Origin of the sequence: Bacillus sp. FSL R9-9834, assembly GCF_038006905.1 — a bacterium.
Lineage (GTDB): Bacteria > Bacillota > Bacilli > Bacillales > Bacillaceae_G > Bacillus_A > Bacillus_A pacificus.
Map to the genome: position 1 here is coordinate 640,343 of NZ_JBBOWD010000001.1, position 104,658 is coordinate 745,000.

At 35.7% G+C, this 104,658-nt stretch carries 96 protein-coding genes and 1 pseudogene (1 of these 97 running past the window's edge); 63 read left to right on the plus strand and 34 right to left on the minus strand.

All coding sequences use genetic code 11. The features are described from left to right. Nucleotides 1-861, minus strand: partial view of an ATP-binding protein gene (locus MKY00_RS03260; RefSeq protein WP_016716445.1) — the 5' portion only. The gene continues 33 nt to the left of window position 1, outside the view; only the first 861 of its 894 coding nucleotides appear in the window; the start codon lies at nucleotides 859-861; the stop codon falls past the left edge of the window. A gap of 127 nt (nucleotides 862-988) precedes the next feature. After that, nucleotides 989-2,518 (minus strand): cardiolipin synthase, encoded by a 1,530-nt coding sequence (locus tag MKY00_RS03265; RefSeq protein WP_000743047.1) that lies wholly within the window; start codon nucleotides 2,516-2,518, stop codon nucleotides 989-991. A 183-nt stretch (nucleotides 2,519-2,701) separates the two neighbouring features. Here MKY00_RS03265 and MKY00_RS03270 point away from each other — a divergent pair, with 183 nt between their 5' ends. The 3 genes from MKY00_RS03270 to MKY00_RS03280 all read left to right on the plus strand — a co-directional run bounded on the left by MKY00_RS03270 (nucleotide 2,702) and on the right by MKY00_RS03280 (nucleotide 5,454). Then, nucleotides 2,702-2,920, plus strand: coding sequence for a hypothetical protein (locus MKY00_RS03270; protein WP_016716446.1), 219 nt, complete (start codon nucleotides 2,702-2,704; stop codon nucleotides 2,918-2,920). A gap of 30 nt (nucleotides 2,921-2,950) precedes the next feature. Continuing rightward, on the plus strand, nucleotides 2,951-3,289 hold the full coding sequence (locus MKY00_RS03275; RefSeq protein ID WP_016716447.1) for a hypothetical protein: 339 nt from the start codon (nucleotides 2,951-2,953) through the stop codon (nucleotides 3,287-3,289). 458 nt (nucleotides 3,290-3,747) lie between these two features. After that, the gene (locus MKY00_RS03280; protein ID WP_016716448.1) at nucleotides 3,748-5,454 is read left to right on the plus strand and encodes a putative bifunctional diguanylate cyclase/phosphodiesterase; all 1,707 of its coding nucleotides are present in this window, start codon (nucleotides 3,748-3,750) and stop codon (nucleotides 5,452-5,454) included. Between the two features lie 25 nt (nucleotides 5,455-5,479). Here the strand turns inward: MKY00_RS03280 and MKY00_RS03285 are convergent, their stop codons facing one another. Further along, nucleotides 5,480-6,877, minus strand: a complete 1,398-nt coding sequence (locus MKY00_RS03285; protein ID WP_000448457.1) for an amino acid permease — start codon at nucleotides 6,875-6,877, stop codon at nucleotides 5,480-5,482. A 449-nt stretch (nucleotides 6,878-7,326) separates the two neighbouring features. Here MKY00_RS03285 and treR point away from each other — a divergent pair, with 449 nt between their 5' ends. The 3 genes from treR (at nucleotide 7,327) to treC (ending at nucleotide 11,280) form a co-directional block, all read left to right on the plus strand. After that, nucleotides 7,327-8,037: a trehalose operon repressor gene (treR, locus tag MKY00_RS03290; RefSeq protein WP_000987251.1), complete on the plus strand. Its 711-nt coding sequence runs from the start codon at nucleotides 7,327-7,329 to the stop codon at nucleotides 8,035-8,037. Between the two features lie 140 nt (nucleotides 8,038-8,177). Beyond that, nucleotides 8,178-9,605 (plus strand): PTS system trehalose-specific EIIBC component, encoded by a 1,428-nt coding sequence (treP, locus tag MKY00_RS03295; RefSeq protein WP_000513952.1) that lies wholly within the window; start codon nucleotides 8,178-8,180, stop codon nucleotides 9,603-9,605. Between the two features lie 13 nt (nucleotides 9,606-9,618). Next, the gene (gene treC, locus MKY00_RS03300) at nucleotides 9,619-11,280 is read left to right on the plus strand and encodes an alpha,alpha-phosphotrehalase (protein WP_016716449.1); all 1,662 of its coding nucleotides are present in this window, start codon (nucleotides 9,619-9,621) and stop codon (nucleotides 11,278-11,280) included. A gap of 31 nt (nucleotides 11,281-11,311) precedes the next feature. On the opposite strand, the gene gerKC is transcribed toward treC, so the two are convergent. The 3 genes from gerKC to gerKA are packed head-to-tail and all read right to left on the minus strand — an operon-like array spanning nucleotide 11,312 to nucleotide 15,006. After that, the gene (gene gerKC / locus MKY00_RS03305; RefSeq protein ID WP_033678277.1) at nucleotides 11,312-12,436 is read right to left on the minus strand and encodes a Ger(x)C family spore germination protein; all 1,125 of its coding nucleotides are present in this window, start codon (nucleotides 12,434-12,436) and stop codon (nucleotides 11,312-11,314) included. Beyond that, complete coding sequence (locus tag MKY00_RS03310; RefSeq protein WP_016716451.1) at nucleotides 12,417-13,523, minus strand: GerAB/ArcD/ProY family transporter; 1,107 nt, start codon at nucleotides 13,521-13,523, stop codon at nucleotides 12,417-12,419. The genes gerKC and MKY00_RS03310 overlap by 20 nt, the downstream gene beginning before the upstream one ends. Then, nucleotides 13,504-15,006: a spore germination protein GerKA gene (gene gerKA / locus MKY00_RS03315; protein WP_000139252.1), complete on the minus strand. Its 1,503-nt coding sequence runs from the start codon at nucleotides 15,004-15,006 to the stop codon at nucleotides 13,504-13,506. Before gerKA ends, MKY00_RS03310 begins: the two co-directional genes overlap by 20 nt. Before the next feature lie 69 nt (nucleotides 15,007-15,075). Here gerKA and MKY00_RS03320 point away from each other — a divergent pair. The 12 genes and pseudogenes from MKY00_RS03320 to MKY00_RS03375 all read left to right on the plus strand — a co-directional run. Then, nucleotides 15,076-15,168, plus strand: a pseudogene (locus MKY00_RS03320) (CPBP family intramembrane glutamate endopeptidase); the annotation flags it as partial. A gap of 23 nt (nucleotides 15,169-15,191) precedes the next feature. Next, nucleotides 15,192-16,163 carry a phosphotransferase enzyme family protein gene (locus MKY00_RS03325; protein ID WP_016716452.1) on the plus strand — a complete coding sequence of 324 codons (972 nt, stop codon included), beginning with the start codon at nucleotides 15,192-15,194 and terminating at the stop codon, nucleotides 16,161-16,163. Nucleotides 16,164-16,320: 157 nt separating this feature from the next. Further along, nucleotides 16,321-17,781, plus strand: a complete 1,461-nt coding sequence (locus MKY00_RS03330) for an alanine/glycine:cation symporter family protein (protein WP_000387151.1) — start codon at nucleotides 16,321-16,323, stop codon at nucleotides 17,779-17,781. Nucleotides 17,782-17,917: 136 nt separating this feature from the next. Continuing rightward, complete coding sequence (locus tag MKY00_RS03335; protein ID WP_029141049.1) at nucleotides 17,918-18,646, plus strand: amino acid ABC transporter ATP-binding protein; 729 nt, start codon at nucleotides 17,918-17,920, stop codon at nucleotides 18,644-18,646. A 12-nt stretch (nucleotides 18,647-18,658) separates the two neighbouring features. Next, the gene (gene glnH, locus MKY00_RS03340) at nucleotides 18,659-19,489 is read left to right on the plus strand and encodes a glutamine ABC transporter substrate-binding protein GlnH (protein ID WP_000916487.1); all 831 of its coding nucleotides are present in this window, start codon (nucleotides 18,659-18,661) and stop codon (nucleotides 19,487-19,489) included. A gap of 70 nt (nucleotides 19,490-19,559) precedes the next feature. Then, complete coding sequence (locus MKY00_RS03345; RefSeq protein ID WP_001112660.1) at nucleotides 19,560-20,216, plus strand: amino acid ABC transporter permease; 657 nt, start codon at nucleotides 19,560-19,562, stop codon at nucleotides 20,214-20,216. Further along, a complete protein-coding gene (locus MKY00_RS03350; RefSeq protein ID WP_000345968.1) occupies nucleotides 20,217-20,861 on the plus strand; it encodes an amino acid ABC transporter permease in 645 nt (214 codons plus the stop codon). 205 nt (nucleotides 20,862-21,066) lie between these two features. Further along, on the plus strand, nucleotides 21,067-22,488 hold the full coding sequence (locus MKY00_RS03355) for an amino acid permease (RefSeq protein ID WP_016716454.1): 1,422 nt from the start codon (nucleotides 21,067-21,069) through the stop codon (nucleotides 22,486-22,488). Next, nucleotides 22,463-22,840 (plus strand): OsmC family protein, encoded by a 378-nt coding sequence (locus tag MKY00_RS03360; RefSeq protein WP_016716455.1) that lies wholly within the window; start codon nucleotides 22,463-22,465, stop codon nucleotides 22,838-22,840. The genes MKY00_RS03355 and MKY00_RS03360 overlap by 26 nt, the downstream gene beginning before the upstream one ends. A gap of 62 nt (nucleotides 22,841-22,902) precedes the next feature. After that, nucleotides 22,903-23,337, plus strand: a complete 435-nt coding sequence (locus MKY00_RS03365) for an HIT family protein (RefSeq protein WP_029141050.1) — start codon at nucleotides 22,903-22,905, stop codon at nucleotides 23,335-23,337. A 159-nt stretch (nucleotides 23,338-23,496) separates the two neighbouring features. Then, the gene (locus tag MKY00_RS03370) at nucleotides 23,497-24,054 is read left to right on the plus strand and encodes an RNA polymerase sigma factor (protein ID WP_016716457.1); all 558 of its coding nucleotides are present in this window, start codon (nucleotides 23,497-23,499) and stop codon (nucleotides 24,052-24,054) included. Continuing rightward, entirely contained in the window at nucleotides 24,020-25,438 is a 1,419-nt protein-coding gene (locus tag MKY00_RS03375) for a DUF4367 domain-containing protein (RefSeq protein ID WP_016716458.1), read from the plus strand. Before MKY00_RS03370 ends, MKY00_RS03375 begins: the two co-directional genes overlap by 35 nt. Nucleotides 25,439-25,467: 29 nt before the next feature. Here MKY00_RS03375 and MKY00_RS03380 read toward each other — a convergent pair whose 3' ends face one another. Then, nucleotides 25,468-26,421 (minus strand): helix-turn-helix transcriptional regulator, encoded by a 954-nt coding sequence (locus MKY00_RS03380; protein WP_016716459.1) that lies wholly within the window; start codon nucleotides 26,419-26,421, stop codon nucleotides 25,468-25,470. A gap of 105 nt (nucleotides 26,422-26,526) precedes the next feature. On the opposite strand from MKY00_RS03380, the gene MKY00_RS03385 reads away from it, so the two are divergent. Beyond that, nucleotides 26,527-27,048, plus strand: a complete 522-nt coding sequence (locus MKY00_RS03385) for a dihydrofolate reductase family protein (RefSeq protein WP_000085774.1) — start codon at nucleotides 26,527-26,529, stop codon at nucleotides 27,046-27,048. Nucleotides 27,049-27,061: 13 nt separating this feature from the next. Here the strand turns inward: MKY00_RS03385 and MKY00_RS03390 are convergent, their stop codons facing one another. Then, nucleotides 27,062-28,453, minus strand: a complete 1,392-nt coding sequence (locus MKY00_RS03390) for a sensor histidine kinase (protein ID WP_016716460.1) — start codon at nucleotides 28,451-28,453, stop codon at nucleotides 27,062-27,064. 11 nt (nucleotides 28,454-28,464) lie between these two features. Further along, on the minus strand, nucleotides 28,465-29,142 hold the full coding sequence (locus tag MKY00_RS03395; RefSeq protein ID WP_000565452.1) for a response regulator transcription factor: 678 nt from the start codon (nucleotides 29,140-29,142) through the stop codon (nucleotides 28,465-28,467). 173 nt (nucleotides 29,143-29,315) lie between these two features. On the opposite strand from MKY00_RS03395, the gene MKY00_RS03400 reads away from it, so the two are divergent. The 4 genes from MKY00_RS03400 to MKY00_RS03415 all read left to right on the plus strand — a co-directional run bounded on the left by MKY00_RS03400 (nucleotide 29,316) and on the right by MKY00_RS03415 (nucleotide 32,990). Further along, entirely contained in the window at nucleotides 29,316-30,563 is a 1,248-nt protein-coding gene (locus MKY00_RS03400) for a cell wall-binding repeat-containing protein (protein ID WP_016716461.1), read from the plus strand. A 153-nt stretch (nucleotides 30,564-30,716) separates the two neighbouring features. After that, on the plus strand, nucleotides 30,717-32,168 hold the full coding sequence (locus MKY00_RS03405; protein WP_016716462.1) for a SulP family inorganic anion transporter: 1,452 nt from the start codon (nucleotides 30,717-30,719) through the stop codon (nucleotides 32,166-32,168). Between the two features lie 65 nt (nucleotides 32,169-32,233). Next, complete coding sequence (locus MKY00_RS03410) at nucleotides 32,234-32,656, plus strand: universal stress protein (RefSeq protein ID WP_000277994.1); 423 nt, start codon at nucleotides 32,234-32,236, stop codon at nucleotides 32,654-32,656. 208 nt (nucleotides 32,657-32,864) lie between these two features. Further along, nucleotides 32,865-32,990: a DUF4027 family protein gene (locus tag MKY00_RS03415; protein ID WP_000738298.1), complete on the plus strand. Its 126-nt coding sequence runs from the start codon at nucleotides 32,865-32,867 to the stop codon at nucleotides 32,988-32,990. 104 nt (nucleotides 32,991-33,094) lie between these two features. Here MKY00_RS03415 and opp4A read toward each other — a convergent pair whose 3' ends face one another. From opp4A to glpT, 6 genes are all read right to left on the minus strand, one after another. After that, on the minus strand, nucleotides 33,095-34,876 hold the full coding sequence (opp4A, locus tag MKY00_RS03420; protein ID WP_073530740.1) for an oligopeptide ABC transporter substrate-binding protein: 1,782 nt from the start codon (nucleotides 34,874-34,876) through the stop codon (nucleotides 33,095-33,097). Between the two features lie 14 nt (nucleotides 34,877-34,890). Beyond that, nucleotides 34,891-35,796, minus strand: a complete 906-nt coding sequence (locus tag MKY00_RS03425; RefSeq protein WP_000880731.1) for an ABC transporter permease — start codon at nucleotides 35,794-35,796, stop codon at nucleotides 34,891-34,893. Between the two features lie 18 nt (nucleotides 35,797-35,814). Then, nucleotides 35,815-36,783, minus strand: coding sequence for an oligopeptide ABC transporter permease (opp4B, locus tag MKY00_RS03430; RefSeq protein ID WP_000265445.1), 969 nt, complete (start codon nucleotides 36,781-36,783; stop codon nucleotides 35,815-35,817). Between the two features lie 14 nt (nucleotides 36,784-36,797). Next, the gene (locus tag MKY00_RS03435; protein ID WP_016716464.1) at nucleotides 36,798-37,724 is read right to left on the minus strand and encodes an ABC transporter ATP-binding protein; all 927 of its coding nucleotides are present in this window, start codon (nucleotides 37,722-37,724) and stop codon (nucleotides 36,798-36,800) included. Next, complete coding sequence (locus MKY00_RS03440) at nucleotides 37,711-38,730, minus strand: ABC transporter ATP-binding protein (RefSeq protein ID WP_000795378.1); 1,020 nt, start codon at nucleotides 38,728-38,730, stop codon at nucleotides 37,711-37,713. Before MKY00_RS03440 ends, MKY00_RS03435 begins: the two co-directional genes overlap by 14 nt. Before the next feature lie 283 nt (nucleotides 38,731-39,013). Further along, nucleotides 39,014-40,363, minus strand: a complete 1,350-nt coding sequence (gene glpT / locus MKY00_RS03445) for a glycerol-3-phosphate transporter (protein WP_016716465.1) — start codon at nucleotides 40,361-40,363, stop codon at nucleotides 39,014-39,016. 272 nt (nucleotides 40,364-40,635) lie between these two features. Here glpT and MKY00_RS03450 point away from each other — a divergent pair, with 272 nt between their 5' ends. The 11 genes from MKY00_RS03450 (at nucleotide 40,636) to MKY00_RS03500 (ending at nucleotide 52,581) form a co-directional block, all read left to right on the plus strand. Further along, the gene (locus MKY00_RS03450; RefSeq protein ID WP_016716466.1) at nucleotides 40,636-41,094 is read left to right on the plus strand and encodes a MarR family winged helix-turn-helix transcriptional regulator; all 459 of its coding nucleotides are present in this window, start codon (nucleotides 40,636-40,638) and stop codon (nucleotides 41,092-41,094) included. Nucleotides 41,095-41,113: 19 nt separating this feature from the next. Then, nucleotides 41,114-42,727, plus strand: a complete 1,614-nt coding sequence (locus MKY00_RS03455; protein ID WP_016716467.1) for an MDR family MFS transporter — start codon at nucleotides 41,114-41,116, stop codon at nucleotides 42,725-42,727. A 137-nt stretch (nucleotides 42,728-42,864) separates the two neighbouring features. Next, nucleotides 42,865-43,836: a ribose operon transcriptional repressor RbsR gene (gene rbsR, locus MKY00_RS03460; RefSeq protein ID WP_016716468.1), complete on the plus strand. Its 972-nt coding sequence runs from the start codon at nucleotides 42,865-42,867 to the stop codon at nucleotides 43,834-43,836. Nucleotides 43,837-43,849: 13 nt separating this feature from the next. Continuing rightward, nucleotides 43,850-44,746 (plus strand): ribokinase, encoded by an 897-nt coding sequence (rbsK, locus tag MKY00_RS03465; protein ID WP_016716469.1) that lies wholly within the window; start codon nucleotides 43,850-43,852, stop codon nucleotides 44,744-44,746. After that, nucleotides 44,743-45,138 carry a D-ribose pyranase gene (gene rbsD / locus MKY00_RS03470; protein ID WP_000716156.1) on the plus strand — a complete coding sequence of 132 codons (396 nt, stop codon included), beginning with the start codon at nucleotides 44,743-44,745 and terminating at the stop codon, nucleotides 45,136-45,138. Before rbsK ends, rbsD begins: the two co-directional genes overlap by 4 nt. Before the next feature lie 18 nt (nucleotides 45,139-45,156). Continuing rightward, nucleotides 45,157-46,641: a ribose ABC transporter ATP-binding protein RbsA gene (gene rbsA, locus MKY00_RS03475; RefSeq protein WP_029141051.1), complete on the plus strand. Its 1,485-nt coding sequence runs from the start codon at nucleotides 45,157-45,159 to the stop codon at nucleotides 46,639-46,641. Between the two features lie 2 nt (nucleotides 46,642-46,643). Next, nucleotides 46,644-47,579, plus strand: a complete 936-nt coding sequence (locus MKY00_RS03480) for an ABC transporter permease subunit (RefSeq protein ID WP_016716471.1) — start codon at nucleotides 46,644-46,646, stop codon at nucleotides 47,577-47,579. A gap of 14 nt (nucleotides 47,580-47,593) precedes the next feature. After that, the gene (gene rbsB, locus MKY00_RS03485; protein WP_000758975.1) at nucleotides 47,594-48,520 is read left to right on the plus strand and encodes a ribose ABC transporter substrate-binding protein RbsB; all 927 of its coding nucleotides are present in this window, start codon (nucleotides 47,594-47,596) and stop codon (nucleotides 48,518-48,520) included. 38 nt (nucleotides 48,521-48,558) lie between these two features. Further along, complete coding sequence (fsa, locus tag MKY00_RS03490) at nucleotides 48,559-49,206, plus strand: fructose-6-phosphate aldolase (RefSeq protein ID WP_000667661.1); 648 nt, start codon at nucleotides 48,559-48,561, stop codon at nucleotides 49,204-49,206. A 315-nt stretch (nucleotides 49,207-49,521) separates the two neighbouring features. Next, nucleotides 49,522-51,921 (plus strand): M6 family metalloprotease immune inhibitor InhA2, encoded by a 2,400-nt coding sequence (gene inhA2 / locus MKY00_RS03495; RefSeq protein ID WP_016716472.1) that lies wholly within the window; start codon nucleotides 49,522-49,524, stop codon nucleotides 51,919-51,921. A gap of 318 nt (nucleotides 51,922-52,239) precedes the next feature. Beyond that, a complete protein-coding gene (locus tag MKY00_RS03500; protein ID WP_016716473.1) occupies nucleotides 52,240-52,581 on the plus strand; it encodes a hypothetical protein in 342 nt (113 codons plus the stop codon). A gap of 37 nt (nucleotides 52,582-52,618) precedes the next feature. On the opposite strand, the gene MKY00_RS03505 is transcribed toward MKY00_RS03500, so the two are convergent. Continuing rightward, on the minus strand, nucleotides 52,619-53,791 hold the full coding sequence (locus MKY00_RS03505) for an MFS transporter (RefSeq protein ID WP_000873248.1): 1,173 nt from the start codon (nucleotides 53,789-53,791) through the stop codon (nucleotides 52,619-52,621). Nucleotides 53,792-54,016: 225 nt separating this feature from the next. Between MKY00_RS03505 and bdhA the strand changes: the two genes are divergently transcribed. From bdhA to MKY00_RS03535, 6 genes are all read left to right on the plus strand, one after another. Next, nucleotides 54,017-55,069 (plus strand): (R,R)-butanediol dehydrogenase, encoded by a 1,053-nt coding sequence (gene bdhA, locus MKY00_RS03510; protein ID WP_000645822.1) that lies wholly within the window; start codon nucleotides 54,017-54,019, stop codon nucleotides 55,067-55,069. A 118-nt stretch (nucleotides 55,070-55,187) separates the two neighbouring features. Next, the gene (locus MKY00_RS03515; protein WP_000948234.1) at nucleotides 55,188-55,532 is read left to right on the plus strand and encodes a potassium channel family protein; all 345 of its coding nucleotides are present in this window, start codon (nucleotides 55,188-55,190) and stop codon (nucleotides 55,530-55,532) included. A gap of 253 nt (nucleotides 55,533-55,785) precedes the next feature. Beyond that, nucleotides 55,786-56,637: a phospholipase CerA gene (gene cerA, locus MKY00_RS03520; RefSeq protein ID WP_000731014.1), complete on the plus strand. Its 852-nt coding sequence runs from the start codon at nucleotides 55,786-55,788 to the stop codon at nucleotides 56,635-56,637. A 58-nt stretch (nucleotides 56,638-56,695) separates the two neighbouring features. After that, on the plus strand, nucleotides 56,696-57,712 hold the full coding sequence (gene sph, locus MKY00_RS03525) for a sphingomyelinase C (protein WP_155005229.1): 1,017 nt from the start codon (nucleotides 56,696-56,698) through the stop codon (nucleotides 57,710-57,712). A gap of 111 nt (nucleotides 57,713-57,823) precedes the next feature. After that, entirely contained in the window at nucleotides 57,824-58,996 is a 1,173-nt protein-coding gene (locus MKY00_RS03530; RefSeq protein ID WP_016716474.1) for an amino acid deaminase/aldolase, read from the plus strand. Then, nucleotides 58,984-60,297 carry a D-arabinono-1,4-lactone oxidase gene (locus tag MKY00_RS03535; protein ID WP_000948935.1) on the plus strand — a complete coding sequence of 438 codons (1,314 nt, stop codon included), beginning with the start codon at nucleotides 58,984-58,986 and terminating at the stop codon, nucleotides 60,295-60,297. The genes MKY00_RS03530 and MKY00_RS03535 overlap by 13 nt, the downstream gene beginning before the upstream one ends. Nucleotides 60,298-60,304: 7 nt before the next feature. Here MKY00_RS03535 and MKY00_RS03540 read toward each other — a convergent pair whose 3' ends face one another. Next, nucleotides 60,305-61,456 carry a VanZ family protein gene (locus MKY00_RS03540; RefSeq protein ID WP_000127966.1) on the minus strand — a complete coding sequence of 384 codons (1,152 nt, stop codon included), beginning with the start codon at nucleotides 61,454-61,456 and terminating at the stop codon, nucleotides 60,305-60,307. Between the two features lie 172 nt (nucleotides 61,457-61,628). Here MKY00_RS03540 and MKY00_RS03545 point away from each other — a divergent pair, with 172 nt between their 5' ends. Then, nucleotides 61,629-61,832 carry a hypothetical protein gene (locus MKY00_RS03545; RefSeq protein ID WP_001268330.1) on the plus strand — a complete coding sequence of 68 codons (204 nt, stop codon included), beginning with the start codon at nucleotides 61,629-61,631 and terminating at the stop codon, nucleotides 61,830-61,832. A gap of 58 nt (nucleotides 61,833-61,890) precedes the next feature. Here the strand turns inward: MKY00_RS03545 and MKY00_RS03550 are convergent, their stop codons facing one another. Beyond that, complete coding sequence (locus MKY00_RS03550; protein WP_000434782.1) at nucleotides 61,891-62,703, minus strand: undecaprenyl-diphosphate phosphatase; 813 nt, start codon at nucleotides 62,701-62,703, stop codon at nucleotides 61,891-61,893. 132 nt (nucleotides 62,704-62,835) lie between these two features. Continuing rightward, nucleotides 62,836-63,780, minus strand: a complete 945-nt coding sequence (locus MKY00_RS03555; protein ID WP_000495022.1) for a methyl-accepting chemotaxis protein — start codon at nucleotides 63,778-63,780, stop codon at nucleotides 62,836-62,838. A 220-nt stretch (nucleotides 63,781-64,000) separates the two neighbouring features. Between MKY00_RS03555 and MKY00_RS03560 the strand changes: the two genes are divergently transcribed. From MKY00_RS03560 to MKY00_RS03580, 5 genes are all read left to right on the plus strand, one after another. Next, nucleotides 64,001-65,275, plus strand: a complete 1,275-nt coding sequence (locus MKY00_RS03560) for a 3D domain-containing protein (RefSeq protein ID WP_016716475.1) — start codon at nucleotides 64,001-64,003, stop codon at nucleotides 65,273-65,275. A 112-nt stretch (nucleotides 65,276-65,387) separates the two neighbouring features. Then, nucleotides 65,388-65,606, plus strand: coding sequence for a helix-turn-helix transcriptional regulator (locus tag MKY00_RS03565; protein WP_000154007.1), 219 nt, complete (start codon nucleotides 65,388-65,390; stop codon nucleotides 65,604-65,606). Continuing rightward, entirely contained in the window at nucleotides 65,599-66,072 is a 474-nt protein-coding gene (locus tag MKY00_RS03570; protein ID WP_001080035.1) for a hypothetical protein, read from the plus strand. The genes MKY00_RS03565 and MKY00_RS03570 overlap by 8 nt, the downstream gene beginning before the upstream one ends. Before the next feature lie 116 nt (nucleotides 66,073-66,188). Beyond that, nucleotides 66,189-66,821 (plus strand): class A sortase, encoded by a 633-nt coding sequence (locus MKY00_RS03575; protein WP_001041721.1) that lies wholly within the window; start codon nucleotides 66,189-66,191, stop codon nucleotides 66,819-66,821. 139 nt (nucleotides 66,822-66,960) lie between these two features. After that, on the plus strand, nucleotides 66,961-68,040 hold the full coding sequence (locus tag MKY00_RS03580; RefSeq protein ID WP_016716476.1) for a YHYH domain-containing protein: 1,080 nt from the start codon (nucleotides 66,961-66,963) through the stop codon (nucleotides 68,038-68,040). Nucleotides 68,041-68,068: 28 nt separating this feature from the next. On the opposite strand, the gene MKY00_RS03585 is transcribed toward MKY00_RS03580, so the two are convergent. After that, nucleotides 68,069-69,454 carry a peptide MFS transporter gene (locus MKY00_RS03585; RefSeq protein WP_000443132.1) on the minus strand — a complete coding sequence of 462 codons (1,386 nt, stop codon included), beginning with the start codon at nucleotides 69,452-69,454 and terminating at the stop codon, nucleotides 68,069-68,071. Between the two features lie 252 nt (nucleotides 69,455-69,706). Between MKY00_RS03585 and brnQ1 the strand changes: the two genes are divergently transcribed. Both brnQ1 and MKY00_RS03595 read left to right on the plus strand, forming a co-directional pair. Continuing rightward, nucleotides 69,707-71,008, plus strand: coding sequence for a branched-chain amino acid transport system II carrier protein BrnQ1 (gene brnQ1 / locus MKY00_RS03590; RefSeq protein ID WP_016716477.1), 1,302 nt, complete (start codon nucleotides 69,707-69,709; stop codon nucleotides 71,006-71,008). A gap of 135 nt (nucleotides 71,009-71,143) precedes the next feature. Next, on the plus strand, nucleotides 71,144-72,865 hold the full coding sequence (locus tag MKY00_RS03595; RefSeq protein WP_016716478.1) for a DUF2339 domain-containing protein: 1,722 nt from the start codon (nucleotides 71,144-71,146) through the stop codon (nucleotides 72,863-72,865). 35 nt (nucleotides 72,866-72,900) lie between these two features. Here the strand turns inward: MKY00_RS03595 and MKY00_RS03600 are convergent, their stop codons facing one another. Both MKY00_RS03600 and MKY00_RS03605 read right to left on the minus strand, forming a co-directional pair. Then, a complete protein-coding gene (locus MKY00_RS03600) occupies nucleotides 72,901-74,448 on the minus strand; it encodes a DNA-binding protein (protein WP_016716479.1) in 1,548 nt (515 codons plus the stop codon). 181 nt (nucleotides 74,449-74,629) lie between these two features. Beyond that, a complete protein-coding gene (locus MKY00_RS03605) occupies nucleotides 74,630-76,021 on the minus strand; it encodes an amino acid permease (protein ID WP_001164906.1) in 1,392 nt (463 codons plus the stop codon). A 280-nt stretch (nucleotides 76,022-76,301) separates the two neighbouring features. On the opposite strand from MKY00_RS03605, the gene MKY00_RS03610 reads away from it, so the two are divergent. From MKY00_RS03610 to MKY00_RS03620, 3 genes are all read left to right on the plus strand, one after another. After that, nucleotides 76,302-77,594 carry an NCS2 family permease gene (locus MKY00_RS03610; protein WP_016716480.1) on the plus strand — a complete coding sequence of 431 codons (1,293 nt, stop codon included), beginning with the start codon at nucleotides 76,302-76,304 and terminating at the stop codon, nucleotides 77,592-77,594. A gap of 137 nt (nucleotides 77,595-77,731) precedes the next feature. Beyond that, nucleotides 77,732-77,932 carry a helix-turn-helix transcriptional regulator gene (locus tag MKY00_RS03615; RefSeq protein ID WP_000301182.1) on the plus strand — a complete coding sequence of 67 codons (201 nt, stop codon included), beginning with the start codon at nucleotides 77,732-77,734 and terminating at the stop codon, nucleotides 77,930-77,932. A 4-nt stretch (nucleotides 77,933-77,936) separates the two neighbouring features. Continuing rightward, nucleotides 77,937-78,365 (plus strand): hypothetical protein, encoded by a 429-nt coding sequence (locus MKY00_RS03620; protein ID WP_016716481.1) that lies wholly within the window; start codon nucleotides 77,937-77,939, stop codon nucleotides 78,363-78,365. Nucleotides 78,366-78,404: 39 nt separating this feature from the next. Here MKY00_RS03620 and MKY00_RS03625 read toward each other — a convergent pair whose 3' ends face one another. The 8 genes from MKY00_RS03625 to MKY00_RS03660 all read right to left on the minus strand — a co-directional run bounded on the left by MKY00_RS03625 (nucleotide 78,405) and on the right by MKY00_RS03660 (nucleotide 86,688). Further along, the gene (locus MKY00_RS03625; RefSeq protein WP_000633754.1) at nucleotides 78,405-78,842 is read right to left on the minus strand and encodes a GNAT family N-acetyltransferase; all 438 of its coding nucleotides are present in this window, start codon (nucleotides 78,840-78,842) and stop codon (nucleotides 78,405-78,407) included. A gap of 14 nt (nucleotides 78,843-78,856) precedes the next feature. After that, nucleotides 78,857-79,114 carry a DUF4022 family protein gene (locus tag MKY00_RS03630; RefSeq protein WP_050558046.1) on the minus strand — a complete coding sequence of 86 codons (258 nt, stop codon included), beginning with the start codon at nucleotides 79,112-79,114 and terminating at the stop codon, nucleotides 78,857-78,859. A gap of 53 nt (nucleotides 79,115-79,167) precedes the next feature. Next, nucleotides 79,168-80,997 (minus strand): monovalent cation:proton antiporter family protein, encoded by a 1,830-nt coding sequence (locus MKY00_RS03635; protein WP_000399976.1) that lies wholly within the window; start codon nucleotides 80,995-80,997, stop codon nucleotides 79,168-79,170. 221 nt (nucleotides 80,998-81,218) lie between these two features. Then, nucleotides 81,219-81,530 (minus strand): cytochrome aa3 quinol oxidase subunit IV, encoded by a 312-nt coding sequence (qoxD, locus tag MKY00_RS03640; RefSeq protein ID WP_000531385.1) that lies wholly within the window; start codon nucleotides 81,528-81,530, stop codon nucleotides 81,219-81,221. Continuing rightward, nucleotides 81,531-82,133, minus strand: coding sequence for a cytochrome aa3 quinol oxidase subunit III (qoxC, locus tag MKY00_RS03645; RefSeq protein WP_000729317.1), 603 nt, complete (start codon nucleotides 82,131-82,133; stop codon nucleotides 81,531-81,533). A 13-nt stretch (nucleotides 82,134-82,146) separates the two neighbouring features. After that, nucleotides 82,147-84,081, minus strand: coding sequence for a cytochrome aa3 quinol oxidase subunit I (gene qoxB / locus MKY00_RS03650; protein ID WP_000762378.1), 1,935 nt, complete (start codon nucleotides 84,079-84,081; stop codon nucleotides 82,147-82,149). Between the two features lie 33 nt (nucleotides 84,082-84,114). Beyond that, on the minus strand, nucleotides 84,115-84,990 hold the full coding sequence (locus MKY00_RS03655; RefSeq protein ID WP_001176167.1) for a cytochrome aa3 quinol oxidase subunit II: 876 nt from the start codon (nucleotides 84,988-84,990) through the stop codon (nucleotides 84,115-84,117). A gap of 282 nt (nucleotides 84,991-85,272) precedes the next feature. Beyond that, entirely contained in the window at nucleotides 85,273-86,688 is a 1,416-nt protein-coding gene (locus MKY00_RS03660; protein ID WP_001076070.1) for an amino acid permease, read from the minus strand. A gap of 378 nt (nucleotides 86,689-87,066) precedes the next feature. Here MKY00_RS03660 and MKY00_RS03665 point away from each other — a divergent pair, with 378 nt between their 5' ends. The 8 genes from MKY00_RS03665 to MKY00_RS03700 all read left to right on the plus strand — a co-directional run bounded on the left by MKY00_RS03665 (nucleotide 87,067) and on the right by MKY00_RS03700 (nucleotide 94,756). Further along, nucleotides 87,067-87,777 carry a C39 family peptidase gene (locus tag MKY00_RS03665; RefSeq protein WP_000734471.1) on the plus strand — a complete coding sequence of 237 codons (711 nt, stop codon included), beginning with the start codon at nucleotides 87,067-87,069 and terminating at the stop codon, nucleotides 87,775-87,777. A 131-nt stretch (nucleotides 87,778-87,908) separates the two neighbouring features. Next, nucleotides 87,909-89,084, plus strand: a complete 1,176-nt coding sequence (locus tag MKY00_RS03670) for an amidohydrolase (RefSeq protein ID WP_016716483.1) — start codon at nucleotides 87,909-87,911, stop codon at nucleotides 89,082-89,084. Between the two features lies 1 nt (nucleotide 89,085). Beyond that, nucleotides 89,086-89,283, plus strand: coding sequence for a DUF3311 domain-containing protein (locus MKY00_RS03675; RefSeq protein ID WP_014893308.1), 198 nt, complete (start codon nucleotides 89,086-89,088; stop codon nucleotides 89,281-89,283). Next, nucleotides 89,280-90,752, plus strand: coding sequence for a sodium:solute symporter family protein (locus MKY00_RS03680; RefSeq protein ID WP_016716484.1), 1,473 nt, complete (start codon nucleotides 89,280-89,282; stop codon nucleotides 90,750-90,752). Before MKY00_RS03675 ends, MKY00_RS03680 begins: the two co-directional genes overlap by 4 nt. Before the next feature lie 101 nt (nucleotides 90,753-90,853). Next, nucleotides 90,854-92,332: a spore germination protein GerLA gene (gerLA, locus tag MKY00_RS03685; protein ID WP_016716485.1), complete on the plus strand. Its 1,479-nt coding sequence runs from the start codon at nucleotides 90,854-90,856 to the stop codon at nucleotides 92,330-92,332. Next, nucleotides 92,333-93,457, plus strand: a complete 1,125-nt coding sequence (gene gerLB / locus MKY00_RS03690; RefSeq protein ID WP_000801997.1) for a spore germination protein GerLB — start codon at nucleotides 92,333-92,335, stop codon at nucleotides 93,455-93,457. Further along, the gene (gerLC, locus tag MKY00_RS03695) at nucleotides 93,441-94,607 is read left to right on the plus strand and encodes a spore germination protein GerLC (RefSeq protein WP_016716486.1); all 1,167 of its coding nucleotides are present in this window, start codon (nucleotides 93,441-93,443) and stop codon (nucleotides 94,605-94,607) included. The genes gerLB and gerLC overlap by 17 nt, the downstream gene beginning before the upstream one ends. Before the next feature lie 11 nt (nucleotides 94,608-94,618). After that, nucleotides 94,619-94,756 carry a hypothetical protein gene (locus tag MKY00_RS03700; protein WP_000493992.1) on the plus strand — a complete coding sequence of 46 codons (138 nt, stop codon included), beginning with the start codon at nucleotides 94,619-94,621 and terminating at the stop codon, nucleotides 94,754-94,756. 62 nt (nucleotides 94,757-94,818) lie between these two features. Here MKY00_RS03700 and MKY00_RS03705 read toward each other — a convergent pair whose 3' ends face one another. The 3 genes from MKY00_RS03705 to MKY00_RS03715 are packed head-to-tail and all read right to left on the minus strand — an operon-like array spanning nucleotide 94,819 to nucleotide 97,173. Next, nucleotides 94,819-96,219, minus strand: coding sequence for a nucleoside recognition domain-containing protein (locus tag MKY00_RS03705; protein WP_000443586.1), 1,401 nt, complete (start codon nucleotides 96,217-96,219; stop codon nucleotides 94,819-94,821). Continuing rightward, on the minus strand, nucleotides 96,197-96,919 hold the full coding sequence (locus MKY00_RS03710) for a FeoB small GTPase domain-containing protein (RefSeq protein WP_000033861.1): 723 nt from the start codon (nucleotides 96,917-96,919) through the stop codon (nucleotides 96,197-96,199). Before MKY00_RS03710 ends, MKY00_RS03705 begins: the two co-directional genes overlap by 23 nt. Further along, nucleotides 96,916-97,173, minus strand: coding sequence for a FeoA family protein (locus MKY00_RS03715; protein WP_000252983.1), 258 nt, complete (start codon nucleotides 97,171-97,173; stop codon nucleotides 96,916-96,918). The genes MKY00_RS03710 and MKY00_RS03715 overlap by 4 nt, the downstream gene beginning before the upstream one ends. Before the next feature lie 512 nt (nucleotides 97,174-97,685). Here MKY00_RS03715 and MKY00_RS03720 point away from each other — a divergent pair. The 4 genes from MKY00_RS03720 to MKY00_RS03735 all read left to right on the plus strand — a co-directional run bounded on the left by MKY00_RS03720 (nucleotide 97,686) and on the right by MKY00_RS03735 (nucleotide 101,179). Then, nucleotides 97,686-98,585 (plus strand): phosphate ABC transporter substrate-binding protein PstS, encoded by a 900-nt coding sequence (locus MKY00_RS03720; protein WP_000245119.1) that lies wholly within the window; start codon nucleotides 97,686-97,688, stop codon nucleotides 98,583-98,585. Nucleotides 98,586-98,655: 70 nt separating this feature from the next. Beyond that, nucleotides 98,656-99,546: a phosphate ABC transporter permease subunit PstC gene (gene pstC / locus MKY00_RS03725; protein ID WP_011040013.1), complete on the plus strand. Its 891-nt coding sequence runs from the start codon at nucleotides 98,656-98,658 to the stop codon at nucleotides 99,544-99,546. Between the two features lie 2 nt (nucleotides 99,547-99,548). After that, nucleotides 99,549-100,469: a phosphate ABC transporter permease PstA gene (gene pstA / locus MKY00_RS03730; RefSeq protein WP_000994138.1), complete on the plus strand. Its 921-nt coding sequence runs from the start codon at nucleotides 99,549-99,551 to the stop codon at nucleotides 100,467-100,469. 185 nt (nucleotides 100,470-100,654) lie between these two features. Continuing rightward, a complete protein-coding gene (locus tag MKY00_RS03735; RefSeq protein WP_000465760.1) occupies nucleotides 100,655-101,179 on the plus strand; it encodes an AAA family ATPase in 525 nt (174 codons plus the stop codon). Nucleotides 101,180-101,221: 42 nt separating this feature from the next. Here the strand turns inward: MKY00_RS03735 and MKY00_RS03740 are convergent, their stop codons facing one another. Further along, on the minus strand, nucleotides 101,222-104,266 hold the full coding sequence (locus MKY00_RS03740) for an efflux RND transporter permease subunit (protein WP_016716487.1): 3,045 nt from the start codon (nucleotides 104,264-104,266) through the stop codon (nucleotides 101,222-101,224). Nucleotides 104,267-104,658 lie beyond the last annotated feature (392 nt).

Here is a 104,658-nt window from a genome sequence, read left to right on the forward strand (position 1 = left end):
ACGGACAGTCATTTGTTCTGTTTCATCGTTTAATTTTGCGATAATACTACGTTCAATTGCACGCATAACAGGAATATATACACCTAAATCACATGCATCGATAATGCCACGAATACTTGCTGCTTCTTCACTTACGCGGCCGTCACGAGCTAAAGGCATAAGATCGCTTGCAAATGCAACGAACTTTTCAATTGTTGTAACATCGTTTAATTTTGATTCTGCTAATAATAATTCTTTTAATGTATCACCTTGAATGTAAGGAACTTCAATAATAACGAAACGGTTTTTTAACGCTTCGTTTAGTTCACTTGTACCAACGTAACCTTCATTAATGGCAGCGATTACGCGATATTCGTCATCACCGTATACAACTTCTTGTGTAAACGGGTTTGTAATCATTTTACGGTAATCTAATGCACCGTGAAGAAGTGGTAACGTTTCAGGTTTTGCCATATTGATTTCATCAATATATAGGAAATGACCGTTCTTCATCGCTTTCATAAGAGGACCGTTAACGAAAGCAACTTCAGATGCGCCATCTTTCGTTTGTAGTGTGTTGTATCCTAAAATACCTTCTACATCTAGGTCGACAGAACAGTTAATGCTATGCATTGGTTTTTGGAATAAAGAAGAAAGCGTTTCAGCTAGTACTGTTTTACCACTACCAGTTGGTCCTTTTAATAGAATGTTTTTGCCAAGAAGAAGTGCTGTAATAGCATCTTCGATAATGCTATTATCAGATGCTTTATATATTTTTGTACCGATTAAATGTGCATTTTCACCAGCTTTTTGCTTATTCTTTTCGTGAATTGTAGAAAGCTGCTGTTTTAAATCAGCATGTATATGAAATTGTTCTAACATGTATTTCCCACCTAACATTATTTTCATAAAGTAATACATCTTATGATAACTTGTTTTAATATGGTATGCAAAGAAAAGGGGAGGGGACAAATATAAAAGAAAAAGCAATCAATTGTACATTGATTGCTTATAGTAAAGGAGAAATGAGCCTCATAAAAGACTCTAATATTCGTTTTTTGATACTTCTTTTTTGGAAAGCGTTCCATTTAATTTCAGTGGAATGCTTAAAGTCTTCTTCAAAATCACGTTTAATATCATGAACAGTTTTTGATTCATACAGTACGCTAATAATTTCGTAATTCAATTCAAAGCTTCGTACATCCATATTTGCTGTTCCGATTGTTGCAATTTTATCATCAACAAGTACAAGTTTTGCATGCATAAAGCCATCTTTATAACTATAGATGGAGGCGCCAGCTTTTAAAAGTGGAGTGAAGTAGGATTGGGATGCTTGATCACTAATAATACTATCACTTTTACCAGGATATAAAATGCGTACATCTATGCCAGATATTGCACTTAAACGTAATAATGTTAAAGTTTCTTGATCTGGAATAAAATATGGTGTAGCAATCCAAATAGATTTTTTTGCAGAGCCCATAATAGCTAATAACGTATTACGAATGCTCTTATCATCTGAGCTTGGCCCGCTTGCTACAATTTGCACAGCACCTTCTGCACTTGAAACTTCTTTACCTGGGAAGTATTGTCTATTCATAAATTGATCCCAGGAATAGGTTTTCAAACCACTAGATGCATAGAGCCAGTCCTCTAGAAAAATTGCTTGTAATTTATATAACGCTTTTCCTTCGATTTTTAAATGACTATCACGCCAAACGGGAAACTTTTTTGAACGGCCAAGATATTCATCACCGACATTAAGTCCTCCAGTAAAACCAATTTCTCCATCGACAATGACGATTTTACGGTGGTTACGATAATTAACTGTTTCAAGTAACCAAGCTGAAAAAATAGGGTCAAATTCAACAATTTCAATCCCAGCTTCTTTCATAGGTTTTAAAAAGCGTCTTCTTAACGTATTACTTCCTAATCCATCATAAAGGAAGCGTACAATAACACCAGCTTTTGCTTTGTTTATTAAAGCATCCCGGACTTTTGTACCAATCTCATCAGATTTATAAATATAGTATTGAATATGTATGTGATGTTTTGCTTGCTCGATAGCTTGCAAAATTTCTGAAAATGTTTGATCTCCGTTTGTTAAAAGTTTTGTAGTTGTTCTATCTGCGGCAGGCCCGCCTCCAAATTTTTGTACAACTTCTGTTAAATGGGTAGAGCGTTCACTTAATGGGACTTTGAGTGATAACTCTAGTCGTCTTCCTTCTAATATTTCACGGAATAATTTTCTTTGTTCTTCTGAACGATGGAGATGCTTTTTTCTTCTCCAACGGCTACGCCCGAAAATAGAGTATAAAAGTACACCTACAACGGGAAGAAGTGCTAATACTAAAAACCACGCTAAAGTACTTTGAGGAGACCTATTTTCGATAAAAATAACGAATGAAATTCCTACAATTGTGATGGACCAGAGAACGCCGACAAATGTATATAACGAAATATACGATGTATTTAATAGGAAAAGAACGATAGATACAATTGTAAATATTAATAGTAATTGGACAATAGGTTTCTTCATTTCTATATAATTCCTCTAATCTTTCTTCAATATAGACTTCCTAAATAGCGGATGTAATGTGACATTTTTATTATAAATTGTTTTCTGTTTTTTACAAAATGTAGGTATTTCCCCATACTTTCCGCATTTGTCCTACATACAGTGTATTGTTACGTTTTTAAAGAGAAAAGGAGGGTGAATAAAATGTATGGGCGTCCAATTGGAGGATTTGGTCACGGTGGTTTTCATGGTGGTTTTGGACATTCACCATTTTTGGGTGGGGGGTTCTTCCCAGGTTTTGTAGCAGGTGCTTTACTCAGCCCTGGGTTTGGTTATGGTGGATATGGTTATCCGTATTACTCGGATTATTCTTATTATACAGGTTACCAACAAGATCCGTATTATTCATACAATACCTATTAAGATGAGAACATGAAAAAGGAGAGGGAAAACATGAATTATATAGAAAATAACGGATTGTATTATCGTCATAATCATGGAGGTCATCATCATAATGGGGGACATCACCACCATGGAGGGCACAATCACCATGATTACCACCATCATCATCACGGAGGTGGATGGGGCTGGGGTGGAGGCTCATGGGGCGGTGGATTTTTCCCTGGAAGTTTTGCTGGAGGTGTGTTAGGTGGGCTTACAGCAGGTGCATTAACGGGTGCAGCAGGTGGAGGATACTATCCAGCACCGTACCCAGTAACTTATCCAGCGCCATATCCAGCGTCATATCCAGCGCCATATCCAGTTTCATATCCAACACCATATCCGTATTAAATAAAAAAAGAGGCTATCCTCTTTTTTATTTAATACGGTATTTATTTATAAAATACTTCCAAAATTAAGGTGAAAATATGTTAATATTTTGTTATTATAATTCAAAAAACATATATAATAATTTTAATTTATCACGCATTAACGGGCAGTAAGACCCCCACCTCAAAATTCAGCGGAAGCAAAGAAGTTAGGCGGAGATCAACACCCCCCACTAATTAAAGTTTCACTTTATATATATGTTCCTGAAGAGTTGTATAGAGTTAGCTATAAGAAACTACTACGTATAATTGAAACGGTATTATATTGCTTTTTATTACAAATAATATTATGTTATTTTAATCGGCATATTTCAAAACATGATGTATGTAAAGGGCGATTATTAGGAAATGAAATATCTCTATTTCTATGAAAAGAAACAAGTTGTGTTTTAGTCAGATAGGAAGCAAGGAGAGATGCGCATGCTAGAACAAAGAGGTCATGCATTATATGAATCTTCATTGCGAGATTTAAAGTTAGCATTAGATGAGTCTTCAATTGTTGCGATTACAGACCGAAAGGGTCTTATTACATATGTAAATGATAAGTTTTGTGAAATCTCCAAATATACACGAGAAGAGTTAATAGGGAAAGATCATCGTATTTTAAATTCAGGACATCACCCGAAAACATTTTTTCAAATGCTATGGAAGCGTATTTTGAGCGGAAAAGTATGGAGAGGTGAGATTCGAAATCAAGCAAAAGATGGTACATATTATTGGGTTAAAACAACAATTGTTCCATTTTTAAATGAAAAAGGAGAGCCCTATCAATTTATTGCGATCCGAAATGATATTAGTAGTAGGAAAGAAGCAGAACAGAGGTTACGGTTAAGCGAAAGTCGTTATAGGGAGCTTGCGTATCATGATGCTTTAACGAGTTTACCGAACCGTCTACAATTAATAACGACTGTTAACGAATTAATTGCAGATAAAAGAGAGTTTGGTATGATTTATTTTGATTTGGATCGTTTTAAATTAGTAAACGATACGCTAGGTCATATGATAGGAGATTTACTTTTAAGCGAAGTTGCTTCACGGTTGCATTATGTGCTAGGAGAGAAAGATGTTCTGGCTAGGCTGGGTGGCGACGAATTTGTGTTGTTAACAAAAAATCATACACAAGATGAGATGAGGCAGCTAGCGACATCTGTGTTGTCATGCTTTCAGGCGCCATTTATACTTGAAGGTCATGAAGTATACATTTCAGCTAGTCTAGGACTGTGCTCATATCCGCAAGATGGACAAGATGTAGAAACTCTATTGAAGAATTCAGATTTAGCTATGTATAGTGCGAAAGAACAGGGAAGAAATGCAGCGTGCTTCTTTACAGATGAGTTACGTGCGAAAATAAATCGTAGAATGAAAATTGAATTTGCTTTGCAAAAGGCAATTCGTGATGAAGAGTTAGAGGTGGCGTTGCAGCCTATTATTGATTTGAAAACGAAGAAATATACTGGTATTGAAGCTTTAGCACGTTGTTCAACAGAAGAAGGACCGATTTCGCCAGACGAATTTATCCCAGTAGCTGAAGAATCTGGACTTATTATAAAATTAGGAGACTGGGTATTAGAAAAGTCATGTCGCTTGTTTAAAACATTGCCAGAGTACGAAGAAGGACTAAAGTTATCTGTGAATTTATCCATACAACAATTAATGCAAAAGCGTTTTATTTTATCTGTACGTAGCATTTTAAAGAGAACTGGATTTCCACCGAATCGTTTAATTTTAGAAATAACGGAAAGCATTGCTGTTCGTCATTTTGATTATATTATTGCTACATTACAAGAATTAAGAAATATGGGTATTTTAATTGCTTTAGATGATTTCGGAACGGGTTATTCTTCCTTATATTATTTAAAACAACTACCGCTGGATATAGTAAAAATTGATCGTAATTTTATTCGTGAATTTCATTATGATCATGCACAGCCAGAGCGAACGATTGTAAAATCTGTTATTGAAATTGCCCATAGCTTACATTTAGCAGTAGTTGCTGAAGGGGTAGAGACAGTAGAGCAAGAAAGTTTATTACAATCTATGGGTTGTGATTATGTGCAAGGATTTTATTATGCGAAACCTTTATCTGTAGGAGAGTTAAAAGAAAAGTTAACTACAGATTTCATATAAAAAAGAGAAGCGTAGCTTCTCTTTTTTAATTCATTTTTTGTGAGTTTTTCATTAGTATTGGATAGAGAATCAGACCTAATACGAACAATCCGATTCCTAAGAAGAACGTTTTTAAATCAGCAGTTCCCGTTTTGATAACCCAAATAGAATATATGAATGCTAATGTAGTAATGATGCCGTCCTTTATTCGAGAGCCAGGCATTATATCATACGTTTCTCCTGTAATAACTAATTTGAATTGGTACAGCGTAGAAACAAGGTATGGAATTAAATAAGCTAATGTTGCTACAACGATAGCGAAATTATAAGCTTCTGATACGGTACCAGAAATCGTTGAGAACAAGAAAATCTGCGTCATTACATTTGTAATCAATAATGATTTTGAAGGACTACCCTTTTTATTCGTTTTCGCGAAAAGCTTAGGGAAAAGTCCGTTCTTTGCAGCCTGATAAGGTACTTCTGAACTAACAACAATCCAGCCCACTGTAGATCCAAATAAAGATACAAGTGCAAGTAGAGCCATGATATAGGCACCTTTATTGCCAATTGCTAAATTTAATGCGTCTACTAATGGTTTTTGAGACTCTTTTAAAGCATCTTGCGGGAGAGCGCCCATTGTAAGTAGAGTAATTGACATGTAAATAAGAAGAGCGATAATTAATCCGAAAATCGTAGCTTTTTTTACATCGCGCTGAGATTTTGCACGATTAGAAAGCATGACAGCCGATTCAATACCGATGAACGCCCAAAGTGTTGCAATAGCAGCTGAATTGATTTGTCCACCTAAAGAAATGGATTGTCCTGCTTCATTCATAAATGTTTGCCCATCTCCGAAATTAGAGGCATTGAAAATGAATAATGTGATTACAATAAACATTGTAAATCCAATAATTTTTGCAATAGTAGCAAGAAGATTCATATTTCCAGCACGATCAATATTTTGAGAAAGAATATATTGAATTCCCCATAACATAAGGCTGCATACGAGGAACGTTAATCCTTTTCCAAGTTCTAGTGAAAATCCGTTCGTTGAAAAGAGAATTTGCTTACTTTGTAAAACTGGAAAGAATGTTGATAAATATCCAGCAAAGGAAATAATAACAGATGCTGTTGCAGCCCAGTTTGCAGCCCAATATCCCCATGCCATACTATAGCCTGCAACTTTACCCGCTTTTTTTGAAGGGAACATCGCTTGGGCATAGCTTTGTGGCCCCGCTTTTAATTCTGGTTTTCGGATTGCTAAATTTCCAAATACGAGTGCAATCATAAATACGCCAAGTCCTGTAATACTCCATGCAAGTGTAGAACCCATTGGACCTGATACTTGTGCTAAATTCGCTGGGAGCATAAATACGCCACCGCCAACCATATTCCCGATAACAAAAGCTGTTAAAACCCATAATCCCCATTTTTTCGTTTCCATTTTTGTTAACTCCTTTGTAGTAAGATTTGCTTAAACATCATTTTTTACTAGCTTTTTGGCAATAAAAAAAGAGCCATGTAGATAAAAAATACCTACATGGCTCTTCGCCTAACGTAGGTACAACGGGAATAACCCTTGTACCTACGCGTAATTTTTCCGCTAGGTTTCAAGGGTTACGTATGATGATGATGTTTTTGTGCAAATGTAACTACAATTGTTGTATAAGTAAGCATAGTTCTTTGCTCCCTTTCTCCTCTGATTTTGAAGTTAGTATACTACATGTTTTTTTGAATGAAAAGAAAAATATAAAAATTTTTATAAAAATACGTTTTAGAGATTAAATATTTACCTTTATTTTTCCTATACTGGAAAATAAGTGAGAGATTGGCAGAAGAGTGTAGCATGGTATAATACATATAGAACTAGAAGGTGACAAGGGGCTATTGTAGATGATGAGTAAGTATGAACAAATTTATACAGAAATCAGTAATTCTATTGATAATAGGCAATTAAAAGAGGGATGCAAAATCCCATCAGAAACTGAATTAATGAAGCAATATGAAGCGAGCCGCGGTACTGTAAGAAAAGCTGTAGATTTATTACAAGAACGTGGATATGTTCAAAAAATACACGGAAAAGGTGTTTTTGTTTTAAAGCGAAAAAACATTGAATTCAACTTTGGTGGTATTGTAAGTTTCCAAGAAGAAAATGAACGTTTAGGACGCCATTGTATTACAGAAGTCGTGGAAATGGAGAAAGTAAAAGCGACAAAAGAGGTTGCAAAGCTATTAAATGTGAAAGAGAAAACAGACATAGATCATATTAAACGCGTACGAAATATTGATGGAGAAAAAGTAATTTTGGATATTAATCATTTTGTATCGGAATATATTCCTGGATTAACGAGTGAAATTGCAGCGCAATCCATTTATAAATATATTGAGAAAGAACTAGGTCTTCATATTAGTTACTCACAGAGAGTAATTGAAGTGCAACCATGTACAGAGGACGATAGAAAGTATTTAGATTTAAATGGAACAGACTATGTTGTTGTCGTGAAAAACTTTACGCATTTGTATGATGGAAGTCAGTTCGAATATACAGAATCCCGCCACCGCTTAGATATTTTTCATTTTTCGGATGTGGCGCGGAGAAAATAAGGAGATGGAACGTAATAACGTTTCAGCTCTTTTTTTATAAAAAAACGACAAACTCGTATATACGAGTGTTGACTAACTTATATATACGAGTTAATATGTAATTGTAAACGGTATCAAAAAAAGAAAAGAGGGACGGGAATATGGGGAAAGACTATCGTAAAACAGCAGAGGAAGTGTTGCAGTATATTGGCGGGAAAGACAATATTGAACAAGCTGCGCACTGTGTAACGAGACTCCGTATCGCTTTAAAGGATGAAAGTAAAATAGATAACGATAAATTGCAGTCTGTTTCATTAGTGAAGGGAGCGTTTCATAACGCTGGGGTATTTCAAATTGTAATCGGTCCAGGAGATGTTGATCGAGTATATGCTGAATTGATAACGCTTGCAGGTATGAAGGAAGCGACAGTAGCTGATGTAAAAGATTCTGGAAACCAAAAGCTAAATCCAGCTCAAAAGTTTGTAAAAGTATTTTCAGATGTATTTATGCCGATATTACCAGCAATCGTAACAGCTGGTTTACTAATGGGAATTAACAACCTATTAGGGGCGAAGGACTTATTTTTTGAAGGTAAAAATTTATTAGATGTGTATCCAAACTTAAGTGGGCTTTGGGATTTAATTAATATGATGGCGAATACAGCTTTCGTATTCTTACCAGCACTTGTCGGTTGGTCAGCAACGAAGCGTTTTGGTGGTAGTCCGATATTAGGAATTGTTATGGGATTAATGCTTGTGCATCCAGCATTATTAAACGCGTGGGATTACGGAAAAGCAGCAACTGGTTTAGATGGACAAAAGATTGAGTACTTCGATATTTTAGGATTATTTCAAATTGAAAAAGTAGGGTATCAAGGTCAAATCTTGCCGGTTTTAGTAGCAGCATTTGTATTAAGTAAAGTGGAAATCTTCTTAAAGAAACATGTACCAAATGCAATTCAATTGTTAGTTGTACCAATTACAACGATTGTCGTAACAGGTGTGTTAGCATTAGGGATTATTGGTCCAGTTACACGTCATATTGGAGATTTATTAACAGCTGGATTAGTAGGTGTATATGAAACAGTACCAGTAGTTGGAGCAGTATTGTTTGGAGCATTATATGCACCGCTTGTAATTACAGGTATGCATCATATGTTTATTGCTATCGACTTACAATTAATTGCACAACACGGGGGTACATTCATTTGGCCAATGATTGCTCTTTCTAACATTGCGCAAGGTAGTGCGGCACTTGCGATGTTCTGGATTTCTAAAAATCAAAATGATAAAAGTATGGCATCTACATCAGCAATCTCGGCATATTTCGGTATCACAGAGCCAGCTATGTTTGGTGTAAACTTACGAAATAAATTCCCGTTCTATGCAGCAATTATAGGATCGGCTGTGGCAGCAATATTTATTACGTTAAATGGTGTATTAGCACCGGCTATCGGAATTGGCGGATTACCAGCATTTATTTCTATCATTCCGAAATCGATTCCCATGTTTATTGTCGGAATGATTATCGCAGTTGTAATCCCATTTACGTTAACGTGGTTATTTGCAAAGCGAGTAAAACAGAAGTAGGAGGAAGTTAAACATGAAGGATTGGCATAAAAGTGTAGTTTATCAAATTTATCCGAAGAGCTTTAATAGCTATTACAATAAAGAAACCGGTGATATAAAAGGGGTTACAGAGAAACTAGATTATTTAAAAGAACTCGGAGTAGATTATATTTGGTTAACACCGATATACCAATCACCACAAAATGATAATGGATACGATGTAAGTGATTACTACCGTATTGATCCATCTTACGGAACGATGGAAGAGTTTGAAGAGCTTTTAGAAGAGGCGAAAGCACGTAATATTGAAATTATGCTTGATATCGTTGTAAATCATAGTTCGACGGAGCATAAGTGGTTTAAGGAAGCGAAGGAAGATAAAAATAGTCCATATCGAAATTATTACATTTGGCGTGATGAAAAAAATAATTGGCAATCTAAGTTTGGTGGATCTGCTTGGAAATATGATGAGAAGACAGAGCAATATTATTTACATCTATTTGATGAGACACAAGCGGATTTAAACTGGGAAAATGAAAAACTTCGTGAAGAAGTATATGATATGATGCGCTTTTGGCTTGATAAAGGGGTAACTGGATTCCGATTAGATGTTATTAATTTAATTTCAAAAGATCAACAATTCTTAAATGATGACGGAAGTACAGCGACAAGCGATGGCCGTAAATATTATACAGATGGCCCACGTGTGCATGAATATTTACAAGAAATGAACCGAAATGTTTTTGAAGGGAAAGATGTAATTACAGTTGGAGAAATGTCATCTACGACAATTGATAATTGTATTAAATATTCAAACCCTGAGCGTAATGAATTAAGTATGACGTTTAGTTTCCATCATTTAAAAGTTGATTATCCGAATGGTGATAAGTGGACGAAGGCTGATTTTGATTTTATTAAATTAAAAGAGATTATGTCTAATTGGCAAATTGAAATGCAAAAGGGCGGGGGATGGAATGCGTTATTCTGGTGTAATCATGACCAGCCTCGTATTGTGTCACGCTTTGGTGATGATAAGGAGTACCGAAATGAATCTGCGAAAATGTTAGCGACAGCTATGCATATGTTGCAGGGCACACCTTACATTTATCAAGGTGAGGAAATCGGTATGACGAATCCTAAATTCGAGTCTATTGAGCAATATCGCGATGTAGAATCGTTAAATATATACAATATAAAGCTGGAAGAAGGATTATCAAAAGAAGAGATTATCGGGATTTTAAAACAAAAATCTCGTGACAACTCCCGTACTCCAATGCAGTGGAATGAAGAGATGAACAGTGGTTTTACAACAAGTACACCTTGGATTTCAGTGGCTGAAAACTATAAAGAAATAAATGTAGAGAAGGCACTAGAAGATAAAGAGTCTGTATTTTATCATTATAAAAAGTTAATCGAACTTCGAAAAACGTATGATGTAATTACAGAAGGAGAATATGCTATTTTGGATGAAAATGATCCTAAAATTTGGGCATATACTCGTACTACAGAAAGTGAAGTGCTACTTGTTATCAATAACTTCTATGGAGAGGAAATAACGTACTCTGTACCAGCGCACGTTCAATTGGATGGAATGAAACAAGAAGTATTACTGTCGAATCATAAAGATTCCAGCAAGGATATTACAAACCTTGACTTAAGACCATATGAATCAATTGTATATCGATATACGAAATAAAAAGTTGTATGCCTGCGTGGCATACAACTTTTTATTTTAAGACACCACTATACAAAATGCTTACTTCTACCTCAGGCTTAAATTTTACTTTTGCATAATCTTTATTCCAATTTTTTTTCTTCCATAGGTCAGGATGATAAGCGATAAGATGTCTACCAATTCCGAAAGCATCACAATTTGCCTTTTGTAACTTTTTCGTTATTTTTTTCGCTTCTTTCGTGAGCTGTTTGGATAGTTCCTTATTTAGTTTTTTTCTTTCATCCATTTTGTAAAGATTATCTCTCGGAGCTTCAAGAGCTATAACTTTTAATTGAAGCTTAATGTGAGCATACACATTTCCTTTTTTATCTGTTGTTATTTTTAAGTCTCGTTTTAATTTCCGATTGCTCACTTCCATTGTTAAATAGTCAGATGTCTTCTCGGATTCATCGCTAGTAAGTTTTTGGGTTATACGGGCACTTGTTCCCATTTTTCCAGTTAATAATACGAATAAAACAGATTGTTTTAAAGGTAAATGCCCGGTCAATTTATCATTGTTAAATAAAGCTAATCCGTTTGTAATTACTTCTTTTCCTTTTATTTTTATAGAAGGGAGGGTAAAGTCTTTACCGGGATCTAACATTTTTGTAGCAGCTGTTTCTAAAGTTTCTTTTGGAAATACACTCATATCTTCTAAGCTTTTCACTTTTTTCTTTAGAAAATCTCCAATTAACAAATTTCCGACATTCTTTTTTTTCAGTATTTCGGATGTTTCACCATCTACTGCAATAAGTTTTACTAAAGCAGTTGGGTTTGTTGGGTCCCGAAAACTGACATCTAAATAGGGTAGTATCCCTTTTTTTAAAATTTTGGTTCCTAGTAATTGAACACCATATTTGAAATAGCGAATATTTCCAGTCACATTTTTTTTTAGAGCATCGCTTGTATCCCTTATGTTATGCCCCGTTGCTGAATGTATTTCATTTTCGAATGAAGATTGCTCTCCGCTTGAACTTTTTACGAGCTCAATTGTTTGCTGGAGTTTATTCTCTTCCGTAATATCAGATCCAATACTATAAGCTAACCTTGCTTCTCTTAATGGTTCTTGATCCCAACAGCCAGAAAGGAGGGAACTCGTACATAATATAAAAAGTAATTTAACTCTTTTTTTGAACATATTGTTCTCCTTTCTTATTTCTTATTACTGAATAAAGTAGAAATAAAAGAGGGAGGACAACGATGAAAATATAGGTGAACTTATCAGTGAAAGTTGAAATTACTTTTAATTCCTCTGGTGTATCGATAAATAAGGCTACACTAAAAGCAATAATACCAACGATTGGAACAGCCTTTTTATGGTTAGCAAGATTGAATATATGTCCAATGCCGATTGAAGCGGCACAATAATAACTAGCAATAGAAGCCACAACTGTTATCATCCATATTGGTATGAATAGTAAATCAGTTCGGTCTATGATCCCGATATGCAAGGAGCGTAGTAAGTAAGCAACTGGTTCTGGAATAAGCTCAATTTGTTTTGGACTAAATACGATAAAACAAATCCAAACAGTAAAAGTATAAAAAAGAGTTACAAATCCATTAGCGATAGAAATGGCCTTTAGTTTTGCTACAGAACTCCCGTTTACTTTGGGGAAAGCGATAAGAAAAATTTCAAAACCATACATAGCTGTAATTGTTTCTTTAGATGCTTGAATAATATTCCACCATCCAGCCTCTGTAATCGGAAAAATATAAGAAAAATCAGCTCGCGTGAGTCCTAAGGCGATTAAAAGAGCCATTGGTAAAATGAGAATAGAGGCCATGACGTAAAATCTTACGATAACTTTAAATGTGTTATAGGCTACATGACAACAAGCTATTGTAAATAGTATGAGAATGGCATACCAAGGAGTTGCTTGTAATATCCACACTTTAATGACATTACAAGCATTCAACATAACCGTCATACCAATAAGGGTAAAATAAAAAACATAAGCAAAACCTAATAGTTTTCCAAACTTATTCCCAAATAGCATACAAACACTTTCATACATATCTGCATCAGGAAATCGTTTTAAGAAAAGCCACATAAGTAAAATAATAAGCTGAATCGCAAGCCCAGCGATGAGTGCAGAAATCCACCCACCGCCTTTAGCAATCGGGTGAAGGCGGTTCGGTAGAGAAAGTATGCCTACTCCGATTTGGCACTGAATAACGAAAAAGGTAAATTGAGCTAGCGAAATTTTACTTTGCGTGTTTGTCACCGTCCTCATCCTCTCTCGTTACATGTTGGCGCTGCATTTTTTTCGGTTTTGGATCATGTGGTCGTTCCCAAAATGACCAAATTGGTAGTCTTACAAAAGAATCTTTCATATCTTTAATCCGCATTGGTGCAACAGGAGAAAGATATGGTGTATGAAAAGAATGAAGCTGACATAGGTGAACGAAAGTTATAATGAGACCGAATGATATTCCTACGTATCCGAATAGGGCAGCAAGGAGCATTAATGGAAAACGAAGAATTCGAACTGCTGAACTCATATCGTTTGATGGAACGAGAAAAGATGAGATTGCAGTTAAAGCTACAACGATAATCATTGTGTAAGAAACGAGTCCAGCTTTTACAATTGCATCCCCAATTACTAAACCGCCTACAATACCGATTGTTTGTCCAACTCGGCTCGGCAAGCGAATACCAGCTTCCCGTAATAATTCGAAAATTAGCTCCATTAAGAGAGCTTCAAAAATAGGAGGGAGCGGTACTTTCTCTAATGAAGCTTTAATTGTATACACAAGTTCAAGCGGCAATACATCAGGATGAAAGGCTACGGTTGCGATATATATAGCTGGTAAGAGAAAAGCAATCAAAAAACTCACTAAGCGAATCATTCGGACGAAAGAACCGACAATCCAGCGGTTATTGTAATCATCTGGTGATTGATAGAAAGCAAATAACGTAACAGGAACGATAAGCGCTGTTGGATCTCCATCAGATAAAATAGCAACTCGTCCTTCCATTAAATTTGCAGCGGTCCTATCTGGACGCTCTGTATTTAATTGCTGCGGAAATGGTGAGAAAGACGTATCCTCTATAAATTCTTGTATATATCCTGGAGGCATAAGTGCATCTGTCTTAATCGTTTCTAACCTTCTTTTCACTTCTGTAACTAAATCGTCATTCGCTATATTTTGCATATAAGCAATTGCCACTTTCGTATGCATTTCTTCACCAAGTGTGAAATATTTAACGACGACGTTTGGACTTTTTATGAGTTTACGAATGGAAGCTAAATTGGTTGCTAAATCTTCTACAAAACCAGTATGTGGTCCACGTACAATGCCTTCATTATCAGGCTCTGCTATATCTCTCTTTAAAGATAAAGCTGTTTCGAAAATACAAAAACTGTCGACTTGTTCATGAAAATATAATGATTTGCCTTGTAATAAGAGCTGCACGCCATAATTTAAATTCGTTTCCTTTTTCATATTTAATGTAGAAAAAGCTTTATCTAAAGCTAAATCTGACCGCGTCAATAAAGGCTCAAGGGCTAATTGATGAATTAGATTTGGGTCTGCTAAAGATTCGATATATAGGATTGCTCCTTTTCCGTTTTGAAAAGGGAGATCCAATTTTTTTATATCGTCTGAATGACAGAGCTTATTTTCGATATAATTAATGTTTTCCGGAAGTGATGGAAACATATGCTTTTGATCCGTACTCTCTTGTTGTTCTTTTTGCTCTGTCATAATTTCCACCTCTTTAGAATAAAGTTACTCCTGTTAATTTTTGCTTTTTGTGAGAAATTTATGCTTGGGTTATATGAGAAAACAAATTCTATTTTATCGGCTATGATTGTCCACGCATTATTCAATTTCATAGCAGTACTTCTCACATTTGTGTCGAATTAAGAAGATATATAGGAGGGATACATATGGAAATAGCAGTAGAACGAGTTTTTACAAAAGAAATTTTAGCAAGAGCAGCAAAGGCATTTCATGTAACAGTGGAAGAGAAGCCGCTTGGAGATTTTGAGAATTATATTTTTAAGGCGAAGGGTGATAATGATGAGGACTATGTATTACGTTTAACGCATTCTTCGCATCGATCTAAACAAGAGGTAGAGGCTGAACTAGATTTTTTACGATATGTTGCGGGAAACGGGGCAAAGGTAGCGGGACCTCTTTACTCAACGTCTCAAAATCTTGTAGAAGAAATCGGAGCAGAGGATGGGACTTTCTTTTTCGCTTCCTTATTTACATATGCAAAAGGGGAGCAAGTAAAAGGAGAAGAATCGCCTTATTGGGGCGAGCCTCTCTTTGAAGCATGGGGAAAAGCGATTGGACAACTGCATCGTCTAACAATGAACTATCCTAAAACGGATCATCGTGATACGTGGGAAGAAGATGAGAGTGGGGTTGTTAATGAATTAGAAGATGATCAAGTGAAAAAAATCGCTGCGGTATTAATGGCTGAGATAAAGGCTCTTCCAATTGAAAGAGAAACGTTCGGCCTTATGCACGGTGATATTCATCCAGGTAATTTTCATTATGATGGTAAAGAGCTAACAATCTTTGATTTTGATGATGCGGCTTATAATTACTTTATACACGATTTAGCGATGGTTCTTTATTACTCTGTTCTATTTACACCGTGGACAGCGGAAGAGAAGAACGATTTTGCTCGTAAACAATTACAAGTGTTAAGAAAAGGATACGAATATGAACATAAGCTAGCGGATAGTTGGTATGAATCATTGCTGTTATTTTTACGTTTACGCGATATAGGTTTATATGGCACGATTCAAAAGAAGTTTAAAGGGAAAGATATGCCTGATAACTTCTTGAAATTATCAGAAGAGCTATACGAAAGAATTATAAAAAAAGAAGCAATTGTGAATATATAATACATTCTGTTCAAAACAAAGTATATAAAACAAATATATACTTTGTTTTTTTATACAAAAATATGTTTATTTTATTAAAATAATATTGTCATAGATTCGGTATACATTTATAATTTTTATATATTCTGAATATTCTTGATAAAAAGGAGGGGGAATATTGGAAGCTTTCGTAAATTGGTTAAATAATATTGTTTGGAGTCCAGCACTTGTTTATTTATGTTTAGGAGCAGGTTTATATTTTTCAATTCGAACGAGGTTTTTACAAGTAAGGCATGTAGGAGAAATGGTGAAGCTGACATTTAAAGGAGAAAAATCAGAGGCGGGTGTTTCTTCATTCCAAGCGTTAGCACTTTCGTTATCTGGACGCGTTGGAACAGGGAATATAGCTGGGGTAGCAACGGCGGTTGCCTTCGGCGGACCAGGAGCTGTATTTTGGATGTGGGCAGTAGCCTTTTTAGGAGCAGGATCAGCTTATGTAGAATCTACATTAGCACAAATCTATAAGACAAAGCATCAGGGACAGTTTCGCGGTGGACCTGCTTATTACATTGAAAAAGGTTTAGGTGTGAAATGGTATGCTCTAGTATTTGTTGCAGCGACAATTCTTGCAACGGGGCTTTTATTACCGGGTGTGCAAGCAAATAGTATTGCTGTAAGTTTAGAGACAGCTTTTGGAATTAATACTACTCTATCAGGGGCTTTATTAGTTGTTGTATTAGCTCTTATCATCTTCGGTGGAGTAAAACGAATTGTTAACGTAGCGCAAGTTGTCGTACCGTTTATGGCTGTTGGGTATATTTTAGTAGCTTGTGTTATTGTCGCTATGAATATTGAAAAATTGCCAGAAGCATTTATGTTAATTATAAGAAGCGCTTTTGCATTAGAAGCAGCATTTGGTGGTATTATCGGTTTAGCAATTTCTTGGGGAGTAAAACGTGGTATTTATTCTAATGAAGCAGGGCAAGGAACAGGGCCACATGCAGCGGCAGCGGCTGAAGTATCACATCCAGCTAAGCAAGGTTTAGTGCAAGCATTTTCCGTTTACATTGATACATTATTTGTTTGTTCAGCAACAGCATTTATGATGATTATTACAGGCATGTATAACGTATTTGATGCAAGCGGAAAAAACTTTATCGTAAATAAATTAAATGGTGCTCAGCCAGGGCCGGGATATACACAGGCAGCGGTAGAATCTGTTTTCCCTGGATTTGGAAACGGTTTCGTTGCAATCTCATTACTATTCTTTGCATTTACAACAATTATGGCGTATTACTACATTGCAGAAACGAATATCGCGTACTTAAATCGTGATAAAGACCGCCCTTGGCTGTCTATGGTACTAAAGTTTGTATTTTTAGGAGCTGTATTCTACGGTTGTATCAAAACAGCAGCAACGGCTTGGGCTTTAGGCGATATCGGTGTAGGAATTATGGCATGGGTAAATATCATTGCGATTTTACTATTACAAAAACCTGCATTAGTTGCATTAAAGGATTATGAAAAGCAGAAAAAAGAAGGAAAAGATCCAGTATTCGATCCAGGGCCATTAGGAATTAAAAATGCTGATTTCTGGGAGCATGAATATGGAAAAGATAAGAAAGAAGAAGTATCGTAATGGAATAGAAATGAAAAAGCAAAGGGGAAATTCCTTTGCTTTTTTTATGGACAAAATGAGGCTGGAAGTTATTTTTTTGCCTATTTTTGAATATAAAAAGAATGTACATGCTTTGTTAGGGGAAGGGGTGAGTATGTTGATAGAGTTTCGTAACGTAAATAAATATTATGGTAACTTTCAAGTTTTAAAAGATATTAATGTGCAAGTGAAAAAAGGTGAAGTGGTAGTAGTTGTTGGGCCTTCTGGATCAGGAAAAAGTACATTACTTCGGTGTATAAACCAGTTAGAGTCAATTACAGATGGAGAGTTAATTGTACAAAATACGGAGGTACACAATGCGAAAACAGATATGAATGAATTACGCCGAAATATCGGAATGGTCTTTCAACATTTTTATTTATATCCACATAAAACAGTTCTTCAAAATATTACATTAGCACCTATTAAAGTAAATAAAATTTCAAAAGAGGAAGCAGAACAAACAGCCATGTTTTATCTAGAGAAAGTAGGAATTCCAGAGAAGGCTAACGTGTATCCACATCAATTATCCGGAGGACAACAGCAACGGGTGGCAATTGCTAGAGGGCTTGCGATGCAGGCGGAGATTATGCTATTCGATGAGCCTACGTCTGCTCTTGATCCGGAGATGATCGGGGAAGTACTTGATGTTATGAAAACGCTAGCTAAAGAAGGGATGACGATGGTTGTTGTCACGCATGAGATGGGATTCGCGCGGGAGGTAGCCGATCGGATTTTATTTATGGATGATGGCAAAATCATTGAGGATACAACACCGGCGCAATTTTTTGCGAGCCCTGAACAAGAAAGAGCGCGTCTATTTTTAAGCCGAGTGTTAAACCATTAAAGGAGGAATTTTATGCTTAAAATGAAAAAGTTGTTTACCTTAATTGTATTTTCATGTTTATTCGTACTTGTCGTTGCTGGATGCGGAAGTAAAAAAGATGAGGCGAAAGAAACCAATACGAAGCAAGGCGGAGCCGTTGAGCAAATTAAGAAGCGCGGGAAGTTAGTAGTTGGGGTGAAGAATGATACGAACTTATTTGGATTGAAAAATCCTTCGACAGGGCAGGTAGAAGGATTTGATGTTGATGTTGCAAAGGCGCTTGCGAAAAAGATTCTTGGGGATGAAAAGAAACTAGAGTTGAAAGAGGTAACATCTAAAACGCGTATTCCACTACTGAAAAACGGTGACATTGATGCGATTATTGCAACAATGACAATTACAGAAGAACGTAAAAAAGAAGTCGATTTTTCAGATGTATATTTTAAAGCAGGGCAATCGTTACTCGTGAAAAAAGGGAGCAATATTAAAAGTATTGATGATGTGAAAAAGGGCGTAAAAGTGTTAGCAGTAAAAGGTTCAACATCGACAAATAACATTCGCCAAAAATCACCAGAAGCGACTGTATTAGAATTTGAAAATTACAGTGAGGCATTTACAGCGTTAAAAGCAGGAAAAGGTGATGTTTTAACGACAGATAATGCAATTCTTTACGGCATGGCAAAACAAGATTCAAATTATGAAGTTGTCGGGAAAATTTTTACGGATGAGCCGTACGGAATTGCAGTGCAAAAAGGTGCAGATGATTTAACGAAAGAGATTAATAGCTTAATTAAAGACATGAAAGCAAGTGGAGAGTATGACAAATTATATGAGAAATGGATTGGGCAAAAACCAGAGAAGTAAAGTGATAAATAGTAAAAGCGAGAGGATGAGAGTACTCATCCTCTTCTTGTAAAGAAAGAGGGGAGAATATGTGCCTGATTTTTCTATATTAACGAATAACATTGATATGTATTTAGAAGGATTTAAATATACAGTGATGTCTAGTGTAATCGCATTAATAGGCAGTTTTATTTTAGGCATAATATTAGCGGTAATGCGTATTGCACCGATTCGCATTTTAAACTGGTTGGGAGCTGCTATTGTAGAATTTGTAAGAAATATTCCGCTCGTATTAATTGCATTTATATTCTATTTCGCTTTACCTGTAATAGGAATTACTTTAAATGGTTTTGTAGCAGGAACAGTTACGCTTACCGTATATACGGCAGCGTTTATTGCGGAAGTCATTCGCGCTGGTATTTTATCAGTCGCGAAAGGCCAAATGGAGGCAGCACGTTCTTCAGGATTGACTTACACGCAAGCGATGTACCATGTCGTTTTACCCCAAGCGATGAAAATCGTAATCCCTCCTCTAGGAAATCAATTTCTCAATTTAGTAAAAAACTCTTCCATACTCGGAATTATCGCTGGTATGGATTTAATGTATCAAGGAGATTTAATTTCAACGAAGACGTTTGTTACGTTCGACGTTTATATATTTGTCGGGATGTTTTATTTAATATTAACAATTCCGCTCAGTATGTTAGTGCGTTATTTAGAAAAACGCTTAGCAAAGGAGGCGGTGTAAATGGATTTTAAGGGAGCAATTACAGGAGATCATATTCTGTTTTTATTAAAAGGACTACTTATAACGTTAGAGGTAGCGCTCGTAGCGATTGTACTTAGCTTTATTATTGGTAGTGTAATAGGAATATTGCGCTACATGAAAATACCTGTCGTCTCACAAATATTGGGGATTATTGTTGAAGTCATTCGAAACTTACCACTACTTTTAATTATATTTTTCACGTATTTTGCACTTCCAGAAGCAGGATTGAAATTAGAAATTATAACAGCTACAATTGTTGCGTTAACAATATTTGAAGCAGCAATGATATCTGAAATTGTTCGAAGTGGTCTATTATCGATTGAAAAAGGACAGATTGAGGCCGCAAGATCTTCAGGATTAACGTATGTTCAAGCGCTTTGGCATATTATTTTACCACAAGCATTAAGAAGAATGGTTCCGCCGCTTGTCAGTCAGTTTATTTCATTGCTGAAAGATACAGCGCTAGCAGTCGTTATATCACTGCCAGAGCTTATTCATAATGCTCAAATTATTAGCGGACAAAATGTAAATTATATGATTCCAACGTTTATAGTAGTAGCTTGTATGTATTTTATCGTAAATTATAGTTTATCAATTTTATCGAGAAGGTTAGAACTCCGTTGACTCTTACAATATATGTAAGAGTTTTTTCCTTGTTTCTCCTTATTTTCCTCTAAATAGAATCTAAATCTTGCAATAATTCGATTTTTTATATTATTTTATCAGAAAAGTTTTAATTTTATATAGAAAATGTAATCGCTTTCGTGTATATTTTTATTATCAGAAAATTTTAACAAGATATAGGGGTATTGGTAGGGGGAGGATTTAGATGCAGCAACAAACGAATGAGAAATTACATCGTACGATGAAGAGTAGACATTTATTTATGATCGCACTAGGTGGTGTAATCGGAACTGGTTTTTTCTTAGGTTCAGGTTACACCATTAATCAGGCTGGACCAGGGGGAGCCATCCTTTCATATTTAGTAGGCGGATTTATTATGTATTTAACAATGCTATGCCTTGGAGAGTTAACGGTAGCAATGCCAGTTTCAGGTTCTTTCCAAAAGTATGCGACGAAGTTTATTGGACCAGGAACGGGCTTTATGATCGGCTGGCTATATTGGCTTGGCTGGGCAGTAACAGTAGGCCTAGAATTAACTTCAATTGGTTTAATGATGAAAAGATGGTTTCCGAATGTTGATGTTTGGGTATGGTGCCTTGTATTCGGTGTTATTTTATATGCTTCAAACGCAATTTCGGCGAAAAGTTATGCTGAATTAGAATTTTGGTTTTCTAGTATTAAAGTAATTACAATTCTTGCATTTGTTGTTCTTGGTGGTAGTGCATTATTAGGATTTATATCATATGACGGAAAAGAAGCAGCACCTCTTTTCTCTAACTTTGTAAGCGATGGTGGATTATTCCCGAATGGACTAGCTGCCGTATTACTTACAATGATTACAGTTAATTTCTCGTTCCAAGGAACAGAGTTAATCGGAATTGCAGCGGGAGAAAGTGAAAATCCAGAAAAAACAATTCCACGTGCAATCCGTAATACAGTATGGCGCATTATGTTATTCTTCATTTTAACAATGACGATTTTAGTAGGATTAATTTCTTGGAAAGAAGCTGGCGTAATTGAAAGTCCGTTCGTAGTTGTATTTGATAAAATCGGTATTCCATATGCAGCTGATATTATGAACTTCGTTATTATTACTGCGTTACTATCTGTAGCGAATTCAGGATTATATGCGGCAACTCGTATACTATGGTCACTTGCAAATGAAGGAATGGCACCAAAGTCTTTCCAGAAAGTAAATAAGCGTGGTATTCCAATTACAGCACTAGTTGTAACAATTGCTGTAGCTGCTTTATCTTTATTAACAAGTTTCCTTGCAGAAGATACAGTATACATGTACTTATTATCTATAGCTGGTTTATCAGCTGTATCAAGTTGGATTATTATTGCCCTGTCGCAACTGCGCTTTAGAAGTCAGTATATAAAAGGCGGAGGAAAGTTAGAGGACTTAAAATATAAAACACCGTTATATCCAATCGTTCCTATTTTAGCTTTAATTACAAATAGTATCGTTGTTATTAGTTTAGCGTTTATTCCAGAACAAAGAATGGCGTTATATTGTGGTATTCCATTTATCATTTTCTGCTACATATATTATTATATAAATAAGAAACGGCAGAAACCGATGAAGGTGGAGACAACAAATGAAACTAACCATCAAACAAGATGATATTGAGGCAGATTTATCGTATGGTCAATTAGCGATTGGAAAAGAAAACGGGTATTCACCGTTACAATTACTCATTTCTTCAATCGCAGGATGTAGTGCAATTGTCTTTCGAACAATTTTAGAAAAGAAACGTATTACATACGATACGTTTACAATTGAAACGGAAATTGGTAGAAGTGAAGCATTATCAAAACCAGTTGAAAGTGTTCATTTGCACTATAAAATTAAAGCACAAAACATTACAGAAGAGCAGTTGGATAAGGCACTGCAACTGGCAGTGAAAAATTGCACGATTGTTCAATCTGTAAAAGATAGTATAAAGGTTACGGAAACAATTGAACTAGTAAAATAAAACATAAAAACGTGAGAATACGGCTCTCACGTTTTTATGTTTTTAATAAAGGGGGAAATATGATGGAATGTTTAGGGTGTAAATTAGCCAACGAAGAAGAAATTATATATAAAATATATGAAGATGACTATGTAACATGCTTTTTAGATCATGCACCTTTCTATCCAGGACATACTTTAATTGTGCCAAAACAGCATGTTGTAGAAGTAGATGAATTAGATGATGTTGTAGCAAAATCCATTATGGATGCTTCTAAGCTTATTGCAAAAGCGATTAAGGCATTATATAAACCAGATGGAGTTACAGTTTGTCAAAATGGTGGAGTATTTAACGAGTTAACACATTACCATATGCATGTCGTACCAAGATATAAAGAGCGCTCGTTTGCTGAATTTTATACGGTACAATCGGGAGAAAAGCACAATCATAATTTTGAAGAGACTAAGCATTTGTTAAAAGAAGCGATAGAGCATATGCTGCTTATTGAAAAGGCGTAGCGGTCAGGAAAATTCTAATATTAAAAAGCCCAATTTCTCAGTTAAAATAGAGAAATTGGGCTTTTGTTTATTCTATTATTAAATTTTATCTATAAAAAGATTTTGCAGTGTCACAAAGTATGGGGCTCATTCGTTATATAGAGTGAGAGGAGGAATTATATGAAGGTTACAAACAACGATTATGAAAAGATGGAAGAGCTATATGAGTTGTATGAACAAAAGATTTATTATGTAGCGTATTCTATTTTAAATAATATTCAACAGGCTGAAGATGCGGTTCAAGAGACGTTTATTACTCTTTATAAGAACCTGGCAAAGCTCCATAGCTTGAGCACTGAAGAGCTTAAACGTTACATATTGAGGGTCGCGAAAAACAAGGCGATTGATAGTTACCGGAAAAATAAACGACATGAAACATTTTTAGAAGAATATGAAAGAGAATCAGTAGAGGCAGTAGATGAAAATATTGAAGAGTGGGAAAAACGTAAAATGTCTGAGGTTCAAATTGATGCATTGCTAAAAGAGTTAAATGAATCTAATAGACAGGTGTTTAAGTACAAAGTCTTCTATAACTTAACGTATCAAGAAATTTCAAGTGTTATGGGGATAACGGAGGTCAATGTCCGCAAGCAGTTTGAACGCGCTCGAAAACGAGTCCAAACTATTATAGGAGGTATACAACATGACGAATTCAAAGAACTCCAAAGAAATATATGAACTTGCTGAAAAGATTGCTTTAGATGATTTTGATAAACTCGAAGAACAACATGAATTTTCACATACATATACGCGCAAAAAGAAATTGTTTATGGAAGAAATGAAGCTGAAAGATGGACAACCGCAGAAAAAGCGTAAAAGACATCGTATGTTAATCGCTGCTGCTTGCTTATTGATTGGCATGCCGACAACCGTTTTTGGTGCAGTGAAAGTCTATAATATGATTGTTCAAAAACAAAATTACGAAGTAAATGTTTCCTTAACAAATAAGGATTCGAAAAAGAGTGATAAGTGGTATAAGTTGAAGGTTGGTAAATTGCCAGAAAATATGGAAGCAATTGATGACTCTGCTATGAAATATTCATTTAAAGATAATGACGCAATGGGTGGGTTTTCATTCGTTCTTTGGAGAGTAGGAGGGAATTCAGATTTTCCAACTCTGTACTCGAAAAGTTATGAAGAAAAAGAGATAAATGGTAAGAAGGCAGTAATTGTCCATAGAGAAAATGGTAATAAAGATTTAATGTTTAATAGAGTAATTTTTCTCTATTTTGAGGAAGAAGGAATTATGTTACAAAGTTATATTGGAAATGATATAAACGAAGAACAAATGATAGATGTGCTAGGGAGCATTTCACTTGAGCCCACGTCAAGAGAAAAGTCATCATATATAAGCGATTATGATAAAAAGTATTTTAGCCAAGAAGGTAAAACAACTAAGGTAATTCCTTTGAAAAAAGATAGCAAACGACTATTTCATATAGGGCAAAAGGTTCCAGTAACAATATCTATGGATAACAGCCAAATTGAATATGTGATAGAAAAAGTTGAAGTTTTTGATTCAATTAAAGATTTTAAGCAAGAAAACTTTAATGAAATGGGATTAGGAAGACTAAGCGAGAATCAAGCTTTGGATCAAGCAGGACAATTGATACCATATAGAAGGGATAAATATAAAATTGGAAATGGTAAAGATTCGATTGATCAATTAGTAGAATCAAAATTAGTTCACCCTAAATTCGTTTATCTGACAACAACAGTTAAAAATATAGGTAAACAGAAGACAGAAGAAATTTATATGCATCCATCCATACAAGTGCTTCAAGGTAAAGGAAATGCATGGAAGTATGCTGGGAAAGATGGAATCGCAGAAAAAAATATTATGACAGGCGAAGTTGATTATTTAGAGCCTCATGGAGATGGAAAAAGCTTCTACAATATTGGTAGTATCCGACCAGGAGAAACAGTAAAAGTTAATTTAGGTTATTTTGTAGATGAGGATAAACTAAATTCAATCTTTTTAGATGCTTTCCATTACAGAGGGAATGGTGGCACTGAAAATATGAATGCGGAATATCGTTGGTGGATTGATATTCGTCAATAGTAACAAAGAGACTAAAAAGCTGCTTATATTTAGCAGCTTTTTTCGTCTCCATACATATGTAAAATTTCTTTCGCACGTATACGTAAACCATCTATCAATTCTATCGGTTCTAACACTTGTGCATCTTTTCCAAGCCTATAAAATAAAGGGGTAATAAAATTAATTTCACCTTTATCAATTGTTGAATGTATATATCCGGTCCCGTCCTCATTTACTACAACGAATTCTTCAAGGTAAGGCACGCTTTTACATTGGCGCACACCTTCTGTCGTTAATAAAACATGTAACTGGGTAGGAATGTTTATGACGTTAGAGCTAGAGTTAAACCATTCTTCTAAATTCATGAACGTACTTTCACTTTCTTCTGTTGATAATATAGAAAGAATACGATCAACGCGATACAGTAATACTTTTTTTCTACTGAAGTCGTAGGATGGTAAGTACCATAGCCCGTCATGAGCATATACACCGATAGGATGAACATGTTTTGTTTTTATCCCCGATTTAGATTCGTATTGAAAGTGTAAATCTTTATTTTCAATAGCCGCGGTTAACACTTCATTTAAAAGAGGTGTATCAATTGTTCTCTTCGGATTCCAGAAAGCAATATAAGAGCGTATTTTATCAACTTTCGCTTTCGCATCATGTTGTAGAGAGCTGTACAGTTTGTGTGTAACGGAATTGATTTCTGTATTAAAAGGTAAGTCTCGGTAGTAGCTTAAAGATTGAAATGCAAAAAAGATGGAGACTGCTTCTTCTTCCGTAAATAAAATAGGGGGAATGACTCTATTTGTTAATACTTTATAGCCGCCGTTACGACCTTGTTCTGCGTAAATGGGCAACCCCATATCACTCAAATCTAAAATGTATCTATGAACCGTACGAACGGAAATATTAAATTCATCAGCTATTTCTTGCGCTGTAAATGTCTTTTTTGCAGAAGCAAATATAAGAATATCTAATAAGCGTTTAGCTTTTGACAAATGTATCACCTTTTTCTTTTTAACATGACATAAATTGTCATGTTTTATTGTTAGTATATTGTTTACATCATATGTTATCAAGATGAGATGCAAGGAGGGAAAGAGATGTCACGTGAAATTGTTTTATTTATTGCGGCGAGCTTAGATGGATATATTGCCAAAGAAGATGATGATTTACAGTGGTTAATGGAAACAGAAGGAGAGGGAGATAACGGTTATACAGAAATGTATGAAACAATTGATACGATAATCATGGGAAAAAGAACGTACGATTATGTAGTAGAGCATATGGAAACATTCCCGTATGTAGATAAAAAATGTTATGTTTTCTCTAACTCAGAAAAAGGTTCAAATGAATACGTGGAGTTTGTAAGTGAAGATGTAGTGGAGTTTACAAAAAGGTTGAAAGAGCAAGAAGGATCTAAAATATGGATGGTTGGTGGAGGAAGTCTACTAAGAGAATTCTTTAAGAATAATTTAATTGATGAATATGTTGTTACGATTACACCGCATATATTAGGCTCGGGAGTTCCGTTATTCCAAGATAAGAACCCGGAAATTCATTTAACTTTAACAGATACGAAACGTTTTGGGCAATTTGTAAATTTATATTATAAAGTAAGATGATAAAGAAACACGACTACTGATGGTAGTCGTGTTTTTGTATAGATGGCAATGAAATAATAAAGCAAGATCCGTGGTCGACTTCACTCGTTACAGTAATATTCCCACCGTGTAGCTCTACAATTTCTTTCACGATAGATAATCCTAAACCAGTTCCGCCTGTAGCTCGTGATCTCGCTTTATCAACTCGATAAAAGCGGTCGAAAATGTGAGGGAGGTCTTCAAGCGGAATACCTTCACCTTCATCTTCAATTGTAATGGAAATACTTTTATGTTCTTCAGTAACAGAAATGTGGATAAGAGAATACTCTTTTGAATGTCTATAAGCGTTATTTAAAATGTTCACCACAACTTGTTCGAAGCGTTGTTCATCTAGGTTCACTAGCAGTGTAGGAGGACAAGAGAAAGAAACTCTAATGTGTTTTTCTTTATATATGGCATTTACTTTTTCAGCTATGCGAGTCAGGAAGGTGTGTAAATATACTTCCTTTACTTGAATAGAAAAGTTATGTTGCTCCATTTGTGCAAGGGAAAACAAATCTTGAACTAAGTTTGTAATGTAATCAGACTCGTCTTTTATAATAGATAAATACCGCAAACGTTGCTCAGGAGATGTTGCTTCTTTTGAAGCAATGTCAGCATAACCTCTTACGTATGTTAATGGTGTTCGTAATTCATGAGCAACGCTTGCTAGAAATTCACTTCGCTCTGTTTTCATATAATGTAAATCATTAGCAAGTGTTTGAATTGATGAGGCTAGTTCACCAATTTCATCATTTCGAGTAGTTGTTAATGAAACGGATAAATCGCCTTTACTCATTTTTTCAGTGGCATGTTTCATGTGTAACAATGGTTTTGTTAACAACCGTGATAATAGAAAGATGGTGATGGCTGTTAATAGAAAAGTAATGATCCCAGCGATAATGAATTGTCTTGTTAGCCCATTCACCATCTTTTCAATGGATTCTGTCCCAAGAAACATGTACACATAGCCTTCATGTTTTCCATCTATTACAATGGGACTAACTGTACATATATAATTAGATGTTTTCCAATGATTCTCTATAATTGCGCCTTCATGATCTGTCCGTGTTTGCATCTTTTCAATATGTCTTTTTATAGTAGTATTTATTTCGTTGGATTTAGCTAGTACATCCTTATTTGCATTTGTAATAACAACAGTCGTTTCGGCCTCGGATTCCATTAGCGCAACATGGGAAATTGTTTGCTTATCAAAATACTTTTCAAGGACATCTCTGTGACTATTTCCGCGCTTTAATAAAGCTGTCATTTCTTCATTTACTCTATTGTTGACAAGGCTATAATAAAGCAAGACAAATAGAACACTTTCGATTAAAAGTGTAACAATTAAAAAATAAAATCCGAGCTGAATAGAAATTCGCTTCATCGTTTTGCTCCTTAATCTAAAGTATCAACCCATCGATATCCGACTCCGTACACAGTTTTTAAATGATTATCAATAGGGAAATTTACTTTTCGTAATTTATCACGCAAATTACGAATATGTGAATCGACTGTTCTATCTTCTGTATTTGTATTTAATCCCCAAATTCGTTCAATGAGCTGATCTCGGCTTAATACGTAGTTCACATGACGTAAAAATAATCCGAGTAAAGAGAATTCGATTGGAGTAAGAAAAAGTTCTTCATTATGGACAGAAACGGAGTGCTTCGCTTCATCCCATATAATCCCGTGATATTGGATTTGTTTATGTTCATTTGTGCGCCTTAAAACAGCTTCAATTCTTGCGAAAAGTTCCTCCTCATGGAAAGGTTTCGTTACGTAATCATCCGCTCCGATTTTTAATCCTCGGACGAGATCTACAGTTTGATCACGAGCTGTTACCATAATGATAGGAACGTTACTAAATGAGCGGATTTTTTTGCACGTTTCCCATCCGTCCATCTTTGGCATCATAATATCGAGTAAAATAAATTTAAAGTTTTGATTTTCTATATGTGAAATCGCTTCTTCTCCGGATTGTGCACATATGCAGTTATATCCAATTGGAGTAAGATAAAGCGTTAATAATTCAAGCATTCGCGGTTCATCGTCTACGAGCAGTATATCAATCATAGAGAGCCCTCCATATATAATTTTTACTTAAATTGTAATGCAAAATCCTGAAGAAATGGTGCAGATTGTAATGCGTCTGCATAATTTCTTCAGAATTGCTTGTTATTGTAAAGTTGAAATTCCATTTTAGGTAATGATATTGGCTCGAAAACGATTTATACGGAGGCGGTATAGTGAAAAAGATGACCCGAATCTTTGGGATAACAATAGTTACAGCAGTTGGTCTTGCTGCATGTGGACAAACGAACACGGATCATAAAAATCATGAATCGAAAGAAGAGAAGAAAACAGGGCAGAAGGAAATGAAAATGAATCAGGAGGTAACTGCACCGAAAGAAATGAATCAAGGTGCATCAAATGATTTATTAACGACAAGTTTAAAAAATGTAACGAGATTAAACACAAATGATCCTCTTCAAATGGCGGTATTAACTTCGCAGACGATATGGCCAGCAACACATAAAGAGAATCAGCCAGGCGCTGTTATTTTAGTACCAGTAAACGAGTGGCAATTAGGTATTGCAAGTGCAGACATTATTCATCATCCGAATAACGGACCGATTTTATTTATAGAAAAAGAAAAGGTACCCGAGATGACGTTAAAAGAAATAAAACGGCTAAATCCGCTCGGAACGAAAGATGGAACACAAATTATGGTGATGGGGGATATAGGGGCAGCCGCACTGGAGCAATTAAAAGATTATAAAGTAAAGCAAATAAAGGAAACGGATCCAGCTATCTTTGCTAAAGATGTTGATAAAGAGTATGCGGATATAACAGGTAGTTATCCGAATAGTGTTATTATCGGTTCGTCTGAAGAAGAAGGGCGTTTATATACAACACCAGCTGTAAACTGGATTTCTCATATGCCAGAACCATTACTTTATACAGAAAAGAATAAAGTGCCAGAAGCGACGATAGAGGCATTAAAGATGCGAAAAGATAAAGCAAATATATATGTACTAGGACCAGAAAAAATCATTTCAAAAGAAGTAGAAAAAGAGTTAAGCAAATACGGGAAAGTAACGCGTATTAGTGGAGAGACTCCAGTAGAAAATTCTATTGCATTTGCAAAGTTTAAAGATGAAAAAACAAAATTTGGATGGGGGTTCACAAAACCAGGTCACGGTGTATCATTTGTTTCAAGCAAAACACCAGACTTAGCAGTTGCAGGAGCACCATTTTCACATATGGGTAAACATGCCCCCGTTATCTTATTAGAGGAAGGAAAAGCTTCACAACCAGTGTATGATTTCCTTGCTACTATTCAACCGAAGTTTAAAGATGATCCAACACTTGGTCCGTACAATCATGGATTCTTATTAGGGAATACTGAAAATATTTCATTTGAAACGCAAGGTATATTGGATGAGAGGCTAGAGATTGTGCAAGAAAGTGGTCAAGGGCACGGTGGACATTAATGAAATGAGAGAAGACGCTATGAAGGTAGCGTCTTTTTTAGGAAACTTTTACATAGCGAAAAATCCTCTACTCGTTATATAATAGCCTTCGTGCAGTCGGCTAGATTTTCTTATGGAGAAAATCAAATGAGAAAAGAGTAGAGGAGTGGTATTTTGTTTCAGACGATAAAAAATGACTGGTTTTCCAATGTAAAAGGGGACGTGTTATCAGGAATAGTTGTTGCTTTAGCATTAATTCCTGAAGCAATTGCTTTCTCTGTTATTGCAGGCGTAGATCCGACCGTTGGGTTATACGCAGCTTTTTGTATCGCAGTTACCATTTCATTTGTTGGCGGAAGAACTGGGATGATTTCAGCTGCAACAGGTGCAATGGCATTATTAATGGTAACGCTCGTTAAGGATCACGGTTTGCAATACTTATTTGCTACAACAATATTAACGGGGATTGTCCAAATTATTTTTGGTGTGTTCAAACTGAGCTCATTTATGAAGTTTGTACCTAAATCTGTTATGAGTGGTTTTTTAAATTCACTTGGAATTTTAGTTTTTACAGCACAATTGCCGCATTTTAAAAACGCAACTTGGCAAATGTATGCACTTGTCGCATTAGGACTTGTCATTATATATGTATTTCCACGTATTACGACGGCTGTTCCGTCTACACTTATTTCCATTATTGTTGTAACAAGTATTGCAATTATGAGTGGATTACAGTTGAAAACAGTAGGGGATATGGGAAGTCTGCCGAAAGAATTACCGTTCTTTAGCATGCCTGACGTGCCTTTTACACTTGAGACATTAGGGATTATTTTACCGTACGCAGTTATGCTTGCAATTATTGGTTTACTAGAGTCATTATTAACAGCTTCAGTTTTAGATGATATGACGCATACGGAAAGTAATAAGCATAAGGAAGCACGTGGACAAGGGATTGCAAACATTGTTGCTGGTTTCTTCGGAGGAATGGCAGGATGTGCAATGATTGGACAATCTGTTATTAATATTAAATCAGGTGGACGCGGGCGATTATCGACGTTTGTAGCGGGCGGATTTTTAATCATATTACTATTTGTTTTAGGTGATTATGTCGTTCATATTCCGATGGCAGCTTTAGTTGCAGTTATGATTATGGTTTCAATTGGAACATTTGATTGGAACTCTGTAACAACGATTCATAAAGTACCAAAAGGAAATGCATTTGTTATGATCGTAACAGTTGTGGTTGTCTTAATTACACATAATTTAGCATTAGGTGTAATTATCGGAACAGTAATTAGTGCGGTTTTATTTGCATTCAATATGGCAAAGATTCACGTGAAACATTTATATATTGAAAATAAGAAAATATACGAAATTCATGGCCAACTTTTCTTTGCATCTACGGCAGATTTTATAAATAATTTTTCATTTGAGGAAGATGTAAAAGAAATTGAGTTAAATTTTTCTCACGCACACATATGGGATGATTCAGCAGTGGCATCAATTGATAAAGTTATCATGAAGTATGAACAAAGTGGCGTGAAAGTAAGTATAACGGGATTAAATGAACGTAGTGCAAAACTTGTTACTAATTTAGCTACTTATAATAAAAGAATTGCTAGTTAGAAGCCTCCTTTTTAGGGGGCTTTATTATATAATACGAGTAGGATAACGAAAAGGGGATTCAGCATATGTATAAACAAATTATATTAGCATGTGACGGTTCTGAACATGCACTTCGAGCAGCGGAACATGCAACATATATTGCGAAATGTAGCGAAGAAGCAAATGTTGAAGTTGTGTACGTAGTAGATAATAGAACAGCAAAATCAGATATTATACAAGGTCAAACAGATTTAGAAACAATAACGGCTAGTCGAAAAGATAAATTAAAAGAGATTGAAGGGTTATTAAAGAAAGAGAACATTTCTTATAAAATTACGATATTACATGGCGATCCAGGAGATACGATTGTTCAATATGTAAATACAGGAGATATAGATCTTGTTATCGCTGGGAGTAGAGGATTAAATACACTGCAAGAGATGGTGCTTGGTAGTGTCAGTCATAAAATAGCAAAACGTGTGAAATGTCCGGTGATGATTATCAAATAAATTGATTGAGATATTTTGTAGTGTAAGCAAGACCTTGATATAATTCGAGGTCTTTTTTGACGTATAAAAGGCGAGAGTGTGGACATAATAGATACATAAGTTTTAGAAAATATTAACTTACAAATTTGTAAGTTTGTTGTCAGAAAAATCGATGTTATGAAATTTATTCCATTGGTAAAATAAACATATCGAAGGGGAGATAGGGAGGATGAAAAAGATGAAAGCACTTCAAAATTTATCATATAGCCAAGGTGTCGGTCTTATTTGTTTAGGAGGATTTGCTGCATCTGTTACGTTAGCTGTTGTAATAAAGATAATTCATCAAATCTTTTAATTTTAGAGTAGGGAAGGAATTGGTTGTTATAAATAGTAAGAGAAGGATTGTAAATAAAAAATAGCTCCTGGCATGTATGTGGATGCTGGGAGCTATTTTTATGATTATTTTTCTACTTCTGGCTTCTCACTTGTTACAGTAACGTCTTTCCAATGTGAAGTTATTTGATTCACTTCAGTGTTGACATCATAATTTTTTACGCGCTTATTAACACCTGTTAAATCGAATGTGTAATGAATTGGAATCATCGGTGCTTCGTCATGAATTAATTTTTGCCATTTATCGTATACTTCTTTACGATATTTTTCATCAGTAGCTTTTTCTGATAATCCAGCGTCTAATAATTTAGTATTTTCATCATTTACCCAGCGTTGATAGTTAAATCCAGCATTTTTACCCCATAGACCAGAAAGGTCAGGATCAGAACCAGTGTTCCAAGCACCAGAGAAAATATCAACCTTTGGATCATCTTTTTTAATCATTTCACGCATAGCATTAAATTCATGTAAGCGTCCATCAACAAGTTCTACTTTTAAGCCGATATCTTTCCAAGATTGAATATAGAATTTTGCAAGTGGTTCACTTGTTTCACTACCGTTACTAGCTAGGAAGTTAATTTTAAATTCATTACCTTTTGGATCTTCACGGAATCCGTCACCATTTTTGTCTTTATATCCAGCTTCATCTAATAGTTTTTTCGCTTTATCTACATCTAAGTTATATGCGCCAGCATTATTATTATGGTACTTTGGCATAGATGGTGGGATTGGAGAGTTAGCTGGAACACGAAGTCCGTGATATACTTTTTCTCCTAATTTTTCTCTATCAATTGCATAAGCCATCGCTTGACGTAAACGAACATCTTTGAACTTATCGTTATCCATTACAGCTTCATTCTTTGCTTTGTCCATATGTCCAAATTTAAATCCGATATAAGTGTAAGCAAGCGCAGTTTTTCCTACTAGTTGTGTATTTTTTAATTTACTTACGTTCGGATATTGATCAGCAGTAATTGATGCAATATCAATATCACCTTTTTTCAGAGATGCACTAACAATAGATGGATTTACAACTTTTAATGTTACATTTTTTAGTTTAGGTTTGCCAGCCCAGTAATCATCGAAGCGCTCATACTCAACTGATTCACCAGGAACGATTTTCTTCACTTTAAATGGTCCGAACCCAATTGGATTTTGACGAATCTTATCAGATTCAGCTAGTTTTTCAATTGGTACATCGCCTAAATATTTTTTAGGTGTAGGATATGTCCAAATACCAGTTTTCAGTGAAGGGTTTACTTCTTTATAAGTAATCGAAATTGTTTTTGGGTCGACTACTTTAATACCAGAGATTTTGTCAGCTTTTCCAGCGTGATATTCTTCCATACCTTCAATCATTTGCATTTGTGTATCGTAACGGATACCTGTATATTTACTATTACCAATGATTAAGTAAGAATATTCTAAATCCTCAGCGGTTACAGGGTTACCATCGTGCCATTTTACATTATCTTTAATCTTAATAGTAATTGTTTTTTTATCTTCAGAAATTGTATACGTTGCAGCACCGTCATTTGTGATTTCCCAGTTTTTATCTGAAGCTAATAAACCTTCATCAAAGAAATCCATAATTTCTGAATCTGGAGCAACTTCATACAATACTCTACTTAAAACACCAGCGAAAGGTGAATTTGAAACGAGTCCATATGTTAATGATCCGTCTTTAATTTCTTTACCATCATTTTTTACAGCAGCACTAAATTTATTTGTTTCTACTTTTTTCGTGTTTGCCTTTTTGCTACCGCTATCAGCACCCCCACATGCAGATAGTAATAATGTTGAAGCAGCAAGTGTACTTAATACTTTGTACAATTTTGGTTTGTTCATAACTTCTCCACCCCTTAACCTTTTCTTTGTCTCGCATCAGCCGCACGTTTTAACGCTTGACCAATAAAATTTATACACAGCATCAACACTAAAATCATGATTGATGCGGGTAACCAAATCCACCATTTTTCTTGCAATACATCTGGGTTTGTTGCATAACTTACAAGTGTACCAAGACTCGGTGTACTTTCTGGTAGACCAAAACCTAAGTAAGTCAAACTAGATTCAATCCCGATGTTACCAGCAAGATTTAATGTAATATTTACGATAATAATAGAGCTCAAATTAGGTAATATTTGCTGAAAGATAATCTTCCAATTTGGTGTTCCTAAAGTTTTTGATGCAGATACGTAATCAAGTTCTTTCTCAGTTAATACTTTAGAGCGTATAAGCCTTGCTTTTCCCACCCATAAGAAAGCCGTCATTATGAGAATAAATGTAGTAATATTGAAAGTTGGAACAAGTGAGATAAATACGATAACAATCATTAAGAATGGTAAAATCATCATAAAGTCGATAAAACGCATGATGATGTTATCAACAACTCCTCCAAAATAGCCAGCAATTAGTCCCATCGTAAGACCGATAAGGGTTGATAAAAGAGTAATGGCTAAACCAACTGTAAAGGAATTACGTGTACCAATAATTAATTGTCCGAAAATATCACGGCCACCATAATCAGTTCCTAGCCAATGTTCAGCTGAAGGAGGATCATAAATGGCGAACAGATCAACTCGAACGATATCTTCTTGTTTCATAATAAATGAAGTTGCGTAAACGGCTATTAATATTAAAGCTAAAAAGAATAGGGAAAACATTGCTAGTTTATCTTTACGAAATTCTCGCCACATAATGGAGAAACCAGAAGGGCTCTTTTCGTAATGAATGACCTCAGTTTGTTTTTCAGGATTTGCTAACATAACGTTTCTTCACCTCCATTAATCAATACGAATACGTGGATCAACGATGCTTAGAATAATATCGGAAAGAAGAGTCCCGAGTAGCGTTGCGAATCCAGTAAATAATACAAGAGCAGTTACGACACTGAAATCACGTTGAGTAATAGATTGGAAAAATAGTTGTCCAATTCCTGGGTAGCCGAAAATATTTTCTAGAATAATAGAGCCACCAACTAAACCTGTAATTTCATATCCTAAAAATGCTGCAATTGGTAAAAATGAATTTCGTAAAATATGTCTGGAATATACTTTAGATTCTGGTACACCTTTTGCTTTTACTGTGCGTACAAAATCTTTATGTTTCGTATCAATAATTTCACTTCGTAAATATTGTACAGTTCCTACAGTGCCAATTAATGCCCCAGATAAAGCTGGTAAAATCATATGATTTAATTTACTTAAATAGTAATCAAATGATCCGGCTGCCACTTGTGGATCAACGCTACCACTTGTAGGGAAGATCGGGTATAAAAAGCCGAATAAGAATAACATTACTAATCCGAAAATAAATAGGGGTGTACCAAATCCTAAAAAGTTATAGAGTGTAATGAGTCGATCAGCCCACGTATCATTCCAACGCCCACTTATAACGCCAAGTGGAATGGCGATTAAATAAGTAAGAATAAGAATTAGAAGAGCTAACAGCACTGTATTACCAAGGCGTTCCCCAATAATATCTGTTACTTGTATTTTATGTGCGTAAGAAATACCGAAATCCCCTTGTACGGCATTTGAAATCCACCTTACATATTGTGTGGGAATAGGATCATTTAACCCAAGTTTCTCACGTTGTTCTTCAATTACTTTTGGATCGGCTTTTGGGTTTGCTAGTTCAGCGCCACTTAATGCATCACCTGGCATTGCTTTAGCAAGTGTAAAGACGAGTACACTTAATACGAATAATTGCGGTATCATAACTAAAATCCGGCGTAATATAAATTTCCACATGTTTTATCACTCCCTTATGGTAATGCCACCCGGTGAGTTGGCGAGATTGGTTTTAAATCGTAAGCACGTCCATTTTCATTGAAATAATTTTCGTATGATTTTTCGTACTCAGCGCTTACTTCACGACGCAATTTACGCTGTTGTTCGCGGTGTTCTGGACGAATATCAGGAATAGCTGATATTAGGCGCTTCGTATAGATGTGCTGTGGGTTATTATAAATTTCAGCACTAGTTGCTTCTTCCACAATGCGTCCGCGATACATAACACCTATACGGTCACACATATGGCGAATTACACCTAAATCATGACTAATAAATAAGTATGTTAGTCCGAGTTCGGATTGCAAATCTTGTAAGAAGTTTAAAACTTGCGCTTGTACAGAAACATCCAGTGCAGATACAGGTTCATCTGCGATAATAAGCTTCGGTTTTAGTGTAAGTGCGCGTGCAATACCAATCCGCTGTCTTTGTCCACCGGAAAATTCATGTGGGTATTTATAAATAGACTCAGGATTTAGACCAACTTTATCAAGATAATCTTGAACAGCTCTACGCTCTTCATCAGGTGAGAGTTTCTCAAAATTTCGAAGTGGTTCAGCGATAATATCCATAACACGTTTCTTCGGGTTTAAGGATGAATAAGGATCTTGAAAAATCATCTGAATATCTTTTCGTTGTTCTCTTAGTTCTGAGCGACTTAATTTTGTTAAATCTCTATTATTAAAATGAATACTACCGCCCGTCGCTTTCGTTAAGTGCATAATTGCTTTTCCAGTTGTTGATTTACCGCTCCCAGATTCCCCAACGATTCCGTAAGTTTCGCCAGGTTGTAGTTCGAAGCTTACGCCATCAACAGCACGAACGTAATCTAAGGTACGACCGAAAACACCACCTTTAATTGGAAAGTGTACTTTTAAATCTTCTACTTTAAGCAGTGCCATGAGTTACGTCATCTCCTTTCTTATCTTGGAAGTTAAAATGCTTGTAGCAAGTGCAACGTACCCAATGGTCTGGTTTTACTTCATGTAAAACGGGATTTTCTTCATGTTGATCAGGTCTAATCCACGGAATTCGTGCCTGGAATCGACAGCCTGTGCGAGGTAACTTAGCTAATGTCGGTACAACGCCTTGAATAACATGTAATTTTTCCTTTTCAGCATATGCAGATGGAATGGAGTTTAATAGAGAACGAGTATATGGGTGAAGAGGGTTATTAAAAATCTCTTCAACTTTTCCTGTTTCTACAACTTGTCCAGCGTACATAACGACGATACGATCGGCTGTTTCTGCGACAACACTTAAATCATGAGTAATTAAAATGATGCCCATTTTCGTTTGTTCTTGAATAGATTTTAGTAAGTCTAAAATTTGTGCTTGGATGGTTACATCAAGAGCCGTTGTTGGCTCATCTGCAATAATAAGTGCTGGGTTACAAGCAATTGCAATTGCGATAACAATTCTTTGTCTCATTCCGCCAGATAATTCGTGTGGGTATTGTTTATATGTAAGTTCTGGTTTTGGAATACCAACTTGATGAAGTAGTTCTAAGGTGCGTTCTTTCTTCTCAACTTTTGAAAGGCTTGTGTGGTAGTCTAAGTTTTCTTCAATTTGTTTTCCAACTGTCATAAGAGGATCGAGTGCTGTAAGAGGTTCTTGGAAAATCATACCGATATTTGATCCGCGTACTTTATTCATCTCTGCGGCTGACATCGTTAGTAAATCCTTATCTCTATAGTTAAGCTGCCCTTGTAATTTTGTATTTGCTTCATTATGCAGTCGCATAATGGAAAGGGCAAGTGCACTTTTTCCGCAACCAGATTCACCAACTATCGCGACAATTTCATTTTCATGGACAGTTAACGAAACATCATCTACTGCTGCATGATATTGATCTTGTATGCGAAAGGAAGTCTGTAAGTTCTCAATGCGAAGAAGTGGATTCTTCATGGCTATCCCTCCATCTTTCTGAAAAGACTAAATATTTTGTATGTTGTTGTTATTTTAATATAAATTGACAATGTTTGACAAGAGAAAGTTGAGAAAATATTCAAAAATCTTTTTATATAGAGATTGGATGCATGTATATAAGTAGTTGGAGTGTTTTGAAAACGCTAACATGTATAAGAGAGGGAAATAAATCTTTTGTAAGAAAAAAGTATTATATGTAGAAAAAAGAGAGATGTTCTGTAAAGAACAGTCTCTCTTTTTTTGGTAAGAATAATATTAGTGCTTAAGCTTGCTTTTGTTTTATTGACCCTGTATTTAAAGTAAGAGCAAGGAAGAACATTGCAAGTACACAAGATGCAAGTAATAAGATGAATCCGCCATCCCACCCAAATGCATCGACGATAAAGCCCATAGCAGCACTAGCGAAAGCTGCTCCGCCTAAGTAACCGAAGAAGCCAGTTAAGCCCGCTGCAGTTCCAGCAGCTTTCTTTGGTGCTAAGTCAAGAGCGTGTAGACCAATTAACATAACCGGTCCGTAAATTAAAAATCCAATTGCGACAAGTGCGATACTATCAACCATTGGATTACCAGGAGGGTTTAGCCAGTAAACAAGAACGGCGATAAATACACCAACCATAAATAAAATACCAGCAGGTGCGCGGCGTCCTTTAAATAGTTTATCACTCATCCAGCCGCAAAGAAGTGTACCTGGAATACCAGCCCATTCATATAGAGCGTAAGCTGTACGTGAACTACTATGAGTAAAGCTTTTTTCTTCTACTAAATAAGTAGGAGCCCAGTCTACAACACCGTAACGTACGAAATATACGAAAACGTTCGCAATCGCGATGTACCATAAAAATTTATTGTTTAGTACGTATGTAAATAAAATTTCTTTTACCGAAAGTTCGCGTTCGCGATCTTGTACTTTTTCATCTGGTGGATATTCTCCAGTATGTTCTTCAATAGAAGGTAATCCACAAGATTGAGGTGTATCTCTCATCGTAATTAATACATAAATACCAACTAAAATTGAAAGAATACCTGGGAAGTAAAAAATACTTTTCCAGTCATTTGCAAAGAAATATAACCCTAATGTTACAAGGGAAGGCATAAGTGCGCCACCGACATTATGAGCGACGTTCCAAATAGACATTTTTGTACCACGTTCACTAATAGAGAACCAGTGAACCATTGTACGACCACAAGGAGGCCATCCCATCCCTTGTACCCATCCATTTAAAAACTGAAGTACAAACATAAGTATAATGCTCGTTGTAATGAAAGAAAATGAGCCGAAAACAATATTAATGATACCTGATAAAAATAGCCCAGCTGCTAAAAAGTAGCGAGGATTACAACGATCGGATACGATACCCATAAGAAATTTACTTAATCCGTAAGCGATAGAAACTGCTGAAAGGATAACCCCAAGCTCTCCTTTACTAAAGCCTTGTTCAATTAAGTATGGCATTGCTAGTGAAAAGTTTTTTCGAACAAAGTAATAACCTGCATAGCCGATGAAGATACCTAAAAATACTTGTAAACGTAATTTACGGTATTCACTATCAACGCGATCAGCTGGTAAGCGTTCCACGTGGGGCGCAGGTTTAAAGAATTGTGTGAAAAACATAAAATGAAAATCCTCCCCAATTTAATTCGAAGTGTTGTAAGTCAGAGAGAATATAAAAAGGCCATGAAATATAAAAAAGTTTCCTTTTTTATGATTCATAGCCGTGTACTCCGATTCTCCGTGACTGTCAATATTAACTTCGACGAAAATTATACAACTTTGTGACAAAAATGTAAACGTTTTTATAAATAAAAAGTGTTGACGGATTTTGTTCGCGGTATTAATATTTAAATACATTAAATATTTTGGTTCTTAAATAAGAGGTGGATAACATGCCAAATGATATGACGCATATCGATAAAATTCAAGCTCTTGCTTTTTCGATTGGAAAGAAAATGCAGACAGAGTTATTAGAACAAATGCAAGCAACAGGACTTACACCACCGCAGTTTTATATTTTAAAGATTTTAGATCATTATGGAGCTTCAAGGGCGACAAAATTAGCAAAAAAAATGTATGTAAAGCCTAGTGCAATTACAGTGATGATAGATCGCTTAATTGACCAAGAGCTTGTCGAGCGTTATCACGATAAAGATGACCGTCGTGTTGTCGTCATTGAGTTAACAAAAAAGGGTAAAGCTAGGGTAGAAGAGGCGATGACTGCTCGTAATGAGCACATTGCAAAATATTTCTCACATTTAGAGTTGCAAGAAAGAGAAGATTTGTTACGCCTTTTTGAGAAGTTAGAAACTATTATTTGCGGGACACAAGAGGAAAAAGAGAAAAACTAAGAGGAATTGAGGAGATTACATGGAGCAACAAGAAAATATAAATAGAAAGTTGTTGTTAGTCGGTTTAGTAATTGCGATGCTATTTGCTGCCTTAGATGGAACAATCGTTGGTACAGCAATGCCACGTATCGTTGGTGAACTAGGCGGATTAAGCTTAATGACGTGGTTAACAACAGCTTATATGTTAACATCAACAACAGTTGTACCAATTGCAGGTAAATTAGCGGATTTACTTGGACGTCGTAACGTATATATAACAGGGCTAGTTATCTTTATGGTTGGCTCAGCATTATGTGGTATGGCAAATGGTATGACAGAATTAATTATTTTCCGTGGTATTCAAGGTCTTGGTGGCGGTATTATGATGCCAATGGCTATGATTATTATCGGAGATATGTTCACGGGAAAAGAACGTGCGAAATGGCAAGGTATTTTTGGTGCGTTATACGGTCTTGCTTCTGTAATTGGACCACAAGTGGGTGGTTGGATTGTAGATGCAGTGAACTGGAGATGGGTATTCTACATTAACTTGCCAGTTGGTATTTTAGCAACAATCTTTATTGCAATGGGATTAAAATCACATAAACAAACAGGACCAATTAAAATTGATATCGCTGGAATCTTTACGATGATTCTCGGTGTTGTCAGTTTATTACTTGCATTAACGTTTGGTGGAAAAGATTACGCATGGGATTCTTGGCAAATTATCGGGTTATTTGCATTAGCTTTAATTGGTATCGTTAGCTTTGTTATCGTTGAAACGAAAGCGGAAGAACCAATTTTACCGATGCATTTCTTTAAAAATCGTACATTTACATTACTAAATGCGATTGGATTTTTTATGAGTATTGGAATGTTCGGTGCGATTATGTTCGTACCATTCTTCATGCAAGGAATTGTAGGAGTAAGTGCTGCTGAATCAGGAACAATTATGACGCCAATGATGATTACAATGATTGTGATGAGTATTATTGGCGGGCAACTTGTATTAAAAGTTGGTGTAAAACCACAAATTATTACAGGAATGCTTATAATGGCTGGAGGATTCTGGTTATTAACAACGATGGATATGCACACAACTAAATTGACTGCTACTTCTTATATGATGGTTATCGGTTTAGGAATGGGTCTTGTAATGCCGACATTAACATTAGCGTTACAAGAAAGCTTCCCGAAAAAAGATCTTGGTGTCGTAACATCATCAAGTCAGTTCTTCCGTCAAATCGGCGGAACATTTGGTATTACAATTTTAGGATCAATCATGAATAACACTTCAGGTACAACATTAACAAAGAATTTAGTACCTGTATTAGATACATTCCCGAAAGAAGCGGGACAAATGGTAACGAAATTTAAAGATATGATTCATACAGATCCACAAGGTTTATATTCAATGTTATTTAGTCCAGAGGCATTAAAACAAATGCCAGAAGCGTTCGCTAACAGCATTGTACCGATTTTGAAAAACTCTTTAGTAGACTCACTTCATACTGTATTCTTAACAGGATTAGTATTTATCGTAGTAGGCGCTATCTTTACAATTTTCTTACAGAAGATTAAACTGTCAGATCGTAAAAAAGATGCTAAAGAGCCAGCTGCAGAAGAAAAAGAACAAACTGTATCATATTCGTAATGAAAAAGCATCGCCTTATGGCGGTGCTTTTTTGAGTATAACCTTAAAAGCTTTTTCGTGAGAAATGATTGACGTATTTCTAGAAATACGTTATATTATTTTCTGTAAACGGTTACATGAAATGGAGAGGGAAAAGAATGAGTACGATTAAAGATGTTGCAAAATTAGCGGGAGTATCTGTTGCGACCGTTTCCAGAGTGTTAAATAAAAATGGATATGTTCATGAAGATACATTAAAGAAAGTAGAACGAGCGATTGAGATGCTAGACTATAAACCTAGTACAGTAGCGCGTTCACTGTATAATAAAAAATCTCGTTTAATTGGCTTAGTTGTTCCAAATATCGTGAATCCATTCTTTCCAGAAGTTGCACGTGCCGTAGAAGATGTAGCGCATAAACAAGGGTACACGGTTGTACTTTGTAACTCTGATGAAAGTTTAGAGAAAGAAAAGCAATATATTGATGTACTTAGGCAAAATAATGTGGATGGATTTATTGTAGCAACAAATCCACAAAATAGTGTGAATTACATGAATTTATCTGTTCCAGTTGTTGCGATTGATCGTATGTTTAATGAGCGTATTCCTACTGTATACGCCGATAACTATGCAGGAAGTCAGGCAGCGACAAAGCTATTAATAGATAAAGGCTGTAAACATATTGCGCATATTCGTGGACCGCGTGACGTAAGCACAGCGAATGAACGTTTTGAAGGCTTTGTAGACGTTATTACACAAAATAATCTTTCTTATATGATTGCAGAGAGTACATTTGATCCAGCTAATAGTGAGCGTGTAGCGGTGGAATTATTAGAAGAGTACCCACATATAGATGGAATTGTTGCTGGGAATGATTTAATTGCAATAGGTGTCGTCAAGGCTGCACTTCAAAAGGGAATTTCTATTCCGGATGATTTACAAATTATCGGATTCGATGGAATTTCTTTAACAGAGATGATGTATCCATCTATTACAACTGTTGCACAGCCAATTTATGACATGGGGAAAATTGCAACAGAACTACTGTTAGAGCAGATGGAAGGAAACGTATTAGAAGAGAAACATTATCGTTTACCGATTGAAATTATAGAACGAAATACAACGAAGTAAGGAGATGAAATAGATGCCAAATATTGCAGTAGTAGGTAGTATTTCAATGGACTTAGTGGCCGTTTCAAAAAAACGTCCGAAAGCAGGGGAAACAGTAATTGGTGAAGCATTTCATACAATTCCAGGAGGGAAAGGAGCTAACCAAGCGGTTGCTGCGGCTAGATTAGGCGCAAATGTAGCGATGATTGGTGCGGTAGGAAACGATAATTATGGAACGGTAGTTAGAAAAAATTTAGAGAACGAGCGCGTTTTTATCGACTATGTGGTACCGGTTACAGATACGGCGACAGGAATTGCTCATATCGTTTTAGCAGAAGAAGATAACAGTATTGTTGTCGTGCAAGGAGCGAATGCTCTTGTCAATGAGTCGGTTGTAAATCGTTCAAAAGATCTTCTTACAAAAGCAGATATGGTTGTGCTTCAACTAGAGATTCCACTTGAAACAGTAAAATATGTATTGGCTATTTGTGAGGAACACAAAATCCCGGTTATGTTAAACCCAGCGCCAGCACAAGTGTTATCAGAAGATATTTTAGAAAAGGCAACTTATATTACGCCAAATGAACATGAGTGCCGCATTGTATTAGATGATTTCACATCACCAATTGAAGAGTTACTGGCTAAATATCCAAACAAACTATTGATGACAGAAGGTTCTAACGGTGTACGTTTCCATAATGGTACGGAGATTGTACATGTTCCTAGCATTGCTGTTGATGTAGTAGATACGACTGGAGCTGGTGATACATTTAATGGTGCATTAGCAGTTGCGCTTTCTGAAGGAGAAACACTTCAAAAAGCAATTCGTTTTGCGAATATTGCTGGTGGTCTTTCTGTAACGAAACTTGGGGCGCAAGGCGGTATGCCAACGAGAGATAAAGTACGTGAAGTGCAGGTGATTGTCGGATGAAAAAGCACGGCGTATTAAACAGTGAGATTGCATCAATCCTTGCTTCACTTGGGCATACGGATACGATTGTAATTGCTGATTGCGGTTTACCAATTCCTGACGGAGTAAAAAGAATTGATTTAGCTGTTGAAATTGGAAAACCTAGCTTTTTAGATGTATTGCAAGTGGTAGCGGATGATATGGCAATTGAAAAAGTGACGTTAGCAGAAGAGGTTATTAACAATAATGCGGAAATAAATAAAGAGATTGAGCTGAAATTAGTAGAGCCAGCGCTTGAATATGTATCTCATGAACAATTTAAAGAGCATACGAAAAAAGCGAAAGCTATTATTCGTACAGGCGAGGCTACGCCTTATGCCAATGTAATTTTACATGCAGGCGTGATTTTTTAATAAAGGGAAGTGATGGGAATGCGTATTGAAATGAAAAATATTTCAAAGGCGTTCAATGGCAATCCTGTTTTGAAGAATGCACAATTTATGATTGAAACAGGAGAAGTCCATGCATTGATGGGGGAAAATGGAGCGGGTAAATCAACGCTCATGAAGATTTTAACAGGTGTATACAAAAAAGATGGTGGAACAATCACGATTGATGGGCAAGAGCACACCTTTAAAAATGCGAAAGAAGCTGAAGAGTACGGTATTGCATTTATACATCAAGAATTGAACATATTATCGAATTTAACAGTAGCTGAAAATATGTTTCTCGGTAAAGAGTTAATGTATGGAAAGACAGGGATTTTGCGTACACGTCAAATGAATGCGATTGCGCAGCAGCAACTAGCGGAACTAGGGTTACATGTAAAAGGCGCTATGTTGGCAGGAGAGTTATCGGTTGGACAACAGCAAATTATCGAAATTGCGAAAGCATTAATGACAAACGCGAGCGTTATTATTATGGATGAGCCTACAGCGGCATTAACAGATCGTGAAATTGAAACGTTGTTTACTGTCATTAATAAATTACGTAAAGAAGGCGTTTCGTTCGTGTATATCTCACACCGAATGGAAGAAATTTTTTCAATATGTGATACCATTACGATTTTACGTGATGGGGAATACGTCGGAAAGAGATCCATTCCGGAAACATCGTTTGATGAAGTAGTGAGTATGATGGTGGGGCGCAGCATTGGTGAACGTTACCCAGAACGGAATAGTCAAGTTGGCGATGTTATTTTTGAAATCCGTAATGGAACGAAAAAAGGGAAGTTTGAAAATGTTTCGTTTCAAGTGAGAAAAGGTGAAATCCTTGGTGTAGCTGGCTTGATGGGAGCTGGCCGTACAGATATTATGAAAGCGATATTTGGATACGAACCTTTAGATTCTGGCCAAATTTTTATAAATGGGCAAGAAGTAAAGATTGATAGTCCGATAGATGCGATTAGACAAAGAATCGCATTCATTACAGAGGATAGAAAATCTGAAGGGTTAGTGCTAGATTTCTCAATTCGAGAAAATTTAGCTTTACCAAATTTAGAAAGTCTTTCAAAGGGAAGTGTTCTAAGCAACGAACTAGAACAACAGTTTACAGCGGACATGATGAAACTTCTTAATGTGAAAGCATCTAGTGGAGAACAAGCGGTGAAATCTCTTTCTGGTGGAAATCAGCAAAAAGTTGTTATTGCGAAATGGCTAGGTATCCACCCGCAGTTACTCATTTTAGATGAGCCAACAAGGGGTGTTGATGTTGGAGCAAAAAAAGAAATTTACTCTATTATGAATAAGCTTACCGAGCAAGGAGATGCCGTTATTATGGTATCATCTGAGCTTCCAGAAGTTTTAGGGATGAGTGATCGCGTTCTTGTTATTCATGAAGGAAAAGTCGGCGGCATTTTAGAGAAAGATGAGGCATCACAAGAGTCTATTATGGCACTAGCTACAGGGGGAGAGTAAGGATGGCTAAGAAGGGGAATGTATTACAACAACTTGGGTCTTTAATTGGACTAGCGCTAATTATTGTAGTAATTACGGCTTTAAATCCAGCGTTTATTGAAATTCCAAATTTATTTAATATACTGCGTCAAGTATCGATTAATGCGCTTATTGCATTCGGAATGACCTTTGTAATTTTAACAGGGGGTATTGACTTATCGGTAGGTTCTATTTTAGCATTATCAAGTGCACTTGTTGCTGGAATGATGGCAAGTGGCATGGACCCGTTCCTTGCGATGGCAGTTGGATTATTAGCTGGTCTTGTAATGGGAATTGTAAACGGTATCATCATAGCGAAGGGAAAAGTAGCTCCATTTATTGCGACTTTAGCAACAATGACTATTTTTCGCGGGTTGACGCTTGTTTATATGGACGGACGTCCGATCACTGGACTTGGTAATCATTTAATGTTCCAAATGTTTGGTCGCGGTTATTTTCTCGGTATTCCGGTACCAGCTGTTACAATGATGATCGCTTTTGCAGTACTGTACTTCATTTTGAAGAAAACGACATTTGGTCGCCGTACATTTGCAATTGGTGGAAATGAAGAAGCAGCAGCACTATCAGGTATTAATGTTACGAGAATTAAAGTAATGATTTATGGTCTTTCCGGAATTTTGGCAGCGCTTGCAGGTATTGTCTTAACATCACGATTAGATTCTGCACAGCCGACTGCAGGTACTTCTTACGAATTAGATGCAATTGCAGCAGTTGTATTAGGTGGAACAAGTCTTTCTGGGGGAAGAGGATGGATCGTTGGTACATTCATCGGTGTACTTATTATCGGAGTACTAAATAACGGTTTAAATTTATTAGGTGTATCTTCTTTCTTCCAACAAGTTGTAAAAGGACTTGTAATCTTACTAGCTGTATTAATTGATCGCCGAAAAGAAGCATAATGGAGGGACAGTTCATGAAGAAATGGTTACTTATACTCGTTGCATGTATTATGGTCATTACTGCTGGTTGTTCAATGGAACCGCCAGAATGGGCAAAGGATTCTAGCGATAAAGGTCGAAATAAAACTATTAAAGTTGGATTCTCTGTTTCAACTTTAAACAATCCATTTTTTGTAACTTTGAAAAAGGGTGCAGAAAAGAAAGCGAAAGATAGCGGCATTGAATTGATTGCTGTTGATGCGCAAAATGATGCAGCAAAGCAAACGAACGATGTTGAAGATTTAATTCAAAAAGGTGTCGATGTAGTTGTTATTAATCCAACCGATTCAGATGCTGTTGCTTCAGCAGTAAGTGCGGCAAATGCAGCGAACGTTCCTGTTATTACAGTAGACCGCGTTGCAAATTCAGGTAAGGTTGTTTCTCACATTGCATCTAATAACATCGAAGGTGGTCAAATGGCTAGTGATTACATTCGTGAATTGGTCGGCGAAGGAGCAAACGTTGCTGAGTTAGAAGGAATCCCTGGATCCTCTGCTGCTCGTGAACGTGGGAAAGGATTCCATAACGTAGCCGATAAGTCTTTAAAAGTAGTTGCTAAACAAGCGGCTGATTTTGATAGAGCAAAAGGATTATCTGTTATGGAAAACATTTTGCAAGCAAATGGTGATATTAAAGCCGTGTTTGCGCATAACGACGAGATGGCATTAGGTGCACTTGAAGCATTGAAGTCTGCTGGGAAAACAGATGTAGTCGTTGTTGGATTTGATGCAACAGAAGATGCTGTAAAAGCGGTTAACGATGGGCGTATGGCTGCAACAGTTGCTCAAAAACCGGAATTAATCGGAGAGAAGGCGATGCAAACAGCAAAAGAGATCACACAAGGTAAAAAAGTGGACAAATCTATTCCGATTGAATTAGAGCTTATTAAGAAAAATAAATAAATAAATATAAAATGAAAATTAGGAAGGAAGAATAACAAATGAAATTCTTTATTGATACAGCAAACATTAACGAAATTAAAGAGGCAAATGCATTAGGCGTATTAGCTGGAGTAACGACAAATCCATCACTTGTAGCAAAAGAAGGCGTAGATTTCCACGAGCGCATTCGTGAAATTTGCAACGTCGTAGAAGGACCTGTAAGTGCAGAAGTAATTAGTTTAGAAGCAGATAAAATGATCGAAGAAGGAAAAGAGTTAGCGAAAATTGCTCCAAACGTTGTTGTAAAAGTTCCAATGACAACAGAAGGTTTAAAAGCAGTAAAAGCGTTCTCTGACTTAGGAATTCGTACAAACGTTACATTAGTGTTCTCAGCAGTTCAAGCATTACTTGCAGCTCGTGCTGGTGCAACATACGTTTCACCATTCTTAGGTCGCTTAGATGATATCGGTCATAACGGTATGGACTTAATTCGCCAAATCGCAGAAATCTTTGCAATTCACGGTATCGAAACAGAAATTATCGCAGCATCTGTACGTCACAGTGTTCACGTAACTGACGCAGCATTAAATGGTGCACATATTGCAACAATCCCAGCAAACGTAATTGCTTCATTAGTGAAGCACCCATTAACAGATCAAGGAATTGAGAAATTCTTAGCTGATTGGGAAAAAACACAAGAGAAATAATAGAAAATCAAGAATCCTAGTTTAATTGACTAGGATTCTTTTTTATTTAAAAGAATTTTCATGCAATTTTGCATATTGTCTTTTAAATTTTTTATATAAGCTATTTAATATATATCAAATCACTTTTTATGTTTCATATTTCGACATAAAACGGTAGAAGTTCTGACCAGAAAACTGGAGGGCATGATTCTATAACAGAAAGCTTAACGTTTATAGAATTATGCCTTTTTATATAGGGAGGGAAGAAAGTAGAGCACTTGATTTAAATGCACTTATTTATCTGAATTTTAAGTTTTATAAAAGGAGAGAAATAGAATGAGAAGAACAGCGCCATTTAAAGTGTTATCGTCATTAGCAATTGCGGCAATTATCGGATGTACATCTGTCATGAGTGCTCCATTAGCATACGCAGAAACGCCAGCAAAAGAGAAAGAAAATGTATCTACAACACCAATTGATTACAACTTAATTCAAGAAGATCGTTTAGCGGAAGCGTTGAAAGAAAGAGGAACAATTAATCCAGCATCTTCTAAGGAAGAGACGAAAAAAGCTGTAGAGAAATATATTGAAAAGAAACAAGGGGATCAGGCAAATAAAGAAATTTTCCCAGCCGATACTGCTAAAGAGGCATCTGATTTCGTGAAAAAAGTAAAAGAGAAAAAAATGGAAGAAAAGGAGAAAGTAAAGAAACCTGAAAAAAATGTTAGCCCTGAGCAAAAGCCTGAACCAAATAAAAAACAATTGAATGGGCAAGTGCCAACATCTAAAGCAAAACAAGCGCCGTATAAGGGATCTGTTCGAACAGATAAGGTATTAGTATTACTCGTTGAATTTAGTGATTATAAACATAATAATATTGATCAAACGCCAGGGTATATGTATTCGAATGACTTTAGTAGAGAGCATTATCAAAAGATGTTATTTGGTAATGAACCATACACGTTATTTGATGGTTCGAAAGTAAAAACATTTAAACAATATTACGAAGAGCAGTCTGGTGGTAGTTATACGACAGATGGATATGTAACGGAGTGGCTAACTGTTCCAGGAAAAGCATCTGACTACGGTGCTGATGGTAGTAGTGGTCACGATAATAAAGGACCAAAAGGCGCACGTGATTTAGTGAAAGAAGCTTTACATGCAGCTGCTGAGAAAGGGTTAGATTTATCTCAATTTGATCAGTTTGATAGATATGATACAAATGGTGATGGGAATCAAAATGAGCCTGACGGTGTAATTGATCATTTAATGGTAATCCATGCAGGTGTTGGTCAAGAAGCTGGTGGTGGTAAATTAGGCGATGATGCCATTTGGTCACATCGTTCAAAATTAGCAATAGATCCAGTAGCAATTGAAGGGACAAAATCAAAGGTAGATTACTTTGGTGGCAAAGTAGCAGCGCATGATTACACAATTGAACCAGAAGATGGAGCGGTAGGTGTATTTGCGCATGAATTTGGACATGATCTTGGCTTACCAGATGAATACGATACGAAATATACTGGAACTGGTTCACCTGTCGAAGCTTGGTCACTCATGAGTGGGGGAAGTTGGACAGGGAAAATTGCAGGAACAGAGCCAACTAGTTTCTCACCACAAAATAAAGATTTCTTACAAAAGAATATGGGTGGCAACTGGGCAAAAATTTTGGAAGTAGATTACGATAACATTAAGCGTGGTGTAGGAGTTCCTACATATATCGATCAAAGTGTTACAAAATCAAATCGTCCAGGCGTTGTACGTGTTAACTTACCAGGTAAAAGTGTCGAAACGATTAAGCCGGAGTTTGGAAAGCATGCATATTACAGTACAAGAGGAGATGATATGCATACAACACTAGAAACACCATTCTTTGATTTAACAAAAGGAACAAATGCAAAATTCGATTATAAAGCAAATTATGAGTTAGAAGCAGAGTGCGATTTTGTCGAAGTACATGCAGTAACAGAAGATGGAACGAAAACATTAATTGATAGACTTGGAGAAAAAGTAGTCCAAGGAGATAAAGATACAACAGATGGGAAATGGATAGATAAATCATATGATTTAAGTCAATTTAAAGGAAAAAAAGTGAAACTGCAATTCGATTATATTACAGATCCAGCTGTAACATATAAAGGTTTCGCGATGGATAATGTAAATGTAACTGTTGATGGACAAGTAGTATTTTCTGATGATGCAGAAGGAACACCTAACATGCAGTTAAATGGATTCGTTGTTTCTGATGGAACAGAGAAAAAAGCTCATTATTACTACTTAGAGTGGAGAAACTATGCAGGATCAGATAATGGATTAAAAGCAGGAAAAGGTCCAGTGTATAATACAGGTCTTGTCGTTTGGTACGCAGATGATAGCTTTAAAGATAACTGGGTTGGGGAGCATCCAGGTGAAGGCTTCCTTGGTGTTGTAGATTCGCATCCAGAGGCACTTGTTGGCAATTTAAACGGAAAACCAACTTACGGTAATACAGGTATGCAAATTGCAGACGCAGCATTTTCATTTGATCAAACACCAGCATGGAGTGTAAATTCATTAACACGTGGACAGTTTAACTATTCTGGATTACAAGGTGTTACAACTTTTGATGATTCAAAAGTATATAGTAATAAACAAATTGCAGACGCAGGAAGAAAAGTTCCGAATCTTGGACTTAAATTCCAAGTTGTTGGACAGGCAGAGGATAAATCAGCAGGCGCTGTTTGGATTAAACGTTAATAACAGAAAAGCACATTCTTCATATGAGGAATGTGCTTTTGAATTTGTACAGTAAGTTATTATTTTAGCTTATGTAATACAAGTGTCTGTTTATATGTAGTGTATCAAATTATGTAGGGAAAGGAAATATTTCCGAGGAAATTGTCGAAGTATCGTTGGTATTGATACACTTTTTTTGTAAAAGAAGAAATGTAGTATTGCCTTTACCATTCAATTTATTTACATTGTTACTTAGCTACACACAAAAGTAATATATTCGGCAATAAAAGAGCGCTATTGGATAGTGCTCTTTTTTATGAATAGAAAGGAGTGAGTTAAATGAAAGAAGGAATTGAATGTCCACAGTGTGAAGGGAATATTACTGCACAACATATTATGGAGCTCCCGCATCCTTTTTCATTCAAGTGTCCACACTGTAAGGTGGGGCTAAAAGAAATGAGGATCACACCATGCTTAATATTAGCGGCAATTTGTATCATTCCACTGTTTATTATAATTGGAGAGAGTATTAAGGAATTGCTAGTAAAATATTTTTCTATTATAGACGATGTCCCAACTGTACTTATTTTCTTTTTATTTTGTTATCCATTGTATTATCTCTATGAAAAATATAATGCCATATTGTTTATTAAATATGGCTTATTGAAAGTTAAAAGTTGAATAGAAGTTTATCATTTAAAAAAAGACAATGATGGAATTATCCTATCATTGTCTTTTTTACTTTGTCTCGGCCTTTTACTTTGCTTCTGACATAAATCATTCCGGCAAATGTTAATAAGAATGCAGTTCCAATAACGAAGCTGGCGCTAGGGGATGCCCCGATTGCTCCAACTGTAAAGGATCCAGCAACAACTCCTAATGAGAAGAAAGCATAAAACAATCCAAATGCTTTTCCGCGTTTATCATCTGTCGTATTTTCAACAAGTAATGCATTTATCGATGGGAAAAGGATAGCGAATCCAATGCCATAAATCATCATAACGATAAAGAGCATGCCTTTTGTTGCAAATAATCCAAGTAAAGATAATGCTAATGCCATTACTGCAATACCAATTAACATTAGTTTTGAACGATTAAATCGATCGTAAATACGATTTGTTGGTAGTAAGAAGAAGAGGATAGCGGTAATACCGAATACACTTAACATCATGCCTGTTGTAGATGCTTTAAGCGCTAATGCCTCAACTTTCACTGGTAACATATAAGTGACAATTCCTTGTGAAAACATGAGTGTGAAAGCACCAATATATGCCTGTAATAACGGTTCTGCTTTCAATAGTTCAAACATATCTTCTTTATTCATCATTTGTGTTCTTGAAGTATCTTTTCTTGATACGTTATTTGGTAAGAAGAAGAGAGATACGATTGTACCAAGAACCATTAAAATAGAAATGGTAATGAACACCCACTCTATACCAGCAGTTGCTTTCATAATCCCGCTGAAGGCAGGTCCTACAATTGCCGCTGTTCCAACAGCAGCACCAGATAGGGCCATTGCCTTACCTTGTCTTGCTGAATTTGTTTGTTTTGATAAAAACGTAAAGGCAGCAGGAATTAAAAATCCGTCACTAAACCCATGCATAAAGCGAACAACTAATAGTTGTTCACCACTTTGAACAACGGTGTATAACAAGACTATGAAACTCGTGAGTCCCATGCTTATATAAAGTATTTTTTTTGCACCAAATTTATCGACAGCAGCGCCAGCAATAATATTACCAATCATATTAGCAAATGAATACATGCCGACAACTAGCCCAATAATAAGAGGGGATCCTCCAAGACTTTGAGCGAACGTACTCATAATAGGTAATTGTGAAAATGTATCTAGAAACGCTACGATAACAATAAAGTAAATAAAATATTTCAAGCGATATTCACCTCTCCTATGCTATTATGGCATAATGCTAATTTCAACCGCAATGAAATTGAGTTAACAGATGTGGAAAAAAGTACAAAGTGACAAAATATTGAACGTTATTTGTTAAAATTTAGTGGAAATGAGATTGTTTTTTTGAAATATATGGATAGAAGTATTATAATAGATTTGTAAACTTCACCAGGTTAAGTATATACATAGAGAGGGATGTATAAAATGAAAGCATTACTTTGGCATAATCAACGTGATGTAAGAGTAGAAGAAGTACCAGAACCAACTGTAAAACCAGGAGCAGTTAAGATTAAAGTTAAATGGTGTGGTATCTGTGGGACAGACCTGCATGAATATTTAGCAGGACCTATTTTTATTCCAACAGAAGAGCATCCATTAACACATGTAAAAGCACCGGTTATTTTAGGTCATGAGTTTAGCGGTGAGGTAGTTGAAATCGGTGAAGGCGTTACATCTCATAAAGTGGGAGACCGCGTCGTTGTAGAACCAATTTATTCTTGTGGTAAATGTGAAGCTTGTAAACATGGACATTACAATGTTTGTGAACAACTTGTTTTCCACGGTCTTGGCGGAGAAGGCGGCGGTTTCTCTGAATATACAGTAGTACCAGAAGATATGGTTCACCATATTCCAGATGAAATGACGTATGAACAAGGTGCACTTGTAGAACCAGCAGCTGTAGCAGTTCATGCAGTACGTCAAAGTAAATTAAAAGAAGGGGAAGCTGTAGCAGTATTTGGTTGTGGTCCAATTGGACTTCTTGTTATCCAAGCAGCTAAAGCAGCAGGAGCAACTCCTGTTATTGCAGTCGAGCTTTCTAAAGAACGTCAAGAGTTAGCAAAATTAGCAGGTGCGGATTACGTATTAAATCCAGCTACTCAAGATGTATTAGCAGAAATTCGTAACTTAACAAATGGTTTAGGTGTAAATGTGAGCTTTGAAGTAACAGGTGTTGAAGTAGTACTTCGTCAAGCGATTGAAAGTACAAGTTTCGAAGGACAAACTGTAATTGTTAGTGTATGGGAAAAAGACGCAACAATTACTCCGAATAACTTAGTATTAAAAGAAAAAGAAGTGGTTGGTATTTTAGGATACCGTCATATCTTCCCGGCTGTTATTAAATTAATTAGCTCTGGCCAAATTCAAGCAGAGAAATTAATTACGAAAAAAATCACAGTAGATCAAGTTGTTGAAGAAGGATTTGAAGCACTTGTAAAAGATAAAACACAAGTGAAAATTCTTGTTTCACCTAAATAATATAGAATAGTAAAAAGTAGCTCTTTTCTAGAAATAGAAGAGGGCTACTTTTTTTCTGTACAGAAAGGTGATAGACTTTCCTGTAACTACAGGTATTTTGTTTGGAAGGGGAAGTCTAATGCTTTCATTTATGTTGACATTGAAACGGATGCTAAAAGCTTGTTTACGAGCGTGGAAAGATAAAGAATTTCAAGTATTATTCGTATTAACATTTTTAACATTAACGTCTGGTACGATTTTTTATAGTACAGTTGAAGGATTACGTCCTCTTGACGCTTTATATTTTAGTGTGGTCACGTTGACGACTGTCGGTGATGCGAATTTTAGTCCGCAAACTGATTTTGGAAAGATATTTACAATCTTATACATATTTATTGGAATTGGATTAGTGTTTGGATTTATACATAAGTTGGCAGTTAATGTCCAACTGCCAAGTATATTATCGAATAGAAAAAAAGAGTAAAGCATGTGTATGCTTTACTCTTTTTTTACATTAGTTTAGATAAGCCTTAATAATAGTTTATTAAAATGAAAGTGCATTCATTCATTATATTCACTATGTATAAAGTTATAATGATATGAACATTTACATATTTTAATTTAGTGATAGAAATTTCATGAAAGGTGGGATATTCTAGTCATAGGTTAACCGGACGACATCATAGGATCCTAACAAAAAGTTTACAATAATTCGATTATAAAATGGAGGATTTCAGATGAAAAAGAAAGTACTTGCTTTAGCAGCAGCTATTACAGTAGTAGCTCCTTTACAAAGCGTTGCATTTGCTCATGAAAATGATGGGGGAAGTAAAATAAAAATAGTTCACCGCTGGTCTGCTGAAGATAAACATAAAGAAGGTGTAAATTCTCATTTATGGATTGTAAATCGTGCGATTGATATTATGTCTCGCAATACAACACTTGTAAAACAAGATCGAGTTGCACAATTAAATGAATGGCGTACGGAGTTAGAGAACGGTATTTATGCTGCTGACTATGAAAATCCTTATTATGATAATAGCACATTTGCTTCACATTTCTATGATCCAGACAATGGAAAAACATATATTCCATTTGCAAAGCAGGCAAAAGAAACTGGCGCTAAATATTTTAAATTAGCTGGTGAATCATACAAAAATAAAGATATGAAACAAGCTTTCTTCTATTTAGGATTATCTCTTCATTATTTAGGAGATGTAAACCAACCGATGCATGCGGCAAACTTTACAAATCTTTCATATCCACAAGGATTCCATTCTAAATATGAAAACTTTGTAGATACGATAAAAGATAATTATAAAGTAACGGATGGAAATGGATATTGGAACTGGAAAGGTACAAATCCAGAAGAGTGGATTCATGGAGCGGCAGTAGTAGCGAAACAAGATTACTCTGGAATTGTAAATGATAATACGAAAGATTGGTTCGTAAAAGCAGCTGTGTCACAAGAATATGCAGATAAATGGCGCGCTGAAGTTACGCCAATGACAGGTAAGCGATTAATGGATGCACAACGTGTTACTGCTGGATACATTCAGCTTTGGTTTGATACGTACGGAGATCGTTAAGTATTTAAAAAAGGTCAAATCTCACAATAGAGTATTTGACCTTTTTATTACTATACAAATGGAGGTATGGAACGTGAAAGGTAAATTGCTAAAAGGTGTACTTAGCTTTGGGATTGGTTTAGGAGTTTTATACGGAGGTTCTTCAGTGCAAGCAGATACGTCTACAGATCAAAACAACACTTTGAAAGTGATGACGCACAACGTGTATATGCTATCAACTAACTTATATCCGAACTGGGGACAAAGTCAGCGTGCCGATTTAATTGGGGCGGCAGATTATATTAAGAATCAGGATGTAGTTATATTAAATGAAGTGTTCGATAATAGCGCATCAGATCGTTTGTTAGGGAATTTGAAGAAAGAATATCCAAATCAAACAGCAGTATTAGGTCGTAGTAATGGAAATGAATGGGATAAAACGTTAGGTAGCTATTCATCTTCAACGCCTGAAGATGGAGGCGTTGCAATCGTGAGTAAATGGCCGATCGTTGAAAAGATTCAATATGTATTTGCAAAAGGATGCGGACCAGATAATTTATCAAATAAAGGGTTTGTATACACGAAAATTAAGAAAAATGATCGTTTCGTTCATGTGATTGGGACACACTTGCAGGCTGAAGATAGTATGTGTGGAAAAACTTCACCTGCATCTGTACGTACAAACCAGCTAAAAGAAATTCAAGATTTTATTGAAAATAAGAATATACCAAATGACGAGTACGTTCTATTTGGTGGTGATATGAACGTGAATAAAATAAATGCAGAGAACAATAGTGACTCAGAGTACGCATCCATGTTTAAAACATTGCATGCGTCAATTCCATCTTATACGGGACATACAGCAACTTGGGATGCAACGACAAACAGTATTGCAAAATATAATTTCCCTGATAGTCCTGCCGAGTATTTAGATTATATTATTGCAAGTAAGGACCATGCGAATCCATCATTTATAGAGAATAAAATATTACAACCAAAATCTCCACAGTGGACTGTTACATCATGGCTCAAAAAATATACGTATGATGATTATTCTGATCATTATCCAGTAGCAGCAACTATTTCTATGAAGTAGTCCTAAAAAAGTTTCTTCTTAAATAGGAAGAAACTTTTTTTATTTTGTAGAGGAGATTCCAACTTTCTTTCCAATATGTATAAGACATATAGAGAAGAGGAGAGAAAAAGTGTGGATCGAGGAATTTTTAAAGAAGTTCCATTACCTTGTGCATTTTTGGATGAAGTAGCTTTAGATAGAAATATTCAATTGATTATAGAATTAAGTGGAAATAAGAAGATTCGTATAGCGAGTAAATCGTTACGTTCTGTTCCGGTTATGCAAAAGATTTTAGCTGCAAATGATCGTTTTCAAGGTATTATGTGTTTTTCACCTAGGGAAGTTTTGTTTTTAATTGAACAAGGATTCAATGATTTATTGCTCGGATATCCTGCTTATGATGATCGAGCGTTACATGAAATAAGTTTGCTAACAAAGCAAGGGCTCATTATAACTTGTATGGTGGATTGTGAAGATCATATTGTTTATTTAGAAAAAATTGCTGAGAAGTCTAAAGGATGTTTTCGTGTTTGCTTAGATATTGATATGAGTAGTCGTTTTTTTAATTTTCATTTTGGGGTCAAAAGATCACCGGTAAGAGATGTGCAAGGTGCTTTGAAAATAGTAAAAAGGTTGAAAGAATCATCATTTTTAATACTAGATGGTGTAATGGGATATGAAGCCCAAATTGCTGGGGTAGGAGATCACATACCGAATCAACGAGTAAAAAGTAAAGTGATTTCATATTTAAAGAAGAAATCAGTGTTAGAAGTTAAAGCAAGAAGAGGACATATCGTAAAAGAAATACAAAATCTAGGTATTGAACTAAGGTTTGTAAATGGAGGAGGCACAGGAAGTATAAAAACAACTGAGCAAGATCATTCAGTTTCAGAGATTACAATAGGTTCTGCTTTCTATGCCCCGAAGCTGTTTGATTATTATAAAGAAGTACAACTTCAGCCAGCTGTCGGATTTGCTTTGCCAGTTGTGCGTAAACCAGCTCCAACAATTTATACTTGTCTAGGTGGTGGATATATTGCCTCAGGCGCAATTGGGAAGGATAAAGAACCTGAGATTTGGAGGCCAAATGGTGCCAAACTATTAGCTTTAGAAGGTGCTGGTGAGGTACAAACACCGATTTTTTATAACGGTGAGGAACGAGTAGAGATAGGAGATTCTATCTTGTTTCGCCATAGTAAAGCTGGAGAATTATGTGAGCGGTTTCCGTTTTTATATCGTGTGAAAGAGGGAGAGATTGTTGGGGAGTATTCAACATATCGGGGGGATGGCCAATGCTTTCTATAAAGGGACAAAAATGGAGAAATTGGACAGGGAATGTAGAAGGAACACCGCATTATACGATGTATCCAGAAAGTATACAAGATGTAGTAGAAGTTGTAGAGCTTGCACGAAAAGAAGGGAAGAAAATTCGCGTTGTCGGTTCAGGACACTCGTTTACCCCTCTTGTGCAGACGGAAGAAATTTTAGTCTCTTTAGATGAATTGAAGGGTATTGTGAATGTTGATGCGGAGAAGATGGTTGCCGAAGTATGGGCAGGAACAAAGTTACATGAGCTAGGGAAGTTACTTGAGGAAAAAGGTTATGCGCAAGAAAATTTAGGGGATATTGATTCGCAATCTATTGCAGGAGCGATTAGTACAGGGACTCATGGCACGGGGATTACCTTTGGAAGTTTATCAACACAAGTTATAGAGATTACCGCAGTTTTATCTACAGGTGAGAGTATAGTTTGTTCACAAACGGAGAATGTACAATATTGGAGAGCTTTTCAGTTGTCTCTTGGAATGTTAGGTATCATTGTAAAAATAAAATTGAAGGTTATTCCAGCTTATTCACTCGTTTATAAAAGTGAAAAACAGTCCTTATCTACTGTAATGAACAAGCTAGAAGAATATAAGAAGAATCGCCATTTTGAATTTTTCGTTTTTCCTTATTCAGATGAAGTGCAAGTGAAAATTACAAACGAAACAACGGGTAAAAAAAGTGATTTGAAATGGCATAAACTAAAGGTAGAGTTACTTGAAAATAAGATGTTCTCTTTGTTATCTAAAGGATGTAAATGGTTTCCTTCTATAAGTAAAGGAGTAAGTCGATTATCGGCTAAAGCTGTACCGAATACAAAAATAATTGGTCCGAGTTATGAAGTATTTGCTACATCGCGTGCGGTTCCATTTTATGAAATGGAGTATAGTGTTCCTTCAAAGTATATGCAGGTCGTTGTAGAAGAAATTTCAAACCTTATTGAAAAGAAAAAGTATAAAGTACACTTCCCAATTGAATGCCGTTATGTGAAAAGGGATGACATATGGCTCAGTCCAGCGTATGGAAGAGATTCTGCGTATATAGCTGTTCATATGTATAAAGGTATGAAGTATGCTGCTTATTTTGGTGAGGTGGAGAAAATTTTTCTAAAATATGAAGGACGCCCGCATTGGGGGAAAATGCATACGTTAACGTATGAAAAATTACAAAATATATATCCAGAATTGCATTCGTTTCTAAAGGTGAGGAAATTATTAGATGAAGCAGAAATGTTTTCAAACCCTTACACAGAAAAGTTATTTACGATTATGAAAAAAAGCTGACAAAGTATTACTTGTCAGCTTTTTTTAGTACGATCGCATTTTTTGTTTGACTAATTCGCTCGTAAAATAGTAACTTATCACGACTAAATACATGTAATAAAACATGAATAATAAATAGACCGTTAATTACGAGTTGGAATAATAATATAACTACTAATACTAAAGGTTCTTTAAGATTTAAGATAGAGCTACTAGAAAGAATATAATTGATTCCACCTAAAACGAAATAGAATATACCATAACGGATGAATAGTTCCTTCAACGTAATACGATCTGATTTTCCTTTCACGTAAATACGAAGCAACGCTTTACCAATTGTCTTTCCATTCGTAAAGTATGGAATGATAATAAAGTAAATAAAGATCGAACACGTTATGAAAATGAGTTCGTATATGTTCGTGTAAGATTGAATATTAGAAATAAAGAAAGAATTTCCTTTGTTTTTAATGACAGGTACAACGATGGATAAGAAAATCCAATCAATTTGCATCGCGATAAGGCGACGAACAAATCCGACTGGTTTCGTTTCCAAATTAATATGACTATCTAATTCGTTTGCTTTCGGAAGGAAGTACGTAAATATTGGTGCAATGATAAAGCCGATTACGCCGCCTAATGTATTTAAAAACAGATCGTCTATATCAAATAAGCGGTACGCACAATTGTATATACCGTATAGTCCAGTCACTTGTGTTAGCTCGAAAAAGAGTGAAAGACAAAAAGAAATACAAATTGTTTGTAAGAAACTACGTCGGAAATAATAACGTAAGTAAATACCGAATGGAACGGTTAATAGAACGTTAAATGCTACTTGTAAAAACGCAGATTCTTTTAATAGGTAGAAATAAGTAGCTGGTTTCGTTAAAATTGCCGAAGTATGATTACTAATTTCTTGTATGAAATAAAATGGTGATAGTTGCATGTGCTGCGTATTAGCCGGTTGTAGGCTACAAGTATCATATGTTTGTGGTAACGGCAAAATCACAAGAAAATAGGCATTTAATAAGTAAAGTAATAATGAGTACAAAATAAATGAACGCCATTTATTTAAATAACCGTACTTTCGGTAGTTAAATATTAAAAAAGGTATTAAGAGGAACATTGCTAAAATAGGAAATAAAATAAATGCTGTTTTTATTGGAAATATATATGCAGTCAAAATGAAGCTCCTTTCAATGAAAATTCGTTTATCATTATAACGTTAAAAGAACCTTAAAACAAAATTAAAATATTTCGAAATAGAAAAAATTACAAATTTCAATGGAATTAAGTTATACTAAATTTAATATAATGATATTATGATTATTATAAGTTGAGAGAGGGTACAAAATATGCGATATGAGCTTTTTTCTGTAAGTGGGGATCATATTACAACTTTTGAAAGTGCATGGCGTTTTCAAGAGGGAGAACAGATTTTTGTTCATGATGATCAAATAAAACGAAATTTTATTATTATCCGCCTAACGCATGATGTATTTCAACAAAATAAACATGTTATTCGTTTGTATTGTCAAGAAAAGAAAGTATATGCATAAAAAAACGAGTCGTTCTAGTGTAATAGAATGACTCGCTTTTTGATTTGTAAGTTTCACCTTATAAGAAAATAAGAGTAAGTACACCTACGATAATGCAATAGAAAGAGAAATATTTTAAATTTCCTTTTGCCATAATGTTCATAAACCATTTTAATGAAATATACGTCATGATAAATGTTGCGATAAATGCAACGATATATGGTACGAATAGTGTATCTAGATTTGGATCTTTTGCAATGTCTGTAATACTTAGTAATAAACCACCTAAGCTAACAGGGATATATAGTAAGAATGAGAAACGAAGAGCCGTTTCTTGCTTCATACCAAGTAACATCGCAGCTACGATTGTTGCACCTGATCGGCTTATTCCAGGAATTAGTGCGCAAGCTTGTGCTAATCCGACGATAATTGCGTCTTTCATAGAAAGATCGCCATCATTTTTACGTCCACGCAAGTTTCTAATAATCCAAAGTCCGACAGCGGTAATAAGAAGGGAAATCCCAACCATTTTCACACCTTTTAAGTACTGATCGATGTAATCTTTAAATAAAACACCAATAACACCTGCTGGAATGGTCGCAATAACAAGGTAAATAATAAAGAAGAAATCTGATTTTGCATCTTCTGCTCTTGTAAATATATAAGATAGACCATTCTTTGTTAGACGAATTAAATCATTTCTATAAATAAGTAATACAGCTAATAATGAAGCTGAATTAACAAGTAGTTCAAAGCTAAACCCCTCTATTTTTAGTCCTAGCAAATGCTGTGCCAAAACGAGGTGACCGCTTGAAGAAATCGGAATCGGTTCTGTTAGTCCTTGGAACAGACCAAGAATTAAATATTTTAAAATGTAGTAAAATTGTTCCATAATAACCTCCTTGTTTAATAGTCGAAAGAAACAACTTGTCCATTATAACAAAGATACGGCTCAATATTGAGAAGAAATAAATATTCGAAATATAATAAAAATCCCTCATAACAGTATAAGGGATTTTTACTATTAATGAGAAACTACTGTTTCTTCAAGACTTTTTGTTAATTGAACATCGACTTTCTCAGCATCATGAATGTGATTCATAATGGTAGTATTTAACTTTTGGAACATTTGTTGTGTATTAGCGAATTCTCGTAATATATCATCATTACAAGTCTTTTGGTTTTCAATAGCTTTAATAACATTTGTAGCACCGTTTTGTAACGTTTGAATCATAATTAAAATATTTTCGATTCTAGCGTTTGTATCGGCACTCATTTCTACACCTTCATCGACTAAATGCAAATTATCTTTTGTATTATCGTATGCTTTTTCAATTTCTTCTTGAATTTTTTTCGTTAAGTTGCCGATGTTTTTTGTACTTTCAGCGGTACTTTCTGCTAGTTTTCTTACTTCATTGGCAACGACAGCGAATCCTTTACCGTGCTCTCCAGCACGAGCAGCTTCAATACTTGCATTTAAAGCAAGTAAATTTGTTTGTGCTGCAATGTTTTGGATGACTTCTACAATTTGCTCAATTTCTTTTGAGCGTTCACTTAAATGATTCATACTATTAGACGTGCGCTGGGATTGTTCACCTAATTTATTAATTACAATAAGTAAACGATGAACAGATTCTTTTCCTTCGTTAGAACAATCAATAATTTCTTCAATAGATTGAATTAAGCTTTGTTCTTTTTGTAGCATTTCGTTATTCAATTCATTGGAATGTGTAGTACGTGTTGAAACATTTTCGAAACATGAGCTTAATTGTTGAACTAAATTTTGAAGTGTATTGTGCTGGTTATTTACAAGTTGATGCTCTTGAACAACGCTTTGTACACGATCGTGGATAGAAGAAATAGTCTCTTGTTGTTCAATATCCTTTTGTTTTAATTCTGCTTCTAGTTCTTGTATACGACTTTCTAATTGATCAATTTTATGTTGGAGTGATTTCTTTTGAGTAAACATAGATTTATTTCAACCGCCTTTAGAAGTTATATTTTCTCTATATTTGGATTTTAGCATCTTTTATAATTTTTAAATATAGGAATTGTTAAATATTTAAGAATCTATTACATTTTATGCATAATTCCCTTTTTTTCGTCATGAAAAATAAACTGTATTTAATGGTATTGTAAACAAACTGTAAAATAAATCATGTATAACTGTATAAGAAGGGAGTCGGATTATGAACTATTTTAAGCGAATCAGTAGTCTAGTATTAGCAGGCATTATCGGTCTATCTAGTACAGTCGCTGTTAAAGCAGAGTCAAACGACGAGAAACTTAACAACATGCAACAGCAATTGCAGCAAAACGATGCAGAAATGCAAAAGAAAGAGCAAGAGAAGCAAGCTGTTAGTAAAGAAATTCAAGGTATCGAAAACGAACTACATAATTTAAATAATACAATTGCAAAAAATAAAGAGGATCAAGCTGCTATTCAACGTAAAATCGATGAAACACATAAGCAGATTGAACAAAAAAAGAACGAAATTGTCGTTTTAGAGGATAAAGTCCTTGCTCGTAAGGATATTATGAGAAAACGTATGGTTTCTGTTCAAAACAGTTCAAATACAAGTTTAGTAGTAGAAGTTGTAGTAGAGTCAAAGAACTTTGCAGACTTCTTACAACGTATGAACGCAGTTTCTACTATTCTAGAAGCTGATAAAGAAATTCTACGTCTACAAGAACAAGATCTTCGTCAAATTGAAGAAGATAAGAAAACAATTGACGAGAAAGAAGCATCTTTAGTAGTAGACAAACAAAAATTAGCAAAAGCACAAGCTGAACTGCAAGATAACTTGAAAAAGCGTCAAGCTAACTTACAAACAGTTCAAGCTAAATATAATCAGGTTGCAAGCCAACTTAATTTAGCAGCAGAAGAAAAAGCTAAAATCGAATCAAACATGAAAGCAGTACAAGAAACAATTGCTCGTGAGCAAGAAGCAGCAAGAATTGCAGCGGAAGAGCGTGCGAAAGCAGAAGCAGCTGCAAAAGCTGAGCAAGAAGCTTTAGCGAAAGCGCAAGCGGAAATTGCTGAAAAGCAAAAGCAGGAAAAAGCTAGTAAACCAGCGGAACCTGTTGCTAATAATAATTCGAAGGTAGAACCTGTACAACCACCTAAACCAGCTGCTGGTGGAAAAGAATTTTATGTACATGCTACAGCTTATACAGCAGATCCAGGTGAAAATGGCTATGGACCAGGTCAACAAGTATATTCTGCATGGGGACCAGGTGGTAAACCTTATAATTTAACTGCAAATCCAGGAATGAAATTAATTGCGGTGGATCCATCTGTTATTCCATTAGGATCTACTGTAAATGTTGAAGGCTATGGAATTGCAATTGCCGCAGACACTGGTGGCGCGATTAAAGGTCACAAAATTGATGTTTTAATGCCTGATAAAGCTTCATCTAGTAATTGGGGCAGAAAAAATGTTAAAGTTACAATTTTAAACTAATGCGTAATCCAACTTTACAATATGTAAAGTTGGATTTTTTTGTAAAAATAATGTTAAGTTGAGTTTACATTTTGTTAAGGATAGCATACAATGGTGGTGAGAGGTGGTAAATTTGACCATTTTAAATAGAGTGAAGGAATTAAGAGCTCGGTTTAATTTTTCGCAAAGTGTATTAGCAGAAAAGGTTGGAGTGACGAGACAAACAATCGCGGCAATTGAAAAAGGGGATTATGTTCCTTCATTATTATTAGCGCTTATGATTTGCGATGTATTTCAGTTAAAGATGGAAGATGTGTTTGTTTTAAATAAGGAGGGGGAAGAAGATGAATAGAATTGTTGCTTCGTATATTATAAATTTATTTTACAGTGTATTGGCATGCTGGGCATTCGTAGAGTTTTATGATTTTTATATACAGTTTGCTGATATTATTAAAAATGAAAGTTTACCATCTAAAATAACAATGAGTTTGACACCTGTTGTATTAATATTTATTGTAGCTATCATATTAGCGTATTTTAAAAGATTGCATAAAAAGAAATATAACAAATCATCATTGCGATTATATCCTTTATTATTTCCCCAAGAGGATGAACGGGAGAAGGATATTACAGATAAAGCATGCCGTACAACATTTGTATCATTATGGTTTGTATTACCTTGTGCACTAGGATTATTAATATTTACACCTGTAGCAAATTTATATATTTCGGCATACCCTTTATATGTTGTGTATTTGATTTATTTAATTCAAATGACAGTATTCCACATATCTCTATACAGAAATAAATTAGCTTAAAAAGAAACCTTCTTGCCAATGCAAGAAGGTTTCTTTTCAGCTTACACTTGTACATATAGCAATATTATCTTATCATTTTATATAGAGTAAGATTTTGTAACGGAAAGGAATTGTATATGAATAAGCAAAGAATTTATAGTATAGTAGCAATCCTCCTATTTGTTGTAGGTGGTGTATTAATCGGCAAGCCATTTTATGATGGATATCAAGCTGAAAAGAAGCAGACTGAAAATGTACAGGCTGTCCAAAAGATGGACTATGAAAAACATGAGACGGAATTTGTAGATGCTTCGAAAATTAATCAACCAGATTTGGCAGAAGTAGCGAACGCATCTTTAGATAAGAAACAAGTAATTGGTCGTATTTCGATTCCAAGTGTTTCATTAGAACTTCCTGTTTTAAAGTCTTCTACTGAGAAAAACCTATTATCAGGTGCAGCAACAGTAAAAGAAAATCAAGTGATGGGAAAAGGGAATTATGCATTAGCAGGACATAACATGTCTAAAAAGGGTGTTTTATTTAGTGATATAGCTTCTCTAAAAAAAGGCGATAAAATTTATTTATATGATAATGAAAATGAATATGAATATGCGGTTACAGGTGTATCTGAAGTAACTCCTGATAAGTGGGAAGTTGTTGAAGATCATGGGAAAGATGAAATCACGCTTATTACATGTGTATCTGTTAAGGATAATTCTAAGCGTTACGTTGTTGCTGGTGATTTAGTAGGAACGAAGGCGAAGAAATAAAAAAGAAGGTCAACTCTCTAAAGAGTTGACCTTCTTTTTTACTAATGTTGAGAAATAATAGAATATTTTTGTTGGTATTTAAGTATTTTTCTATTTATGTATAATAAAGTTAGAATTCAAGATTTTGGGAGGAACAAGAGTGAAACAACAGGTGAAGAAACTTCTTTTAACAACAAGTGTAGCGTTATTGGTAGCTCCAATTTCAGCCTATGCGCATCCAGGACGTACAGATGCTAATGGGGGACATACGTGTCGTACAAATTGTGAAAAATGGGGATTGCAGTACGGGGAATATCATTATCACAATAAACCAGCTTCTAGTAGTGGTGCAACAAGTCCAGCTCCTAGTCAAAATAATAATGGTGCTGTAGAAGCTGAAAGACAAGCGGAAGCGCAGCGTAAAGTTGAAGAAGAGAGACAGCGTGTAGCGGAGGAACAAAGAAAGGCAGAGGAAGAGAGACAACGTGTAGCTGAAGAGCAAAGAAAAGCAGAAGAGGCACGTAAACGAGAGGAAGCACAGCGTCAAGCTGATATGGAAAAAGGGCAGCTTGAGGGACAAAAAAGTGGAGAGACTGATTTTAAAGCAGGGAAAAATGATGTGGAATCACATTTAGCTGGGAAATCAGATACATATAAAGAAGCATTCAAAACTGCTTATGCTGCATCTTGGTCTTTAGAAGAGCAGAAGAAAACGCATTTTGAAAAAGGAAAAGAGCAAGGTTTAGCACAAGAGACGATGGAAGATAGTCAAATTGCTCCAGAGTTTAAGCCAAACTTTGCAGAAGGTTTCCAAGTAGGGAATAAAGAAAGAACAGAAAAAATTGAAAAAGAGCAAGCTGAACTAGGGGAAAAGGCAGGTAAGGAACTAGCTGGAAAGAACCCTGGAAATAGAGAGAAAGATGTGTACGTGAAGGCGTATGAAACAGCGTATGAAAAGGGTTATAAGTCTACAAAAAAAGCAGTAGAAAAGGCTGGCTATAAGTATGCATTTGAAAACTATGATTTGAAAGTTCCTGCTAAGTATGAAAAGAATGAATCGTTAAAGAAATGGTTCATTGAAGGATTTAAATCAAATGAAAAAGCAGCGGAAATTAGAGAAGAAGGATATAAAAAAGGAGACAGTTGGCTTGCATTCTTCTACAAGAACTTTGTACCAAGTGAATATAAAGAGCATAAAGAGTTATACGAACAAGCGATAGAAAAAGGTAAGAATGCATAAAAAGATGAGGGAAATCCCTCATCTTTTTTTAATCCATCCATTTCACTAACTTCTTAGAAATTAGTAATAAAACACAACCTAATACAATTGCTACAGCACCAATAACTGTAAATACTTCAGCATATCCAAGTGAAGTTGTGAAGCTTGCAAGTTGTCCACCTAAAATGTTAGCGATTCCTGAGCTTGCTAACCATACTCCCATTAATAAAGAAGCAAGTTTTACTGGGGCAAGTGCACTAACCATTGATAGTCCAACAGGTGATAAGAATAGCTCACCTAACGTATGGAAAAGATACGTAAAGACGATAAATAGTAAGTTTGCTTTTTCTGTAATGTTATGTTCATCACTACCTGTTTTTAATGTAGCAATAACGAGAATGATATAACCGATACCGAGCAAGATCATACCAAGTCCCATTTTAGTTGGGATTTTTAAATCCCCACGCTTGCGAGTTGCAAGTTTTGCCCATAATGCTGAAATGACTGGAGCAAGTAAAATAATAAATAATGGATTGACCGATTGGAACCAAGATGTTGGAATTTCCCATCCGAACACAGAGCGGTCTACAAATTTGTTTGTATATAATGTTAATGAGCTACCAGCTTGTTCAAAGCCAGCCCAGAAGAAGACAACGAAGCATGTTAAAATGACGATAACTGCAGTACGTTGTTTTTCTTTTTTTGTTAACGGTGTATCTCCTACTGATGGTTGTCCATCTGTTGTTTGTAAATCGCGAGTTGGTTTTTTACCAATATCACCAAGGAAGCGATTGGATAGTGTTGTAAATAAAATTTGTCCAATGATCATTCCGATTGAAGCGGCTAAGAATCCGTAACGGAATCCGTAATGTACAACGCCATCAACCGTTGTTTTGAATAAATTTTCTGATAAAAATCCGCAAACGAGTGGAGCTAAAAATGATCCGACGTTAATACCCATATAGAAAATGGTAAATGCACTATCACGTTTTGGATCGTTCTCTTCATATAATTCCCCAACCAGTGTAGAGATGTTCGGTTTGAAGAATCCGTTACCAATAATAATAAGCGCTAATCCGAGGTATAGGCCGACTTGGTTTTGTAAGGCAAATAGTGTAAGGTTACCGATTGCCATTGTTATACCACCAATTGTAATCGCTTTTCGTCTACCTAGAAAACGGTCTGTTAAGTATCCACCAATCATTGGTGTGAAATAACAGGCTCCAGTGTAAAATCCGTAAATAGAGAGTGCCCATGCGGGACTAAACCCAAGACCACCGCTTACTAAAGCTGTCGTTAAATATAATGTTAATAATCCTCGTAATCCATAGTAACTAAATCTTTCCCACATTTCTGTAAAGAAGAGTAAGTATAAACCTGGAGGATGTTTCTTTTTTCTTTGTTGTTCTTTTTCTAGTTGTATCGCTGATTCCATGTTATTTTCCTCCTGACACAAACAAAAACAAAGTTAATAATTTTGTACATTTAATATTTTACCTTATTAACTATTATAAGTCAATAAAGGTTGATTTTTCAGAAGAAATTGGAAAAGGGATATAGCTATAGAATGAGTGTTTCTTTTATGTTAGACTATGGACTATGTTTTCTTTGTAAAGAAGCGGTTTATTGCACTTTTTTATATGTGAAATTGATTTCATAAAAGATGAAATTAAAGAAGGAGAAAGAAATGAAATTGTTACAGAAAAAAGAAATTTTACTTATTAGTCTTATGTTATTCTCGATGTTCTTTGGAGCGGGGAATCTTATATTCCCACCTTTCCTTGGGTATGAAGCAGGAGAACATGTGTGGATTTCATTAGTAGGGTTTATTATATCAGCAACAGGTCTTCCTATATTGGGAGTTATTGCGATTGCGAAAGCAGGAAGTTTTCAAACGCTAGCGGGTAGAGTTCATTCTTCATTCGCCATTATTTTTCCATGTATCGTGTATGTATTTATTGGACCAGGCCTTGGCATTCCGCGTGCAGGAAGTCTCGCTTTTGAGATGGGACCGGGTCAGTTATTCCCGGAAGCAGGTAGCGTAATCTTATTATGTTACACAGTTATTTTCTTTAGTATTGTGTACTGGTTAAGTTTATCCCCGTCTAAATTAATGGGGTTGTTCGGAAAAGTTTTAACACCGTTATTATTAGGTATGATTGCTCTTATCTTTATAAAAAGCATGTTTACATCAGTAGGTAGTGTGAAAGAGGCTGCTGGAAATTATGGACAAGCGCCTATGTTCCAAGGGTTTTTAGATGGATATTTAACGATGGATGCATTAGCAGCTTTAATTTTTGGGATTGTGATTGCAAATGCTCTTCGTGCAAAAGGTATTGAAGATGATAAAGGTTTAGCGAAATATATGAGTATTGCTGGAATTGGTGCAGGACTATTACTATCTATTATTTATGTCATACTTGGATATGTCGGTTCAATGAGTGGGTCATTGGGGATATTTGATAATGGCGCGCAAGTGTTAGCACAAGTGATGACTACATTATTTGGACAAGGCGGAGTCGTTTTATTAGGACTTATTTTTACGATTGCGTGCTTATGTGTTTCAATCGGACTTGTTACATCTTGTAGTCAATTTTTCGCAAGTGCATTTCCAAAAGTAGCGTATAAAGTGTGGGCATTTATCTTAAGTTTTGTTAGTATGATTTTAGCTAATTTAGGATTAACACAAATTTTAAAAGTATCAGTACCAATTCTTGGATTTATTTATCCAGTTGCATTGACGCTTATTATTTTAGGGCTATTCCATAAGTATATTGGAAAGTATGTATGCATATATCCAGTTACAATTGTGATTGTAGCAGTATTTAGTGCGATCGATATTTTCAATAAAAATGTGATGATGAATCAGTGGACATCAGTATTGAAATACATTCCGTTTTATATAGAAGGTGTTGGGTGGATCATTCCAGCTATTATAGGTGCTTGTATTGGTGTTATCGTGAGTAGTGTTTTAAATAAGAAGAAATGAGTAAAAAGGTGTTTTCCGATTTCGGAAAACACCTTTCTTTTTTGGGAAAAATAGTATTGAAAATGAATAGACTAAGAGTATGATAGAAGTAATTGGTAATATATAGGTTTTGAACGGATGATGAGGGGGGAGCGTATGAAGGAGGATTTGAATAAGAAAATAGAAGCACTCGAAACGGCAATTGAAACGATTCAAGAAGCACTTTTTGAATTGAAAGCAAAACAAAGAGAAATAGAAGTAGAAAATGCTCAGCAACATGTTAGTAAGGAAAAGAAAGAATATATTGAAACGGTGATGGAGGAAAAACAAAAAGTAGAAGTAGCTACAATAAAAGAGCCTGTGCAAGAACGTGAGGTAAAACAAGTGGATATATCTGCTTTTAAGCCGGAACCATTTAATATTATTAAGTTTTGCCAAACGTGGTTACCACGCATATTTGTCGGTATTATGTTGCTTGGAGTAATTTGGTTATTTAAAGCAGGGGTAGATGCGGGATTATTAACACCAGCAATACGAATTGTGTTTGGTATTTTCCTATCAATCGGTTTTTATTATATAGGGGATATTCAAATTAAACGCGAGCGGCAAGCGTTAGGGTTAGTACTAGCAGGAGGAAGTATTACGGGTATAGTTTTAACGACATTTGCGGCACATTATTTATATGGATTTATTCCGGCGAGTGTCGCGTTTCTATGTAATATCGCATGGGTCATTTTAGGTATTTATATAGCGAAGAGATATCAATCGGAATATCTTACTATATTCGTAGCGGTAGGAGCTTTCTTCGTGCCGTTCTTATTAAATAGTACAACTCCTAATCCGTATATTTTCTTTGGATATGAGATGATACTAACGCTCAGCTTATTATGGTATGCGTTGAAAAATCGTTATCAGTATTTATATATGATTTCTTATGTTGTTGCTGCTATTGTTCTTTTTGTCTTCTTTGCTGTTATGTCAATGTTAGTAGAGGATTTGCAAGTCCAGTTAACAGTAGTTTATGGTTTAATTCACTTACTATTATTTTGGCATATGTTTACGGAGAGAAGTTTTATAGTAGAGCCACGCTTGGCGATATTTAGTGCGAATGCAGTCTTCTTTATATTAGCCATTTCAAAAATACCTGAATTTACAACATGGGGATTAATGATAAGTGCACTCGTGCACGCTATTATGTTTGTGTTTGAATATAGGAAGAATAGACATTCTACATTTACAAATCTTTTATTTGGTTTCGCAATGGGAGCATTTAGTTTAGCGATTTTATATGAGTATAGTTTAGTGAATGCAGCGATTGTACTATTATTACAAGGTTTCCTTGGTATGTTTACTTCTATTAAAGGAAAACAACAGATAAAATTGTATGTTAGTGCGACGGTTTACGCAATTGGAATGATACAGACTATTTTTAGCCCGTTTGATCAATTTATTTCGGCAGGCTTTGTTGCTCATCTTATTTTAATAGGAACGTTCTATTATTGCATGAGACAAGCAAAAGAAGTATTAGCAAGCTTTGGCAAGTATGTGTATTCTATAGCACTCTATTGGTTTATGGTGATTGTATTTATTACAATTACTAGAATCGGTGAAGTTTTGTCCACAGATGGAAGCATAATAAGCATATCTGTATCGTTATTATGGATGGTATATGCATTATTTGCAGTTTGGTTTGGACGGAATAAAAATATGAATGAAATATTGTATGCAGGCTTAGTCGTGTTAGTCGTAACGATAGGAAAGCTATTTCTTCTAGACTTACCAGAAGTTTCAATGATGATTAGGGCAGTGTTATTTTTAATAGTAGGTAGTATAGGTATCGTTATTTCAAGAATGTTTTTCTCAAAAGAAGAGAAGTGAGAAGAAGGCAATCCATATCTGGATTGCCTTTTTCATTATTTCTTATTAATCGTTACAGCTTCATTATATTTCGCTGTTGTATTTTGGCGTAAACGAAGTGTTGCTTGTCCAGTCGTATTTGGATCGATTTGTACGTTCACAATTTTTTCAGCAGAACCTAAGCTGTTTGTTGTGAAAGAAAATGCACTACTATATCCGAAAGTAGATGGCCAAGTGCCGTTTGTATTTTGAACTTTTGCTACTTGTGTACCACCAGTAGTGAATATACCTAAAGAGTAATTAGTGTATGTTGTATTTGGTAATAAGTTATTTACTTGAATTTTGATTTGGAACACTTCATTGTTTGGTAGAGTGCTAGGGTGTGTAACTACGTAGTCATTTGCTGTTACTGCACCGTTATAGCCATATGAACCAGGTTTAAAAGTATTTGTATTAAACCATTGATAACCTGCATTTGGCGCACTCCAAGGTTCAGGTTGTGGCTCAGTTGATAAGCTTGGTTGTTCAAATGTTTGTAAAGTGGTAGGTAAATCAAGTTGTAAACCATTTACTTGATCTAAACTTGTAAATGTTTCTTTATTCGATAGCCAATTTACGATATTTTCTAGTAAGATAGCATCGTTTTCTTCTTTATATCCATCGTAAGTTTTCTTTGTTTGACCAGAGTCTTCACGAACGTATTTTGGCGTAGCATCTTCAACAGGAGAAGAGTCTCCAATAAAGGCAGCTTTTCCAAGTCCTACTTTTGCGATCGCAGCATAAGGACCTTCTGCAACACCACCGCCGTTATATACACCGCTATCGACAGCGTTATTCCATTTTGACGGATTCTCTGGAAGATAAACAAGTCCTTTTGCTAGTTTTGGATTTGTAATTGCTAAAGTAGAACCAGCATGCATTGCTACAGATGAAACCCCTTCTGTAATTCCGAATGATTGTTCAGGTGATACAATATTTTTAGCGGAAACATCACCGATTGCATTATAGCGGAAGCGAATACCGAAGTTGTCAGATAGCCAATCAGAGCTTTCTACTCCTTGCATAGCTTGTGAATTGGCTTCTTCGTTAGACATTCCTTTTGCTGGATTATCCCAAGCACCGCGTCTATATCCGTTAAATACTTCAGAAGAGTCCCAACGATTTTTATTACGATCTGCATTATAATGATCGGCAATGAAGAAGATACTACCGCCATTTTTCACGTATTGTAACATAGCATCTTGTTCAGATTTTTTGTAAGGAATATTTGCTTCTGGAACGATAAACACATTGTAGTCTTTTAAATCTTCGTATGTAATCGGTGTTGATTTACGTAGTTCTTTTACATGATAGCCGTTTTGGGCAATGCCGTTTCCGAAATCAGAAAAGCCACCATCAATAACCCAGTCAGCAGTCCCGGCAGTTTGACCGTGTGTATTATCGAATAATACTTTTTTCCCATTGTTTTGATTTACAACTTTTGCAGCAATTTCAGGAGCTGGGTCTACAGAGCTTTCTGCATAAGTAGACGGTATGAACGAAGTCCCTATACTTAGTGTAATTGCTGTTGCTAAAGAAAATGTAATCCATTTTTTATTCTTCATAGAAGAATCCCCCTAATAATAAATATATGTGCTTTAATAATGTAATTTATTTTTCTGTAAAAATAAAGACGGAAAACATAAAAAATATTAAAAATTTGTAAAAATACCGTGAAATTTGTTGAGAAATATTTATAGAGATTTAAAAACATCCCTTCCAAGTAATAAGGAAGGGATGTTTTGCTTAACTAATTTTTGAATTAGGTGTTTCATCAATTTTATGAAAACCTTTCATGTAATACACGACAGCTAAACCGATAAGCCAAATTGGTCCAACAATTAATGCAATCCTTGTATCTTCTGAATACGCCATTATACATAATACGAGTGCAAGGAAAGCAAGTGAGAAATATGAACTTAATGGGTATAAAGGCATTTTATACGATAACTTTTGTTTGTTTTGCGTCGGCAAACTTTTACGGAACTTAATTTGAGCGACTAATATAATACCCCAAGTCCAAATTGCCCCGAAAGTTGAAATACTAGTGAGCCATGTAAATACTTTTGCGGGCACAAGATAGTTTAATATAACACCAACGAGTAAAACGATTGCTGTTGCTACAATTCCTTGACTTGGAATGCCATTTTTATTTAAACGACCGAATCTTTCAGGAGCTTTTTTCTGCTGAGCTAATGTATACAGCATACGGCCTGTACTAAATAAACCACCATTACAAGAAGAAAGAGCTGCTGTTAATACGACAAAGTTAATAATTCCTGCTGCTTTTGCGATACCGATTTGCTGGAATGTTAATACAAATGGACTTCCTTTCTCACCAAGTTCGTTCCATGGATAAATTGCCATCATAACGAATAGAGCCCCAACGTAGAACAGTAATATTCTCCAAAATACGTTATCGATTGCTTTTGCGAGTGTTTTTTTCGGGTTTTGCGCTTCACCCGCTGTAACGCCGATTAATTCAACGCCTAAATAAGCGAATAGCACCATTTGCATGGAGAGGAGTAACCCAGAAAAACCATTTGGGAACCAGCCACCATGTGACCAAAGGTTTGAAATGCCAGTAGCGATACCACCGTTTCCGAAGCCAAATAAAATAATACCAGCCCCAACTACTATCATACAGATAATTGTGACAATTTTAATGAGAGCAAACCAAAATTCAAGTTCTCCAAATACTTTTACAGATAAAAAGTTGAAAGCACTCATTAATAATAGAGCGAGTAAAGCCCAAGTCCAGCGCGGAATATCTGGGAACCAGTACTGCATGTAAATGCCAGCAGCCGTAATTTCAGCCATGCAAGTAACAACCCATAAGAACCAGTAGTTCCAACCAGTAATATAGCCAGCTAGTGGTCCAAGATAATCATATGCATATTTACTAAAAGAGCCAGCAACAGGTTGTTCAATTGCCATTTCTCCGAGTGCTCGCATAATGAAAAAAATAACGAGTCCAGCAATCATATAGCCTAGTAAAATAGAAGGGCCAGCTAGTTTAATAGCAGAAGCAGATCCTAAAAATAGTCCAACGCCAATAGCTGAACCGAGTGACATTAAAGTAATATGTCGTTCTTTTAAACCGCGGTTTAAAGTTCCAGATTTGTTTGTGTGCTGCATAAGAAGAATCCCCCTTGTAGAGTGAACGATATTTGAATGCGTTTACTAAATATTTAACTATTTCAAATTATAAAACATTTCTATCTGTTATGCTACAAAAATAATCATTATTAACTGTACTATATCTGTGCTTGTCAGACTTAAATTTAAAATTCGAACTATTAGCGAATATATTGACTCTTCTTTTTATTGATTGTTAAGATTAAGTATTATATTTTCTCACATACTAGTAAGAAAAGAATGTGTGATAATAATTCAGATGTAGGAAGGGTACATAACCATGTTTCAATTACAAAAATATAACACTTCTGTGAAGCAAGAGCTTTTAGCTGGCATCACAACTTTTTTTACATTTGCGTATATTCTTGTCATCAATCCGAAAATATTATCTGATGCAGGTGTACCATTTGATCAAGCTTTTACGGCAACGATTATTGCGACTGTTGTAGGGACGCTATGTATGGCGTTTTTAGCTAACTATCCAATTGTTATTGCTCCAGCTATGGGAATGAATGCGTATTTTGCTTATTCTGTTGTTCAACAGGCAGAGGGGATTACATATGTCATTGCGTTTTCAGCAGTATTTGTAACAGGTATCATTTTTCTTTTATTATCTTTCACTTCATTTAGGCAAAAGCTTATTGTCGCAATTCCTGATAGTTTAAAACATGCAATTGCAGGTGGAATTGGGTTATTTATTGCTTTTATTGGATTACGTCTATCTGGAATTATCGTTGATCATCCATCTAACTTAGTTACGATTGGTGATTTCCATTCTCCAGCCGTTATTTTAACTTTAATTGGTTTGATTTTAGCGGCGGTATTAATGACATTGCGTGTGAGCGGTGCATTATTTATTAGTATGATTGTGACAGGAATTATCGCCTTCTTTACAGGACAGCTGAAGTTTACGGATAAAATTGTTGCGATGCCTCATTTACCAGAGGGGATTATCGTTTCAAATCCAATCAACGCCTTTTCAGATGTAATTGAATACGGATTATATGGCGTTGTATTTTCATTTTTACTTGTACTGTTATTTGATACAACAGGAGCATTACTCGGTTTAATTAAACAAGCAGGTTTAATTACAGATAATACAGAGAAACGTTTTGGTAAAGCATTTATTGCGGATGCAATTGGCGGTACTACAGGCTCTATCTTTGGGACAAGCCCAACAGCAGCGACGATTGAATCGTCAGCTGGTATTGCTGCAGGTGGTAAAACGGGATTAACAGGTATTGTAGTAGTCGGCCTAACGATTATAACGGCATTCTTCAGCCCTGTTATTGCTTCTTTATCAAGCGTAGCCGCTATTACAGCTCCTTCATTAATTATTGTAGGTAGTTTAATGGCGCAAAGTCTTCGTGATATTAATTGGAATGAATTTGATGATGCGTTACCAGCATTTTTAATTTTCGTTGGTATTCCGTTAACGTCTAGTATTGCGAATGGAATTGCAATTGGATTTCTAGTGTATCCAGTCTTAAAAATTGTGAAGGGGAAAGGGATGGAAGTACATCCGCTACTCTACTTATTTACAATTTTATTTGGATGTCATTTATTCTTATAATATAGATATAGGAGAGGGGACTTCTTATGAGAGGCCCCTTTTTTGTGTATAATAAAGTGAAACTATAATCAGTCACGCAAAATATAAATTACTTAATGGAATATATATGTTACAATACAGATGGAGGGGGAACATGAATGGCTGTAAGTAAAATAAAAGTCGCGCGTGTTCAGTTAGATTTAACGCAGCAACAATTAGCAGAAAAAGTAGGCGTTACAAGGCAAACGATTAGTTTAATTGAGAAGGGGAAATACAACCCATCTTTAGATTTATGTTTGAAAATTTGTTATGCAGTAGATAAAACTTTGAATGATTTATTTTGGGAGGAAAAGGAGTGAGGGGATGAGGATCGTGAAAGATGAACGCTTAATGATTGAGGGGCTAAAACATATTAGACTCGTTTTCATCTTACAAAATATTATCATACTAGGTATTGTTTTTTATCGCTACGTTTTGCAAGGTGCAGGATATGAAAGTGTTTCGGATTTATTAATGGTATTTATGTGCGGGATCATAGTTATTAACTTTTTAAACTTGAAAAATTCAGTGGAAGTGTATGAGCATACGGGCGGAGTATCACGCAGTTATCTTATGAAGCTATTATTCATTCCTGTAGGTATTGTTATTGGTATTTTAGCTATTTGTATCGTTGTAACATCAGATATTTCAATAAAAGAAATTAGTATGACAGGACTTATTATGTTAGCCTGTTTTTTAGTTCCTAGTCTGTTTATATACATATATATGAAAAAGATAAAAAGTGAAGATTGAAATATAAGAAAAGCTTTCCCGTATTGCGGAAAGCTTTTCTTATATTCTTTTATATAGTACTTTATGAAGACCAATTGGTTCAATTTCAAAGATTTCACCATGTTCTTGGAAGCCTAAGCGCTTGTAATAGTCAGACACAGTAATTCGGCCATTACACCATAATATATTTGCTTGACGCTCTTGTAAGATTTGTTCTGCTTTCTGAATTAAGGAGCTTCCAGCGTGGTTGTTTCGAAATTCAGGTAATGTGGCCATTCCTCGTAGACGATAATGAATACCTGTAGGTAGGTCAGGATATATTTCTTTTGAGAAGGAAGCGATACTAATTAGTTTATCATTTATAAATGCCCCTAGGTGAAAGCTGTCTGTTTCATAGTCGGAAGGATATTTACAATCTGCTAATGTTTGACTCGGGCGCAAAATTTTTTGACGTAATACGTAAGTTTCAGATCCGTCAATATTTTTCACGGTAATCATATTAACATCCTTTCTTATAACGCTTTTTCTGTTAATTGTATAAAGAAATAGGCAGGTGCGGCGAAAAGTCCGAGTATGCTAGCGGTTCCGAGAAGGAGTGAAAGAAAGAGGCAAGAGTACTTTATTCCATTCGACTTTTTCCATCCGTAACTACAAATTTCAATGCTAACACCGATGAGAATAATGGCACCTAGTATTTCGGCTAATAATAAAAGAGCTAAAGTTACAATAGACATAATGTGATCCATCCTCATAATATGTGATAGTAACATTTTACCATATGAAATGGAAAAAAATGCCCCTCAATTATGTGAGGGGCATTTTTTTATTCTAATATGTTTTTTAGTGTATCGATATGTTCTTTTGAGCCTGTTACAAGTAATGTATCACCGTGTTGTAGTCTTGTATCACCATGTGGGATTAATGCTTTATTTCCACGATAAATTTGAATGACTAGTACATCACCTAAAAATGGAAGGCGACGAAGTGCAACACCGTTATATTTATTGCTACGTAGTTCAACCTCACGGACTGTTTCGTTTGCTGTTGTAATTAAGCGAACGAGACTCGGTTTATCAATTAGCGCACGTAATAGAATACGTGTAGAGTTAATTGTTGAGAAGACAGCGATATGTTCTTGTGTTGCTTTTTCTTGTAGAAGTGGATCTTCTACACTTGCAATAACATGTTCAACACCTAGTTCTTTTGCGTGTTCTGCTAATAATAAGTTTTGCTCATCATCACTTGTTGCAACAACAACTCGGTCTGCATGAAAGGCTGTTTGTTCAGTTAACGATGCAATTGTGATGTCATCTAATTTCACGATAGGGAAGTCATGTGATTTCGCTTCCTGATCATTTATTTTGTTTTGACGCATCATATATAGTGTTACGTCATAATCTTCTCGTTTTAAATCAAGTGATAACGGAAGGGTAATTCTGCTCGCACCAATAATAGAAACTTTTGGTTTTGGTGTTTCCACTTTTGGGAACATCTTTTTAAATAATATAGGCGCAAAAATACAAGTAATAACTGCGCTTAAAATAAGGGAAGCAGATAAACTTGGACTGATGATCCCTAACTTTTCACCAATTTGTGCAGCTGCAATAACTAAAGAAAGTGTCGATGTTAATAAGATGGCACTCCCCAGTACGATATTACGTGGATACCATTTTCGTAAAACGAGGGATGGTAACAGTTTTGAGATAAAGAGTCCTACAATTAGAATTGGAATCATGAGCATACTAGAAGGCTCTTTAAAAATAGACCAAACCTCTAAATTTACACCAACCATTACGAAGAAAATAGGAATGAAGAAACCGTATCCGATAGAATCCAGTTTTTCAACCATATCTTCATTTGGTGATAATAATGATACGAGTACACCTGCTAAGAAGGCACCTAAAATATTTTCAGCTCCAACGGATTCAGATAACCCAACTAATATTAAGATGAGTGCAAAAACAGCTCGTGTATCAATTTGTACACTTCCAGCTTTTAAGCTATCCAAGTATGGAATGTTTTTAAAACGTTTTGCAACGAAGTAAATAACAATACCAGCGCCGAATAGAAGAAGAAGGAGCCACATGCTTTGGCCGCTCTCGGAATTTAATCCGACGAATACAGCGAGTAAAATCATTGTAACTAAATCCGCAATAACAGCGACTAATAAAATGATTTGCCCAATTGCTGTTTTTCCTAAGTTATTCTCTTTTAATGTTGGTACGACAACACCTAAAGAGATTGTTGAAATGATTAAAGTCATAAACATTGCATTATCTACAAATCCTAGCCATACGAATAGTAGTGATAGGGCATAAGATAAGATGAAAATAAAGAAGAAGATAATGCTTGCTGCTTGGAATGTGTTTGGTTCGTTTGTCGTGTTCTTTTTCCCTTTTTGTTTAAAGATAGAAAAATCAATTTCTAAACCGCTTAAAAACATAAGAAAGATAAATCCTAGTGTCGATAAGACTTGAAGCCACATATCTGGCTCAATAATATTAAACCCACTTTTACCTACAAAGATTCCTGCGATGATTTCTGCAACAACGACAGGAAGTGCTTTTAATTTAAAGCGTTGTAACAAAAGGGGAACGAAAAACGCGATTGCAACGACAACCATAAGTGATAGAACAGAAGTGTGATGTTCCATTGCGTTCTCTCCCTTCAAATAAATATAGTACCTATTTAGCCATATAATAGGTAGAAAAGCAACGCATATGGATTCGATTTCATAAAGAAAGAGTTTTCTTAACATTTGTCATAATAAGTATATTTTTCATGATTCTGTTGTTAATTCCGTAATGTGGATGTAATAGGGGAGGGAATAAAAAAAGGACTGCTGAGCAATCTCAGCAGTCCTTTTCATGTACATTACATTGAGAAGAAGATCCATACAGTTAAACCAACTGTTGCAGTTGCAACGAAGAAACTGTAGATCATAGTAAGAATTTGAACTCTTCCTTCTCCTTCTTTTAAATGCATGAACATAATTAATTGTAACAACGCTTGCGCAACAGCCATTATGATAATGGTAGTTAAGATCGTTGATAGTGGCAGGGTTGTGTAAAGTGCCACGTATAAAGCTAGAAACGTTAGTGCAAGCGATAAAATAAATCCGAAAACGTGTGACCAAGGGAATCCGCTATGCGCATGCCCGTTTGCTTGGTTGTTATTTTGACCCATTTACGCCACCATCCCGTTCAAGTAAACTAGTGTGTAAATAAAGACCCAAACTAGATCAAGGAAATGCCAGTATAAGCTGATAATGAATACTTTACGAGCTGTAACCGGTGTTAAACCTCGTTTTAAAATTTGGATAATAACACAAATTGCCCAAATGATACCGCCTGTTACGTGGGCTCCGTGTGTTCCAAGAAGAACGAAGAATCCAGATAGGAAAGCACTTGTTTGAATTGTTGCGCCTTCACCAATATACATAATGAACTCTTCAATTTCGAAGAATAGGAAGCCTGCACCTAAAAGTAATGTAAGGACGAACCATCCAAGCATTGCTTTTTGGTTGTGCTTACGCATTTCGTGAATCACGATACCACATGTGAAACTACTTGTTAAAAGTAGTAATGTTTGAATTAAAAGCGTTTTAAGTTCAAACAGTTGTGCTGGTGTTGGGCCATCTGCCGTACGACCAGCAAGTACTAGATAAGAGGCGAAAAGTGTTGCGAACAGCATAATTTCAGCCCCAAGAAAAATCCAGAATCCTAGGATATTCAATCTGCTTTGTTCGGATTGATATTCCAAGGGTAAGCTTTTATCTAAAGCCGCCATATCATTTCACCTCTCATGCTACATGTTCTGATTTTTTAATTTCATCAACACTAATATAGTAACCTTCATCGTAATCGAATGAACGATAGATTAAGCAAGCTAAAATACCAATGCCGCCGATTGCTGCAAGCCAGAACCAGCTAAATACTAATGCGAAACCTGCAAGACCGAAGAATCCAGACGCAATAATAGGCACGCCAGAGTTACTTGGCATGTGAATTGGTTTAATATCTTCTGCTGCTGGTGTAACTGTTTCTCCGCGTTTCTTCATGTACCAGAAAGCATCAGCTTCTTTGATTTCAGGAAGTTTTGCGAAGTTGTAATGTTGTACAGGAGATTGAGTTGCCCATTCAAGTGTACGGCCATCCCATGGATCTCCAGTTGTGTCACGTTCTCCGTGACGAGCACTCCAAATTACGTTGTAACAAAGAAGTACGAAACCAATACCCATCATTACTGCACCGACAGATGCGATTTGGTTTAGCCATCCCCATCCAAGGCTTTCAGAGTAAGTGTACATACGACGAGTCATACCGTCTAAACCTAAGAAGTACATTGGGAAGAAACAGATGTTGAATCCGCTCATAAAGATCCAGAATGTCCATTTACCTAGGCGTTCATTTAACATATGACCAGTCATTTTTGGATACCAGAATGTGAATCCAGCAAGCATAGCGAATACTGTACCTGCGATTAATACGTAGTGGAAGTGAGCGATTAGGAAGTAGCTGTTATGGTACTGATAATCAGCTGCTGCCATACCAAGCATAACCCCTGTAACCCCACCGACTACGAAGTTTGGAATAAATGCCAATGACCAAAGCATTGGAACTGTAAAACGAATACGTCCTTTATACAGTGTAAACAACCAGTTAAAGATCTTAACCCCGGTTGGAATCGAAATCGCCATTGTCGAAATCGAGAAGAATGAGTTAACCGCTGGACCTGCACCCATCGTGAAGAAGTGGTGAAGCCATACGACGAAACTTAGTAAAGAAATTGCAACCATTGAGTATACCATCGCACTGTAACCGAATAGACGCTTACGTGAGAATGTACTAATGATTTCAGAGAAAATACCGAATGCCGGTAAAATAACGATATATACTTCAGGGTGACCCCATACCCAGAATAGGTTGGCCCATAACATTGGCATACCGCCGCTCGCCATCGTAAAGAAGTGAGCATCGAATAGACGGTCAAATGTCATTAATGCAAGAGCAACTGTTAATACTGGGAAAGCGAAAATAATGATAATTGTTGTAATTAAGATTGACCAAGTAAACATTGGCATTCTCATTAAAGTCATACCAGGTGTACGCATTTTTAAGATAGTAACAAGGAAGTTAATACCTGTCATTAACGTACCGAGACCTGAAATCTGTAATGCAATTGCGTAGTAGTTATTTCCTACACCAGAAGTAAACTCTGTACCTGCCATTGGGAAGTAAGAAGTCCACCCAGCGTCTGGAGAACCACCAATTACGAAAGCGATGTTGAATAACATTGCTCCGACAAAGAATAACCAGAAACTTAAAGCATTTAAGAACGGATATGCAACGTCACGAGCACCAATTTGTAATGGTACTACAAGGTTCATTAATCCCATAACGAATGGCATCGCCATGAAAAGAATCATAACTGTACCGTGTGTTGTGAAGATTCCGTTATAGTGTTCAGCGTTTAAATAAGTTGTTTCTGGGAATGTTAACTGTGCACGGATCATTAAACCGTCCATACCACCACGGAATAACATAATAACCGCAGAGATAATATACATGGCCCCAATTTTTTTATGGTCAACAGTTGTTAACCATTCGTCCCAAAGCCATTTCCATTTTTTATACTTTGTTAGTACGAAAATGATTGCTAATGTCACAAGAACGATAGAAGCGTCTGCACCGTAAATAATCGGGTCACCTGTGACAAAAAATTCATCAAGCTTCACTTTGTTCACTCCAATCTGTTGGAATTATAGCTATTATTTTTTGTTTTTGTAGTAGTTGTAATCACAATATTCAAGTGATTTTGGATCTACATAACTTAAGTGATGGCTAGAGAATGTCATACGACCAACTACACCAGGTTTAACAATTTCGTTGTACTTATCTTCTGTTAGTTTAGGAGCAGTTTGTTGTACTTCTTTAACCCACTTGTCATATTTCTCTTTAGTTTTTGCTTCAACTTCGAACTCCATGTGAGTAAATCCTTCACCAGAGAAGTTCGCGCTACGTCCTAGGTAAGAACCTGGCTTATCAGCTTGTAAATAAAGGTCCATAATCATGCCATCCATTGTGTACTTCATACCACCAAGTTCTGGTACCCAGAAAGCATTCATTGGGCCGACAGAAGTCAGTTTGAATTGAATTGGTACACCAGCTGGGATGTTTAAATAGTTAACGGTTTCAATTTTTTCCTCTGGGTAACTGAATAACCATTTCCAGTTTGCAGATGTAACATAAATCTCCACTGGTTTAATATGTTTGGACTCTTTCGGAACCTCTTCCGAAGCATAAGTTGCTTTTACTGTTGGAATCGATAATGCGATAACGATAATAACAGGAACAAGCGTCCAAATGATTTCTAATAATGTGTTACCGTGTTGTTCAGGTGGCTCATAGTCCATATTCTCTGGTTTTTCACGATAACGAATCAAGATGACTGTAAACAAGATGAATACAATTGCGATAATTAATGACATAAGCAAGAATGACCAAACAATTAAATCATACTGTGCTTTTGCAACAGGTCCTTGCGGATTTAATACTGCGAGTTTTTTATCACAGCCACCGAGGAACAGAAGTAATGATAACGGAAGAAGCGAAGCCAACTTCCAAAACGCTTTCTTTAGTTGCACGATTGAAAATCTCCTTTCTCCTTGGATTGAAACTATGCCAATAAAACAATATAAACCTATTAATTTATAGAAGGCAATAGTTTTTGAGATATTGTTAAAAAATAGACACAAATGCACACTTTTTAAGGTGAATATCATTTGTAACTTGATTACATTGTAAACTATTTTCCAGAGAAAAATGCGATTGTGAAAATTTTAAGATAAATAAAGTTATACCAGGATACCCAAGAAATAGAAAAAAGCTATCTTATGATAAGAAAGATAGCTGAATATTTTGTATATTTAGTTTACTTCTTTTTTTAGACTTATTTGTTGTTCAAATGTGACAATTTTTTTATATTTCACTTGATATAAAATGTAACAAATAACCATAAATGGAATACCGCAATAAAGAGCGATTCTCTGATCTGGAATGAAAGCTAAACTTACAAATGTAATGAAATTGAGTGAGAATGCTACGATTGGAACGAGCGGATAAAGTGGTGTGCGATATTTTAAATCATTGATGTCACCACCGTTTTTCACGAAGTTTCTACGGAAGAAAAACTGTGAAGCCGCAATTGACATCCAAACGACAACGGCAGCCATTGCTGCGATAGATGTTAAAACTAAAAAGACAGTATCTGCTGCAAATATACTTGTTAATAGGGATAGACTTGCAAAGATTAGACTGAAAATCAATGCGTTTAATGGTACGCCTTTTTTCGTTAACTTCGTAAATGCTGGACTTGCCATTCCTTGTTTTGCCATTGCCCAAAGCATACGTGAATTTGCGTATAGACCAGAATTGGCTACGGATAATACAGCTGTAATAATAACAAAGTTCATAATGTCTGCTGCATATGGAATACCAGCTACATCAAATACAAGTACAAATGGACTTTCGACTAGATTAGCCTCTTGCCACGGGAGTAAACCTACAACAACTGATATGGCTAGGACGAAGAAGAATAGCGTTCGCCAAATGGTATTTTTGATTGCTTTTGGAATTGTTTTTTCAGGATTCTCACTTTCTCCTGAAGCGATTCCGATTAATTCTGTTCCTTGGAAAGAATAATTCACTGTAATCATCGTAAGAAGAACAGCCAATGCACCATTCGGAAATAATCCGCCATTTTCAGTGAAATTGTGAAGCATTGGAGCTGGTTTTCCGTTAAAGTCTAGTAGACCGAACATAACTGCACCACCGAGTACGATGAAAATAACGATGGTTGCGACTTTTACACTAGCGAACCAAAATTCTGCTTCTGCATATGCTTTTGCTGATAGAGCGTTTACAAGAAAGAGTGCTGCTGCAAATGTAACACACCAAATCCACGAAGAAACATCTGGAAACCAGCGTTTCATTAAAATACTTACAGTTGTTAACTCTACTCCAACTGTAACAGCCCAATTTAACCAATACATCCAACCGACAACAAAACCAAAACCAGGTGAAATAAATTTGCTTGCATAGCTTTGGAATGAACCTGCTTCTGGCATAGCAACAGATAATTCACCAAGACATAACATCGTTAAATACATAACAAATCCACCGACTAAAAATGCAAGAATAGCACCACCAGGGCCGGCGTTATGGACGATTTGACCAGATCCCATAAATAGGCCAGTTCCGATAACACCACCAAGTGCAATCATAAATAGGTGTCTACTTTTCATTGTACGTTTTAAATCTGTTTGTTCTACTTGTTGATTCATATGCCCCTCACCCCGTTATTTTTTATATGTGTTAACTGGTTTTCATTCTGAGTCTTTAATCATTAGTGGGGGATATGACACATACTCGGTTTATTTACTATGAAATGAATGGAGTATGTAAAAAACGAACTATGACTAAATACCCTAAGAATGTTTTTATTAACAAGGTGATATCTTCACTATGTTAATTATTTCGATTTTAGCAAAAAAATTCAGAAAAGTATATTGTTTTTTCTTTTTATTAAAAATAATTAGAATTTTATAACGATGTAGTTGTGAACAATAATTCACAGAATCTTTCTAGCAAACTAGTAAGAAGAAAGGTACAATGGTAAGAGGTATGTCTGTAAAATAATAATTAATGGAGTTTTGTTTAAAATGAAAAAGTTAAAATATCTTTTTGTTTTTGGAATTATATTTGCTGCAGCGTTTTTTATAGGGAAAGATAAGATTATACAAAAGGCACAAGTGCTACGCTTAGATTTTCTATCTGAAATGAAAGAAGCGGCTATGATTGAAAATGTTCCGTTTATAAAGCAGTTACCAGAATTACCTCGTGGATGTGAAGTGACAAGCTTAGCTATGTTGCTACAATATAAAGGTGTACAAGTAGATAAGATGCAACTTGCTAGTGAAATTCATCGAGTTCCATTTGAACAAAATGGTTTGCGCGGAAATCCTTATGAGGGGTTTGTTGGAAATATTTATACGAAAGCTGAACCAGGATATGGTGTATACAATAAACCAATCTTTAATTTAGCAGAAAAATATGTTTCTGAAAAAGTAATTAATTTAACAGATAGAGACGTGAAAGATCTATATAAAGTAATTAGTTCTGGTTCTCCAGTATGGGTTATTATTAATACAACGTTTCAGCCGCTAGCTGAAAGTAGTTTTGAAACATGGAATACAAGTTCTGGTGAAGTGAAAATTACATATTTTGAGCATAGTGTAGTAGTAGTTGGATACGATCAAAACTTTGTATATGTAAATGATCCACTAAAAAATAATCCACGTTTCGCTGTTCCACGAGCAGAGTTTGAGAAAGCGTGGGAGCAAATGGGGAAACAAGCAATTACTATTTTATAATAATGAAAAAGCCATCTTTTGATGGCTTTTTATTTTTAAGTAACCATGATAGAAAATTCAGAAGATTCTTTTAAAAGTTAACAATTCACGTTATAATAACATTTAACTTGGTGAAGAAGGGGAGAAGAGAAATGGATGTTGCAAAAGAACTTGTTTTGTCAAAGGATCAGTTGGTTGAGTGGAGAAGGCATTTTCATAAGTATCCAGAGTTATCTTTTCAAGAAGAGAAAACATCGCAGTTTGTATTCGATATACTTCGGGAAATTCCATGTTTAGAAGTATCAAGACCTACTAAATATAGTGTAATGGCAAGGTTGATTGGAAAGCAGCCTGGTAAAATAGTTGCGGTTCGAGCTGACATGGATGCTCTTCCTATTCATGAAGAAAATGAGTTTGACTTTATTTCTACATATCCGGGTGTAATGCATGCATGTGGCCATGATGGACATATAGCGATATTACTTGGAGTTGTACATAAGTTAGTAGAAGCAAGAGAGAAGATTAAAGGGGAGATTCGTTTTCTATTCCAACATGCTGAAGAAAATTTTCCTGGTGGTGCAGAGGAAATGGTTGCAGCGGGTGTAATGGAAGGGGTCGATTATATTATTGGTGCTCACCTTTGGGCATCGTTAGAGGTTGGAAAAGTAGGTGTAATTTATGGTCCCGCAATGGCTGCTCCAGATGTTTTTAAAATTATAATAGAAGGAAAAGGTGGCCATGCTGGAATCCCTCATGAAACAGTTGATAGTATTTCAATCGGTACACAAGTGGTTTCGCAACTTCAGCAAATTGTATCTCGGCTCACGAATCCGTTAGATTCTCTTGTAGTATCTGTTACGCAATTTCACGCTGGGACAACTCATAATGTGATTCCAGAGCAAGCGGAGATTGAAGGGACAGTGCGGAGTTTAAGACATGAGTTGCGAGAAGAAACAGAGAAAAGAATTGAACAGATTGTAAAGCATGTGACGGAAGCTTACGGAGCGAAATATACGTTTTCGTATGAATATGGATATCGTCCAGTCGTAAATGCTTATGAAGTTACAGAGATTATTGAGCAAACAGCATTACAGCTTTATGGAAGGGAACGAGTTACTCGTTTACAGCCGACGATGGCTGGAGAAGATTTTTCAGCGTTTTTACAAAAAGCACCAGGTACATTCTTTTTTATCGGTGCAGGAAATAAAGAGAAAGGAATTATATATCCTCATCATCACCCTCGTTTTACGATTGATGAAGATGCATTACCGATTGGTGTGCAAGTCTTTGTATCATCGATTATGAATTTCATAAGTAAAGGAGAATGAGATGAAGAAAATACACGTATTAGCGCTTATTCCAGTTTTTTGTTTAGTTGTTGGACCCGTATTTGCTAATTCAGTTACTCCTTACATATTAGGGATGCCATTTTTATTATTTTGGGTATTATTATCAGTGCTTATTACATCTTTTTGTATGGGAATTGTGTACGTATTTGATCCTGCTAATAAGGGGGATGTAAAATGACCGCATTACTTATCATTATTTTATTTTTGTTTCTCGCACTATTTTTAGGAATTCGGGCACAACACGGAAAAGATATGAATTTAGAGCAATGGTCAGTTGGAGGAAGAGGCTTTGGTACTATTTTTGTTTTTCTTCTTATGGCAGGTGAAATTTATACGACATTCACATTTTTAGGTGGGAGTGGATGGGCGTATAGTAAAGGAGCACCTACTTTTTATATTTTAGGTTATGGTGCGTTAGCTTATATTTTATCTTATTTTTTATTACCACCAGTTTGGAAGTATGCAAAAGAGCATAATCTAGTTTCACAGCCAGATTTTTTTGTGAAGAAATATAAGAGTCAGGCACTTGGCCTTATCGTTTCTATCATTGGGGTTATTTCGATTATCCCATACCTTGTTTTACAGTTAAAAGGATTAGGAATTATCGTTTCGGAAGCGTCTTATGGAAGGGTATCGCCAGTTATAGCAGTGTGGATTGGCGCAATTGTTATAACGATATATGTAATGGTTTCAGGTATACACGGCTCTGCTTGGACGGCCGCTTTGAAGGATATTATGATCCTATTTATCGTTATGTTTTTAGGTATATATTTACCGCACCATTATTACGGAGGATTTCAGCCGATGTTTGAAGCCGTAGAGGCAGCAAAACCAGGATTTTTATCTTTACCTGATGAAGGAATGAGCATTTCTTGGTTTGTTTCTACTATTGTATTAACAGCTCTCGGTTTCTATATGTGGCCCCATACATTCGCCTCTGCTTTCTCTGCAAAAAATGAAAAAGTATTTCGTAAAAATGCGGCCATTATGCCACTGTATTCTTTAGTTTTACTTTTCGTGTTCTTTGCAGGGTTTGCAGCTATCTTACAAGTTCCTGGATTAAAGGGAGGGGATGTAGACCTTTCGTTATTCCGTCTGGCTCTTCAAACTTTTGATCCTTGGTTTATTGGGATTATTGGTAGTGCCGGAGTTTTAACGGCATTAGTTCCAGGTTCTATGCTTGTCATGGCTGCTTCTACATTATTAGCGAAAAATATTTACCGAACAATGGTCCCATCTGCTTCGGATCGACAGGTGGCAAAAACAGCGAAATTATTTGTTCCTGTAGTAACGCTTGTAGCTGTTTTGTTTACTTTTAAAGGTGGAGAAACGATAGGAGCACTTCTTTTAATGGGATATAGTATAGTGACACAGCTTTTCCCTGCACTTGTATGTAGTCTGTTTCCACGTCAGGTTATTACGAAGCAAGGAGCGATTGCGGGGATGGGGATTGGGTTGTTAGTGGTTGCGTATATTACTTTATCGGGTTCAACTATAGCTACGATGTTTCCGAGTTTCCCTCAATATATAAAAGATTTAAATGTAGGTATAGTCGCGTTGTTAATGAATATAATGGTGATGTTTATCGTTAGCGGGTTCACGAAAAATGTGTCTATAAAGACAGACAATATAATAGTAGAAAAGTAATTCTTATGCTAGAGCTATCTTTGAAAAGAGATAGCTCTTTTTTGTATATATTTTCTTCGATTAGCGGAATCTAACTAAAAACTTGTTGAAAAGGAAGTTAGGTGGGGGACTTGTTAGAGCTAAAAGGTAACTTATTTGAAGTTATGAAAAAAATTAGGGATGAGTTAGGTTCACCGAATGATTTAACAATTAGGGAAGTTGCCCTTGCTGGCAGTTTTACACGTTGTGCTGTTATTTTTCTGTGTGGGTTAACAGATAAGGATAATGTTTATAAATATGTAGTTCGTACACTTCAATATGAAGAAGTACAAAAAGAAGCAGCTATCGTTCAAACTTTATTGGATCGTTTTATTTCTATTGCGGAAGTCGGTAAGAAGACAACATTTCCGGATATTATAAATGCGATTTTAGCGGGAGATACAGTTATATTAATTGATAATGTTCAAACAGCTATCGTGATTAATAGTAGAGCTTGGGAAAAAAGAAGTTTAGAACCGCCAGTAACAGAAGATTTAATACGTGGACCGAGGGTTGGATTAAATGAAGATATTAACGTGAATAAAATGTTAATTCGCCGTAGTTTACGTGACCCAAAGCTGAGATTTCAATCTTATATTATGGGGAAGAGATCCCAAAAAGAAGTGACTTTAGTATATATAGAAGACATTATTAATCCTTACATTGTAAAGGAGCTAGATCGGCGTCTTCAATCCATAGTGACAGATGTCGTTTTTGAGACGGGTACAATTGAGCAATTAATTCAAGATAATAATTTGTCGCCGTTTCCGCAGTTTTTGAATACGGAAAGGCCCGATAATATTGTGGCCTCATTAGCAAAAGGAAAGGCAGCTATTTTGGTGGATGGATCACCGTTTGCCCTTATAGCTCCGCTAGTATTTGTTGATATTTTTCAATCTGTGGAAGATCATTATGAGCGTTGGGTAATAGGGACTTTATTAAGAATTTTGCGAATGGGTTCTGGTATAGTTGCAGTTTTAATGCCGGCGATGTATGTAGCGCTCGTCTCATATCACCAAGGACTTATTCCTTCTAAATTGGCTTATTCGATTGCCGGGGCAAGAGAAGGTGTTCCGTTTCCTGCCTATATAGAAACGTTAATGATGGCATTAACGATGGAATTAATACGAGAAGCGGGAATTAGGTTGCCGAAACCGATGGGGCAAACAATTGGGATTGTAGGTGGGCTTGTAATTGGAGAAGCAGCGGTGAACGCAGGAATTGTAAATCCATTTTTAGTTATCATTATTGCGGTTACAGCTATTGCTACATTTTCACTTCCAGTGTATAGCATCACAATTACGTTTCGAATTTTACTTTTCGTCTTTGTATTAGCAGCAACTGCTTTTGGGTTGTATGGAATCATTCTAGCTCTTATTGCGCTTGCTATTCATATTACAAATTTAACAAGTGTTGGTGTACCGTATACAACTCCAATTGCTCCTGCATTTTATAAAGATTGGAAAGAAGAGTTTATTCGCATGCCAAAATCAATGTTGAAAGAGAGACCGGAATATTTACAAACAAAAGATTCTACAGTACGTCCAAAGGAGCGAGAATAATTGAAACCATTTGAGTATGGCGATGAAGAAATTGGATCTCGGGAAATTGGGTTTGCGGTATCATCGACCATTATTGGTATAGGCGCATTATCTATGCCAAGGGATATTGCTAACCAAACTTTATTTTCAGATGGTTGGATTATTTTGCTTTTGGGTGGATTGATATGTGCAGTTTTAGGCTGGTTTGTAACGAGGGTGGCTATTTTATTTCCAAAACAAAACTTTGTTCAATATACGAGTGCGCATTTGACAAAGCCGGTAGCATACACGATTAGTATGGTTTTAGTATTAACGTTTGCTGCTTTGACAGCATATGAATCACGAATGATTGCAATTATTTCGCAAACGTATTTATTTAGTGAGACACCAGTACAGCTACTATCTTTTTTCTTCTTATTGGTTGTTATCTATGGAATAGCAGGATCGAGAGCAGCTTTGTTACGATTAAATGTTATGTTCTTACCTATTGTTTTAATTGCAATAGTGCTTCTTTCTTTATTAAATATAAATTTAATGGAAATAAACAATTTGTTTCCAGCTTTCCAAACGGAAGTAAGTCAATACGCTGTTGGGGTTAAAAATTCTATATTCACATTTATTGGATTTGAGGTAGCTCTGTTTTATGCTGTGTTGTTGAATGATAAGACAGCGAAAAAGGCACCAATGGCAGTTGCGAAAGCAGTGATAGTAAATGTGCTCTCATACATTTTAATTTATGTAACGTGTATTAGTGTTTTTACGTATATGACAACTCGTGGATTGACATACCCAACAATTGAATTAGGGAAAGAAATTGAAATTGGTGGAGGCTTTTTAGAAAGGTTCGATGCAATTTTTTTTACGACTTGGATTATTACTATTTATAACACTACAGCCATGTATTATGACGTCGCATCTCTATTGTTTTGTGCTATGTTTCCGAAAGTGAAGAAACATATTTTTATTTTCGGAAGCGCGCCTCTAATTTTTATGCTGAATATGCTCCCGGGTAATTTAAATACGTTATCAAGTTACGGAACGTATTTAGCGTGGATAGATATGGGGTTTGTCGTATTAGCGCCTTTGCTAGTTTTTATTGTATATAAAATAAAAAGAAGGAATGGTAGAAATGAAACACCTTCTTAAAATTATAATGGTTATGGTTTTAGCTGGGTCTATAAGTGGGTGCTCTGAACTAGAAGAAATAGAAGAAAGAGGATTTGTAGTAGGCGCAGCTTACGATATTGTGAAGAAAAAGAAATCAAATCCGATTATGAAAGGGACGTATCAGATGGTACTTCCCAGTAAGTTAGCACAACAAAGTGGACAGGGCGATGGAGATAGTGAAAATTATATTAACGTAAGTGCGAAAGCAGATAGCGTCTTTGAGCAAATAAGAATAATTGCTAAAAAAATTAGTCGAACATTATTTTTTCCGCATATACAAGTCATTATTTTTTCGGATGAATTACTAGCAAATCCGTATGTTTTGCAAAATACGTTAGATGTATATTTTCGTGATCATGAAATGAGAAGAAATATTCGTTTGTTCGTTTCCAAGAAAAATGCAGAATCTATTTTAAAACAGAGTGCAAAACCTGAAAACTTACCGGCGCAGTATATTGATATGTTAGCTGAACATCCTCCGAAAAACGCTCAAATGATTGAGGCGGCGAGAATTGGTGAAGTACAAGGGAAAATGATCGCAGATCGAAGTTTTGCATTACCTCTCTTAGGGTTAACTAAACAAGGCGTACAAATGGAAGGAGCGGCATTGATTCGTGGAAAGGATAATAAGTGCGTTGGAACTTTGAGTGGAGAGCAAACATTAGGAATGAACTATGTAATAGGTAAAAAAATTGGAGGTTTCTTTACTGTTCGTAAAAAGAATCAGCTCATTACATATGAAATTCATAAGTTGCGCCGAAAGATCCAAGTGTCTACTGAAAATGCTACAAAACCGAAGTTTGATATTCATTTGTCCACAGAAGGCATATTAGCTGAGTTACATTTTAATGAACCGAAACAAGTGATGAATGAAAAGCTTTTAAAGAAAGAAATTTCAAAGGAAATGAAGAAGCGTATTGAAAAATCTATACAGCTTGTTCAAAAAAAATATAAAGTAGATGTATTGGAATTAGGAGAGGTATATAAGAAGCATAATTATAAAGAGTGGAAGAAAATTAGTAAGAATTGGGATCGAGGCCAGAATTATTTTAGTAATGCTGAAATTAATGTTCACGTTGATCCAACAATTGAACATTCAGGTTCAGCATTACCAAAGAAAGTGAAGTAAGGTGATGGAGGTTGTTTACTGGATTAGGGATTAGTTGCACAATATTAATGGCAGTTCTTCCGGGAGCTATATACTACATTCATAAAAAAATTACAACGTATGGAGCGCAGCCTTGGAATAATGATGTGCAAAAAAAGAAACCTGAATAATTTCAGGTTTCTTTCGCACAAAGCATATGTGAAGGGGGATACCTTCTATGTATGCTTTGTTTTTATACAAGCCCTAACCAATGTACCAATTGTGTAGAGAGGAATGTCACAACAATAGCGATAACGGTAGGGATTGCAAACGATAAGAATGTCCATTTTGCACTTTTTGTTTCTTTATATATGTTAACCAGTGTCGTTCCACATGGGAAATGAAGAAGTGAGAACAACATTGTGTTTAACGCCGTTAACCAAGTCCAACCATTTTCTAAGAATAGATTTTTAATTTGATTAAAATCATCTATTTCAGTTAAAGCTCCGGTTGATAAGTAAGACATTAATAAAATCGGGATAACAATTTCGTTCGCTGGTAGTCCAAGAATGAACGCAGCTAGAATAAATCCGTCAAGTCCTAACATTTTAGCGAATGGATCTAGGAAGTTTACAAAATACATAAGTAGGCTTGTGTCACCGATGAAAATATTAGCAAGTAACCAAGTTAATGCAGCCGCAGGAGCAGCTACAACAACAGCTCGTTTTAAAACATAGACGGATTTATCGAGTGTTGCACGCACAATTGTATTCCAAACCTTTGGCTTACGGTATGGTGGTAACTCGAGTGTGTAGTGAGTTGGAACGCCTTTTAAAGCTGTTTTTGATAGTACCCAAGAAACGGTTAATGTCATAACGATACCAATTACAACCATTCCAACTACAACTCCAGCAGTAACCAATGTTTGCATACTACCTGTATAACCGGCAGCCATAAATAATGAAGCCATTAAAATTAACATAGGCCAGCGACCGTTACAAGGAACGAAGTTGTTTGTTAAGATTGCAAGCATACGTTCACGTGGTGATTCAATAATACGTGTTGACATAATGGCTGCTGCATTACAACCAAAGCCCATTGCCATTGTTAAAGATTGTTTACCATGTGCACCAGAGCGTTTGAATAAGCGGTCCATATTAAACGCAACTCGTGGTAAGTATCCGTAGTTTTCTAATAGTGCAAACATAGGGAAAAAGATGGCCATAGGTGGTAACATAACGCTAATAACAGCACCGATACCACGGAATAAACCAAGTATTAAAATGCCATGTAGCCATTCAGGTGCATGTGCTGCTTGAAACCAAGATGTTAAATATCCTTCGGCCCATCCGAAGAACTCAGCAATCATATCAGATGGTACGTTAGCCCCTGCAATTGTAAGATAAAAAATGATAGATAAAATACCAAGCATAATTGGGAATCCCCAGATTGGAGATGTGAAAATTTTATCTAGTTTTTCAGAACGATACAATTTATCCGTATTTGTATATTGAACAGATTCTTTACATATGCTTGCAGATGTTCGGTAAATATCTCCGACAATATCATCTCGTATATCCTCTTTTGATAGTGCTTGTGCATGTTGAATAATATAGTCTAATGGAAGAGCTTTACTGGCTGAGTGAGATTCCATTCATTACGACCTCCCTTACAAGTGGTTCATTATGGTGTTTTTGAAGTGTAGTTAAGAAATTTTTATCTCCATCTAATATACGTAACGCAATCCAGCGTGCTGGATACGTATCACCGAACACTTTATAAATTTGTGGTTCTAATTCCTGAATCATATTCTCGATTTTTTCGCTGTAAGAAATTTTAATTGGTGTTGGAATTAGCTTTTTATTTGCTACTTTGGCAATAACATTTAGTAAATGACCGATGCCTACTCGGTTACGAGCGGAAATTTTAACTACAGGTACACCGAGTGATTTTGCTAATTTCTTTTCATCAATAACGATGCCTTTTTTCTCAGCTTCATCAATTAAGTTAATACAAATGACTACGTTGCTCGTCATTTCCATCACTTGGAGTGCTAAATTTAAATTTCGCTCCATAGCAGTTGCATCGACAACAACTACAGTTACTTCTGGTTTTTCAAATATAATATAATCCCTTGCTACTTCTTCATCTGCAGAATTTGAATATAGTGAGTAAGTTCCAGGTAAATCTATTAATGTATATTTACTACCGTTATGTTCATATTCCCCTTCAGCTTTTAAAACAGTTTTTCCTGTCCAGTTTCCAGTATGTTGTTTTAAGCCTGTTAAAGTATTAAATAATGTACTTTTCCCGGTATTCGGGTTGCCGGCTAAAGCAATGCGATGTTTGCTCATCTGAAATCATCTCCTATTAATATCCCGAAAATAAGGGAGCTTTCTTCCTTACGTAGTGCAATAGTGGTGTTGCTTACTTGATAAGCGACCGGATCTCCAAGTGGACTGCGTTGTAATACTTTAATTGTTGCCCCAGGGATAAATCCTAAATCTAATAAACGTCGTTTCATAGTTCCTTCTAATTGTATCTTCTCAATTTGTACAAACTCTCCTGTCTTAAATTCGGAAAGTGGTTTTATATTAGCCGATACCATAAAAGTTACCTCCTCTCTATATTGTTAGTTTAAGTTTAAAAAGTTTCCTTAGGTAAACTTTTTGTTAGTAATATAGTAGACTACATTGGATGATGCTGTCAATTGGTACTTTAAAAATATTCATTTATTTTTAGAATTGTTCCAATTTATTTAGTTGTACTAAAAAATATTACTGAAATTCTGTGTAATGTGCATAAATTAGGCGTGTAAAAGTAACAAAATACAGCGGAATTGTAAATGTAACTTTAACTAAAAGGGAAAAAGAGCGAAAAACATTTACATTTAATTTACATTGTTAAGAGTAAATTTACATTACAGCTTAATTAGTGTGGATTTTGTTGGGTTCTTTAACTATAAATGTTGGGATTCCTAGTTTTTAAGGATTATTATCGTCATTTACTTAAAATTAAAAATTGCTTAACACTCACATAATATTATTGTCCTACAATGAATTTGTGTTCGAAAGAAGTAGATAAATGTGAAAAGTGATAATCCAAATGGGGGTACAAGACATGGTCATGAAAAAGGGTATTAAATTTTCTTTAGCAGCTTTAGTGGTAGCGGGTTCATTAGTGGGATGTGGAAAAGCAGAAGAGACATCAGGTAAAGATGCTAAAGGAAGCGATAATGCAAAACAAGAATTGTCAGGTACGATAGCAGCTGCAGGCTCTACAGCACTTCAACCTCTTGCAGAGGAAGCTGGAAAGAAATTTATGGAGAAAAATTCAAACGTTTCTATTCAAGTGCAAGGTGGCGGTAGTGGAACTGGAATTAACCAAGTAGCTTCTGGTGCGGTCCAAATTGGTAACTCAGATGTTCCATCTGCAGATAAAATAAAAGATGCTGATAAGGCGAAAGAATTAGTAGATAACAAGGTGGCGGGTATTGCATTCGCACTTGTCGTAAATAAAGATGTAAAAGTTGATAACTTAACAGTACAACAAGTACAAGATATCTTCACTGGAAAAGTAACAAACTGGAAAGAGGTAGGCGGGAAAGATGAAAAAATCAACGTAATTAACCGTCCAGCTTCTTCTGGTACACGTGCTACATTTGAAAAAACAATTATGAAAGATGCGAAAATTAATGACGGAACTGGTACTACACAAGATTCTAACGGTGCAGTAGAGCAAGCGATTAATTCTACTCCAGGTTCAGTAAGTTATTTAGCAATGTCTTACATGGTTGGCGAGAAAAAAGGTGCGCTACAAACAGTGAAAATTGATGGTGCTGAACCAAAAGTTGAAAACATTGCGTCTGGTAAATATCCATTCTGGTCTTACGAGTACATGGTAACGAAAGGTGAAGCGAAAGAAGCAACAAAAGCTTACATTGACTATGTAAAAGGTAAAGATTTTGAAAAGCAAGTAGAAGATATGGGTTATATTCCAATGTCTAAATTAAATAAGTAATAAAATTTATGGGGCTGGCTGCAAGGCCAGTCCTGTTCATTTCAATTTATGAAGTGGGGTCTGTCCTGTGATGAAGGGGAAAAAACAAATTAATTACGTGAAAAGTGAATATATAGGAAGATCACTTGTTACGTTTTGTGGTATTTTTATTGTTTTAGTTACATTAGCTATTATTGCGTTTATTTGCGGTAAAGGAATTCAATCTTTTACGCAAAGTGGTATCTCGTTTACTGAGATGTTAACATCGACAAAATGGAGTCCAAATGCTGATGAGGGAACTTTCGGGGCTGTAATTTTCATTGTAGGTTCAACGGTGGTTTCGTTAGGTGCGGTTATTATTAGTGCACCAATTGCTATAGCTCTTGCTATATTCATGAATTTAATTTCGCCGAAGTTTGGAAATAAAGTATTGAAGCCTGTTTTAGAATTATTAGTTGGTATTCCTTCGGTTGTATACGGATTATTAGGGGTTACAATTTTAGTACCGCTATTACGTGATTCGTTTGGGGGAGTAGGGTTTAGTTTAATTGCAGGTATTATTGTCCTGAGTATTATGATTTTACCTACTATTGCTAGTATCGCTTCTGATGCAATACGCTCTGTTCCATTTGATTATTTAGAAGCTTCTTATGGTTTAGGATCAACGAAATGGCAAGCGATTAGCCGAGTAATTGTTCCTGCTGCGAAAAAAGGGATTTTAACAGGTGTTGTTTTAGGTTTAGCGCGTGCTTTTGGTGAAGCGTTAGCGGTTCAAATGGTAATTGGGAATACGGTTAAATTACCAGAAGGAATATATAGTCCGACAGCAACGTTAACTGGTATTTTGACAATGGATATGACAAATACATTAAACGGAACTGCTTGGAACAATGCGCTATGGACTTTAGCAATGATTTTACTTGTTATTTCATTCCTGTTTATTTTAGTTATTCGAGCAATTGGGCAAAGAGGTGAGCGATAATAATGAATGCAAGGACGGTAAATAAAGTTTGGACAGGTATCTTTTATGCGGTTGCGGCTTTAGTCGTAGCTTTACTAGTGTTCTTAGTATTTGAGATTTTACAAAAGGGATGGGGTTTTTGGGATCCTAATTTCCTGTTTGGAGAACCAAGCAATACAAGAGCTGGTGGTGGGATTGGTCCGCAGTTATTCAATTCATTCTATATGCTTGTTATAACGCTTATTATATCTATTCCACTTGGATTAGGCGCTGGAATATATTTAGCAGAGTATGCAAAACAAGGACGTTTTTTAAACTTTGTTCGTTTATGTATCGAGACAATGGCATCTTTACCTTCTATTGTTGTTGGTTTATTCGGTTTGTTAGTGTTCGTTACAATGACAGGATGGGGATACACAGTAATGGGTGGTGCCCTTGCTTTAACGATTTTAAACTTGCCAGGTTTAACACGTGTTTGTGAAAATGCGATTTCAGAAGTTCCTGCTAATGTGAAAGAGGCGAGCCTTGGGTTAGGTGCAACAAAGTGGCAAACGATCACTCGTATTATTATCCCGTCGTCATTACCGCAAATTATTACAGGTGTTATTTTAGCGGCAGGTCGTATATTTGGTGAAGCAGCAGCATTAATTTACACAGCGGGTTTAACATCTCCAATTTTAAATTCAGCAGCGGACTTCTCAAGTCCTGCTCATCCTTTAAATCCATTTAGACCAGCTGAAACGTTAGCGGTTCACATTTGGAAGTTAAATTCTGAAGGGATTATCCCAGATGCGAAGTTAATTGCGACAAAATCTGCAGCTGTATTAATTATTATGGTATTACTATTCAATGTTATTTCACGATTAGTAGCATCTATATTGCACAAACGTTTTACAGGAGCGAAAAGAAAAAGTAAAACGACGAAGAAGGTAAAAGCTGCATAAGCTGTAAAGGGGAACTCTCTACTTATAAGTAGGGGGTTCTTTTTGCGTTTTAATATAGAAGGAAAAGGTATAGCGATTGTTGAATTTGTAATTCGTTATATAAATAAAGTGAAACTTTAATTAGTGGGGTCTTGCTGCTCGCGAATATTAGGATAAAAAGATGAAAATGAGGGAGTGGGTTTAATTTGTTTTTTCTGCAAATGTCAGGATTTCCTGGATCGGGAAAATCGACAGTTTCTAAGTATATAGCGAAGTTAACAGGTGCTGTAATTGTAGATCATGACGTTTTGAAATCAGCGTTGTTACAGTCATTGGAAATGAAAGGGATTGAATCAGCGGTTGTTGGAGGAGTATCATACGATGTTGAGTGGGCATTGATTGATTCTTATTTAGACCAAGGGCATAGTGTGATATTGGATAGTCCATGTCTATATGAAGGAATGGTTGAAAAAGGAATGAAACTGTCTAATAAACATGGTGTAAAATATAAATATATCGAATGTTATCTTAATGATATGGAAGAGATTAACAATAGGCTGCAAACACGTAAGCGTATGGTCAGTCAGGTTGGTCGAGTGGATTCCGAAGTAGCTTTTAAAAAGTGGTTAAATGGTAGTAAAAGACCTTTACATAGTGAATATCTTATTGTGGACTCTAGTGAACCGCTAGAGCGGTATGTGGAAAAAGTGATGGATTATATGAGCAGGTAGAGAAAAAGCGTTATCTTCATTCATGAAGATAACGCTTTTCTTTTAAATATCAGGTGTTTCTGTAGAAGTGCTTATTTTTCTACGAGAGCGTCTTTTTCTCCCGATTTTATCTAATAGTTCATACATAACTGGAACGACTACTAATGTAAGAACAGTTGAGACTGCCAAACCACCGATAACAACAACGGCTAGGCTTTTTGATACCATACTTCCTGCTTGTGATTGGCTAAATAGGAGTGGGAGCATAGCAACAATTGTTGTAATAGCTGTCATAATAATTGGACGTAGTCTAGTGGAACCTGCTTCGAGTAAGGCTTCTCTCGTTTCCATACCATGTTCCCGGTTTTGTTGTACTCTTTCTATTAATACGATAGCGTTTGTAACGACAATCCCGATTAACATTAATGCACCGATTAAGGAATTTACATCAACTGGTGTTCCTGAAATGATTAATCCTAAAATACCGCCGACAGCAGCTAATGGCAAGGAGAACAAGATTGCAAAGGGAGCACGTGCCTGCCCAAAGGTAATAACCATAATTAAATATACAATCCCAATTGCAATCCCCATAATCTTGAATAGATCTGTGAAGTTCTCTTGCATAGATTCAGTGGCGCCTGCGATATTTACTTTTGCTCCGCTAGGTAAATCTAAGTCGGCTATCGCTTTGTTCACTTCAGTGCTTACCTTGCTTAAATCTTCATTTGAAGCTTCTGCGGTAATTTGAATCGTTTCTTTTCCATCTTTATGGAAAATTTCTGTTTGAAGTTGCTTTTCTGAAATAGTTGCAATGTCTTTTAAAGGAATTGGTCCATTAATAGGTGATAGTATGTTTGTGTTTAAAATGTCTTCTTGTTTAGTAATACTTTCTTTTTTATGTTCTATCATAATAGTAGTTTTTTCGTTATTGATTGAAACTTCACCAATAGGTGATTTCTTCATAAGGAATGCTACTTGTTGAGCTGCTAATTCTGGTGTTAATCCTAGTTGTTCGGCCTTTGTTTGATCAACATGGATTTGCCATTCTTTCTTAGAGTCTTCTAAATTCGTTTTTACTTTAGAAAGATCATCCATATCTTTTAGTTTTGTTTCGACGATAGTAGCAGCCTCTTTTAAATTCGTTTCGTTAGTGGCTGTTACGTTGAATTGCAAATTATTGCCGCTGCCAGAGCTTGAATAACTCATTTTTATATAATCAAGTTCCGCGGGCTCAAAAGTTTTATGTTCTTTCTTTAACTCTTTAATATACTGATCAATATCAGAACCTTTTTTAAAGACTACCAATATACTTGCGAGATTATTTTTCGTCGTTTGCCCCCATTGTGCATCTTCTGCGCTAGATCCCATTCGTAAAATAACATCCGTTACATCTGAATTAGAAAGTAGCTTCTTTTCGAAATCAAAAGCTTTTTGTTTTTGTGTTTCAGGAGCGTAATCAGCCGGAAAAGTCATATTAATAGATAACATTGTGTCGTCTTCAGATTTTATATTCGCTTTCGGTAGTAATACATAGGCGGCGATCGATCCTGCGAATAATAAAAAAGAAGTAAGTAGAATAATGAATTTATGCGAAAGAGCCCACTTTAATGTAGCGACATATCGTGGTGAAGAACTTGGCTTTTTGTGTTTTGTTTTTTTGAGTAGTAAAAAAGCCATAAGTGGAACAACTGTTAGTGCAACGATTAAGGATGATAGTATAGAATATACGACTGCTAATACCATAGGCAACATTAATTTTCCGATTACTCCTGATACGAGGCCGATAGGTAAAAAAACAGCGACCGTTGTTAAAGTAGAAGAAGTAATTGCGACGGCGACCTCTTTCGTTGCATCGAGAATAATATCTTTAGAGAAAGCTTCTTTTTGTAAACGTCGGAAAATATTCTCAATGACAACGATGCTATCATCGACGAGACGTCCAACTGCAACGGCTAAACCACCAAGTGTTAGAGTGTTAAGTGTGATGTTAGATTGGTGTAGTAAAAAGAGTGTTAATAAAATAGATAATGGAATACTGACAACAGCAATGAGTGTCGTTCGGAAGTTGCGTAAAAAGATTAAGATAATTAGAGTTGCAGCAATTGCTCCAAGGATTACTTCTTTTCCCATGCTAGTAACAGCATTTTCAACTTGTTCATGAGTTGACGCTAAAAGTTTAATAGAAAATTGATCTTTATATTGTTTACTTATATCTTTAATTTTTTTATCGATTTCTTTTCCAATTGCAACTGCATTTTTACTTGGCTCTTTCATGATGATTAATCCAGTGCCTTCTTCGCCATTTATATGTGAGATTGTATCGTAGTGTTGTTTAAGTTCAATTTGAGCAACATCTTGCAATTTTACTTGAGGTGCAACGGTGATGTTTTTAATGTCATCTACATTTTTTATATCCCCGATGACACGAAGGTTATATTCTTCTTTATTAACGGTAACAGCTCCAGCTGGAGTGGAAGTTTCTTTTCCTTGTAAAACTTTTAATATTTGTTCCGGTGTTACGTTTTTATCTTTTAATTGGTTTGGATCTAGTATAATAGATAATTCAGAAGTTGATTTTCCGAAAAACATAACGTTGGCAACACCATCAATGCTTTCGAGTTGTGGTACGATTTCTTTTTCGATTTGTTTTTCATCTGCTTTTGAAAATCCGTTTTGCTTTTGGATTGCAATTTGAGCGAGTGGAATCATAGAAGTATTTAATTGGCTAACTATCGGTTTCGTTGCATCTTTAGGTAATTTAATTGTAGTAAGGGCCTTCTCAACTTCACGTGTGGCATCTTTCATATTTGCTTTGGATGTATACGCGATATCGATGCGTGATAATCCTTCGTGAGTAGAAGAGGTGATATTGTCAATGTGTTCTAAGTTGCGAAATTGTTTTTCAAGGGGAGCGGTTACTTCTTTTGTCATTGCTTCGGCGTCGAGTCCTGGAGATAAGGTTGTAACGGTGACTGCGGGATTATCGATGCTGGGTAAAAATTCCATAGGTAATTTAGAGCCGGAATAAACACCGAGTATGGAAATGAGAAAAACCATGATGATAACAGCGGCGCGGTTTTTTAATGAAAACTTCGTTAACCTATCCATAAAGTAATTCCTCCATTGGGTTATTTGTAGTTGAGTACGTCCTTTCTTACTATATAACAAAAAATGGATATTTTTCATTAATTAAATGTAAAAAAATTCTAACAATAATCTTAAGTTGATGTTTCGTTGGAATTTCGTTATCTATCCCGCCGTTGGTCGGACGATAAAATTCTCACCTCGAATTCGGTGGGTGTGGGGCTATCTGCCAACAAATCAACATGTTCGCATTATTAGGAAGTGGCGAAGCTATTTTCTTTTTAAATGTGGACTTTAATGTAGAAGAGAATGAAAAGGTGGGAGGGATTATGAAAGGCAGTTTGGTTAATTAGAGTGTATTGGTATACAATCAAAATACTTATTTTCAGTAGAGAGAATAAAAGGTCTTACTATAG

What these genes read in the sequence shown, in the direction of transcription:
- MKY00_RS03560 (WP_016716475.1), top strand. Translation starts at nt 64,001, where the DNA reads ATGAACTATTTTAAGCGAATCAGTAGTCTAGTATTAGCAGGCATTATC.
- glnH (WP_000916487.1), top strand. Translation starts at nt 18,659, where the DNA reads ATGCTTAAAATGAAAAAGTTGTTTACCTTAATTGTATTTTCATGTTTA.
- MKY00_RS03555 (WP_000495022.1), bottom strand. Translation starts at nt 63,780, where the DNA reads ATGTTTACTCAAAAGAAATCACTCCAACATAAAATTGATCAATTAGAA.
- MKY00_RS03595 (WP_016716478.1), top strand. Translation starts at nt 71,144, where the DNA reads ATGAAGGAGGATTTGAATAAGAAAATAGAAGCACTCGAAACGGCAATT.
- sph (WP_155005229.1), top strand. Translation starts at nt 56,696, where the DNA reads ATGGAGGTATGGAACGTGAAAGGTAAATTGCTAAAAGGTGTACTTAGC.
- MKY00_RS03665 (WP_000734471.1), top strand. Translation starts at nt 87,067, where the DNA reads ATGAAAAAGTTAAAATATCTTTTTGTTTTTGGAATTATATTTGCTGCA.
- MKY00_RS03270 (WP_016716446.1), top strand. Translation starts at nt 2,702, where the DNA reads ATGTATGGGCGTCCAATTGGAGGATTTGGTCACGGTGGTTTTCATGGT.
- MKY00_RS03395 (WP_000565452.1), bottom strand. Translation starts at nt 29,142, where the DNA reads ATGATTGATATACTGCTCGTAGACGATGAACCGCGAATGCTTGAATTA.
- MKY00_RS03365 (WP_029141050.1), top strand. Translation starts at nt 22,903, where the DNA reads ATGGAATGTTTAGGGTGTAAATTAGCCAACGAAGAAGAAATTATATAT.
- MKY00_RS03325 (WP_016716452.1), top strand. Translation starts at nt 15,192, where the DNA reads ATGGAAATAGCAGTAGAACGAGTTTTTACAAAAGAAATTTTAGCAAGA.
- pstC (WP_011040013.1), top strand. Translation starts at nt 98,656, where the DNA reads ATGAAGGGGAAAAAACAAATTAATTACGTGAAAAGTGAATATATAGGA.
- MKY00_RS03610 (WP_016716480.1), top strand. Translation starts at nt 76,302, where the DNA reads ATGTTTCAATTACAAAAATATAACACTTCTGTGAAGCAAGAGCTTTTA.
- MKY00_RS03435 (WP_016716464.1), bottom strand. Translation starts at nt 37,724, where the DNA reads ATGGCACTGCTTAAAGTAGAAGATTTAAAAGTACACTTTCCAATTAAA.
- rbsD (WP_000716156.1), top strand. Translation starts at nt 44,743, where the DNA reads ATGAAAAAGCACGGCGTATTAAACAGTGAGATTGCATCAATCCTTGCT.
- MKY00_RS03425 (WP_000880731.1), bottom strand. Translation starts at nt 35,796, where the DNA reads ATGTTAGCAAATCCTGAAAAACAAACTGAGGTCATTCATTACGAAAAG.
- MKY00_RS03355 (WP_016716454.1), top strand. Translation starts at nt 21,067, where the DNA reads ATGCAGCAACAAACGAATGAGAAATTACATCGTACGATGAAGAGTAGA.
- treP (WP_000513952.1), top strand. Translation starts at nt 8,178, where the DNA reads ATGGGGAAAGACTATCGTAAAACAGCAGAGGAAGTGTTGCAGTATATT.
- MKY00_RS03450 (WP_016716466.1), top strand. Translation starts at nt 40,636, where the DNA reads ATGCCAAATGATATGACGCATATCGATAAAATTCAAGCTCTTGCTTTT.
- MKY00_RS03740 (WP_016716487.1), bottom strand. Translation starts at nt 104,266, where the DNA reads ATGGATAGGTTAACGAAGTTTTCATTAAAAAACCGCGCCGCTGTTATC.
- inhA2 (WP_016716472.1), top strand. Translation starts at nt 49,522, where the DNA reads ATGAGAAGAACAGCGCCATTTAAAGTGTTATCGTCATTAGCAATTGCG.
- MKY00_RS03390 (WP_016716460.1), bottom strand. Translation starts at nt 28,453, where the DNA reads ATGAAGCGAATTTCTATTCAGCTCGGATTTTATTTTTTAATTGTTACA.
- MKY00_RS03415 (WP_000738298.1), top strand. Translation starts at nt 32,865, where the DNA reads ATGAAAAAGATGAAAGCACTTCAAAATTTATCATATAGCCAAGGTGTC.
- MKY00_RS03550 (WP_000434782.1), bottom strand. Translation starts at nt 62,703, where the DNA reads ATGGAACAATTTTACTACATTTTAAAATATTTAATTCTTGGTCTGTTC.
- qoxD (WP_000531385.1), bottom strand. Translation starts at nt 81,530, where the DNA reads ATGGGTCAAAATAACAACCAAGCAAACGGGCATGCGCATAGCGGATTC.
- MKY00_RS03385 (WP_000085774.1), top strand. Translation starts at nt 26,527, where the DNA reads ATGTCACGTGAAATTGTTTTATTTATTGCGGCGAGCTTAGATGGATAT.
- MKY00_RS03455 (WP_016716467.1), top strand. Translation starts at nt 41,114, where the DNA reads ATGGAGCAACAAGAAAATATAAATAGAAAGTTGTTGTTAGTCGGTTTA.
- opp4A (WP_073530740.1), bottom strand. Translation starts at nt 34,876, where the DNA reads ATGAACAAACCAAAATTGTACAAAGTATTAAGTACACTTGCTGCTTCA.
- MKY00_RS03285 (WP_000448457.1), bottom strand. Translation starts at nt 6,877, where the DNA reads ATGGAAACGAAAAAATGGGGATTATGGGTTTTAACAGCTTTTGTTATC.
- MKY00_RS03275 (WP_016716447.1), top strand. Translation starts at nt 2,951, where the DNA reads ATGAATTATATAGAAAATAACGGATTGTATTATCGTCATAATCATGGA.
- MKY00_RS03675 (WP_014893308.1), top strand. Translation starts at nt 89,086, where the DNA reads ATGAAGAAAATACACGTATTAGCGCTTATTCCAGTTTTTTGTTTAGTT.
- MKY00_RS03350 (WP_000345968.1), top strand. Translation starts at nt 20,217, where the DNA reads ATGGATTTTAAGGGAGCAATTACAGGAGATCATATTCTGTTTTTATTA.
- MKY00_RS03575 (WP_001041721.1), top strand. Translation starts at nt 66,189, where the DNA reads ATGAATAAGCAAAGAATTTATAGTATAGTAGCAATCCTCCTATTTGTT.
- MKY00_RS03370 (WP_016716457.1), top strand. Translation starts at nt 23,497, where the DNA reads ATGAAGGTTACAAACAACGATTATGAAAAGATGGAAGAGCTATATGAG.
- MKY00_RS03615 (WP_000301182.1), top strand. Translation starts at nt 77,732, where the DNA reads ATGGCTGTAAGTAAAATAAAAGTCGCGCGTGTTCAGTTAGATTTAACG.
- rbsK (WP_016716469.1), top strand. Translation starts at nt 43,850, where the DNA reads ATGCCAAATATTGCAGTAGTAGGTAGTATTTCAATGGACTTAGTGGCC.
- MKY00_RS03670 (WP_016716483.1), top strand. Translation starts at nt 87,909, where the DNA reads ATGGATGTTGCAAAAGAACTTGTTTTGTCAAAGGATCAGTTGGTTGAG.
- MKY00_RS03265 (WP_000743047.1), bottom strand. Translation starts at nt 2,518, where the DNA reads ATGAAGAAACCTATTGTCCAATTACTATTAATATTTACAATTGTATCT.
- MKY00_RS03635 (WP_000399976.1), bottom strand. Translation starts at nt 80,997, where the DNA reads ATGGAACATCACACTTCTGTTCTATCACTTATGGTTGTCGTTGCAATC.
- MKY00_RS03680 (WP_016716484.1), top strand. Translation starts at nt 89,280, where the DNA reads ATGACCGCATTACTTATCATTATTTTATTTTTGTTTCTCGCACTATTT.
- MKY00_RS03630 (WP_050558046.1), bottom strand. Translation starts at nt 79,114, where the DNA reads ATGTTACTATCACATATTATGAGGATGGATCACATTATGTCTATTGTA.
- treR (WP_000987251.1), top strand. Translation starts at nt 7,327, where the DNA reads ATGATGAGTAAGTATGAACAAATTTATACAGAAATCAGTAATTCTATT.
- MKY00_RS03500 (WP_016716473.1), top strand. Translation starts at nt 52,240, where the DNA reads ATGAAAGAAGGAATTGAATGTCCACAGTGTGAAGGGAATATTACTGCA.
- MKY00_RS03720 (WP_000245119.1), top strand. Translation starts at nt 97,686, where the DNA reads ATGGTCATGAAAAAGGGTATTAAATTTTCTTTAGCAGCTTTAGTGGTA.
- MKY00_RS03715 (WP_000252983.1), bottom strand. Translation starts at nt 97,173, where the DNA reads ATGGTATCGGCTAATATAAAACCACTTTCCGAATTTAAGACAGGAGAG.
- rbsB (WP_000758975.1), top strand. Translation starts at nt 47,594, where the DNA reads ATGAAGAAATGGTTACTTATACTCGTTGCATGTATTATGGTCATTACT.
- MKY00_RS03440 (WP_000795378.1), bottom strand. Translation starts at nt 38,730, where the DNA reads ATGAAGAATCCACTTCTTCGCATTGAGAACTTACAGACTTCCTTTCGC.
- qoxC (WP_000729317.1), bottom strand. Translation starts at nt 82,133, where the DNA reads ATGGCGGCTTTAGATAAAAGCTTACCCTTGGAATATCAATCCGAACAA.
- fsa (WP_000667661.1), top strand. Translation starts at nt 48,559, where the DNA reads ATGAAATTCTTTATTGATACAGCAAACATTAACGAAATTAAAGAGGCA.
- MKY00_RS03480 (WP_016716471.1), top strand. Translation starts at nt 46,644, where the DNA reads ATGGCTAAGAAGGGGAATGTATTACAACAACTTGGGTCTTTAATTGGA.
- MKY00_RS03375 (WP_016716458.1), top strand. Translation starts at nt 24,020, where the DNA reads ATGACGAATTCAAAGAACTCCAAAGAAATATATGAACTTGCTGAAAAG.
- glpT (WP_016716465.1), bottom strand. Translation starts at nt 40,363, where the DNA reads ATGTTTTTCACACAATTCTTTAAACCTGCGCCCCACGTGGAACGCTTA.
- MKY00_RS03360 (WP_016716455.1), top strand. Translation starts at nt 22,463, where the DNA reads ATGAAACTAACCATCAAACAAGATGATATTGAGGCAGATTTATCGTAT.
- MKY00_RS03620 (WP_016716481.1), top strand. Translation starts at nt 77,937, where the DNA reads ATGAGGATCGTGAAAGATGAACGCTTAATGATTGAGGGGCTAAAACAT.
- MKY00_RS03710 (WP_000033861.1), bottom strand. Translation starts at nt 96,919, where the DNA reads ATGAGCAAACATCGCATTGCTTTAGCCGGCAACCCGAATACCGGGAAA.
- pstA (WP_000994138.1), top strand. Translation starts at nt 99,549, where the DNA reads ATGAATGCAAGGACGGTAAATAAAGTTTGGACAGGTATCTTTTATGCG.
- gerKA (WP_000139252.1), bottom strand. Translation starts at nt 15,006, where the DNA reads ATGACAGAGCAAAAAGAACAACAAGAGAGTACGGATCAAAAGCATATG.
- rbsR (WP_016716468.1), top strand. Translation starts at nt 42,865, where the DNA reads ATGAGTACGATTAAAGATGTTGCAAAATTAGCGGGAGTATCTGTTGCG.
- MKY00_RS03570 (WP_001080035.1), top strand. Translation starts at nt 65,599, where the DNA reads ATGAATAGAATTGTTGCTTCGTATATTATAAATTTATTTTACAGTGTA.
- MKY00_RS03625 (WP_000633754.1), bottom strand. Translation starts at nt 78,842, where the DNA reads ATGATTACCGTGAAAAATATTGACGGATCTGAAACTTACGTATTACGT.
- treC (WP_016716449.1), top strand. Translation starts at nt 9,619, where the DNA reads ATGAAGGATTGGCATAAAAGTGTAGTTTATCAAATTTATCCGAAGAGC.
- MKY00_RS03545 (WP_001268330.1), top strand. Translation starts at nt 61,629, where the DNA reads ATGCGATATGAGCTTTTTTCTGTAAGTGGGGATCATATTACAACTTTT.
- brnQ1 (WP_016716477.1), top strand. Translation starts at nt 69,707, where the DNA reads ATGAAATTGTTACAGAAAAAAGAAATTTTACTTATTAGTCTTATGTTA.
- MKY00_RS03585 (WP_000443132.1), bottom strand. Translation starts at nt 69,454, where the DNA reads ATGGAATCAGCGATACAACTAGAAAAAGAACAACAAAGAAAAAAGAAA.
- cerA (WP_000731014.1), top strand. Translation starts at nt 55,786, where the DNA reads ATGAAAAAGAAAGTACTTGCTTTAGCAGCAGCTATTACAGTAGTAGCT.
- gerKC (WP_033678277.1), bottom strand. Translation starts at nt 12,436, where the DNA reads ATGTTCAAAAAAAGAGTTAAATTACTTTTTATATTATGTACGAGTTCC.
- MKY00_RS03410 (WP_000277994.1), top strand. Translation starts at nt 32,234, where the DNA reads ATGTATAAACAAATTATATTAGCATGTGACGGTTCTGAACATGCACTT.
- MKY00_RS03515 (WP_000948234.1), top strand. Translation starts at nt 55,188, where the DNA reads ATGCTTTCATTTATGTTGACATTGAAACGGATGCTAAAAGCTTGTTTA.
- MKY00_RS03600 (WP_016716479.1), bottom strand. Translation starts at nt 74,448, where the DNA reads ATGAAGAATAAAAAATGGATTACATTTTCTTTAGCAACAGCAATTACA.
- MKY00_RS03535 (WP_000948935.1), top strand. Translation starts at nt 58,984, where the DNA reads ATGCTTTCTATAAAGGGACAAAAATGGAGAAATTGGACAGGGAATGTA.
- MKY00_RS03705 (WP_000443586.1), bottom strand. Translation starts at nt 96,219, where the DNA reads ATGGAATCTCACTCAGCCAGTAAAGCTCTTCCATTAGACTATATTATT.
- bdhA (WP_000645822.1), top strand. Translation starts at nt 54,017, where the DNA reads ATGAAAGCATTACTTTGGCATAATCAACGTGATGTAAGAGTAGAAGAA.
- MKY00_RS03605 (WP_001164906.1), bottom strand. Translation starts at nt 76,021, where the DNA reads ATGCAGCACACAAACAAATCTGGAACTTTAAACCGCGGTTTAAAAGAA.
- MKY00_RS03660 (WP_001076070.1), bottom strand. Translation starts at nt 86,688, where the DNA reads ATGAATCAACAAGTAGAACAAACAGATTTAAAACGTACAATGAAAAGT.
- MKY00_RS03280 (WP_016716448.1), top strand. Translation starts at nt 3,748, where the DNA reads ATGCTAGAACAAAGAGGTCATGCATTATATGAATCTTCATTGCGAGAT.
- rbsA (WP_029141051.1), top strand. Translation starts at nt 45,157, where the DNA reads ATGCGTATTGAAATGAAAAATATTTCAAAGGCGTTCAATGGCAATCCT.
- gerLC (WP_016716486.1), top strand. Translation starts at nt 93,441, where the DNA reads ATGAAACACCTTCTTAAAATTATAATGGTTATGGTTTTAGCTGGGTCT.
- opp4B (WP_000265445.1), bottom strand. Translation starts at nt 36,783, where the DNA reads ATGTGGAAATTTATATTACGCCGGATTTTAGTTATGATACCGCAATTA.